The sequence below is a fragment of the Pseudomonas sp. SD17-1 genome (assembly GCF_029201585.1).
GTDB classification, from domain to species: Bacteria; Pseudomonadota; Gammaproteobacteria; order Pseudomonadales; family Pseudomonadaceae; genus Aquipseudomonas; species Aquipseudomonas palmensis.
Genome location: NZ_CP104044.1, coordinates 4,012,892 through 4,128,234 on the forward strand (window position 1 = coordinate 4,012,892; position 115,343 = coordinate 4,128,234).

Annotated in this window: 92 protein-coding genes and 8 tRNA genes (2 of these 100 running past the window's edge); 30 read left to right on the forward strand and 70 right to left on the reverse strand. The window is 64.3% G+C overall.

What is annotated here, in order from left to right:
* Positions 1 to 319, forward strand: the 3' end of a protein-coding gene (gene dacB / locus N0B28_RS18170) for a D-alanyl-D-alanine carboxypeptidase/D-alanyl-D-alanine-endopeptidase (protein WP_043864605.1). The gene continues 1,145 nt to the left of window position 1, outside the view; the window shows 319 of its 1,464 coding nt (coding positions 1,146-1,464); its start codon lies off the left edge, out of view; its stop codon occupies positions 317 to 319.
* A gap of 85 nt (positions 320 to 404) precedes the next feature.
* Here dacB and rlmKL read toward each other — a convergent pair whose 3' ends face one another.
* Positions 405 to 2,603 (reverse strand): bifunctional 23S rRNA (guanine(2069)-N(7))-methyltransferase RlmK/23S rRNA (guanine(2445)-N(2))-methyltransferase RlmL, encoded by a 2,199-nt coding sequence (gene rlmKL / locus N0B28_RS18175; protein WP_078479588.1) that lies wholly within the window; start codon positions 2,601 to 2,603, stop codon positions 405 to 407.
* 540 nt (positions 2,604 to 3,143) lie between these two features.
* Between rlmKL and N0B28_RS18180 the strand changes: the two genes are divergently transcribed.
* Positions 3,144 to 3,359 carry a ribosome modulation factor gene (locus N0B28_RS18180; protein WP_078479587.1) on the forward strand — a complete coding sequence of 72 codons (216 nt, stop codon included), beginning with the start codon at positions 3,144 to 3,146 and terminating at the stop codon, positions 3,357 to 3,359.
* A gap of 94 nt (positions 3,360 to 3,453) precedes the next feature.
* Here N0B28_RS18180 and N0B28_RS18185 read toward each other — a convergent pair whose 3' ends face one another.
* The 9 genes from N0B28_RS18185 to ppsA form a co-directional block, all read right to left on the reverse strand.
* Positions 3,454 to 4,479: a quinone-dependent dihydroorotate dehydrogenase gene (locus tag N0B28_RS18185; RefSeq protein ID WP_275727915.1), complete on the reverse strand. Its 1,026-nt coding sequence runs from the start codon at positions 4,477 to 4,479 to the stop codon at positions 3,454 to 3,456.
* A gap of 154 nt (positions 4,480 to 4,633) precedes the next feature.
* A complete protein-coding gene (locus tag N0B28_RS18190; RefSeq protein WP_043864608.1) occupies positions 4,634 to 5,677 on the reverse strand; it encodes an OmpA family protein in 1,044 nt (347 codons plus the stop codon).
* Between the two features lie 109 nt (positions 5,678 to 5,786).
* A complete protein-coding gene (sigX, locus tag N0B28_RS18195; RefSeq protein WP_026001337.1) occupies positions 5,787 to 6,377 on the reverse strand; it encodes an RNA polymerase sigma factor SigX in 591 nt (196 codons plus the stop codon).
* A gap of 88 nt (positions 6,378 to 6,465) precedes the next feature.
* Complete coding sequence (locus N0B28_RS18200) at positions 6,466 to 7,290, reverse strand: mechanosensitive ion channel domain-containing protein (RefSeq protein WP_043864609.1); 825 nt, start codon at positions 7,288 to 7,290, stop codon at positions 6,466 to 6,468.
* Between the two features lie 2 nt (positions 7,291 to 7,292).
* Positions 7,293 to 7,547 carry a CrfX protein gene (locus N0B28_RS18205; RefSeq protein ID WP_173925061.1) on the reverse strand — a complete coding sequence of 85 codons (255 nt, stop codon included), beginning with the start codon at positions 7,545 to 7,547 and terminating at the stop codon, positions 7,293 to 7,295.
* A 92-nt stretch (positions 7,548 to 7,639) separates the two neighbouring features.
* A complete protein-coding gene (locus N0B28_RS18210) occupies positions 7,640 to 8,635 on the reverse strand; it encodes a zinc transporter ZntB (RefSeq protein WP_058541340.1) in 996 nt (331 codons plus the stop codon).
* A gap of 27 nt (positions 8,636 to 8,662) precedes the next feature.
* The gene (rraA, locus tag N0B28_RS18215; RefSeq protein ID WP_043864612.1) at positions 8,663 to 9,151 is read right to left on the reverse strand and encodes a ribonuclease E activity regulator RraA; all 489 of its coding nucleotides are present in this window, start codon (positions 9,149 to 9,151) and stop codon (positions 8,663 to 8,665) included.
* A 91-nt stretch (positions 9,152 to 9,242) separates the two neighbouring features.
* A complete protein-coding gene (locus N0B28_RS18220; protein WP_275727937.1) occupies positions 9,243 to 10,235 on the reverse strand; it encodes an alpha/beta fold hydrolase in 993 nt (330 codons plus the stop codon).
* Positions 10,236 to 10,343: 108 nt separating this feature from the next.
* Complete coding sequence (gene ppsA / locus N0B28_RS18225) at positions 10,344 to 12,719, reverse strand: phosphoenolpyruvate synthase (protein WP_043864614.1); 2,376 nt, start codon at positions 12,717 to 12,719, stop codon at positions 10,344 to 10,346.
* A 177-nt stretch (positions 12,720 to 12,896) separates the two neighbouring features.
* Between ppsA and N0B28_RS18230 the strand changes: the two genes are divergently transcribed.
* A complete protein-coding gene (locus N0B28_RS18230; protein WP_043864615.1) occupies positions 12,897 to 13,715 on the forward strand; it encodes a pyruvate, water dikinase regulatory protein in 819 nt (272 codons plus the stop codon).
* 90 nt (positions 13,716 to 13,805) lie between these two features.
* Here the strand turns inward: N0B28_RS18230 and N0B28_RS18235 are convergent, their stop codons facing one another.
* Positions 13,806 to 18,671 (reverse strand): NAD-glutamate dehydrogenase, encoded by a 4,866-nt coding sequence (locus tag N0B28_RS18235; protein WP_116055061.1) that lies wholly within the window; start codon positions 18,669 to 18,671, stop codon positions 13,806 to 13,808.
* 248 nt (positions 18,672 to 18,919) lie between these two features.
* On the opposite strand from N0B28_RS18235, the gene N0B28_RS18240 reads away from it, so the two are divergent.
* The 14 genes from N0B28_RS18240 (at position 18,920) to N0B28_RS18305 (ending at position 36,106) form a co-directional block, all read left to right on the forward strand.
* Positions 18,920 to 19,273 carry a hypothetical protein gene (locus N0B28_RS18240; RefSeq protein WP_043864617.1) on the forward strand — a complete coding sequence of 118 codons (354 nt, stop codon included), beginning with the start codon at positions 18,920 to 18,922 and terminating at the stop codon, positions 19,271 to 19,273.
* An 18-nt stretch (positions 19,274 to 19,291) separates the two neighbouring features.
* Positions 19,292 to 20,059, forward strand: coding sequence for an amidohydrolase family protein (locus N0B28_RS18245; RefSeq protein WP_054916211.1), 768 nt, complete (start codon positions 19,292 to 19,294; stop codon positions 20,057 to 20,059).
* Between the two features lie 56 nt (positions 20,060 to 20,115).
* Positions 20,116 to 20,826 (forward strand): FadR/GntR family transcriptional regulator, encoded by a 711-nt coding sequence (locus tag N0B28_RS18250; RefSeq protein ID WP_078479584.1) that lies wholly within the window; start codon positions 20,116 to 20,118, stop codon positions 20,824 to 20,826.
* Positions 20,827 to 20,923: 97 nt separating this feature from the next.
* Positions 20,924 to 22,117 carry an L-2-hydroxyglutarate oxidase gene (gene lhgO / locus N0B28_RS18255; protein WP_275727942.1) on the forward strand — a complete coding sequence of 398 codons (1,194 nt, stop codon included), beginning with the start codon at positions 20,924 to 20,926 and terminating at the stop codon, positions 22,115 to 22,117.
* Positions 22,118 to 22,186: 69 nt separating this feature from the next.
* Positions 22,187 to 23,515: an MFS transporter gene (locus N0B28_RS18260; protein ID WP_043864621.1), complete on the forward strand. Its 1,329-nt coding sequence runs from the start codon at positions 22,187 to 22,189 to the stop codon at positions 23,513 to 23,515.
* Between the two features lie 220 nt (positions 23,516 to 23,735).
* On the forward strand, positions 23,736 to 24,695 hold the full coding sequence (locus tag N0B28_RS18265; protein WP_043864622.1) for a MoxR family ATPase: 960 nt from the start codon (positions 23,736 to 23,738) through the stop codon (positions 24,693 to 24,695).
* 4 nt (positions 24,696 to 24,699) lie between these two features.
* A complete protein-coding gene (locus N0B28_RS18270; protein WP_253086280.1) occupies positions 24,700 to 25,644 on the forward strand; it encodes a DUF58 domain-containing protein in 945 nt (314 codons plus the stop codon).
* Positions 25,641 to 26,135 carry a DUF4381 domain-containing protein gene (locus N0B28_RS18275; protein ID WP_275727947.1) on the forward strand — a complete coding sequence of 165 codons (495 nt, stop codon included), beginning with the start codon at positions 25,641 to 25,643 and terminating at the stop codon, positions 26,133 to 26,135. The genes N0B28_RS18270 and N0B28_RS18275 overlap by 4 nt, the downstream gene beginning before the upstream one ends.
* Positions 26,128 to 27,204, forward strand: a complete 1,077-nt coding sequence (locus N0B28_RS18280) for a VWA domain-containing protein (protein WP_054916214.1) — start codon at positions 26,128 to 26,130, stop codon at positions 27,202 to 27,204. Before N0B28_RS18275 ends, N0B28_RS18280 begins: the two co-directional genes overlap by 8 nt.
* A complete protein-coding gene (locus N0B28_RS18285) occupies positions 27,201 to 28,919 on the forward strand; it encodes a tetratricopeptide repeat protein (protein WP_058541343.1) in 1,719 nt (572 codons plus the stop codon). The genes N0B28_RS18280 and N0B28_RS18285 overlap by 4 nt, the downstream gene beginning before the upstream one ends.
* Positions 28,916 to 30,538, forward strand: coding sequence for a BatD family protein (locus N0B28_RS18290; RefSeq protein WP_043864627.1), 1,623 nt, complete (start codon positions 28,916 to 28,918; stop codon positions 30,536 to 30,538). Before N0B28_RS18285 ends, N0B28_RS18290 begins: the two co-directional genes overlap by 4 nt.
* 92 nt (positions 30,539 to 30,630) lie before the next feature.
* On the forward strand, positions 30,631 to 31,872 hold the full coding sequence (locus N0B28_RS18295; protein WP_054916216.1) for an exonuclease SbcCD subunit D C-terminal domain-containing protein: 1,242 nt from the start codon (positions 30,631 to 30,633) through the stop codon (positions 31,870 to 31,872).
* Positions 31,869 to 35,516, forward strand: a complete 3,648-nt coding sequence (locus N0B28_RS18300) for an AAA family ATPase (RefSeq protein ID WP_275727954.1) — start codon at positions 31,869 to 31,871, stop codon at positions 35,514 to 35,516. Before N0B28_RS18295 ends, N0B28_RS18300 begins: the two co-directional genes overlap by 4 nt.
* A complete protein-coding gene (locus N0B28_RS18305) occupies positions 35,513 to 36,106 on the forward strand; it encodes a glutathione S-transferase (protein ID WP_043864630.1) in 594 nt (197 codons plus the stop codon). Before N0B28_RS18300 ends, N0B28_RS18305 begins: the two co-directional genes overlap by 4 nt.
* A 48-nt stretch (positions 36,107 to 36,154) precedes the next feature.
* Here the strand turns inward: N0B28_RS18305 and N0B28_RS18310 are convergent, their stop codons facing one another.
* The 11 genes from N0B28_RS18310 to N0B28_RS18360 form a co-directional block, all read right to left on the reverse strand.
* Positions 36,155 to 36,334: a hypothetical protein gene (locus tag N0B28_RS18310; RefSeq protein ID WP_043864631.1), complete on the reverse strand. Its 180-nt coding sequence runs from the start codon at positions 36,332 to 36,334 to the stop codon at positions 36,155 to 36,157.
* A 121-nt stretch (positions 36,335 to 36,455) separates the two neighbouring features.
* Positions 36,456 to 37,574 (reverse strand): lactonase family protein, encoded by a 1,119-nt coding sequence (locus N0B28_RS18315; protein ID WP_275727957.1) that lies wholly within the window; start codon positions 37,572 to 37,574, stop codon positions 36,456 to 36,458.
* Positions 37,540 to 37,830 (reverse strand): DUF5629 family protein, encoded by a 291-nt coding sequence (locus tag N0B28_RS18320; protein WP_058541348.1) that lies wholly within the window; start codon positions 37,828 to 37,830, stop codon positions 37,540 to 37,542. The genes N0B28_RS18315 and N0B28_RS18320 overlap by 35 nt, the downstream gene beginning before the upstream one ends.
* A gap of 131 nt (positions 37,831 to 37,961) precedes the next feature.
* The gene (locus N0B28_RS18325) at positions 37,962 to 40,358 is read right to left on the reverse strand and encodes an RND family transporter (protein WP_043864634.1); all 2,397 of its coding nucleotides are present in this window, start codon (positions 40,356 to 40,358) and stop codon (positions 37,962 to 37,964) included.
* Entirely contained in the window at positions 40,355 to 41,362 is a 1,008-nt protein-coding gene (locus N0B28_RS18330; RefSeq protein ID WP_275727960.1) for a YCF48-related protein, read from the reverse strand. The genes N0B28_RS18325 and N0B28_RS18330 overlap by 4 nt, the downstream gene beginning before the upstream one ends.
* Positions 41,363 to 41,603: 241 nt before the next feature.
* A complete protein-coding gene (pepN, locus tag N0B28_RS18335) occupies positions 41,604 to 44,261 on the reverse strand; it encodes an aminopeptidase N (RefSeq protein ID WP_275727963.1) in 2,658 nt (885 codons plus the stop codon).
* A 12-nt stretch (positions 44,262 to 44,273) separates the two neighbouring features.
* Positions 44,274 to 45,104: a DUF2797 domain-containing protein gene (locus N0B28_RS18340; RefSeq protein ID WP_043864637.1), complete on the reverse strand. Its 831-nt coding sequence runs from the start codon at positions 45,102 to 45,104 to the stop codon at positions 44,274 to 44,276.
* On the reverse strand, positions 45,101 to 45,361 hold the full coding sequence (locus tag N0B28_RS18345) for a DUF1315 family protein (protein ID WP_054916681.1): 261 nt from the start codon (positions 45,359 to 45,361) through the stop codon (positions 45,101 to 45,103). The genes N0B28_RS18340 and N0B28_RS18345 overlap by 4 nt, the downstream gene beginning before the upstream one ends.
* A gap of 14 nt (positions 45,362 to 45,375) precedes the next feature.
* Positions 45,376 to 46,248, reverse strand: a complete 873-nt coding sequence (locus tag N0B28_RS18350; RefSeq protein ID WP_100633146.1) for a rhomboid family intramembrane serine protease — start codon at positions 46,246 to 46,248, stop codon at positions 45,376 to 45,378.
* A complete protein-coding gene (locus tag N0B28_RS18355) occupies positions 46,245 to 47,219 on the reverse strand; it encodes a metallophosphoesterase (protein WP_173925093.1) in 975 nt (324 codons plus the stop codon). Before N0B28_RS18355 ends, N0B28_RS18350 begins: the two co-directional genes overlap by 4 nt.
* Positions 47,216 to 48,106 carry an NAD(+) kinase gene (locus N0B28_RS18360; protein ID WP_043864641.1) on the reverse strand — a complete coding sequence of 297 codons (891 nt, stop codon included), beginning with the start codon at positions 48,104 to 48,106 and terminating at the stop codon, positions 47,216 to 47,218. The genes N0B28_RS18355 and N0B28_RS18360 overlap by 4 nt, the downstream gene beginning before the upstream one ends.
* A gap of 134 nt (positions 48,107 to 48,240) precedes the next feature.
* Between N0B28_RS18360 and N0B28_RS18365 the strand changes: the two genes are divergently transcribed.
* The 3 genes from N0B28_RS18365 to cybB all read left to right on the forward strand — a co-directional run bounded on the left by N0B28_RS18365 (position 48,241) and on the right by cybB (position 50,850).
* Positions 48,241 to 49,185: a DUF1853 family protein gene (locus N0B28_RS18365; RefSeq protein WP_275732079.1), complete on the forward strand. Its 945-nt coding sequence runs from the start codon at positions 48,241 to 48,243 to the stop codon at positions 49,183 to 49,185.
* Positions 49,186 to 49,321: 136 nt separating this feature from the next.
* The gene (locus N0B28_RS18370) at positions 49,322 to 50,185 is read left to right on the forward strand and encodes a hypothetical protein (protein ID WP_123752323.1); all 864 of its coding nucleotides are present in this window, start codon (positions 49,322 to 49,324) and stop codon (positions 50,183 to 50,185) included.
* Between the two features lie 113 nt (positions 50,186 to 50,298).
* Positions 50,299 to 50,850 (forward strand): cytochrome b561, encoded by a 552-nt coding sequence (gene cybB, locus N0B28_RS18375; protein ID WP_058541353.1) that lies wholly within the window; start codon positions 50,299 to 50,301, stop codon positions 50,848 to 50,850.
* On the opposite strand, the gene N0B28_RS18380 is transcribed toward cybB, so the two are convergent.
* From N0B28_RS18380 to N0B28_RS18420, 9 genes are all read right to left on the reverse strand, one after another.
* Positions 50,851 to 51,747, reverse strand: coding sequence for a pyridoxal-phosphate dependent enzyme (locus tag N0B28_RS18380; RefSeq protein WP_275727971.1), 897 nt, complete (start codon positions 51,745 to 51,747; stop codon positions 50,851 to 50,853).
* Positions 51,748 to 51,804: 57 nt separating this feature from the next.
* Complete coding sequence (locus N0B28_RS18385; RefSeq protein WP_054916686.1) at positions 51,805 to 53,841, reverse strand: NADPH-dependent 2,4-dienoyl-CoA reductase; 2,037 nt, start codon at positions 53,839 to 53,841, stop codon at positions 51,805 to 51,807.
* Positions 53,842 to 54,006: 165 nt separating this feature from the next.
* On the reverse strand, positions 54,007 to 54,507 hold the full coding sequence (locus N0B28_RS18390) for a DUF2199 domain-containing protein (protein WP_116055079.1): 501 nt from the start codon (positions 54,505 to 54,507) through the stop codon (positions 54,007 to 54,009).
* 64 nt (positions 54,508 to 54,571) lie between these two features.
* Positions 54,572 to 55,345: an alpha/beta hydrolase gene (locus N0B28_RS18395; RefSeq protein ID WP_116055081.1), complete on the reverse strand. Its 774-nt coding sequence runs from the start codon at positions 55,343 to 55,345 to the stop codon at positions 54,572 to 54,574.
* Positions 55,346 to 55,456: 111 nt separating this feature from the next.
* The gene (locus tag N0B28_RS18400) at positions 55,457 to 55,747 is read right to left on the reverse strand and encodes a hypothetical protein (RefSeq protein ID WP_275727974.1); all 291 of its coding nucleotides are present in this window, start codon (positions 55,745 to 55,747) and stop codon (positions 55,457 to 55,459) included.
* Positions 55,748 to 57,056: 1,309 nt separating this feature from the next.
* Positions 57,057 to 57,356, reverse strand: coding sequence for a hypothetical protein (locus N0B28_RS18405; protein WP_146095030.1), 300 nt, complete (start codon positions 57,354 to 57,356; stop codon positions 57,057 to 57,059).
* Between the two features lie 7 nt (positions 57,357 to 57,363).
* On the reverse strand, positions 57,364 to 62,127 hold the full coding sequence (locus N0B28_RS18410) for an RHS repeat-associated core domain-containing protein (protein WP_275727977.1): 4,764 nt from the start codon (positions 62,125 to 62,127) through the stop codon (positions 57,364 to 57,366).
* Positions 62,124 to 65,081 carry a type VI secretion system tip protein TssI/VgrG gene (gene tssI / locus N0B28_RS18415; protein WP_275727980.1) on the reverse strand — a complete coding sequence of 986 codons (2,958 nt, stop codon included), beginning with the start codon at positions 65,079 to 65,081 and terminating at the stop codon, positions 62,124 to 62,126. The genes N0B28_RS18410 and tssI overlap by 4 nt, the downstream gene beginning before the upstream one ends.
* An 87-nt stretch (positions 65,082 to 65,168) precedes the next feature.
* On the reverse strand, positions 65,169 to 65,687 hold the full coding sequence (locus N0B28_RS18420) for an Hcp family type VI secretion system effector (protein ID WP_043859617.1): 519 nt from the start codon (positions 65,685 to 65,687) through the stop codon (positions 65,169 to 65,171).
* A gap of 468 nt (positions 65,688 to 66,155) precedes the next feature.
* On the opposite strand from N0B28_RS18420, the gene N0B28_RS18425 reads away from it, so the two are divergent.
* Complete coding sequence (locus N0B28_RS18425; protein ID WP_043862834.1) at positions 66,156 to 66,536, forward strand: RidA family protein; 381 nt, start codon at positions 66,156 to 66,158, stop codon at positions 66,534 to 66,536.
* A gap of 25 nt (positions 66,537 to 66,561) precedes the next feature.
* On the opposite strand, the gene N0B28_RS18430 is transcribed toward N0B28_RS18425, so the two are convergent.
* Together N0B28_RS18430 and N0B28_RS18435 are read right to left on the reverse strand one after the other, a co-directional pair.
* Positions 66,562 to 67,614, reverse strand: coding sequence for a hypothetical protein (locus N0B28_RS18430; RefSeq protein ID WP_043862835.1), 1,053 nt, complete (start codon positions 67,612 to 67,614; stop codon positions 66,562 to 66,564).
* 17 nt (positions 67,615 to 67,631) lie between these two features.
* A complete protein-coding gene (locus N0B28_RS18435) occupies positions 67,632 to 68,768 on the reverse strand; it encodes a hypothetical protein (RefSeq protein ID WP_275727988.1) in 1,137 nt (378 codons plus the stop codon).
* A 188-nt stretch (positions 68,769 to 68,956) separates the two neighbouring features.
* Here N0B28_RS18435 and N0B28_RS18440 point away from each other — a divergent pair, with 188 nt between their 5' ends.
* Positions 68,957 to 70,078 (forward strand): carbon-nitrogen hydrolase family protein, encoded by a 1,122-nt coding sequence (locus N0B28_RS18440; RefSeq protein WP_078479725.1) that lies wholly within the window; start codon positions 68,957 to 68,959, stop codon positions 70,076 to 70,078.
* A gap of 3 nt (positions 70,079 to 70,081) precedes the next feature.
* Positions 70,082 to 71,122: an AraC family transcriptional regulator gene (locus N0B28_RS18445; RefSeq protein WP_275727991.1), complete on the forward strand. Its 1,041-nt coding sequence runs from the start codon at positions 70,082 to 70,084 to the stop codon at positions 71,120 to 71,122.
* A gap of 287 nt (positions 71,123 to 71,409) precedes the next feature.
* Here N0B28_RS18445 and N0B28_RS18450 read toward each other — a convergent pair whose 3' ends face one another.
* Complete coding sequence (locus tag N0B28_RS18450) at positions 71,410 to 72,288, reverse strand: DUF2242 domain-containing protein (RefSeq protein ID WP_275727993.1); 879 nt, start codon at positions 72,286 to 72,288, stop codon at positions 71,410 to 71,412.
* Positions 72,289 to 72,591: 303 nt separating this feature from the next.
* On the opposite strand from N0B28_RS18450, the gene N0B28_RS18455 reads away from it, so the two are divergent.
* Positions 72,592 to 74,469 (forward strand): methyl-accepting chemotaxis protein, encoded by a 1,878-nt coding sequence (locus N0B28_RS18455; protein WP_275727996.1) that lies wholly within the window; start codon positions 72,592 to 72,594, stop codon positions 74,467 to 74,469.
* 158 nt (positions 74,470 to 74,627) lie between these two features.
* Here N0B28_RS18455 and N0B28_RS18460 read toward each other — a convergent pair.
* The 19 genes from N0B28_RS18460 to leuC all read right to left on the reverse strand — a co-directional run bounded on the left by N0B28_RS18460 (position 74,628) and on the right by leuC (position 93,582).
* Positions 74,628 to 74,704 (reverse strand) — tRNA-Asp (locus N0B28_RS18460).
* 95 nt (positions 74,705 to 74,799) lie between these two features.
* A tRNA-Asp gene (locus N0B28_RS18465) sits at positions 74,800 to 74,876 on the reverse strand.
* A gap of 77 nt (positions 74,877 to 74,953) precedes the next feature.
* Positions 74,954 to 75,029 (reverse strand) — tRNA-Val (locus tag N0B28_RS18470).
* Between the two features lie 181 nt (positions 75,030 to 75,210).
* Positions 75,211 to 75,969, reverse strand: coding sequence for an SDR family oxidoreductase (locus N0B28_RS18475; RefSeq protein ID WP_167400232.1), 759 nt, complete (start codon positions 75,967 to 75,969; stop codon positions 75,211 to 75,213).
* 11 nt (positions 75,970 to 75,980) lie between these two features.
* On the reverse strand, positions 75,981 to 77,192 hold the full coding sequence (locus tag N0B28_RS18480) for an O-succinylhomoserine sulfhydrylase (RefSeq protein ID WP_043862841.1): 1,212 nt from the start codon (positions 77,190 to 77,192) through the stop codon (positions 75,981 to 75,983).
* Positions 77,193 to 77,208: 16 nt separating this feature from the next.
* Positions 77,209 to 78,714: an amidophosphoribosyltransferase gene (purF, locus tag N0B28_RS18485; RefSeq protein ID WP_043862842.1), complete on the reverse strand. Its 1,506-nt coding sequence runs from the start codon at positions 78,712 to 78,714 to the stop codon at positions 77,209 to 77,211.
* Between the two features lie 41 nt (positions 78,715 to 78,755).
* Positions 78,756 to 79,310, reverse strand: coding sequence for a CvpA family protein (locus N0B28_RS18490; protein ID WP_043862843.1), 555 nt, complete (start codon positions 79,308 to 79,310; stop codon positions 78,756 to 78,758).
* Positions 79,311 to 79,409: 99 nt separating this feature from the next.
* On the reverse strand, positions 79,410 to 80,054 hold the full coding sequence (locus tag N0B28_RS18495; protein WP_275727997.1) for an SPOR domain-containing protein: 645 nt from the start codon (positions 80,052 to 80,054) through the stop codon (positions 79,410 to 79,412).
* Positions 80,038 to 81,345, reverse strand: a complete 1,308-nt coding sequence (gene folC / locus N0B28_RS18500; RefSeq protein ID WP_275727999.1) for a bifunctional tetrahydrofolate synthase/dihydrofolate synthase — start codon at positions 81,343 to 81,345, stop codon at positions 80,038 to 80,040. The genes N0B28_RS18495 and folC overlap by 17 nt, the downstream gene beginning before the upstream one ends.
* Positions 81,342 to 82,262, reverse strand: a complete 921-nt coding sequence (gene accD / locus N0B28_RS18505; RefSeq protein ID WP_043862846.1) for an acetyl-CoA carboxylase, carboxyltransferase subunit beta — start codon at positions 82,260 to 82,262, stop codon at positions 81,342 to 81,344. The genes folC and accD overlap by 4 nt, the downstream gene beginning before the upstream one ends.
* Before the next feature lie 283 nt (positions 82,263 to 82,545).
* Positions 82,546 to 83,166 carry a phosphoribosylanthranilate isomerase gene (locus tag N0B28_RS18510; protein ID WP_054916652.1) on the reverse strand — a complete coding sequence of 207 codons (621 nt, stop codon included), beginning with the start codon at positions 83,164 to 83,166 and terminating at the stop codon, positions 82,546 to 82,548.
* A gap of 38 nt (positions 83,167 to 83,204) precedes the next feature.
* A complete protein-coding gene (gene truA / locus N0B28_RS18515) occupies positions 83,205 to 84,050 on the reverse strand; it encodes a tRNA pseudouridine(38-40) synthase TruA (RefSeq protein WP_054916657.1) in 846 nt (281 codons plus the stop codon).
* Positions 84,051 to 84,169: 119 nt separating this feature from the next.
* On the reverse strand, positions 84,170 to 87,046 hold the full coding sequence (locus N0B28_RS18520) for a FimV/HubP family polar landmark protein (RefSeq protein ID WP_275728002.1): 2,877 nt from the start codon (positions 87,044 to 87,046) through the stop codon (positions 84,170 to 84,172).
* Positions 87,047 to 87,221: 175 nt separating this feature from the next.
* Complete coding sequence (locus N0B28_RS18525; protein ID WP_043862849.1) at positions 87,222 to 88,232, reverse strand: aspartate-semialdehyde dehydrogenase; 1,011 nt, start codon at positions 88,230 to 88,232, stop codon at positions 87,222 to 87,224.
* 148 nt (positions 88,233 to 88,380) lie between these two features.
* Entirely contained in the window at positions 88,381 to 89,493 is a 1,113-nt protein-coding gene (gene asd, locus N0B28_RS18530) for an aspartate-semialdehyde dehydrogenase (protein ID WP_043862850.1), read from the reverse strand.
* Positions 89,494 to 89,557: 64 nt separating this feature from the next.
* The gene (gene leuB, locus N0B28_RS18535) at positions 89,558 to 90,640 is read right to left on the reverse strand and encodes a 3-isopropylmalate dehydrogenase (RefSeq protein ID WP_043862851.1); all 1,083 of its coding nucleotides are present in this window, start codon (positions 90,638 to 90,640) and stop codon (positions 89,558 to 89,560) included.
* Positions 90,641 to 90,695: 55 nt separating this feature from the next.
* The gene (locus N0B28_RS18540) at positions 90,696 to 91,463 is read right to left on the reverse strand and encodes a methyltransferase domain-containing protein (RefSeq protein WP_123752728.1); all 768 of its coding nucleotides are present in this window, start codon (positions 91,461 to 91,463) and stop codon (positions 90,696 to 90,698) included.
* A gap of 44 nt (positions 91,464 to 91,507) precedes the next feature.
* Positions 91,508 to 92,152 (reverse strand): 3-isopropylmalate dehydratase small subunit, encoded by a 645-nt coding sequence (leuD, locus tag N0B28_RS18545; protein WP_043862853.1) that lies wholly within the window; start codon positions 92,150 to 92,152, stop codon positions 91,508 to 91,510.
* Positions 92,149 to 93,582, reverse strand: a complete 1,434-nt coding sequence (leuC, locus tag N0B28_RS18550) for a 3-isopropylmalate dehydratase large subunit (protein WP_043862854.1) — start codon at positions 93,580 to 93,582, stop codon at positions 92,149 to 92,151. Before leuC ends, leuD begins: the two co-directional genes overlap by 4 nt.
* A gap of 142 nt (positions 93,583 to 93,724) precedes the next feature.
* On the opposite strand from leuC, the gene N0B28_RS18555 reads away from it, so the two are divergent.
* Positions 93,725 to 94,603 carry a LysR family transcriptional regulator gene (locus N0B28_RS18555; RefSeq protein WP_043862855.1) on the forward strand — a complete coding sequence of 293 codons (879 nt, stop codon included), beginning with the start codon at positions 93,725 to 93,727 and terminating at the stop codon, positions 94,601 to 94,603.
* 62 nt (positions 94,604 to 94,665) lie between these two features.
* On the forward strand, positions 94,666 to 97,962 hold the full coding sequence (locus N0B28_RS18560) for an EAL domain-containing protein (protein WP_043862856.1): 3,297 nt from the start codon (positions 94,666 to 94,668) through the stop codon (positions 97,960 to 97,962).
* A 110-nt stretch (positions 97,963 to 98,072) separates the two neighbouring features.
* On the opposite strand, the gene N0B28_RS18565 is transcribed toward N0B28_RS18560, so the two are convergent.
* The 10 genes from N0B28_RS18565 to gltX all read right to left on the reverse strand — a co-directional run bounded on the left by N0B28_RS18565 (position 98,073) and on the right by gltX (position 103,929).
* Positions 98,073 to 98,516: an Hsp20 family protein gene (locus N0B28_RS18565; RefSeq protein ID WP_043862857.1), complete on the reverse strand. Its 444-nt coding sequence runs from the start codon at positions 98,514 to 98,516 to the stop codon at positions 98,073 to 98,075.
* Between the two features lie 115 nt (positions 98,517 to 98,631).
* Positions 98,632 to 99,591, reverse strand: coding sequence for a tRNA-dihydrouridine synthase family protein (locus N0B28_RS18570; RefSeq protein WP_054916655.1), 960 nt, complete (start codon positions 99,589 to 99,591; stop codon positions 98,632 to 98,634).
* A 49-nt stretch (positions 99,592 to 99,640) separates the two neighbouring features.
* Positions 99,641 to 100,078 (reverse strand): thioesterase family protein, encoded by a 438-nt coding sequence (locus tag N0B28_RS18575; protein ID WP_043862859.1) that lies wholly within the window; start codon positions 100,076 to 100,078, stop codon positions 99,641 to 99,643.
* A 44-nt stretch (positions 100,079 to 100,122) separates the two neighbouring features.
* Complete coding sequence (locus N0B28_RS18580; protein ID WP_275728013.1) at positions 100,123 to 100,956, reverse strand: alpha/beta fold hydrolase; 834 nt, start codon at positions 100,954 to 100,956, stop codon at positions 100,123 to 100,125.
* Between the two features lie 14 nt (positions 100,957 to 100,970).
* Positions 100,971 to 101,510 carry a TetR/AcrR family transcriptional regulator gene (locus N0B28_RS18585; RefSeq protein WP_054916656.1) on the reverse strand — a complete coding sequence of 180 codons (540 nt, stop codon included), beginning with the start codon at positions 101,508 to 101,510 and terminating at the stop codon, positions 100,971 to 100,973.
* A 161-nt stretch (positions 101,511 to 101,671) separates the two neighbouring features.
* Positions 101,672 to 101,747 (reverse strand) — tRNA-Glu (locus N0B28_RS18590).
* 44 nt (positions 101,748 to 101,791) lie between these two features.
* Positions 101,792 to 101,867 (reverse strand) — tRNA-Ala (locus N0B28_RS18595).
* A gap of 53 nt (positions 101,868 to 101,920) precedes the next feature.
* Positions 101,921 to 101,996 (reverse strand) — tRNA-Glu (locus N0B28_RS18600).
* A 78-nt stretch (positions 101,997 to 102,074) separates the two neighbouring features.
* Positions 102,075 to 102,150: transfer RNA gene (locus tag N0B28_RS18605), tRNA-Ala, on the reverse strand.
* A 297-nt stretch (positions 102,151 to 102,447) separates the two neighbouring features.
* Positions 102,448 to 103,929, reverse strand: a complete 1,482-nt coding sequence (gltX, locus tag N0B28_RS18610; protein ID WP_043862862.1) for a glutamate--tRNA ligase — start codon at positions 103,927 to 103,929, stop codon at positions 102,448 to 102,450.
* A gap of 143 nt (positions 103,930 to 104,072) precedes the next feature.
* On the opposite strand from gltX, the gene N0B28_RS18615 reads away from it, so the two are divergent.
* Both N0B28_RS18615 and N0B28_RS18620 read left to right on the forward strand, forming a co-directional pair.
* The gene (locus N0B28_RS18615) at positions 104,073 to 105,113 is read left to right on the forward strand and encodes an HlyD family secretion protein (protein ID WP_043862863.1); all 1,041 of its coding nucleotides are present in this window, start codon (positions 104,073 to 104,075) and stop codon (positions 105,111 to 105,113) included.
* Positions 105,114 to 105,162: 49 nt separating this feature from the next.
* Positions 105,163 to 106,653 (forward strand): MDR family MFS transporter, encoded by a 1,491-nt coding sequence (locus N0B28_RS18620; RefSeq protein WP_173925078.1) that lies wholly within the window; start codon positions 105,163 to 105,165, stop codon positions 106,651 to 106,653.
* Between the two features lie 103 nt (positions 106,654 to 106,756).
* Here the strand turns inward: N0B28_RS18620 and uvrB are convergent, their stop codons facing one another.
* Positions 106,757 to 108,772, reverse strand: a complete 2,016-nt coding sequence (gene uvrB, locus N0B28_RS18625) for an excinuclease ABC subunit UvrB (protein WP_043862865.1) — start codon at positions 108,770 to 108,772, stop codon at positions 106,757 to 106,759.
* Between the two features lie 294 nt (positions 108,773 to 109,066).
* Here uvrB and N0B28_RS18630 point away from each other — a divergent pair, with 294 nt between their 5' ends.
* Together N0B28_RS18630 and N0B28_RS18635 are read left to right on the forward strand one after the other, a co-directional pair.
* Positions 109,067 to 110,263: an amino acid aminotransferase gene (locus N0B28_RS18630; RefSeq protein WP_043862866.1), complete on the forward strand. Its 1,197-nt coding sequence runs from the start codon at positions 109,067 to 109,069 to the stop codon at positions 110,261 to 110,263.
* Between the two features lie 61 nt (positions 110,264 to 110,324).
* Positions 110,325 to 110,400, forward strand: a tRNA-Asn gene (locus N0B28_RS18635).
* 124 nt (positions 110,401 to 110,524) lie between these two features.
* Here N0B28_RS18635 and N0B28_RS18640 read toward each other — a convergent pair.
* From N0B28_RS18640 to N0B28_RS18665, 6 genes are all read right to left on the reverse strand, one after another.
* Positions 110,525 to 111,085 carry a DUF1285 domain-containing protein gene (locus N0B28_RS18640; protein WP_100634519.1) on the reverse strand — a complete coding sequence of 187 codons (561 nt, stop codon included), beginning with the start codon at positions 111,083 to 111,085 and terminating at the stop codon, positions 110,525 to 110,527.
* Positions 111,086 to 111,095: 10 nt separating this feature from the next.
* The gene (locus tag N0B28_RS18645) at positions 111,096 to 111,698 is read right to left on the reverse strand and encodes a DUF4823 domain-containing protein (protein WP_043862868.1); all 603 of its coding nucleotides are present in this window, start codon (positions 111,696 to 111,698) and stop codon (positions 111,096 to 111,098) included.
* A 78-nt stretch (positions 111,699 to 111,776) separates the two neighbouring features.
* Positions 111,777 to 112,745, reverse strand: a complete 969-nt coding sequence (locus N0B28_RS18650) for a radical SAM protein (protein WP_043862869.1) — start codon at positions 112,743 to 112,745, stop codon at positions 111,777 to 111,779.
* A 105-nt stretch (positions 112,746 to 112,850) separates the two neighbouring features.
* Positions 112,851 to 113,489 (reverse strand): TetR/AcrR family transcriptional regulator, encoded by a 639-nt coding sequence (locus N0B28_RS18655; RefSeq protein ID WP_275728021.1) that lies wholly within the window; start codon positions 113,487 to 113,489, stop codon positions 112,851 to 112,853.
* Between the two features lie 433 nt (positions 113,490 to 113,922).
* Positions 113,923 to 114,711, reverse strand: coding sequence for a TatD family hydrolase (locus N0B28_RS18660; protein WP_054915805.1), 789 nt, complete (start codon positions 114,709 to 114,711; stop codon positions 113,923 to 113,925).
* A 43-nt stretch (positions 114,712 to 114,754) separates the two neighbouring features.
* On the reverse strand, positions 114,755 to 115,343 hold the 3' portion of the coding sequence (locus tag N0B28_RS18665; protein WP_058541076.1) for a DNA polymerase III subunit delta'. The gene runs 398 nt beyond the window's last position; only the last 589 of its 987 coding nucleotides appear in the window; its start codon lies beyond the right edge, outside the window — the gene reads right to left on this strand; it ends in the stop codon at positions 114,755 to 114,757.

The window sequence follows — 115,343 nt, forward strand, 5'->3', positions numbered from 1 at the left end:
CCTGCTACAGGCAGCCTGGAAGAGCCCCTACGCTGCCGAATTCATCAGTTCGATGCCGCTGACCGGCATGGACGGCACCATGCGCAAGCGCCTCAAGCGCACCGCCATGACCGGTGAAGCACACATCAAGACCGGCACCCTGAATACGGTGCGTGCCATCGCCGGCTTCAGCCGCGACAGCAACGGCAACACCTGGGCGGTGGTGGCAATTCTCAACGACCCCAAACCCTGGGGCGCCTCGGCAGTGCTCGACCAGGTGCTGTTGGACCTGTACCGCCAGCCAAAGCTCAACAGCAGTACCGCAGCGCTGCAACCCTGAGCCGGGCTCAGGGCTCCACCCGGGCGTGCGGGCGGTGGCTGCAAGGTAGCCACCCCCCACACGCCTGATCACATCCTGCGCGCCATCAGCGCGCCTGGATGCGCCATGCGCGGTGGATCTTGCTGTTGCGCGCGAAGTCCGGGTCCAGGGTCTGGGCGGTGATCTCCTCGACCGCGTAACGCTCCTGCAGGTGTTCGTCGAGCTGGAACTTGCGGAAGTTGTTGGAGAAATACAGCACGCCACCCGGTGCCAGGCGCGCAACGGCCAGGTCAAGTAGCTCCACATGGTCACGCTGCACGTCGAACACCCCTTCCATGCGCTTGGAGTTGGAGAAGGTCGGCGGGTCGATGAAGATCAGCTCGTACTCCTCGCGGCAGGCCTGCAGCCACGCCATCACGTCGCCCTGCTCCAGGCGGTTCTTGTCCGAGAAGCCGTTGAGCGAGAAGTTGCGCCGCGCCCAATCCAGGTAGGTTTTCGACAGGTCGACACTGGTGGTGCTGCGCGCACCACCCTTGGCCGCATGCACGCTGGCCGTGGCGGTATAGCAGAACAGGTTTAGGAAGCGTTTGCCGGCCGCCTCGCGCTGGATGCGCATGCGCATCGGGCGATGGTCGAGGAACAGCCCGGTATCGAGGTAGTCGGTCAGGTTGACCAGCAGCTTGACGCCGCCTTCGCTCACCTCGGTGAACTGACCCTGGCTGCTCTGACGCTCGTACTGCTTGGTGCCGGATTGCCGCTCGCGCCGCTTGATCACCACGCGGCTCTGGTCGATGTTCAGCGCCTGGGGGATCGCCGCCAGGGCATCGAACAGACGCGCCTGGGCTTTCTCCGGGTCGATCGAGCGCGGCGCGGCGTACTCCTGAACATGCACCCAGTCATGGTAGAGGTCGATGGCCAGCGCGTATTCCGGCATGTCGGCATCGTAGACGCGATAGCAGGTTATGTTCTCGCGCTTGGCCCACTTGCCCAGTTGCTTGAGGTTCTTCTGCAGGCGGTTGGCGAACATCTGCCCGCCTTCGCTCAGACGCGCCGGCTCGCTGGCGACTGAAACCACGGGCTCGCTCGGCTCGCTGCCCCGCTCGCGCTCTGGCTGACGACGCTCGCCAGTGACGAACTGATCGGGCTGCACCCTGATCAACAGCAGCTTGCACGGCAGCGCGCCGTTCCAGAAGGCGTACTGCTTGTGGCTGCGAATACCCATGCGCTTGCCCAGATCGGGCGCGCCGGTGAATACCGCCGCCTCCCAGTTCAGGCAGGCCTGGCGCAGGCGTTCACCCAGGTTCTGGTAGAGATACAGCAGGCTGGCTTCATCACCCAGACGCTCACCGTAGGGCGGGTTGCAGATTACCAGGCCCTTCTGGTTCTGGTCGGGACGCGGCTCGAAGCTGCCCACTTCGCCCTGGTAGATCTTGATCCAGTCGCTCAGGCCCGCACGCTCGACATTGTTGCGCCCTGGCTGGATCAGCCGCGGATCGGCCTCGTAGCCGCGGATCCACAGCGGCGGACGTGCCAGCCCGGCTTCGGCGCGCGCCTTGGCCTCGTCGTGCAGCTTGCGCCACAGCGCCGGCACGTGACCCAGCCAGGCGCTGAAGCCCCAGCGCTCGCGGCGCAGGTTCGGCGCGATATCGGCGGCAATCATCGCCGCCTCCACCAGGAATGTACCCACACCGCACATCGGGTCGGCCAGCGCGCCGCCCTGGGCAGCAATACGCGGCCAGCCGGCACGGATCAGCACGGCAGCGGCAAGGTTTTCCTTCAGTGGCGCAGCCCCCTGCTGCAGACGGTAGCCTCGCTGGTGCAGGCTGTGGCCGGACAGGTCCAGGGACAGAATCGCCTCGCCGCGTTCCAGGCGCAGGTGCACACGCAGATCGGGGTTGAGCTTGTCTACCGAAGGCCGCTCGCCCGCCGCATTGCGCAGCTTGTCGACGATGGCATCCTTGACCTTGAGCGCGCCGAAGTGGGTGTTGTCGATGCCCGAGCCGTGTCCGCTGAACTCCACAGCCAGGCTGCCGGTGGCTTCCAGGTGATCCTGCCAGTCGACGGCGTTGACCCCGTCATACAGGTCATCGGCGTTCTTCATGTTAAAGCGCTTGAGCACCAGCAGTACACGGTTGCCCAGACGCGACCAGAGGCACAGGCGATAGGCGGTTTCCATGTCGGCTTCGCCGCGAATGGCCGAGGTGTGCTCTCGCACATCCTCCAGGCCCAGCCCACGGGCTTCTTCGGCAAGCAGGCCTTCCAGGCCCTTGGGGCAGGTGAGATAGAGTTCGAAACGGTCCGACATGAGTAATCCAAGCCTTGAGCAATAGGTGAAAAGGCAAGCGCATCGCCCCTTCGCTGTTTGATCGAACGCCTTCCAGCAGGCATTCGAATGGCGCTGACATGGCGCCGGGCCGCCGGACAACGGCCATTTACCCCAGGGTAAAAAGGCTTTGATCGTCCGGCAGAATGAAAAATTCTAGTAAAACTGCGGCTTTTTATGACCCTTCGTCGTTTTGAGCCCCTGCGTTGGAAGTGATTCTCAACGATGGCGTTCTGACCTGAGCCATGAGCAAAGCCTGATCATAGCTGGCTTTGCCTTCATTTCGCCGCTGAAGCAATTTTTTACTTATCCCCTGACCCTTGGAAAGGTTACGTCCTTATGACAAAACGATCATTCACACTGTGACCTGCATTGGTTAGAACTCGTATCAGGTTGTCCTGCAACGGGGCAACACTTCCAGCTCGCCACGCCGGCAGCGAGCGCATAACCGGCAGAACGACTCTGCCCGGCCTCAGCCGAGGCCGACGGGACATTACAGTCAACAAGTGAGGGCAACACCCTATGAGAAGACTTAAGCGTGATCCGTTGGAAAGAGCATTTTTACGTGGCTACCAATATGGGGTCACCGGCAAATCCCGCGAGCTTTGCCCTTTTACTCTACCGTCAGTACGCCAAGCCTGGGTCAATGGCTGGCGCGAGGGACGTGGCGACAACTGGGACGGTATGACCGGCACTGCGGGTATCCATAGACTCAACGAACTTCACGCCGTTGGCTGAACGAGGATCTGAATTCTAGTCACCATGCACGCTCTATCCGAGCGGCGGGCTGCGGCCCAGGGGCCCCTTTTGAGGGGCCCTTTTTTATGCCCGCTCAGCGTGGCCCCATGGCGGCGATGGCGTCCACCGACTCGCGAATCAGCGCAGGCCCCTTGTAGATGAACCCGGAGTAGATCTGCACAAGGCTTGCACCGGCAGCGATCTTCTCGGCGGCGTGCTTGCCTTCGGTGATACCGCCTGCTGCGATGATCGGCAGCTTGCCACCCAGTTCGGCGGCCAGCATGCGCACCGTGTGGGTACTCTTGTCGCGTACCGGGGCGCCCGACAGCCCACCGGCCTCGTCAGCATGCGCCAGGCCTTCCACGCCTTCGCGGCTGAGGGTGGTGTTGGTCGCGATCACTGCGTCCATGCCAGTGGCCAGCAAAGCCGACGCCACCTGTGCGGTTTCCTCATCGCTCATGTCCGGGGCAATCTTGATGGCCAGTGGTACGCGCTTGGCATGGGTCAGGGCCAACGCCTCACGGCGCTCGGCCAGGGCCTGGAGCAGTTGCTTGAGCGAATCGCCAAACTGCAGGCTGCGCAGGCCCGGGGTGTTGGGCGAACTGACGTTGACGGTGACGTAGCTGGCGTGACCGTAGACCTTCTCCAGGCAGATCAGGTAATCGTCCACTGCCCGCTCCACCGGGGTATCGAAGTTCTTGCCGATATTGATGCCCAGCACGCCATGGTAATTGGCCGCACGCACACGCTCGAGCAGATGGTCGACGCCCAGGTTGTTGAAGCCCATGCGGTTGATGATCGCCTCGGCTTCAGGCAGGCGGAACAGCCGCGGCTTGGGATTGCCTGGCTGCGGGCGCGGGGTGACGGTGCCGATCTCGACGAAACCGAAGCCCAGTTGAGCGAAGCCGTCGATGGCGGCACCGTTCTTGTCCAGCCCCGCTGCCAGCCCGACCGGGTTGGCGAACGGCAAGCCCATGACGGTTACCGGCAACTGCGCCGGCGCCTTGGTCAACAGCCCGTTGAGGCCCAGGCGCCCACCTGCACCGATCAGGTCCAGCGACAGGTCGTGGGAGGTTTCCGGGGACAGTTTGAACAGCAGCTGGCGGGCCAGGGTATACATGGGCAGGCTTAGCTCGAGGTGTGGGAAGGCAGCGATTATAGCGGTGCAGCCGCCACGAAGACAGGCCCGCGTACGCCTTGCACCCACCGCCCGATCAAATCGCAGGCAAAGAAAAGCCCGGCCGGAGCCGGGCTTTTCTCAAGCGTCAGACCAATTACTTGGCTTGGGCTTCTACTTGAGCTTCAACGCGACGGTTGACAGCGCGACCAGCTTCGGTGGCGTTGTCAGCTACCGGACGGGTCTCACCGTAGCCAACCGATTCAACGCGGTTCGACTCAACACCGTACTGGTTGGTCAGAACCTGCTTCACGGCGTTTGCACGACGCTCGGACAGCTTCTGGTTGTAAGCGTCAGGACCGACGGAGTCAGTGTGACCTTCAACGGTGGTGGTGGTGGATGGGTACTGCTTCATGAAGTCAGCCAGGTTCTTGATGTCGCCGTAGCTGTTTGGCTTGACGACCGACTTGTCGAAGTCGAACTTGACGTCCAGCTCTACACGAACGACTTCAGCAACAGCCGGGCAGCCATCAGCGTCAACGGTAACGTTGGCTGGGGTGTCAGGGCACTTGTCGACGTTGTCGCACACGCCATCGTTGTCGCTGTCGGAGCAGACTTCAGCTACTGGAGCTGGCGCAGGAGTCGGTGCAACCTTGCCACCGCTACCACCGAAGTTCAGACCCAGACCCAGGGATGGGCCCCACTCGGTGTTGCCGTTGTCGATGTTGTACATCGCTTCAACGCCAGCACGGGCGAACAGGTTGTCGGTGATGTACCACTTGGCGCCAGCGCCCAGGTTGGCGAAGGTGGAGTGATCGCGACCGTTACGGGTAGCTTGGCCCAGGCTCTCGTGAGCGAAACCAGCCGATACGTAAGGACGGATTGCGTCACCAACGGTACCCAGGTGGTAGGTGGCGTCCAGCTTGGCCTTGGAACCTTTGATGTCCTTGTTGAACACGTCGCCACGAGCGTTGTGAGTCTCGTTGTAGCCCAGGTCCAAGGACACGTCGTCGGTCAGGAAGTAACCGAGGCGAACACCAGGATTGGTGCCGTCGTTCTTGAAGTTACGCTCGCTGTCGTAGTACTGCTTGGTGACGTTGCCTTCAATTTCGACTGCGCCTTGGCCTTGTGCCAGAGCGCCGAAGGAAGTTGCGGCAACAAAAGAACCAATGGCCAAGCCCAAGGTGTTTTTCAATTTCATCCGTTAAATCCCCATCTGGTGATTGTTAAGTAGTCCCACCAAACCCGGGGGACAACTCGTCGACAAGTTTAGCAGACCTTGTCGATACGTTAGAGATATTTGCGACTCACTAAGTTTCGGTGAGGCCCGCAAATTTCTCGCGTAGCTTGTCGAGCGCACGCTTGTAGCGCATTTTCGTGGCGCTCAGGCCCATGTGCATGATGTCGGCGATCTCCTGGAACTCCAGCTCTGCGACAAATCGTAGCACCAGGATTTCGCGGTCGATCGGGTTCACATGAACCAGCCATTTATCCAGCCCGCCTTTCTCTTCCGGTTTGGGGGCCTTCTCTTCAGAGGCCTCCTCGAGTGGATCGAGACTTAGCGCATCCATCAAACGACGTTTGCGCCGCTCCTTGCGGTACTGGGTGATGCATTCGTTGTAGGTGATGCTGTAGAGCCAGGTCTTGAATTTCGACTTGCCTTCGAAATTCTTCAGGCCGTACAGCACCTTCAACATCACCTCCTGACAGACATCGTCAGCATCCCGATCGTTCCCCAGATAACGTGCACACACGTTAAAAAGGGTCCGCTGGTAGCGCCGCATGAGCTCTTCATAGGCGCGAGTAACATGAAAAAGCTCCTCATGCGAACGCGCCACCAACTCCTCATCAGTGAGCTCGCGGGGGTCGTAACGCATGGGCAGCGAGTGAACTTTATTCAAAACAAATCTGGCCGACAGTCAGGTCATTGTCGCCGCTCGCCCTGCCTGGGCGATTTTGCGGCGGCATACATTAGCAGGATTTGCCCGGTTAGCGGCTACTGACCCGCTGCTCCAGGAGGATCCGGTTCGACAGCGATACCAGTTCACCCTCGTCGGTGAGCACGGTCGTCTTGACCGTGCCGATCTCTTCGATCTGCCCCTCGACCTCGCCAATCTGGACCTGCTGGCCGACCTGATAGAGCTCACGTACGTAAATTCCAGCCAGGATCTGCCCGGCGATTTCACGGCTGCCCAGGCCCATGGCCAGCGCAACTGCCAGACCAACGGTAATCAACCCGATGACAATCACGTGGTTGAGCAGGTCGGTCTTGACCTCCAACTGGCTGATGGCCACCGAAATGCTGATGATGATGACCAGGCCCTGGGCGATACGCCCGACCCCTGCGGCGTATTCCAGGCCGATGCCCTCGGCGGCACCGCGCACCAGGCCGTTGACGATCTGGGCCAGCAGCACACCGGCCAGCAGCACCAGCGCACCGCCAAACACCTTGGGCAGGTACAGCGCCAGCATGTCCAGGGTCGCCGAAACACGTTCAAGCCCCAGGGATTCGGCGGCCGAAACCAGGAAGATCAGCAGCACGAACCAGTAGACGATCTTGCCGATCAGCGTCGAGATCGGCACCTGGATGCCCACCCGGCTGAGCATCTTGGTCAGGCCGGTGCCGCCCATCAGGCGATCCAGGCCAAGCTTGGCCAGCAGCTTGGACAACAGGGTATCGAGCAGCTTGGCAACCACAAAGCCCAGCAGCACCACCACCAGCGCCCCAAACAGGTTGGGGATGAAGTTGGCGACTTTGGTCCACAAGGCGGTCATCGCCGCCACCAGGCTCTGGGTCCAGAGATCAAGTTCCATAATCAATCAGCCTTATCAGCTTTACGGGCAGAAGCGTTACGACGCACCGGCGCGACATGCGCCGAGCCATTGTTCACGGCGATCATCAGCGCCTGGCTCCAACGGCCGAGCAGGCTGAACAGATCGCCCGCGCCGACCTGACGGTTGGCGGTCTTGAGGACCCGGCCCAGGCAGGCGTCGTCGTCGCGGTCTTTGCCGGACGGCGAGGCCTTGAGCAGGTCCCGCAGGGATTCTTCAAACGGATCGTGCATGGGCACCTCGCGCAATGTCTGTCAAAGACGAGACGCTCATAGGGCGGGTCACATGAACAATCTGCGCAAATGTTGTAGGAAACTTCAAGAAAGTGCCCCTATACCCAGCGAAGACGGCGAAACAGCCACCATTGGCCCAGGGCCAGCACGAGCACCAGCAAGCTGGCATAAAGGAAGCCATAGGGGTTTTCCGAACCCGGAATGCCCCCCACGTTGATGCCCAGCAAGCCGGTCAGAAAGCTCATGGGCAGGAAGATACAGGTGATGATTCCGAAGCGGTACATGGTCTTGTTCATGCGTTCGCTCAGGCGCCGGTCCTCGCTTTCAAGCACCAGCGCCACGCGCTCGCGGGTCAGTTCCAGCTCTTCGAGGTAGCGGATCAGGCTGTTGTTGAGCTCGTTCCAGTAGTCGGCATCGTCCGGCGCGAACCATGGCCATTTGTTGCGCGCCAGCTGCGCATAGATTTCCCGCTGCGGCGCCAAGAACCGACGCAGGCCGGCGGCGCGCCGCCGCATCTGCTGCAGGCTGCCGTGCTCAGGCGCATACCGTTCGTCGGATTCGAGTTTTTCTTCCTCTTCATCCACCACTTCGGACAGGTCCGACACCAGCGCCTGGACCTTTTCGGTCAGCAACTGGGCCAGGCTCAGCAACAGCTCGGAAGCCGTGGTCGGGCCACGCCCCTCGTCCAGTTGCTGAAGCAGCTCGTCGGTAGCGCGCAGCGGCCGCAGGCGCAGCGAAATCACCCGCTGCGCCTGGGCGAAGATGCGCACCGACACCATGTCTTCGGGTTCGGCGCCCGGGTTGAGGTTGACCCCGCGCAGAAACAGCAACATCTGCGCATCCGGTAAAGGCACCAGGCGAGGCCGGGTGTTTTCCTCCAGCAGCAGGTCACAGGCGAAGGGGCTCAGGCCGCTGTCATGGCGCAGCCAGGTCTGGGTTTGCGGGTGGCTGCGATCCCAGTGCAGCCACAGGCTCTGCTCCGGCTGCAACTGCAGATCGTCCAGTTCGGTTCGAGCGATCGAACGCGCACCGCCCTTGCCATCGAGTACCAGGGCATGCACCAGCCCCCACTGCGCGTTTTCTTCCTCGAACATCCCTACCCCACGCACCGTCAGCGAAAATTACTCGGGCATCTTCAACGGGCTGGGCGACACGATGACACCGTTGTTGTCAGCGTACACGTACTCCCCCGGCCGGAAGGTCACACCAGCGAACGTGACCACCACATTCAGGTCACCAATGCCGCGCTTGTCGGTCTTCATCGGGTGGCTGGCCAGCGCCTGCACACCCAGATTGGTTTGCGCCAGCGCATCCACGTCACGCACGCAACCGTAGATCACCAGCCCTTCCCAGCCATTCTTGGCGGCCTTCTCGGCAATCATGTCACCCAGCAGCGCCCGGCGCAGCGAACCGCCGCCGTCGACCACCAGCACCTTGCCCTTGCCATCCAGGTCGGCTTGCGCCTTTACCAGCGAGTTGTCCTCGAAGCACTTGACGGTGACGATCTGACCGCCGAACGAATCGCGGCCGCCGAAGTTGCTGAACATCGGCTCCAGCACCTGCACCAGGTCCGGGTAGGCGTCACACAAGTCGGGGGTAAGGTAATGCATGGGAAACTCCTGTCGATGGCCAATTGAATGGAAGGCGGATTTCACACGTTCACTGAAAAGACGAAGCCGGCGCACCGGCGTTTAACCAAGGCTACACGCCGACGGGCTGCGGGTCACCTGTCTCGGCCGGGGCCAGCATGGCCTGCGGGTCGCTCAGCCAGCGCTCCACCAGCGGCCACACCTGGGCCTGGGCCGGTTTGCTGACCAGCATATCGACATGACCGAAATTGTCGAAGCCTTCCTCGCGCCCCAGCCGCACGAAACGCTTGTGCTCGCTGCCTATTTGCTCGAACAACTTGCGACAGGCCCACACCGGGTCCTGGTGATCTGCGGCCCCAGCCACCGCCAGCACCGGCACGCGCACCTCGGCAAGCCCGGCCCACCAGTCGCTCTGCTTGTCGCCAAAGCGTCCGAACAGGCCGAACCAGCGCATGCTTTCCAGCGCCAGGCCGATGGGCTCATCTTCGGGCCCGCGCTTGAGCCGCGAACCTGACAGGTGTGCAAAGCGCCTGAGCAGCAGGCGCCCGCCCCACTCCACCGGTGGGATTTTCAATGGCCAGTAGGTTCGGCTGACCTGGGTGCCGAAAAAGGCCGCACTGGCGACCTGCTCCTGGGCCAGGTAAGCCCCGCCCAATGCTGCCGCCAGCGTGGTACCGCCCAGCGAGTGGCCAAGCCAGTGCGGGGTGCGCCCGCTCACCTCGCACACGAACGCGGCAATTGCCGGCAGATCGTAACGGGCATAGTCCGCCACACGGTTGTGGCGGTAGTCGCGGTTGCGGGGTGACAGCCCATGGCCGCGCATTTCCGGTATCCACACGTCGAAACCGGCGCGTGCCAGGGTCGCGCCCAGGCCGATACCGCGCGGCGAGAACCAGAAGCGCCGGTTGGAAAAGCTGCCATGCAACAGGATGACCGGGGCACCGCGCACCTCGCTCTGGTCGGCCATGCCAAGGCGTGTCAGCGCCAGCTCGACCGTACGGTCGGGGCTGTTGCCGGCCTTGAGCCGATACACATCTTCGCTGAGGTCGCCGCGCCGCTCGGCACTGAGCAGGGCAACGGGAAAAAGAGTACTGCTGCTTTGCATAGGTTACTTGCACAAAAAAGGGCGAGCCCATCACTGGATCACGCCCTGAAAATCCGTTGAAGCGGCCGCCCGACGCCTCCTGGCTGGCGGCCGCTCCTCTTCAGCGCATCAGGCCTGGGCCTGGCCCTCGGCCAGGAAGAACCAGGTTTCGAGCACCGAGTCAGGGTTCAGCGAGACGCTTTCGATGCCCTGCTCCATCAGCCACTTGGCCAGGTCAGGGTGGTCGGAAGGGCCCTGGCCGCAGATACCGATGTACTTGCCGGCCTTGTTGCAGGCCTGGATGGCGTTGGCCAGCAGCTTCTTGACCGCAGGGTTACGCTCGTCGAACAGGTGCGCAATGATGCCGGAGTCGCGGTCCAGGCCCAGGGTCAGCTGGGTCAGGTCGTTGGACCCGATGGAGAACCCGTCGAAGTACTCGAGGAACTCATCGGCCAGGATCGCGTTGGAGGGCAGCTCGCACATCATGATCACACGCAGGCCGTTGACGCCACGGCCCAGGCCGTTCTCGGCCAGCAGGTCGACCACCTGGCTGGCTTCGCCCAGGGTCCGTACGAACGGCACCATGATCTCGACGTTGGTCAGGCCCATTTCGTCGCGCACGCGCTTGAGTGCACGGCACTCGAGCTCGAAGCAGTCACGGAACGATTCGCTGATGTAGCGCGAGGCGCCACGGAAGCCCAGCATCGGGTTTTCTTCTTCCGGCTCGTACAGCTTGCCGCCGATCAGGTTGGCGTACTCGTTGGACTTGAAGTCCGACAGGCGCACGATGACCTTCTTCGGCCAGAACGCTGCGGCCAGGGTGCTGATGCCCTCGACCAGCTTCTCGACGTAGAAACCGACCGGATCGCCGTAGCCGGCAATGCGCTTGTCGACGCTTTCCTTAAGCTCGGCCGGCAGGCCGGCATAGTTGAGCAGTGCCTTGGGGTGCACGCCGATCATGCGGTTGATGATGAATTCCAGGCGCGCCAGGCCGACACCGGCGTTGGGCAGCTGGGCAAAATCGAATGCGCGATCCGGGTTGCCGACGTTCATCATGATCTTGAACGGCAGGTCGGGCATGGCATCTACCGAGTTCTGGCGAATGTCGAAGCCCAGCTCGCCTTCGAAGATGAAGCCGGTATCGCCTTCGGCGCACGACACGGTCACGCCCTGGCCATCCTTGAGCAGCTGGGTGGCGTTGCCGCACCCGACCACCGCCGGAATGCCCAGTTCACGGGCAATGATCGCGGCGTGGCAGGTACGCCCGCCACGGTTGGTGACGATGGCGCTGGCGCGCTTCATCACCGGTTCCCAGTCCGGGTCGGTCATGTCGGACACCAGCACGTCGCCGGGCTGGACCTTGTCCATCTCCGACACGTCCTTGATGATCCGCACCTTGCCGGCGCCGATGCGCTGGCCGATGGCACGGCCTTCCACCAGCACGGTGCCGGTTTCCTTGAGCAGGTAGCGCTCCATGACGTTGGCCTGGGCGCGGCTCTTCACGGTTTCAGGGCGCGCCTGCACGATGTATAGCTTGCCGTCGTCACCGTCCTTGGCCCACTCGATGTCCATCGGGCACTTGTAGTGCTGCTCGATGATCATGGCCTGCTTGGCCAGCTCGCTGACCTCTTCGTCGCTCAGGCAGAAACGGGTGCGGTCAGCCTTGTCGACATCGACGGTCTTGACCGAACGACCGGCCTTGGCCTCGTCGCCGTAGATCATCTTGATGGCCTTGCTGCCCAGGTTGCGGCGCAGGATGGCCGGGCGCCCGGCTTGCAGGGTGCCCTTGTGCACGTAGAATTCGTCGGGGTTGACTGCGCCCTGCACGACGGTTTCGCCCAGGCCGTAGGCGCCGGTGATGAACACCACGTCACGGAAACCCGACTCGGTGTCCAGGGTGAACATCACGCCGGCGGTGCCGGTTTCTGAACGCACCATGCGCTGCACGCCGGCCGACAGGGCCACCAGCTTGTGGTCGAAGCCCTGGTGCACGCGGTAGGAAATGGCGCGGTCGTTGAACAGCGAGGCGAACACTTCCTTGGCCGCGCGGATCACGTTGTCCACGCCGCGGATGTTCAGGAAGGTTTCCTGCTGCCCGGCAAACGAGGCATCCGGCAGGTCTTCGGCAGTGGCCGAGGAACGCACGGCGACAGCCATGTTCGGGTTGCCCTGGGACATTTCGGCGAAGGCGGTACGGATTTCGGTGTTCAGCCGCTCGGGGAATTCGGCTTCCATGATCCACTGGCGGATCTGTGCGCCGGTGCGGGCCAGGGCATTGACGTCATCCACATCCAGCGCGTCGAGGGCGGCATGGATCTGGGCGTTCAGGCCGCTCTGCTCGAGAAAGTCACGGTACGCCTGAGCCGTAGTGGCAAAGCCGCCGGGGACCGATACACCGGCGCCCGCGAGATTACTGATCATCTCTCCGAGGGATGCGTTCTTGCCCCCCACATGCTCTACATCATGGACGCCGAGCTTATCGAGGGAAACTACGTACTCTACCAAGGTGATCTCTCCACTAACTGTGTTGGAAAAGCTCATGACGCCGGTCAGTTCGCTGTGACCGTACCGGGCGTTTGTGGCCTGGACCTGGAAAATAAGTGAGAATGCCGACCAGGGATGTTCGGCAAACCGAACGTATCATATCCAAGAATCGTCACCAGCTTAAGGCCCAAGGCGCAAATGAAACGATCTGCTTTCTTTATTTCCGACGGCACCGGCATCACTGCCGAAACGCTGGGACAAAGCTTGTTGGCACAATTCGAGAGCATCGGGTTCAACAAGTTCACGCGACCGTACATCGACACCGTGGACAAAGCGCGCACCATGGTACAGCAAATCAATACCGCCGCAGAACGCGACGGCGTGCGCCCGATCATCTTCGACACCATCGTCAACCAGGATATCCGCGAGATCCTGGCTACCTCCAACGGCTTCATGATCGACATCTTCTCGACCTTCCTGGCGCCGCTGGAACAGGAGCTGACCGCCCATTCGTCGTATTCGGTGGGCAAATCGCACTCGATCGGCGGCAACTCCAACTACATGGAGCGCATCGAGGCGGTGAACTTCGCCCTGGACAACGACGACGGTGCGCGCACCCACTACTACGACAAGGCCGACCTGATCCTGGTGGGCGTATCGCGCTGCGGCAAGACCCCCACCTGCCTGTACATGGCCATGCAGTTCGGCATTCGCGCAGCCAACTACCCGCTGACCGAAGACGACATGGAGCGCCTGCAGCTGCCACCGGCCTTGAAGAACCACCAGCACAAGCTGTTCGGCCTGACCATCGACCCCGACCGCCTCACTGCCATTCGCCACGAGCGCAAGCCCAACAGCCGCTACGCCAGCTTTGCCCAGTGCGAGTTCGAGGTGCGCGAAGTGGAGAACCTGTTCCGGCGCGAGAACATTCCCAACATCAACTCCACGCATTTTTCGGTGGAAGAGATATCCGCCAAGATCCTGGTGGAGAAAGGCGTGGAGCGGCGCTTCAAGTAAGCCGCCCGGCCGGCCTTGCCGGCGCAACGGCCCACCCCACCAAAAGAAAGCCCCGGCACAGGCCGGGGCTTCTTTTTACCTGCTACACACTCACGACGGCACCGCCGCCGACTGCCCGCTCAGCGCCAGGTCAACCAGCTCGCGGTTGGCCACCGCATACATGGCGTAATCGGTGCCGGTGGCCGCACGCAGCTCATCGAGCATCGCGCGCCAGCGCTCCACCATCACCGCATGCTGCGCCAGCCACAAGGCTACACGCGCATCCATGTCGGCAGGCGCATCGACCATCTGCAACACGGAGATGGTGATGGCGCGCTGCTGCAGGTCGATGTCATCGCGAAACGCTTCACGTGCCAGTGCCTGCCAGTTGTTCTCCACCGGCAGGTTGCTGATTTCCTGCAGGTACCAGGTCAGGTCCAGCGCGCTGCCCACGGCGAAGAACGCCTTGGCCACCTCGGCCGGGTCCTGGCCGGTCACATCGGAAGCCTCGATGATCGGCAACAGGGTGTACAGGTGCGTAGTGCCAGCCACCATGCGCGCCAGCAGCTCCGGCACGCCGGCTTCGACGAAGCCCTGGTAGCGGGTCATCCAGCGCTCGCGGGTCGGCCCCTCCAGCAGTTCGTCCAGCTTGAGCCCCAGCGCCGCGATCTTGGGCCCGAAGTGGGCCACATCACGCCCGGCATCCTGCTCGTTGCGACGGCTGCGCAGGAACCAGCGCGTGGCCCGGCGGCCCAGGCGCATCAGCTCGTCCATCAGCGTCAGCTGCACTTCGGCGGGCACCAGGTAGTCCAGCGCCTCGATCTGGCGGAACCAGTGCGGCAGGTGGAAGATGTCGCGCACGATCACGTAGGCACCGGCCACGTTCGCCGGGCTCATGCCCGTGGACTCCTTGAGCCGCTGCACGAAGGTGATGCCCATGTTGTTGACCAGGTCGTTGGCGATCTGGGTGCTGACGATCTCGCGCTTGAGGCGATGGCGACGCATGGCCTCGGCGAACTTGTTCACCAGCGACGGCGGGAAGGCCGTCTCCATGTCGCGGGTCAGATAGTCGTCATCCGGCACCAGCGACTGCAGCAGGGCTTCCTTGAGGTCGATCTTGCTGTACGAGATCAGCACCGACAGCTCGGCCCGGGTCAGGCCCTGGTTGGCCGCAATGCGCTCGGCCAGTTGCTCTTCGGTAGGCAGGAACTCGATGGCCCGGTCCAGCTTGCCGCGACTTTCCAGGTCGGCCATCAGGCGCTTGTACTCGGAAATCCGCTCACGCGCCCGGCGCGCCGCCAGCGACAGTGCCTGGGTCTGCTTGTAGTTGTTGCCCAGCACCAGCGCAGACACTTCGTCGGTCATGCTGCCCAGCAACTGGTTGCGCTGCTTCTCGGTCATGTCACCGGCCTGCACCACCTCGTTGAGCAGGATCTTGATGTTGACCTCGTGGTCGGAGCAGTCCACGCCACCGGCGTTGTCGATGAAGTCGGTGTTGGTCGCGCCGCCGTTGAGGCCGAACTCGACCCGACCCAGCTGGGTCATGCCCAGGTTGCCGCCCTCGCCCACCACCTTGCAGCGCAGCTCGTTGCCGTCCACGCGCAACGCGTCGTTGGCCTTGTCGCCCACATCGGCGTGGCTCTCTTCGCTGGACTTGACGTAGGTGCCGATGCCGCCGTTCCACAGCAGGTCGACCGGCGCCTTGAGCAGCGCATTGAGCAGCTCGGTCGGGGTCAGCTTGTCGGCCTCGATGGCAAAGCGTTCCTTCATCTGCGGGCTGATGGCGATGCTCTTGGCACTGCGCGAGAAGATCCCGCCACCTTCGGACATGATGCTGGTGTCGTAGTCGCTCCAGGCCGACCGCGGCAGGTCGAACAGGCGCTTGCGCTCGGCAAAGCTACTGGCAGGCTCCGGGTTCGGGTCGATGAAGATATGCAGGTGGTTGAAGGCGGCCACCAGTTGCAGCTTGTCTGACATCAGCAGGCCGTTGCCGAACACGTCGCCGGCCATGTCGCCCACACCGACCACGGTGATCGGGTCCTGCTGCACGTTGATGCCACGCTCGCGGAAATGGCGCTGCACGCCAACCCACGCACCACGGGCGGTAATCCCCATCTTCTTGTGGTCGTAGCCGGCCGAACCGCCCGAGGCAAAGGCGTCGCCCAGCCAGAAGCCGTAGTCGATGGCGATGCCGTTGGCGATGTCCGAGAAGGTCGCGGTGCCCTTGTCGGCCGCCACCACCAGGTACGGGTCGTCATCGTCGTGACGCACCACGTTGACCGGCGGCACCAGCACGCCATCCTTGAGGTTGTCGGTAATGTCCAGCAGGCCGGAAATGAAGATGCGGTAGCAGGCGATGCCTTCGGCCTGGATATCGTCGCGGCTGCCGCCCAGCGGCAGCCGGCGCGGCAGGAAGCCACCCTTGGCGCCCACCGGCACGATCACCGAGTTCTTCACCTGCTGCGCCTTCACCAGGCCCAGCACTTCGGTACGGAAGTCCTCTTCGCGGTCCGACCAGCGCAGCCCGCCGCGTGCCACGTTGCCAAAGCGCAGGTGCACGCCCTCGACCCGCGGCGAATACACGAAGATCTCGAACTTGGGCACCGGCTTGGGCAGCTCGGGAATCAGCCTTGGGTTGAACTTGAAGCTGAAGTACGACTTGGCCTGGCCATTGGCGTCGGTCTGGTAGAAGTTGGTGCGCAGGGTGGCCTTGATCAGGTCCAGGTAGCGACGCAGGATGCGGTCTTCGTTGAGCACCTGCACGTCGTCCAGCGCGGTCAGGATCGCCTGTTCCAGGCGTTGCTGCTTGTCGTCCAGGTCATCCCCGGCCAGCTTGCGCGCCAGGTAGAAGCGGGTCTTGAACAGCCGGGTCAGCTCGCGGGCGATGTCGGTATGGTTGTTCAGGGTGCTGGCGATGTAGCCCAGGTCGAAGCCCAGGCGAATCTGCTTGAGGTAGCGGGCATAGGCGCGCAGCAGCGCCACGTCGCGCCACGGCAGGCCGGCGGTCAGCACCAGACGGTTGAACGCATCGTTTTCGGCGTCGCCGTTGACGATGTGCACGAAGGCGTCCTGCAGGGTGTCGTTGAGCTGCTGGATATCCAGGTTCAGGCCTTCGCTGTAGGTGAAGGCAAAGTCATGAATCCAGAATTCGCGGCCATTGCTGTGGCGAAGGCGGTACGGGAACTCGCCCAGTACGCGCAGGCCCAGGTTTTCCAGGATCGGCAGCACGTCCGACAGCGCCAGCGGGGTGTCGGCGTGGTACAGCTTGCAGTGCAGCTGCTGTTTGCCGGCCTGGGTGAGCGGCTGGTAGAAGCTCATCACCAGCGGCTTGCTGTCGGACAGGGTCAGCAGGTGCTGCATGTCCACCACCGCCGAATGCGCGGCAAAGCGCTCGCGGTAGCCAGCCGGGAAGCCTTTGGGGAAGTCGGCCAGCACATTGGTGCCCTGGGCCTCGCCGAAGCTCTCGACGGTCAGGCTGGCATAGTCGTCCTGCCACGAACGGCAGGCCTGCACCACTTCGTTTTCCAGCTGCTGGGGGTCGATGTCGATGCGGTTTTTCGGGTCGACTCGCAGAATCAGTTGCACGCGGGCCAGCACCGACTCGGAGAAGAAGGTCCAGAACTCGCAGTCGCTGGCCTTCAGGCGCTCCATCAGCACCTGCTGGATCTTCTGGCGCACCTCGGTGGAATAGATGTCGCGCGGCACATAGGCCAGGCAGTAGCAGAAGCGCCCGTAGGGGTCCTTGCGCAGGAACACGCGAATCTTGTTGCGCTCCTGGATCTGCACGATCGACATCACGGTGCTGAACAGCTCGTCCACCGGGGTCTGGAACAGGTCGTCGCGCGGCAGCACCTCGAGTACCTGGGCCAGCTCCTTGCCCAGGTGGGCCTTGGCGTCGAAGCCCGAACGGCGCTCCACTTCGGCGACCTTGCCGCGAATGTACGGGATCACCCGCACACTTTCGCCATACACCGACGAGGTGTACAGGCCCATGAAGCGGCATTCCTTGATCACCTTGCCGTCGGCGTCCAGCTGGCGGATCGACACGTAGTCCGGGTAGGCCGGGCGGTGCACGCGGCTGGGGTGCGCGGCCTTGGCGAACGACAGCAGCAGCGGCTCGTTGAGGTAATTGACGGCGTAGTCTTCGATGCGCAGGTCGTCGGCGCTGAGGCCGCTGCGCAGGCGGCGGGTCAGGCCGAGGAAGGACTGCTCGTCATACTCCAGCTGGCCGCCCTGGGCGTCGGCCTTGACCACGAACTCTTCGTAGCCCAGGAAGGTGAAATGGTTGCTCACCAGCCATTGCAGGAAGCTCTTGACCTCGTCCTTCTCGGCAGCGGCCGGGGCGTAGGCCGTGTGGTCGATCAGCTCGAGCAGCTCGCGCACCTTGGCCTTCATCGGCTCGAAATCGGCCACCACCACGCGCACTTCGGCCAGCACCTGCTCCAACTCGCGGGCCAGCAGGTTGAGCTCGGCGGCATTGGCGCAGCGGTCGATCTCCAAGTACATCAGCGATTCCTGCAGGATGCCCTCACCCTGGGTGCCCTTGGGCAGAATCTCCAGCAGCTCGCCCTTGGCCCCGCGACGCACGCTGAGCACGGTGGTCTGCAGGGTATGGATGCTGTAGCCGCGGCGGTTGAGCTCGGTACGCACCGAGTCGACCAGAAACGGCAGGTCATGGTGCAGCACTTCCACGGCCGTGTGGGTGGACTGCCAGCCGTGGCGTTCGTAATCGGGGTTGTAGACCCGAACCTGGGGTTCGGTGTGGTCGAAGCGTTCGATGATGCGCCAGGCCGAGAGGGTGCAGCCGGCCAGGTCGGAGAGGCGACGCTGGGTCAATTCGTCAAGAGAGATGATGCCAAAGAACTGCTCGGCAAACAGCGCCACTTGTGGCAGTGCCTGTTCCCCGATGTGCTGCGCCAGGGCCGCCTGCAGTTGATGCTGGAAGTCGGCTTTGCTGGCTGCGGTGAAAAACGCCATCTGTGGTACTCCGCTTGGGCTTGTTATTGAGTGAAGCGTCGCGCACATGCCGTCATGCTCGGATCAACCATAGCCAACCACACGCTGGGTGTCGTCGGGTTGTCCATCGACAGGGCAGCTTAACGACTGGCCGGTCACCCCTGCTTGCGATGCTGCGACATATTCGGTCAATCAGCGGCAGGCGGCGATTTATCCATTGACCGAAGACTGGCACACTCGCGTTTCACTTCTTGACCACCGAGCCGTCCATGCAACTGACCACCCCCCTGCTCTTCGCCACCCCCTGCGATGATGAAGAAGACAACATGGCCACCCTGTGCTGCCACAGCGACAAGGGCCAGATGTTCCTCATGACCCGCTACCCGGACGAAGACACGGTGGACATCACCCTGGATGACGAACCGAGCACACTGGACGGCATCAAGGTCACCCTCAGTGCCAGGCGCCTGCTGATCGAAGTGGCACCGGGAGACGCCGACGTGTTCAACGGCGCCGATCATCTGGAAATCACCCTCAGCAGCGACGGCACCGACCTCGCCGAAGTCGAGCAGACCCTGCAGAACATCCTCAAGGGCACCGGCACCTACGTCAGCGAGCTGTAACCCCGTCAAGGAGCCCCCATGCCCCAGCCGATCTTCGACGCCCACTGCCACATCATCGACCCGCGCTTCGCGCTGGTGCCCAACAACGGCTACCTGCCCGAGGCCTTCACCACCGAAGACTACCTGGCGGCCGTCACGCCGCTGGGCATCTGCGGCGGCGCGGTGGTGTCGGGTTCGTTCCAGGCCTTCGACCAGGGCTACCTGCTGGCCGCCTTGAAACAGCTGGGCCCAGGCTACGTGGGGGTGACCCAGGTGCCGGCCGGCATCAGCGATGCCGAGCTGCTCGCGCTGGATGCCGCCGGCGTGCGTGCACTGCGCTTCAACCTCAAGCGCGGCGGCTCGGCGCAGGCCGATCAGCTCGAAGCCATGGCCCTGCGCGTGTTCGAACTGGCCGGCTGGCACGTCGAGCTGTACGTCGATTCGCGCGAGCTGGGCGAGCTGACCCCGCTGCTGCGCCGCTTGCCGGCGGTAAGCATCGATCACCTGGGCCTGCGCCGCGACGGCCTGCCGGCGCTGCTGCAACTGGCCGAGGCAGGTGTGCGCATCAAGGCCTGCGGCTTTGGCCGGGTCGATTTCGATGTGGCCGCTGCCTTGCGCGACATCGATGCCGCCAACCCCCACGCCCTGATGTTCGGCAGCGACCTGCCCTCCACCCGCGCACCGCGCCCGTTCGACCCGGCCGATATCCAGCTGATCCGCCACACGCTGGGCAGCGCCAGTGTCGAGCGCGTGCTGTGGGGTAACGCACGGGCGTTCTATCGCCTGCAACCCCAGGCACATTCTTGACAACATGCGGCTGCACGGGCATTGTCTGACAACCTGACCTACTGGCTTTATCCTTCATGCTCGAGCTTCAACGCCCCGACACCCTGGTGGAACGCGTCGTCAGCGCCATCCGCACCGAGATCGACTCGGGGCGCCTGGCTGCCGAAGCACGCCTGCCCACCGAGCAGCAACTGGCCGAACAGCTGAATGTCAGCCGCTCGGTGGTGCGCGAGGCGATCTCCCAGCTCAAGGCCGATGGCGTACTGATCGCCCGGCGCGGGCTGGGCTCGTACATTTCGCAGAATCCGACCGGCACGGTGTTCCGCTTCCCCAGCAACAACGGGCGCAGTGCCGACCTGGTGCAGATGTTCGAAGTGCGCCTGTGGATCGAAACCCAGGCCGCTTCGATTGCCGCCCAGCGCCGCGACCAGGCAGACCTGGCGCGCATGGCCAAGGCCCTGCAGGAAATGATCGACAAGCGCAGCCAGTTCGACGTGGCGGCGGCTGCCGACGTGGAGTTTCACCGCGCAATTGCCGAAGCCAGCAAGAACGACTACTTCGTCGCCTTCCATGACTTTCTGCGCGGCCAGCTGGCTGCCGCGCGCAAGACCGCGTGGGAGAACTCGGCGGCGCATTCGGTGGGCGGCTCGGCCGACGCCAATCGCGAACACCAGGCGCTGTACCAGGCGATTGCCGACGGTGACCGCCACCGCGCCGCGGCCTGCGCCGAAGCGCACCTGCGGGCCTCGGCCAAGCGCCTGAAGCTGGACCTGCCAGCCATGGAATGAACATCACGTGACGGGCGCTGCGGGTCAGCGCCCTTTTCTTCGCACTACTTAGTCTGACAACCTGATAACCAGATAAGAATACCAAGGTGACCCCTGCATGATTTACGACTACTGCATCATCGGCGGCGGCATCGTCGGCCTCGCCACCGCCATGGCGCTGCTCAAGCGCCAGCCTGGCGCCTCGCTGGTCATCCTGGAGAAGGAAACCACACTGGCCCGGCACCAGACCGGCCATAACAGCGGGGTCATCCACGCCGGCATCTACTACGCACCCGGCAGCCTCAAGGCCGACCTGTGCAAGCGCGGCGCCCAGGCCACCAAGGACTTCTGCGACACCCACGCCATCAAGTACGAGGTGTGCGGCAAGCTGCTGGTGGCGTCCAACCCGCTCGAGGTGCAACGCATGCAGGCGCTGTACGAGCGCTCGCAACAGAACGGGCTGAAGGTCGAGCGCCTGGATGCCGCCGAACTGCGCCGTCGTGAGCCGAACATCGTCGGCCTGGGCGGGCTGTTCCTCGATGCCACCGGCATCGTCGACTACAAGCATGTGTGCCAGGCCATGGCCAAGGTCATCCAGGCCGCCGGCGGCGAGATCTGCCTGGACACCCGCGTGGCGGCGATCGCCGAAAGCGGCGACAGCGTCACCATCAGCAGCGAAGACCGCGTATGGCGCGCCAGGCAGCTGGTCGCCTGCGCCGGCCTGCAGTCGGACCGCCTGGCGGCGCTGGCCGGGGTCAGGATCGACCACCAGATCATCCCGTTTCGCGGCGAATACTTCCGCCTGCCAGCCACCAAGAACCAGATCGTCAATCACCTGATCTACCCGATCCCCGACCCGGAGCTGCCGTTTCTGGGCGTGCACCTCACCCGCATGATCGACGGTAGCGTCACTGTCGGGCCGAATGCGGTGCTGGGCCTGGGCCGCGAGAACTACGGCAAGTTCTCGATCAACTGGCGCGACGTGGCGCAGTACGCCCGCTTCCCCGGCTTCTGGAAAACCCTGTGGAACAACCTCGGTTCGGGCACCACCGAGATGAAGAACTCGCTGTTCAAGCGCGGCTACCTGGAACAGTGCCGCAAATACTGCCCTTCGCTCGAGGTCGACGACCTGCTGCCCTACGAGGCGGGCATCCGCGCCCAGGCGGTGATGCGTGACGGCACCCTGGTGCACGACTTCCTGTTCGCCGAGACCCCGCGCATGGTCCACGTGTGCAACGCACCGTCGCCGGCAGCCACCTCGGCCATCCCGATCGGCGAAATGATCGCCGACCGCCTGCTCACACCACGCTGATCCGCATTGCTGCACGGGCGCCCGCCGCCCGCTTGAAAATAACTACAAAGACCAACAAGGAATCTCTCGATGTCGGTACATGAAGCGGTCACCACCGCAACCGAAACCCCGGAACAGAACAGGAAGCGCCTGCGCAAGGTCGCGGCGGCCACCATCTTCGGCTCGATGCTGGAGTGGTACGACTTCTACCTGTACGCCACCATGGCGGCCATCGTGTTCTCGAAGATCTTCTTCGACGCCAGCAACCCTCAGGTTGCCTCGCTGCTGGCCTTCTCCACCTTTGCCATCGGCTTTATCGCCCGCCCGTTCGGCGGCGTGCTGTTCGGCTACCTGGGCGACCGCTTCGGGCGCAAGCAGGTACTGGTGGTGACCTTCTGCATGATGGGCCTGTGCACCACCCTGATCGGCCTGATCCCCAGCTACGCCAGCATTGGCATCTGGGCGCCGATCATCCTGGTGCTGGTGCGCATCATCCAGGGCCTGGGCGCGGGCGCCGAGCTGTCCGCCGCGGCCGTGACCAGCTACGAGCATGCCAGCGAAGGCAAGCGCGGCAGTCAGGGTGCCTGGCCTGCGCTGGGGCTCAACCTGGGCCTGCTGCTGTCGTCGCTGACCGTGTACCTGCTGACCATGAACGGCAACGACTTCCTGCTCTCGGGCGGCTGGCGCATCCCGTTCATCTGCAGCATCGTGCTGGTGGGCGTGGGCTTCTGGGTACGCCGCAGCATTCCGGAAACCCCGCAGTTCGCCGAACTCGAGCAGGCGCCGAAAAAAGCCAAGGTGTCGCCGCTCAAGGCGCTGTTCAAGAACGACCTCAAGGGCCTGGCCGTGGTGTTCTTCGTGGCCATCGGCTACAACGCCCTGAGCTACATCTTCAAGACCTTCTCGCTGGCCTACCTGACCCAGTTCAAGGGTGTCGAAGCCCACGTGACCTCGCTGTCGGTGACCATTGCCAGCCTGGTGGCGATCGTGGCGGTGCCATGCTTCGGCTGGTTGTGCGACAAATGGAGCAGCAAGGCCGTGCTGATCATGGGCGGTCTGTTCTCGGTATTGTTCGCGTACCCGTTCATGGCCCTGCTCAACACCGCCGAGCCGCTGATGATCTACATCGCCATCGCCATTGGTACCGGCCTGCTGGCGCCGATGATGTTCGCCCCGCAGGGTTCGTTCCTCAGCCGCCAGTTCCCCACGGCCACGCGCTCTTCGGGCTTTGGCACCGGGCGCGAGATCGGCACCGCGGTGGCCGGTGGCCTGGCGCCACTGGGCGGCCTGGCACTGGTGGCCAGCTCGCCGACCCATTCGACCGACGGCGTGGTGGCGATCCTGGCGATTGCCGCAGTGTTCGTGGTGGTGTTCGCCCTGTGTGACCAGGGGCGCAAGCACTCCAGCTTCAAGAACTGACTCGCCTGGCTAATCATCGCGGGTCAAGCCCGCTCCCACAAGAACAGCGCCGACCTTGTGGGAGCGGGCTTGACCCGCGATGGCGGCACCGATGATTTGTGATCTGCGCTCAAATTTACCCACCCACCATTAGTCGCCGCACCCCCGGATGGATTAAAGTATCAGCCCCTGCCCGGGCGTTGTTGCCCTCCCCCCGGGCGCACGCCCAGGAACCGTCCCGATGGAACATCGTGAAGCGCTCATCGCGCTGCGCACCTTTCTCTCCACCCAGATTCTTGGCCAGGAAAAACTGGTCGAGCGCCTGCTCATCGTGCTGCTCGCCGATGGTCATATGCTGGTGGAGGGTGCGCCGGGCCTGGCCAAGACCAAGGCCATCAAGGAACTCGCCGAAGGCGTCGAGGCGCAGTTCCACCGCATCCAGTTCACCCCCGACCTGCTGCCCGCCGACATCACCGGCACCGAAATCTATCGCCCTGAAACCGGCAGCTTCGTGTTCCAGCAGGGTCCGATCTTCCACAACCTGGTGCTGGCCGACGAAATCAACCGCGCCCCGGCCAAGGTCCAGTCGGCCCTGCTCGAGGCCATGGCCGAGCGCCAGGTCAGCGTGGGGCGCAGCACCTACGAGCTGTCGCCCCTGTTCCTGGTGATGGCCACGCAGAACCCCATCGAGCAGGAAGGCACCTACCCGCTGCCCGAAGCCCAGCTCGACCGTTTCCTGATGCACGTGAAAATCGGCTTTCCCGATGCCGCCGTGGAGCGGCGCATCCTGCAGCAGGCGCGCGGCGAGGCGCTCAACGGCGAAACCAAGCCCGAACGCCGGGTCAGCCAGCAGGCGATCTTCGCCGCACGCAAGGAGATCCTCGGCCTGTACATGGCCGACGCAGTGGAGGAGTACCTGGTGCAACTGGTGATGGCCACCCGCACCGGTGCCAAGTACGACGCCGAACTCGGGGACTGGATCGCCTACGGCGCCAGCCCGCGCGGCTCCATTGCCCTGGACCGCTGCGCACGCGCCCACGCCTGGCTGGCCGGACGCGACTTCGTGAGCCCCGAAGACATCCAGGCGGTGCTGTTCGACGTGCTGCGCCACCGCATCATTCTTTCGTTCGAGGCCGAAGCGGCCGGTATCGACCAGGACCGGGTGATCCAGCGCATCCTCGACGTCGTCGCCGTGGCCTGAAGCCATGCCTCTTTCAGCGCAGGCCGAGCCCGGCATCCGCATCGGCCTTTCCGAGCTGATCGAGATGCGTCATCGCGTGCGCGAGGTGCAGCTGTTCTCCGCCCCCGGGCAACGCAGCCCGCTGGTGGGCCTGCATCACTCGCGCCTGCGCGGGCGCGGCGTGGACTTCGACCAGGTGCGCGTTTACCAGGCCGGCGACGATGTGCGCAACATCGACTGGCGAGTCACCGCCCGCACCCAGGAACCCCACACCAAGCTGTTCCACGAAGAGCGCGAGCGGCCTATCTTCATTTTGGTCGAACAGAGCCGACGCCTGTTCTTCGGCTCCGGGCTGATGTTCAAGTCGGTACTTGCCGCCCAGGCCGCCGCCCTGATCGGCTGGGCCGCGCTGGGCCACAACGACCGCATCGGCGGCCTGGTGTTCGGCGATAACGAGCACTATGAAATCAAGCCACGGCGCAGCAAGCAGAGCCTGCTGCAACTGCTCAACCGCCTGGCGCGGGTCAACCAGTCGCTGCACACCGAGGCCCAGCCCCAGGGCGACAACCTCAACATCGCCCTGCGCCGCGCCCGCGAAGTGCTGCGCCCGGGCAGCCTGGCCATCGTGATCTGCGACGAACGCGCGCTCACCCCCGGGGTGGAGCAACAGATGAGCCTGCTGGCGCGACACTGCGACCTGCTGCTGCTGCCGGTGTCCGACCCACTCGACCACGCCCTGCCCGCCGCCGGCTTGTTGCGCTTTGCCCAGCGCGGCGCACAGCTGGAGCTCGATACCCTGGATGCCAACCTGCGCAAGAGCTATCGCCAGCAGAGCGAGACACGCATCGAACGCTGGGAACTGCTGGCCCAGAAACTGCGCGTGGTGCTGATGCCCTTGAGCACCCAGAGCGAAATGATCGAGCAACTGCGCGAATACCTCGACCCGCAACGCTCGGGTAAAAGCCGATGAACCCACTGGACGCACTGCAACCGCTGATCGCCCCCGCCCCCATCGGCGCGTGGCCGCCCGCGCCGGGCTGGTGGATGCTGCTGGCATTGCTGCCCGTGCTCGCCTGGGGCCTGTGGCGGCTGCGTCACTGGCGCCCGCGCAAGGCTCCGCTGCCACGCGCCGAACAACCGCTGGAACCGATCCGCATCGCCGCCCTGGCAGAGCTGGCGGCGCTGCCCAAGCCCTACGACGGCGCACCGGCCGGTGCCTGGCTGCAGCAGATCAACGCCCTGCTCAAACGCCTGTGCCGCAACCACTACCCCGACAGCCACAGTCACACCCTCAACGGGCGCAAGTGGTTGGCGTTTCTCGACAACCGCTGCCCGGCCGCCGGCCTGACCCGCTGGATGGTACTGGTGGAAGGCGCCTACAAGCCCGAGTGCCGGCTTGACGACAAGGCCATCGCCGGGCTCAACCAGGCGGTCGACACCTGGATTCGCAAACATGTTTGAACTGGCCTGGCCGTGGGTCTTCGCGCTGTTGCCGCTGCCGTGGCTGGCCCGTCTGCTGCTGCCGGCCGCCGACAGCGGCGAACCGGTGCTCAAGGTGAGCTTTCTGGACGAACTCGAAGGCCTGGCCGGGCGTCGCGCGCGGCTCAACCTGCCGACCTGGCGCCAGCAGGCGCCGTTCGTGCTGGTGTGGCTGCTGTTGCTGTGCGCCGCCGCGCGCCCACAATGGCTGGGCGAGCCGCTGCCGGTGGCCGCCAGTGGGCGCGACCTGCTGGTGGCGGTGGATGTATCCGGCTCGATGGACTTCCCCGACATGCGCTGGGACGACGAGGACGTCAGCCGCCTGACCCTGGTCAAGCAACTGATGGGCGACTTTCTGCAAGCGCGTGAAGGCGACCGCGTGGGGCTCATCCTGTTCGGCAGCCAGGCCTACCTGCAGGCCCCGCTGACGTTCGACCGACGCACCGTGCGCAGCTTTCTCGACGAGGCGCAGATCGGTATCGCCGGCAAGAACACCGCCATTGGCGATGCCATCGGCCTGGCGGTCAAGCGCCTGCGCATGCGCCCTGCGCAAAGCCGCGTGCTGATTCTGCTGACCGATGGCGCCAACAACGGCGGGCAGATCCATCCGCTGACCGCCGCGCGCCTGGCCGCCCAGGAAAGCATCAGGATCTACACCATCGGCATCGGCGCCGACCCGGACGAAACCGGCACCGCCGGCATGCTCGGGCTCAACCCGAGCCTGGACCTGGACGAAGCCTCGCTCAGGGAGATCGCCGAGGTCACCCACGGCGCCTACTTCCGCGCCCGCGACGGCAACGAACTCAACGCCATCGGCCAGACCCTCGACCGCCTCGAGCCGGTAGCCCAGCAACCGACCCAGGCGCGTACCGCGCATGCCCTGTACAGCTGGCCGCTGGCCCTGGCGCTGGGCCTGAGCGTACTGCTGGTGGTGCGCGATCGCTGGCCCGACAACCTGCTGCAACGCCTGCTGCGCCGGCCGCACTTTCTGCAGCCGCACCCCGAATGGCGCGAGCGCCTCAAGCGCCTGCGCCTGCGGAGGCGTCGATGATCGAGCTCTGGCCCCAATGGTTGCGCCCGGCCTGGCTGTTGCTGCTGCCGCTGCTCGGCTGGCTGCTGTGGAAGCTGTGGCACCGACAAAAGCGCGCCGGACGCTGGCAGATGATCCTGCCCGCGGCGTTCCATGCCGTGCTGCTGGGCGGCGGCAATGGCCGCGACAGCAAGCTGCCGTGGATCGCCCTGGGCCTGGCCTGGCTGCTGGCCGTGCTGGCCCTGGTCGGCCCCAGCTGGGAGCGCCTGGAAGAGACCCGCCAGCGCGCCGCCGACCCGCTGGTGGTCATGCTCGAACTGACCCCGCAGATGCTCGCCGACGACACCCCGCCCAACCGCCTGCAGCAGGCCAGACGCAAGCTGCTCGACCTGCTCGAACACCGCCGCGATAGCCAGACCGCGATCATCGTGTATGCCGGCAGCGCACACACCCTGGTGCCGCTGTCCGACGACCTGGCCACCAGCCGCAACCTGCTCGACGCCCTGGACCCCGCCATCATGCCGCAACCTGGTCAGCGCGCCGACCTGGCGGTACGCAAGGCGCTGGCACTGCTGGCCCAGGGCGCGCTGGGCCAGGGGCGCCTGCTGCTGATCGGCTCCTCGCTCAGCCCGCAGGAACGTCAGGGCATCACCCAAGCACTGGGGCGTCATGGTCCCAAGCTGCTGATGCTGGGCGTGGGCACCCCCGAAGGCGCGCCGGTCAGGCAGACCAACGGCGAATACCTCAAGGACGCGGACGGGGCAATCCTGGTTCCGCGCCTGGACAGCGCCGAGCTCAAGGCCTTCATCAACAGTACCGGCGGGCGTTACCGCAAGGCGCGCATCGACGACCTCGACCTGCGCGGCCTGGGCCTGTTCGACAATCCCCAGGCGCTGCGCGCCGACGGCCAGACCCTGCAACTGGACAGCTGGGCCGACCAGGGCTACTGGCTGCTGATCCCGCTACTGCTGCTGGCCGCGTGCGCTGGCCGGCGTGGCTGGCTGTTCTGCCTGCCGCTGCTGCTCGGCCTGCTGCCGCAACCGAGCTACGCCTTCACCTTCAACGACCTGTGGCTGCGTCCCGACCAGCAGGGCCAGCGCCTGCTCGAACAGCAGCGTCCGGCCGAGGCCGCCCGCCACTTCGAAGACCCGCAATGGAAAGGCATGGCGCTGTACCAGGCTGGCGACTATGCTGGCGCCGCCCGTGAATTCGCACGGGCCAGCAGCGCCAGCGCCCATTACAATCGCGGCAATGCCCTGGCCCGCAGCGGCGAACTGGAGGCGGCCGTGGATGCCTGGGAGCAGGCCCTGGAGCTGGAGCCCGAGCTGGAAGCGGCCCAGGCCAACAAGGACCTGGTCGAGCAACTGCTGCGCCGCCAGCCCGAACAGCCCCAGCAACCGCCGGCCACCGAAGACCCGCCTCAGGGCCGGCCCGACCTGCCGACCGATTCGGCCAGCAACGGCCAGCAATCGAACAGCAGCGACAGCAGCCAGGGCGATGCCAAGGCCGGCGCCGGCGAAGACACCGCCACCGCGCCAGAGCACGCGCACAACGCCAGCGAGCCGCCGGACGAAGACACCACCCGGCCACCGCAGCGCCCCGTCGACAGCACCCTGGATGCCGAGCAGCGCCAGGCCCTGGAACAATGGCTGCGCCAGATCCCGGACAACCCGTCCGAGCTGTTGCGCCGCAAGTTCTGGTACGAACAGCAACTGCATCAGGAAAGCCCCAAATGATCCGCGTCTGCGCCCTGGTTTTCAGCTTCTTGTTCGCCCTGCAGGTGCAGGCGGCGACGCTGCTCGCCAGCGTCGACCGCAGCCGCCTGATCGCGGGCGAAACCCTGGAGCTGACCCTGGAAATCGAAGACGTGACCCAGTTCGGCAAGCCCGACCTGACCCCGCTGCAGGCCGACTTCGAAGTGCGCGACACGCGCCAGGTCAACAGCCTCAAGAGCCTCGACGGCCAGACCCAGGCCAATACCCGCTGGATCATCACCCTGCGCCCGCGCCAGAGCGGCACGGTCCAGGTGCCGGTGCTGCACCTGGGCGAGGCGCAGAGCCAGCCGGTGACGTTGCAGGTACTGCCGGCCGAGGCGGCCAGCGACATCAGCCAGGCGCCGGTGAGCATCGATGCCAGCCTGGACGCAGACAGCGTGTACGTGCAGGCCCAGGCCGTACTGACCCTGCGCATCTACCACTCGGTGTCGCTTTACGATGACAGCAGCCTCAGCCCGCTGGTGATCGCCAATGCCCGGGTCGAACCGCTGGGCGAGTCGCGCACCTATGAAAAACTGATCAACGGCGTGCGCTTTGGCGTGATCGAGATGCGCTACGCGATCTTCCCCCAGCAAAGCGGCGCACTGAGCATACCCGCCCTGACCTTCAGCGCCACCAGCGCCGACGAGCCGGCCCAGGGCGACAGCGGCGCGGCACGTGGCAAGCAAGTACGGGTCAGTTCCACGCCGCTGCCCTTGCAGGTGCTGCCGATACCGGCCGAGTACCCCGCCGACCAGCCGTGGCTGCCGGCACGCAGCCTGAGCCTTGAGGAACGCTGGAGCCCGGACCCTGCGCAGACCCCGACCCAGATCGGCGACTCGCTGACGCGCAGCGTGATCCTCAGCGCCGACGGGCTGTCCAGTGCGCAACTGCCACCGCTGCCCGCCACCGAAGTCAACGGCCTGCGACGATACCCGGATCAGCCGCAACTGCGTGAAGAGGTCAGCGAACGCGGGCTGGTAGGCCTGCGCGAGGAACGCGAGGCGCTAGTGCCGACCCACAGTGGCGCACTGGAACTGCCGAGCCTCGAGGTGGTGTGGTGGAACACCCGCGAACAGCACGTGGAGCGCACCAGCCTGCCGGCGCGCGGGTTGAAGATCGAAGACAACCCTGCCCTCACGGCAGACACCCCGGCCAGCGTCGTCAACCTCGAGAACCGGCCGCTATGGCCGTGGCAACTGAGCACGCTGCTGCTGGCCCTGACCACCCTGCTCGGCTTCGCCCTGTGGTGGCGCGCACGCTCGCAGCCGGCGGTATTGCGTGCGGCGCAGAGCGGGCCGAGCCCGCGCACCCTGCTCGACGACCTCAAGCGTGCCTGTCAGGCCAACGACCCGCAGGCCACCCGCCAGGCGCTGGATGCCTGGGCCCGCCAGCAGCCCGAGACCCTGGCCGAGATGGCGGCGCGCTTCGTGCCGCTGTCGGATGCGCTGGACGGGCTCAACGGCGCGCTGTACAGCGAGAGCGGGCAATACTGGCAGGGCGATGAACTGTGGCGGGCGATCGGCACCATTCCCGCAGCCGAGCAGGCGCAGCCGAGCGCCGCCGAGAACGGCAGCCTGCCGCCGCTCTATCCCAAATAACGCGGCGCCTGCGCAGGGGCTATCGCAGCCCCCAAAACCTGCCACCCGCGTTACCATAGCCGGCTACCGGCTCGACCTTCACGGGACTTCCAATGCGTCTGTTTCACACCTCCGACTGGCACCTGGGGCAAACCCTGCATGGCCAGGAGCGCGACTTCGAACATGCCTGCTTTCTCGACTGGCTGCTCGGCCAGCTCAAGCTGCGCCAGCCTGACGCGCTGCTGATCGCCGGCGACATCTTCGACACCGTCAATCCGCCGGTCAAAGCCCAGGAGCGCCTCTACGACTTCATCGTCCAGGCCCACGAACAGCAGCCCAGGCTGAACGTCGTGATGATCGCCGGCAACCACGACTCCGGCTCGCGCATCGAATTGCCCGCACCGCTGATGCGCCGTCTCAGGACCTATGCCCTGGGTCGCGTGCACTGGCTCGACGACGGCCAGCTCGACAGCGAGCGCCTGCTGGTGCCGCTGACCAACGCCAAGGGCAAGGTGACCGCCTGGTGCCTGGCCCTGCCCTTCCTGCGCCCGGCCGAAGTCACCGGCGCGCACCTGGGTGACGACTACCTGCGCGGCATCGGCCAGGTGCACGAATGGCTGATCGAGGCCGCCCTCAAGCAACGCAAGCCTGGCCAGGCGCTGATCGCCGTGAGCCACGCACACATGGCCGGCGGCTCGGTATCGGAAGACTCCGAGCGCAGCCTGATCATCGGCAATGCCGAGGCCCTGCCCGCCAGCCTGTTCGGCAGCCAGATCAGCTACGTCGCCCTGGGCCACCTGCACAAGCCGCAGAAGGTCAACCGCGAAGACCGCATCCGCTACAGCGGCTCGCCGATTCCGCTGTCGTTCTCCGAAATCGGCTATCAGCACCAGATCCTCGAAGTCGAACTCGACGGCGCAACCCTGACCAGTGTCGAACCGCGCCTGATACCGCGTGCCGTGCCCCTGCAACGCCTGGGCCCGGCGCCGCTGGTGGAGATTCTCGAACAACTCGGGCAACTGCCCCAGGTCGACCTGCTCGACGACCCGCAGCGCCAGCCCTGGCTGGAGGTGCGGGTGCGCCTGGACGAACCGCAGCCCGACCTGCGCCAGCAGCTCGAAGCCTGCCTGCAAGGCAAGGCCGTGCGCCTGGTACGCATCGCCGCCGAATACGCCGGCACCGGCGCCAGCGACGGCGAGGATGACACCCGCCTGATCGAGCTGGGCCAGCTCAGCCCCCACGACCTGTTCAGCCGTGCCTGGGAACAGGCCTACGGCACCAGCGTCGACGAACAGACCCTGGCCGACTTCGCCCTGCTGTTGCAGGACGTGCAGCAGGAGGAGGAACAGCCATGAAGATTCTTGCCATTCGCCTGAAGAACCTCGCCTCCCTGGCCGGCCCGTTCGAGATCGACTTCACCTGCGAGCCGCTGGCCAGCGCCGGCCTGTTCGCCATCACCGGGCCGACCGGGGCCGGCAAGAGCACCCTGCTCGACGCCTTGTGCCTGGCGCTGTTCGGCGCGGTGCCGCGGCTGAACAACATCGGCCGCGAGACCAAGCTGCCCGAGGTCGACAGCGAAATACTCACCAGCGACCCGCGCACCCTGCTGCGCCGCGGCACCGGCAGCGGCTTTGCCGAAGTCGACTTCGTCGGCATCGACGGGCGCCATTACCGCGCCCGCTGGGAAGCCAACCGCGCCCGTGACAAACCCACCGGCAAGTTGCAGGGCAGCCGCCAGAGCCTGCACGACCTGGACAGCAACCAGTTGCTGAGCAACCAGAGCAAGCGCGAATACGAGCAGATGATCGAGGCCCGCCTGGGCCTGAACTTCGAACAGTTCACCCGCGCCGTGATGCTGGCGCAGAGCGAATTCAGCGCGTTCCTCAAGGCCGACGACAAGGAACGCAGCGAACTGCTCGAAAAGCTCACCAACACCGCCATCTACAGCCAGCTGGGCCGGCGCGCCTACAGCAAGAGCAAGGAGGCCGAAGAGGCGCACAAGGCGCTTACCGACCAGGCCCAGGGCGTGATGCCGATGGCCGACGAGGCACGCGCCGAGCTCGACCAGCGCCTCGCCGAGGCGCAGCGCCAGCTCAAGGCCGAACAGGCCCGCCTGCGCCTGCTCGAACAGCAGCGCAGCTGGTTCGCCGAACTCAAGCAGCTGCAGGACCAGCAGGCCGCCGCCAGCGAGCAGTTGCACAGCGCCCAGCAGCAGTGGGCGCAGTTGCAGGGCGAACGCCTGAACCTGAGCCGCCTCGAACAACTCGCCCCGCAGCGCCATCAGTTCGCCCGCCAGCGGGAACTGGCCAGCCAGCTCAGCCCACTGGCAGCGAGCATCCAGCAGCAACGCCAGCAGCAGGCCGCGTTGCAGCAACGCCTGCAGCAGCTTGAACAGGCGCAGCAAGCCGCCGGTGAGCACCTGGCCACGGCCCTGGCCCGGCAGACCGAGTGCGCGCCGCTGCTGCGCCAGGCCTTCGCCGAGCAGCAGACGCTGGCGCGCCTGGAGCAGGAGCTTGACCAGCGCAACGTTCAATGTCAGCAGGCCGAGCAAGCCAGTCGCCAAGGCCAGCAGCAGATCCAGGCGCTGATCGAGCGCCAGCAACTCACCCACCAGCGCCTGGCCCAGGTCGACGAGCAGTTGAGCCAGAGCGCTCACCTGGCCAGCATCGGTGATGCCTGGAACGCCTACCGTGCCCAGTTGCAGCAACTGATGCTGGTCGGCAACCGCCTCAGCCAGGGCCGCGAGGAACTGCCCGGCCTGCAGCAGCGCGCCGAAGAGTGCGCACGCCAGTTGCAGGCACACCGTGAAAGCCTGGCCCTGCTCTACCACGAGGCCGGCGCCGAGCCCGAGGCGCTGGCCGAACAGATCGACCTGCTCGGCACCCTGCTGCAGGACAACCGCAAGCAGCAGCGCGCCGTCGAAGAGCTGTCCCGCCTGTGGGCCAGCCAGCAGGAGCTGACGCAGCGCGCCCAGGCCCTGCGCGAGCGCCAGCAGGCGGCCCAGCAACAGCGTGAAGGCCTGATCGCCGAAGGCCTGCAGGGCAAGACCGAGCTGACCGCCGCCGAACAGGCCCTGCAGGTCACCCGCCAGGTGCTCGAACGTCAGCGCCTGGCCCGCAGCGCCAGCGTCGAGGAACTGCGCGCGCAGTTGCAGGACGACCAGCCCTGCCCGGTGTGTGGCAGCCAGGAGCACCCCTATCACCAGCCCGAAGCCCTGCTGCAGAGCCTCGGCCGGCACGACCAGACTGAAGAGGCCGGCGCCCTGCAGGCGGTGGAGGCGCTCAAGCTCAAGCTCGACGAACTGCGCAGCACCCTGGGCGGCGTGAATGGCCAGATCAAGGAGTACCTGCACCAGCAGGAACAACTGGCCACCCAGCAGCAGGCACTGGCTCCTGGCCTGGAGGCGCACGCGCTGTATGCGCAACTCTCGGCACAGGATGTGGGCGAGCGCTCGGCCTGGCTGGAGCATCAGCTACGCCGCCTGAACGACGACATCGCCCGCGACGAGCAACGCCTCGCTACCCTGCTGACCCTGCAGAAAGACGCCGCCCGTGTGCAGCAGCAGGTGCAGGCGAGCATCGAGGCGAACCAGCAGGCCGCGCAGCACCTGAGCCAGCAACAGCATGCGCTGCAGGCCGACGACGAACACCTGGAGCAGGCGCTGGCCGGCTTCGCCACGCTGCTGCCAGGCGACATTCTCGACGCCTTGCGCCGGGAGCCCGCCGCGACCTTCCTGCAACTGGACCAGCAACTGGCCCAGCGCCTGGAGCTGCTGGACCGGCAAAAGGACGAGCAGCAGGAGCACGCCGAGCGTCAGCAGCAGCTTGAAAAGACCCAGGTGCAGCAACAGGCGCTCGAACTCAGCCATCAGGCCGTGCAGCAACAGGTCGATGCACTGCGCACCCAGCAGCAACAGGCCCGCGACGCCCTGACCGCGCTGATTGGCGAGCATGCCGGTGCCGAGCACTGGCAGCAGCACCTGGAGCAGCAGGTCGAGGCAGCGCGCAGCGCGCAGGCAACGACCGGCCAGCAGTTGCAGCAGGCCCAGGCCCAGGCCATCGAGCGGGCTGCCGAACTCAAGGCAGACGAACAGCGTTTGGGCGCCCTGGAGCAGGAAAGCCAGCAGCTCGACCACGCCATCGGGCAATGGCGCCAGGGTCACCCGGAACTCGACGATGCCGGGCTGGACCAGCTGCTGGCGGTGGATGACGAGCAGGTCAGTCAACTGCGTCAGCGCCTGCAACAGGCAGAAAAGGCCATCGAGCAGGCCGGCGTGCTGGTCGCAGAGCGCGAACAGCGCCTGCAGCAGCATCAGGCCCAGGCCAGCGGCGAGGTACCCGCCGAGCAGCTGGAGCAGGCGCTGAGCGAGCTGCAGCAACACCTGGTGATCAGCGAACAGCAGTGCGCCGAACTGCGCGCCGAGCAGGCCGACGACCAGCGCCGGCAACTGGCCAACCAGGCCCTGGCCGAGCGCATCGCCCAGGCCTATGCCCAGTGGCAACGCTGGGCACGCCTGAACGCGCTGATCGGCTCGGCCACCGGCGACGTGTTCCGCAAGATCGCCCAGGGCTACAACCTCGATCTGTTGGTGCACCACGCCAATGCCCAGTTGCGCCAGCTGGCGCGGCGCTACCGGCTCAAGCGTGGCGGCAGCGCGCTGGGGCTGCTGGTACTGGATACCGAGATGGGCGACGAACTGCGTTCGGTGCACTCGCTGTCCGGCGGCGAGACCTTCCTGGTGTCGCTGGCACTGGCGCTGGGCCTGGCCTCGATGGCCTCGAGCACCTTGCGCATCGAGTCGCTGTTCATCGACGAAGGCTTCGGCAGCCTCGACCCGGAGTCGCTGCAACTGGCCATGGACGCGCTGGACGGCCTGCAGGCCCAGGGCCGCAAGGTGGCGGTGATCTCCCACGTGCAGGAAATGCATGAGCGGATCCCGGTGCAGATCCAGGTGCGGCGCCAGGGCAATGGGTTGAGCACGGTGGAGGTCAGCGGATGATCCTGTATTCGTTCCGCCGCTGCCCCTACGCGATGCGTGCGCGCATGGCCTTGCGCTACGCCGGTTGCCCGGTGCAGATCTGCGAAGTGAGCCTGAAGGCCAAGCCGGCCGACATGCTGGCGCTGTCGCCCAAGGGCACGGTGCCGGTGTTGAGCGTGGACGGTGAGGTACTGGAGGAAAGCCTGCAGATCATGCACTGGGCGCTGGCCCGGCATGATCCGCAAAACTGGGCGCTGCGGGACGACCCAAACGCAGCGCAGCAGGCCACGCAACTGATCGAGCGCAATGACACGCTGTTCAAGCAGCAGCTCAATCACTACAAGTATGCCGAGCGTTACCCGGAGCAGTCGCGCGAGACGTATCGTGCGCTGGCCGAGGCGGTACTGCTGGACCTGGAACAGCGCCTCGAGCGGCAGGCCTACCTGGTGGCGGCGCACCCGAGCATCGCGGACGTGGCGCTGATGCCATTCGTTCGCCAGTTTGCCGGGGTCGAGCCTGACTGGTTTGCCACAGCGCCCTACCCGCGCTTGCGCGTGTGGTTGCAGGGGTGGCTGGAGTCGGCGCTGTTCAAGGCGATCATGGCACGCTGACCAGCGAAGGGGCCGGTACTGACGCTACAAGGTCAGCACCGGAAACGATCAGTGCTGGACCTTGTGATCCAGCGCCGCATAGAAATTCGCGCTTTGCTGCAGGTACTTCTGGGTGTAGCTCGGGGTGGAGGATTTTTTCTCGCGGATCTCGACCTGGGCGCCGGCAGGCAGCACCACAGAGGCAGAAATGGCCGAAGCCGCGATAACCGAAAAAAGATTGAAGTTCATGGCAATGCCCTCGAAAGCGTCAGGTTGAAGTGGCCGGTTGGGCCGTGGTTCAAACCTACGCCGCTGCCGGCGCACTGAAAAATTCATTGCGCCAGTAGCGAATATCAAGGCGATTGATAGTTCAGTCGACGAACTTGAGGTCCGAAGGCGATTGCAGTGCCAGCGTCTGCACCACCTCGCCCAGCAGGCCGGTCTGCGCATCGCGCCGGATCACCACGATCTGGTTGCTCTGCTGGTTGCCGACCAGCACGTAGCCCCCGGTCGGGTCCAGGGTGAACTCGCGCGGGTGATCACCCTCCACCGAACGGCGCTGCACCTGGCGCAGGCTGCCATCCTGACGGTCGATGGCGAACACGATCAGTTCGTTGCGGGTGCCGCGGTTGCTCACGTACACGAAGCGCCCGTCGGCGGACACATGCACCGCGCTGGCCGCCTTGGCCGCGGCATCGGCCTGTTCGGTCAACGGCAGGATCTGGCGCTGGCTCAGGGTGCCGTCGTGGTAGTCGAACACCACCAGCTGTGCACTCATTTCTAGGGTCAGGTAGGCATGCTTGCCGTTTGGACCGAACGCCAGGTGACGCGGCCCGCTGCCCGGCGGCAGGACGACCGGGGTTGCCGCGCCCAGTGGCCGGGTCGGGGTCTGGGGCTGGTAGCGGTAGCCGATCACCTGGTCGGCGCCAAGGTCGCAGGCAAACAGGTATCGCCCGTCCGGGGACGGCACCACCGAATGCACATGCGGCCCGGCCTGGCGTTCGGGGTTCACCCCGCTGGCCACATGGCGCACCTGCTGCACCGACGCCGACAAACGGCCATCGGCAGCGACCGGCAACACGCTGAGGCTGCCGCCCGGCTCAGGCTTGACGCCGTAGTTGGCCACGAACAGATAACGCCCATCCAGGCTCAGGCTCGAGTGGGTCGGTTCGTCACCGTCGCTGGACACCTGGCTCGACAGGCTCAGTTCACCGCTGTCATGCGCCCGGGCAAAGCTGCTGACCTGGCCCTGGCCGTCACCGTTCTCGTTCACCGCGAACACGTTGCGCCGGTCCGGCGACAGCGTCAGCCAGGACGGGTTGCTGCTTCTGAGCACTTGCAGGGGCGTGGGGTCGAGCTGGCCGCGCTGGCTGTCGAAGCGGTAGCGGTAGATCCCGTCATGGGTGCCCACCAGCAGTTCATGGCCGTGGGCGTTGAGCGTCAGCGCCATGGCACTAGCGGTCAGCAGGGACATCAGCTGGCGTTTCATCGTCGTCCTCTTCAGAAGCGCGCAAGGCACTCATGCAGACTAGTTGATGCTCGCCCGTGTCGTCGCTGAGCTGCCAGTGCTCGCCGGCAAGCGTCGCGTTGCCGATCTGCTCGGGGCTGAACTGCCATTTCTTCAACGCACGGCCGTCCATCAATTCGATGCGCAGGCCCGTATCGTCGAAGGTGAAGTCGAATGCGTGCAGGCCATCGATCAACAGCATGTCGCAGGATTCAAGGGCTTGGGCAAGGGTGGTCATGGGGGGTATCCCTGATTAAACACGCATGATACCCCAACCTTAAAAGCATCGCGGGTCAAGCCCGCTCCTACAAGGACCGCGGTAGTCATTGTGGGAGCGGGCTTGACCCGCGATGAAAACGACGCAGTGTGTCAGTGCGCGAAAATCGACTTGCTCTGGGTACCCGCCATCTTCTCCGGCTTGATCAGGAAGCGTGCCAGCGCCGGCAACAGCCACAGCGCGCCGAACATGTTCCACAGCAGCATGAAGGTCAGCATCAGGCCCATGTCGGCCTGGAACTTGATGGCCGAGAAGATCCAGGTGCACACCCCGATCGCCAGGCACAACCCGGTGAACAGCACCGCCTTGCCGGTGGAGCGCAGCGTCTGGTAGTAGGCCTCCTGCAACGGCAGGCCGGCGCGCAGGAAGCTCTCCAGGCGGCTGTAGATGTAGATCCCGTAGTCCACGCCGATGCCCACGCCCAGCGCCACCACCGGCAATGTCGCGACCTTGACGCCGATGCCCATGAACGCCATCAGCGCGTTGCCCAGCACCGAGGTCAGCACCAGCGGCAGCACGATGCACAGGGTGGCAGCAAACGAGCGGAAGGTGATCATGCACATCACCGCCACGCACAGGTACACCAGGATCAGGATGGTCAGCTCGGCCGACCGGATCACCTCGTTGGTGGCCGCCTCGATCCCTGCGTTGCCCGCCGCCAGCAGGAACTCCAGGCCCTCCTGGTCATGCTCGGCAGCGAACGCCTTGACCGCATCCACCACGCGGTCGAGGGTCTCGGCCTTGTGGTCGTTGAGGAACACCAGCACCGGCGCCAGCGAACAGTCGGCGTTGTACAGGCCCTCGGCACGCGACACCGAGGTGTTGAGGATGTCCGGGTTGCGCGACAGGCTTTCCCATTTCAGGTTGCCCTCGTTCATGCCCTTGATCATCTGCTTGGACACGGTCACCAGCGAGATCGCCGACTGCACCCCGGGGGTGTTCTCCATCTTCCACATCAGCTCGTCGACCGGCGCCATGGTCTTGTACACCGAGCAGCCTTCGGTCGGGGTCTTGACCATCACCACCAGCACGTCGGAGCTGGTGGAGTAGTTGTCGATGATGAAGGCGTTGTCCTTGTTGTAGCGCGAATCCGGACGCAGCTCCGGCGCACCCTGGTCGAGGTCGCCGATCTTCAGGTTCTGGCTGTACCACAGGCCGCCACCGAACATCGCCAGCGCCAGCAGCACCGACACCGGCGCCACCTTGGGGCTGGCGAAGCTGGACAGCAGGCGCCAGAACGGATGCTCGCGGGTCGCATCCTTCTTGCTGCGTTCGATGGCTTTCTTGCTGATGCCCACATAGGAGATCGCCACCGGCAGCAGGATCAGGTTGGTGAACACGATCACCGCCACGCCGATCGAGGCACCAATGGCCAGTTCACGGATGACCCCGATGTCGATGATCAGCAAGGTGATGAAGCCCACCGCATCGGCCAGGATGGCGATCATGCCCGGCAGGAACAGCTGGCGGAAGGTACGCCGCGCCGCAGTCAGCGCGTTCTCGGCCTCGCTGGACTGCAAGGCGATGCCGTTGATCTTCTGCACCCCGTGGGAGATGCCGATGGCGAAGATCAGGAACGGCACCAGCATCGAATACGGGTCGAGCCCGAAGCCCACCGCGTGCATCAGCCCCAGTTGCCACACCACCGCCACCAGGGTGGTGATGAGCACGGCAATGGTGCTGCGGATGCACCAGGTGAACCAGTACAGCAGCACCCAGGTGATCACCAGGGCGATGCCGAAGAACATCACCACCATCATCAGGCCGTCGATCAGGTCGCCGACCTTCTTGGCAAACCCCACGATGTGGATCTTGACGTTGGGGTTCTGCGCCTCGAACTTGTTGCGGATCAGGTCTTCGAGCTGGTGCGAGAACGCCTGGTAGTCGAGCTTGATCTGGCGCCCCGGGTCGTTGGGGTCGGGGTAGGATTCGAGCAGCGGCACATCGACGATGCTCGACTTGAAGTTGTTGGCCACCAGCCGGCCGACCTGACCGGACTTGAGCACGTTGTTGCGCAGTTGCTCCAGGCTGTCGGGCGAACCGTCGTAGGTCTGCGGGATCACCTCGCCACCGGCGAAGCCCTCCTCGGTCACCTCGGTCCAGCGCACGCTGGGGCTCCACAGCGACTTGAGCGCCGAACGATCGACGCCAGGAATGTAGAACACCTCGTCGTGGATCTGGCGCAGGGTCTCCATGTACGCCTTGCTGAAGATGTCACCGTCCTTGGCCTCCACCGAGATCCGCACGGTGTTGCCCAGGTTGGCCAGGTCGTTGCGGTGCTCGATCATGTTCTGGATGAACGGATGCTCCAGCGGAATCATCTTCTCGAAGCTGGTGGACGGGCGAATCAGCATGGCCTGCCAGAACAGGAACAGGCTCACCAGCACACAGATGCCGATCACCGCCGGGCGGTTGTTGAATATCAGGCGCTCGAGCAGGCTCGCCTTGTCCTGGTTGTGCTGCATGTTGAACGACTCCTGACTGCTCATGGTTGCGCCCTCGCGGCGCCGGTGGCGGTAGCCAGGCGTGCCCCGCCCTGGCCGACCAGGATCAGCTGCCCATCGGCCTGGCCGCTCACGCCCGAAAGGGCGATACGGTCGGGCCGGTTGAACACGCTGAAGCTCTGGCCGTCATCGGTGCTGCGCAACACGCTGCCGCCGTTGCCCACCAGCACCAGGCTGCCGTCTTCGAGTAGCGTAGCGCTTGCCAGGCCGAATTCGAGCGCACCGCGCTCGCCCTGGAGCGCGATGGCCTGCCAGGTGCTGCCGAAATCGCTGGAACGGTACAGGTTGCCGCGCAGGCCGTAGACCAGCAGGGTATCGGCGCGGGCGGTACCGATCGCTCCGAACAGCGAGCCCTCGTAGGGGCCGTCGAGGTGTTCCCAGGTCTGCCCGGCATCGCGGGAGCGGAACATGCTGCCCTGCTCGCCCACGATGAACAGGCCCGCGCCCTTCACGGCAGCGATGCCATTGAGGTGGTACTGATCGGGGTTGTCGAGGCGCTCTGCGACGTCCTGCCAGTGCGCGCCGCCGTCGGTGGTTTCGAACAGGCTGCCATAGGCCCCCACGGCCAGCCCGTGCCGGGTGTCCTGGAACCAGACATCCAGCAGCGGGGATTCGCGGGATGGGTCTTCGAACTGTTTGCTCCAGGTGGCGCCGCCGTCGCTGCTGGCGAGGATCTGCGCATCATGGCCCACTGCCCAGCCGTGCTTGGCATCGGCGAAGTACACGGCAGTGAGCAGTTGGCGGCTGGGGACGCGGGCCTGGGTCCAGCTCTGGCCCTGGTCGTCGGAGAAGAGGATATGCCCGCGTTCGCCCACCGCCACCAGGCGCTGCCCGGCCTTGGCGATGTCGATCAGCAGGCTGTGGGAGGCCTTGTTCGAGGTCTGTGAATACACCGTCTGCGGTGTCGGGCCGTCATCGGCAGCCCCGGCGGTTGCGGCGAACAGCCCCAGGCCCAGGCTCAGCAAGACGCTGGCCGTGAATACATTCATAGTCCTCTCCCACATTATTGTTATTCGGTGCTACTGGCGGGGCTGGAAGCGGCAATCTAGAGCCCCGCGAATGCTGGCCTCAAGCTAGCAGGCTTTGGAAATGGATGACAACGTACAACGCGTTATGTTTTGTTAAGCGCGGCCTCTGGATCGTGGATGTCGCGTTGTTCGCCCGCACCTTCATCATAAAAAAGGGGGCTGCCCCGAAAAGGCCAGCCCCCTGTTCAACCTGCCCTCAACCTCAGGCCAGGCTCTTGCTCACCACCTCGAACACATCGCTGGACAGCCCGCCCGAGCCGCGGATGCGCTCCAGCTCGGCCTTCATCAGCGCCTGGCGCGCGGCATCGTACTTGCGCCAGCGGGTCAGCGGCGCCAGCTGGCGCGAGGCGATCTGCGGGTTGAAGCCGTTCAGTTCGATCACCAGGTCCGCCAGGAAGCGATAACCCGAGCCATCGGCCGCATGGAAGTTGACCAGGTTCTGCCCGGCGAACGCACCGATCAACGCGCGCACCTTGTTCGGGTTCTTCAGGGTGAACGCCGGGTGCTCCATCAACGCCCGCACTCGCGCCAGGCCGCCCGGCAACGGGCTGCCCGCCTGCACGCTGAACCACTGGTCCATCACCAGCGGGTTGTCCTTGAAGTGCTCGGCAAAACTTTGCAGTGCCCTGGCGCGCTCTTCCTGGAACGGCGAATTGACCAGCACGGCCAGTGCGGTCAGGCGTTCGGTCATGTTGTCGCACGCCTCGAACTGCTCGAGCGTCGCCTCCAGCACCTGCGCCCGGCCCGTGAGCATCAGGTACGACAGCGCGATGTTCTGCAGGCTGCGCCGGGCAAAGTGCTCGGCCTCGGCCACATAGGCGGTTTCGCGCGAGACCGCACGGTTGGCCTGGTAGCGCGCCCACAGCCCGTCGAACAGTTGCTCGGCCAGTTGCTGGCGGGCAAAGTCGCGGGCCGCGTGAATCGCGTCCACATCGGCCACTTCGCTGATTTCGGTGAGGTAGGCCTCACTCGGCAGCGAGAGCATTTCGGCGACCATGGCCTGGTCGAGTGCCTCGTTGGCCAGCACGCTGCCCAGGGCAGTGACCAGGCGCTGATCGAGCACCAGGGCTTCACCGCGCTGATGCTGCGCGATCAGTTCCTGCAAGACCTGAACCGACAGTTGCTGGCCGGCTTCCCAGCGATTGAAGCCATCGCTGTCGTGCTGCATCAGGAACATGAGTTGGTCGCGGTCGTACGGGAAGCTCAGCTTGACCGGCGCACTGAAGCCGCGCAGCAGCGACGGCAACGGCCTGGCGGCCACGTCGACGAAGGTGAAGGTCTGCTCGGCCTCGGTCACCGACAGCACCCGCGTGGTCGCGCCCGCCTGCGTTTCGCCTTGCAGGCGCAGGGCAATGTCGTTGCCCTGGGCATCGAGCAGGCCCAGTTCGACCGGGATCACGAATGGCTGCTTCTCGACCTTGTCCGGGGTTGCCGGGCAGCTCTGGCTGAAGGCCAGGCTGTAGGTCTGGGCAGCGGCGTCGTAAGCCTCGCTGACGTTCAGGCGCGGCGTGCCGGCCTGGCTGTACCAGCGCTTGAACTGGGTCAGGTCGACGCCGTTGGCGTCTTCCATGGCCTTGATGAAGTCGTCGCAGGTCACGGCCTGGCCGTCATGGCGTTCGAAATACAGGTCGCTGCCCTTGCGAAAGCCTTCGGCACCCAGCAGCGTGTGCACCATGCGTACCACTTCCGAGCCCTTCTCGTACACGGTCAGGGTGTAGAAGTTGGAAATCTCGATGAAGCTGTCCGGGCGCACGGCGTGGGCCATGGGGCCGGCGTCTTCGGCGAACTGGTGGGTACGCAGGTAGGCCACGTCCTCGATGCGCTTGACCGTGCGCGAGTTCATGTCGGCGCTGAACTCGGAATCGCGGAACACCGTGAAGCCTTCCTTGAGCGACAGCTGGAACCAGTCGCGGCAGGTCACGCGGTTGCCCGACCAGTTGTGGAAGTACTCGTGGGCCACCACCGCCTCGACCCGCTGGTGCGCGGCATCGGTGGCGGTCTCGGCACGCGCCAGCACGCAGCTGGAGTTGAAGATGTTGAGGCCCTTGTTCTCCATGGCGCCCATGTTGAAGTCGTTGACCGCCACGATCATGAAGATGTCCAGGTCGTATTCGCGGCCATACACCTCTTCGTCCCAGCGCATGGACTTCTTCAGGCTGACCATGGCGTGCTGGCACTTGTCGATGTTCTCCGGCTCGACATAGATGCGCAGGGTCACGTCGCGCCCCGACTGGCGGGTGAAGGTGTCTTCGACGCACCACAGGTCGCCGGCCACCAGTGCGAACAGGTAGGCCGGTTTCTTGAACGGGTCTTCCCAGGTGGCCCAGTGCCGACCGTCCTGCTGCGGCCCGCTGCCGATGGGGTTGCCGTTGGACAGCAGGACCGGGTAGCGATGCTGCTCGGCGATCACCGTGGTGGTGAAGGTGCTCATCACGTCCGGGCGGTCGAGGTAGTAGGTGATCTTGCGAAAGCCCTCGGCCTCGCACTGGGTGCAGAACATGCCGCCGGACTTGTACAGGCCCTCGAGCGCGGTGTTGGTCTCGGGGTGGATCTTCACGCTGGTGTCCAGGGTGAAGCGCTCGGCAGTGGGCTGCAGGGTCAGGTGGCTGTCGTCGAGCTGGTAGTCGTCAGCGCCCAGCGGCTGGTCGTCCAGCGCCACGCTGAGCAGTTCCAGCTGCTGGCCGTCGAGCACCAGCGCCGGCAGGCCGGCACCGCGCGCCGGGTTGCGGCGCATGACCAACTGCGCGTGGACCAGGCTGTGGTCCTCGAACAGTTCGAAGGTCAGGTGCGTCTCGTCGATCAGGTACTCGGGTGCCTGATAGTCCTTGAGGTAGATCACTTGCGGCTGTTCGGTACGCATGTGGCGGTCCTTTTACTGATGCACGGCCAGCTGGTAGGCCGTGTACTTGCGAATATTGATCACGCCGGTATCGAAAATCAGGTACTGGCCCTTGATCCCCAGCAGGGTGCCTTCGGCGACAGGGTTCTTGTCCAGGTTGAAGCTCACGATCTTGCTCGGGTACGCCTCTACCGGGTAGCTGATTTCAATCGGCTCGACGTCGGTCAGCGGCTGGATCGCCTGCAGGCCGAAGCGGTCCTGCAGGCCCTTGAAACCTTCACTGCAGCTGTCGAACAACTGCTCGCGCACGGCCACCAGGTCGACCGCCTCGGCGTTGCCCTTGAGCAGTGCGCGCCAGTTGGTGCGGTCGGCCACCTGGCTGCGGAACAGGTCCTCGACCAGCCCGGACTGCTGCCGGGTGGCCACCCGCACGATCGGCAGGGCCTGGCTGGCGCCCTGGTCGAGCCAGCGCGTGGGCAGCTGGGTGGCGCGGGTGATGCCGACCTTGATACCCGACGAGTTGGCCAGGTACACCACGTGGTCGGTCATGCAGAACTGCTCGCCCCAGGCCGGGTCACGGCAGGTGCCGTGCTCGTAGTGGCAGCGCTCGGGGCTCATGATGCAGGTGTCGCATTGCGCCAGCCTGGTCATGCACGGGTAGCAGTAACCCTGGCTGAAGCTGGTCTTGGTCTTGCGCCCGCAGTGGGTACAGTGGATCGCGCCCAGGTATTCGAGACGCACGGTCTTGCCCAGCAGGGGGTTGACCGGCACTTCGACGTCGCCCAGGCGAAACGCGTATTGCACGACCGGCTGCTCGAGGCGCGCCGTCATCTTGCTGATGGAACCACGGCCGAGTTCGATCAATGGATCGCGTCCGACTTGAACAGGATGTTGGGCACCGGCGCGGACTTGGAGGCGCATTCCTGCGGGCCCATGTAGCCGGTACGCTGGTCTTCGGGCAGGTTCTGCATCTCCCAGGCGATCACGGCCTGCAACGACAGCTCCTTCTGCTCGGCGGTGAGCTTGCGCCCGTCGGACCATTTGCCGATTTCCACGGCCAGTTTCAGGCTGGCGTAGATCTCCGGGGTGATGTTTTCGATCATTTGCGCAAAAGTGGACATAGCGTCTCCAAAAATCAAGCTGACAGTTTACGCCGGGCCAGTGCCCCGCCCAAGAGCCCGCTGAGGCAGCCGACCAACAGCCCACCCACGTGGGCGGCGTTGGCGATCGCGCCGAAGCCGAGCAGGGTGATCAACCCCGACAGGCACAGCAGCAGCCATACCAGCATCATCACCAGCACGCCACGCGGCATGCGATACACCGGGTTCGGCGCCAGCCACTGGTACAGCCAGATGTGCCCGAGCAGGCCGTACAGCACCCCGGACAAGCCGCCGAACAGGCTGGGCCCGCCGAACACGAACTGCGCCACGTTCGACACCAGGCTGAACAGCAGGGTCAGCGACAGCAAGGCCAGGGTGCCCTGACGCAGCTCGATGCGCCGCCCCAGCTCCCAGTACCACAGGCCGTTCATGGCCAGGTGCAGGATGCCGAAGTGCACCAGCATCGGGCTGAACAAGCGCCACCACTGGCCTGCATCGAGGCTGGTCAGCAACGGGGTGAAATACAGGTAGTCGCCCTGTACGCGAAAATCCAGGAAGGTCAGCCAGCTCAAGGTGGCGAAGTTGTCGCCCAAGCCGGTCAGTGCCGCCACCACCACGCACAGCAGCAACACCGCTGCAGTGGCCTTGCTGGCCTTCGCCTGCGCGGCCAGGCTCGGGCGCGGTGGGGCCGGGGGCTGCGCCAGGGGCGGCAGTTGCACATCGGCATTGCCCTCCGGATAGCGCTGGTACAGCTGGCGAACATCTTCCACCAGGTAGTCGGCGGTCCACAGTACCTGCTCCTCGCCCTCCTCCGAGACCCGGTGCGGCACCTGCAGGCGCTTGAGCAGCTCGACAAAGCCGCTGAGGTCGACGCTCAGGGGCAGGCGCATCACCATTGCCGCACTCATTGACTGGCCTCCGGCCGTTCGACATCCACCCATACGAACTTGTGCGGGTCGATGCGGGTTTCATCATCCAGCCGATAGGCCACCAGCTTCCCGTAGAGCACCGCACTGTAGTCCAGGCACGCCAGGTTGGCGCGGATGGGTGCGGGTCGGCCGCTGCGCCAGTAATGGCCGACGAACAGCAGCGGCTCGTCGTCACCGTAGCGCAGCAGCGCGTTCTTCTGGCTGCGACTGAGCGGAGCATTGGCCACTTCGGCCGGCAGCGCATCGGGCTGGAACACGATATCGCCGTAGGTCTGCGGGTCTTCCTCCCAGAACTTGGTGCGAAAGAATGCGCGGGTCAGGCCGTCGCCGCCGGTCAGGGTGAGGCCGTCGGGCAGGCGCATGTCGGTGCCGCGCAGCAGCCGGTTGCACACGGTGTGGGCAAAGCTGCCGGCCACGGCCGAGGCCTGCACGAAATGCTCGTCGATGCGCCCGTCCGGATGCTGCTGGCGCAGCGGCTCGATCAGGCGCGCGTCCCAGCAGGCATGTACCACGCGAAAGCGTCCGGCATCGATGAACAGCGGCAGCTCGTAGAACCAGCCGAGAAAGTCGTGCCAGTCGTGGGGGTGGTCGGCGAACTGGGTCAGTGTCTCTTCGATCAGCCGCGCATGGCGCGGGTTGTGCTCGCGCACGAACTGCTTGCCGCTGCCCGGCAGCGCCGGCGTGGTCCAGCCCAGTGCGCTGAATTCGTGGTTGCCCATGATGCAGTGGGCCTGACCGGCTTCGACCATGTCGTGCACGATGTGCAGGGCCTCGCGAATGCGCGGGCCGCGGTCGATGATGTCGCCAAGGAAGATCGCCTGACGCTGCGCATGCCGCCACACCCCGCCCTGACGCTTGTACCCCATGGCGTCGAGCAGACGCTCCAGGGTGTGGGCACAGCCGTGGACATCGCCGATCAGGTCGTAACTGCGCGCGGGATCGAGCATCAGTCGCCTCCACCACCCAGACGGCTGCCCCAGCCGAGCTTGGTCCGGCAGACCTCGTAGTAGTTGTGGTCCAGCGGGTGGATCAGGCGCAGCTTCTGCGGCTTCTTGTTCACCGTGATGGTGTCGCCGGGGGCACAGGTGAAATGGTTCTGGCCATCGCACGAGACTTGCGGGTACAGCTGCAGGTCACGCGATACCACGATCTTCAGCTCGCTGTTGCCATCGACCACGATCGGGCGTCCCGACAGCGTGTGCGGGTACATGGGCACGATCACGATGGCGTCGAGCTTGGGGTGCATGATCGGTCCGCCGGCCGACAGCGCGTAGGCGGTCGAGCCGGTCGGTGTGGCGACGATCAGGCCGTCGGCCTTCTGGCTGCACACGAACTGGCCGTCGATGTAGATCTCGAACTCGATCATGCGGTTGGACTTGCCAGGGTGCAGCACCACGTCGTTGAGCGCGTCGCCCTGGCCGATGGCCTCGCCGTGGCGGCGGACTTCGGCCTGCAGCAGGAAGCGGTTTTCCACCAGGTAGTGGCCGTCGAGCACTTCGGCCACCTTGACCTCCAGCTCGTCGGGGCGAATGTCGGTGAGAAACCCCAGGCTGCCGCGGTTGATGCCCAGTACCGGGATGTTGTGGCGCGCCAGTGCGCGGGCGGCGCCGAGCAGGCTGCCGTCGCCGCCGACCACGATGACCATGTCGCACACCTCGCCCAGCAGCTTGCGCGAAGAGGTCTGCAGGCCGTGGCCGGGCAGCACGTCGGCGATGGTGTCCTCGAGGATCACGTGCAGGTGCCGCTCGAGCAGGAATTTTTTCAGTCGGCGAATGGTATCGAGCACCTGCGAACTGCCAAGGCGGCCGATGATACCGATATTGCGAAATTGCTCCATGGGGCTCCTGCGGGGCACTGCGGCGTTGAATGGGCCGGTTGGCCAAAGCGTTGATTATGGGCGAAAGCGCCGGGCAGCGGCAAACGCCGCAGTTTTTTGCACAAGGCGCCGGGGCGGGCGGCTATGCTCGCAGGATGATGCCCTTTACCGACCTTTGCGACCTGCCCAACCGCCTGCGCCAGCCCCCGGTGCGGGACCTGGCGTGGGTAATCCTTGCACCCCCCATGCTCGCAGTGACGCCCTGGCCGCAACGCCACCCGTTGGCCGGCAGCGACTGGGTGGCCGCACCGGCGTTGCTGCGCGACTGGCTGCTGGCGCTGGACCACGACAGCCGTGACCTGCAGGCCTGGCTGGCACAGGCCGCCAGCCGGCGCCTGGGGTTGTACTACGAGCGGCTGTGGCAGTTCGCGTTGCGCCATGCTCCGGGGGTGGAGCTGCTGGCGGCCAACCTGCCGATCCGCGACGGCGGGCACACCCTGGGCGAGCTGGACATCCTGCTGCGTGACCGCGACGGGGTGCATCACCTGGAGCTGGCCATCAAGCTGTACCTGGGCCCGCAGCACGGTGACGGGCGTAACCCGGCGCAGTGGCTTGGGCCGGGCTGCCATGACCGGCTGGACCGCAAGCTGGCGCACCTGAACGACCATCAACTGCCGATTTCGGCGCGGGCCGAGGGGCGCGAGGCACTGGCGGCGCTGCACATAGACAGCTTCACGGCTCAGCTTTGGCTGGGCGGGTATCTGCTGTATCCATGGCCGGGGACGGCGCAGCCTCCGGCGGGTGCGCACCCACAACACTTGCGCGGGCGCTGGCTGCATCAGCGCGACTGGGCCCGGTTTGCGGCGCAGGCCGACCCCGGGCGCTGGCAGCCGTTGCCGCGCCAGGCATGGCTGGCGCCGGCGCGGTACACGCAGGAACAGGCCTGGGGCACGGAACAGTTCCAGGCCTGGCTGCAAGTGCTGGACCCGATGGCCCCCGCGCAGTTGCTGGTGCGGCTGGTGCCAGGGGATAGCGGGGATTGGATAGAGGCCCAACGCTTGTTTCTGGTGGCCGATGCCTGGCCGAACCTGGCGGGTTAGCATGCACTGGCTGGACCGGCCCCCACATGAACGTACGCCCCCATGGGAGCCGGCCTTGCCGGCGAAGGGGCCAGCGCTGACAACATTCTGCTAACCTCGCCCCCCCTCACCCAGCACCCGCACAAGGAACCCACCCGTGCCCGGCAATCTTCTCGCCCTGGCGCTCGCCGTCACCCTGGCCTGGCCCGCAAGTGCCAGCGCAGCGCCTGCCCCAGGTCTGGACCAGGACAACGACCTCGCCCTGCTGAGCGACAGCTTCTGGCGCCAGGCGACGCCCACCGACCTGGACACGTGGCTGGCCCCGCGCAGCCAACCCGGCGAGTATCCACCCGGTGTGGTCACCCGCAATACCACGGCCTTTCACCTCGCACTCGAAAACAACGCCTCGCTGGCCATGCTGCAACACCTGCGTGCCGCGCTACCGGCCATGGTCGGGCTCGGCGACTACCCCGAATCGCTACTGTCCACGGCCATCAAGCACAACCACCCCACTGCCACCATCGAATGGCTGCTGGCCCAGGGCGCGCCGGTGGAAGCCGGCGACTACCACAACCCACGCCCGCTGCTGCTGGCCATCGCCCAGGGCGCCGATGCCTCGCTGATCGACGCCTTGGTCAAGGCCGGCGCCGACACCTCCTACTTCACGCGCAGCGACAGCAACATGGACGCCTTCGACGCCGCAGTGCTGACCGAGCACAGCGCCACGCGCCGGGCCGTCGCCCGCCATCTGCCACTGCCCGAGACCGGCAGCGAAACCATGGAAGCGATCCTGGTCGAGCTTTCGCGCCAGGGTCGCGACGGACCCGACGCCCCGCACGTGAGCTACGACATCCTCAGCGTGCTGCTCGAGCGCGGCATGAGCAGCACCGGCACCTACTGCGACCCGCACAAACCCTACTGCCTGGCCGACGACAGGAGCGACCTGATGGACCTGGCCATCCGTATCGAGGACCCGCAACTGGTCGACTACCTGCTCGGCAAGGGTCTGAAGGCCCGCTAGCACACTTTTTTGCCCCAGCGCAGGTGCAGGGCACGCGCAAGCGATTAGAGTTATCCGCACAGCGCCATCAAGAGCGCGGCCATTGACCTGATTGTCCGATATGAGGAACCACCATGACCCTGACCAATACGCAGGCACGCTACGGCAGCCTGTCGATCGCCCTGCACTGGCTGATGCTGATTCTGCTGGCGGTGGTATACGCCTGCATCGAACTGCGCGGCATCTTCCCCAAGGACAGCGCCGAGCGCGACCTGATGAAAAGCCTGCACTTCATGCTCGGCCTGAGCGTGTTCGTGCTGGTATGGCTGCGCCTGATCCTGAAGGTCACCCACCCCACCCCGCGCATCGAACCCAAGCCGCCGGCCTGGCAGACGGGTCTTGCGCACCTGATGCACTGGGCGCTGTACGCCCTGATGATCGGCCTGCCGCTGGCCGGCTGGGTGATCCTCAGCGCGGCTGGCAAGCCGATCCCGTTCTTCGGCCTGGAGTTGCCCGCCCTGGTAGCACCGGACACCGACCTGGCCAAGTTCGTCAAGGGCTGGCACGAGTGGTTCGGCGCACTGGGCTACTGGCTGATCGGCCTGCACGCACTGGCCGGCCTCTACCATCACTACGTGGTCCGCGATAACACCCTGCTGCGCATGCTGCCGCAAAAAGGTGACTGACTAGGCGAACCCGCGGCGGCCCTGCAAGCCGCCGGTGTGAACGAAGATCAGCCGCGTGCCGGCCACGAACGCGCCAGCCAGCACACGCTCCTGCAGGGCCAACAACGCCTTGCCGGTGTACAGCGGTTCCAGTGGCAGGCCCGATTCGGCCTCGCTGGCCTGGATGAATGCCAGCAAGGCCGGGTCGACCTTGGCAAAGCCGCCCCGGCTGGCGTCGTGCAGGCGGTAAGTGCCCGGCGCCAGCACCTCGACCTCGCATTCCACCCCGTGCCCCGGCGGCACGGCCAGAGCGCCGTGCACCGGGTGGGCGCCCGCTTCGGCCTGGGCCAGCCCCACCAGCGTGGTACCGCTGCCCACCGCCAGCCACCAGGCGTCGTAATCGGCCCAGCCCACGGCCGCCAGCTGCGCCCGCGCCTGGGTCACGATCTGTGCGCAGCCTTCGGTGCCCAGTGGCCCCGCGCCGCCTTCGGGCACGCAATGCCATGCCGGGTAGAGGGCTTGCCAGGGCTGCCAGAAATCCGCCTGATGCCGCGCCCTGTAACCGGCGTACCCCAGCCAGTGCAGATGCATGCCCAGTGCTTGCAGGTCGTGCACGGTGGGGTTGCTGTGCGGGTGCCCACGCAACAGCCCGGCCGTGGCAAAGCCGAAGCGCTTGCCGGCCGCCGCCAGGGCATGCAGGTGGTTGGAATAGGCGCCGCCCAGGCTGATCACCCCCGGGGCACCACGGGCATGGGCAAGGCGCAGGTGCCCCTGCAGCTTGAACCATTTGTTGCCGCTGATCAGCGGGTCGATGAGGTCCAGACGCAGCACTGCCACCTCGACCCCGGCGCGCGCCAGCCAGCCTAGGGCCAGCGGTTGCAGGGGTGCCAGTGGCAGGTCATCGAAAGCGGCAGACATCGAACAGGCTCGGCAGAACGGGAGCGCGCAGTCTACCAGCGCACCCCCGCCACCGCTTTACAGCTCGGCCGCCAGGCGTGAACCCTGGTTGATCGCGCGCTTGGCGTCCAGCTCGGCGGCGACGTCCGCGCCGCCGATCAGGTGTACCGACTGCCCGGCGGCCAGCAGGCCATCCTGCAGCTCGCGCAGCGGGTCCTGGCCGGCGCAGATCACCACGTTGTCCACCGCCAGTACCTGCGGCTCGCCTTCGGCGATACGGATATGCAGGCCGGCGTCGTCGATCTTCAGGTAGTCGACGCTGTTGAGCATCTGCACCCGCTTGTTCTTCAGGCCTGTGCGGTGGATCCAGCCGGTGGTCTTGCCCAGCCCGTCGCCAACCTTGGTCTTCTTGCGCTGCAACAGGTACACCTGGCGCGCCGGAGCATGGGGCTCGGCCTGGATGCCCGCCACGCCGCCGCGCGCTTCGAGCCGGGTGTCGATGCCCCACTCCCTCCAGAACGCCTCGCGGTCCTGGCTGGTGGCAACGCCCTGGTGCACCAGGAACTCCGACACATCGAAGCCGATGCCGCCGGCACCGATCACCGCGACCTTCTGCCCCACCGGCTTGCGCGCCAGCAGCACGTCCAGGTAGCTCAGCACCTTGGCGTGATCGATACCGTCGATGGCCGGCAGGCGAGGCGCGATGCCGGTCGCAAGGATGATCTCGTCGTAGCCGCCCTCCACCAGTTGCTCGACATTGACGCGGGTGTTCAGACACAGCTCCACGCCGGTGGTCTGCAGCTTGCGCTTGAAGTAGCGCAGGGTCTCGAAGAACTCCTCCTTGCCCGGCACGCGCTTGGCCACGTTGAACTGCCCGCCGATCTCGCTGGCCGAGTCGAACAGGGTCACCTGGTGGCCACGCTCGGCGGCCACGGTAGCGGCGGCCAGGCCGGCCGGGCCGGCGCCGACCACGGCAATGCGCTTGGGCTGGGCCACCGGCAGGTAGTTGAGTTCGGTTTCATGGCAGGCCCGCGGGTTGACCAGGCAACTGGTCAGCTTGCCGCCGAAGGTGTGGTCCAGGCAGGCCTGGTTGCAGCCGATGCAGGTGTTGATCTCGTCGCCGCGCCCGGCGGCGGCCTTGTTGACGAAGTCCGGGTCGGCCAGGAACGGGCGTGCCATCGACACCATGTCGGCGTCGCCTTCGGCAAGGATCTGCTCGGCGACTTCCGGGGTGTTGATGCGGTTGGTGGTGATCAGCGGGATCTGCACCGCGCCGCGCAACTTGGCGGTGACCTTGCTGAACGCGGCACGCGGCACCTTGGTGGCGATGGTCGGGATACGCGCCTCGTGCCAACCGATGCCGGTGTTGATCAGCGTGGCGCCCGCCTGCTCGATGGCCTGGGCCAGCTGCACGATCTCCTGCCAGTTGCTGCCGCCTTCCACCAGGTCGAGCATCGACAGGCGGAAGATGATGATGAAGTTCGGGCCGACCGCTTCGCGCACCCGGCGCACGATCTCCACGGCCAGGCGCATGCGGTTCTCGTAGCTGCCCCCCCAGCGGTCGGTGCGATGGTTGGTGTGGGCGGCCAGGAACTGGTTGATGAAGTAGCCTTCGGACCCCATGATCTCGACGCCGTCGTACTCGGCGCTCTGGGCCAGCGTGGCGCAGGTGACGAAGTCCTGGATCTGCTTCTCGATGCCCTCTTCGTCCAGCTCGCGGGGCTTGAACGGGTTGATCGGCGCCTGGATCGCGCTGGGGGCCACCTGCTTGGGGCTGTAGGCGTAGCGCCCGGCGTGGAGGATCTGCATGCAGATCTTGCCGCCGGCCTCGTGCACCGCCTGGGTAACGATACGGTGCTTCTGCGCTTCTTCGGCCGTTGTCAGCTTGGCCGCGCCGGAGTACACCCCGCCCTCTTCGTTGGGCCCGATGCCGCCGGTGACCATCAGGCCGACGCCACCACGGGCGCGCTCGGCAAAGTACGCCGCCATGCGCTCGAAACCGCCGGGTTTCTCCTCCAGGCCGGTGTGCATCGAGCCCATCAGGGTGCGGTTGCGCAGGGTGGTGAAGCCCAGGTCCAGCGGGGCAAGCAGGTGCGGGTATTGAGCGGCGGTCATGGTGAACTCCACAGCGAACTGATCACGGAATGCGGGCGCCTCGCTGCGTGCAGCGGGGCCCGTCGGTTATCTGTGAGGGACAGTAATGCGCCTGGAAGTGAGGCTCAATGACCGAAAGTTACAAGTTAATGACCGTAACTGACAGTGCGTGAGGCGCTGGCCTGTTCACGGATGCAGGCAGCGTTCGGCCAGTTGCCGAGCCTGATCGTGGGTGATGCCGGTGTTTTGCTGCAGGGCGAGCGGGTGATCGCCCGCGTCCACGAACACCAGCGGGCGGTCGCCCAGGGCCTGGGTCTGCAGCGTAGCCTTGAGGTTGAGGGTCGAAACCTCATAGGGGAACTCGCTTTGCACACGTGCCGCATAAGGTGGTTCGCGCTCGCGACCTGGGGTTTCCCACAGTTCGCTGGTGCGGTAGAAATCCGCCTCGCTGACCGTCACCCAGGTCAGCCACACGAACGGCTCGGGTGAGCCGATGATCGGGATTTCCAGGCGCCCGAGCACGAAGTGGTGGGTGTCATCGATGATGCACTGATCGCTGGACAGTGGCGCACGCTGCTCGCGCTCTGCCTGCGGCAGGTCATACCAGGCGGCAGGGGCTGGCGCGCCGAAGGTGGTGGGCAGCTCGTCGTGATACTCGCCACAGGTGGCGCAATGGAAGCCTTGCATGGTGGGTACTCCTTGACACTTAAGGCCGGATCAAGCCGCGCGGCGCGCAAACGGCAGCGTCATGTTACAGGCCCAGCAGTGCCTTGAGCGCAGGCATTACCCACTGGGGGTGATCCTCGTGCGGCGAATGCCCGGTAAAGGGGATGTTCAGCAGTTGCGCATTCGCCACCCGATCGGCCAGCTCGCAGGCGTTGGCCCGCGTTACCAGGCGGTCTTGATCGCCATGAATCACCAGCAAATCGGCGGTGATGCCGCACACCGTTTCATTCGGGTAGCCCTGCTCGCCTGAATCCAGCCACAGCTCGCGCAACGCCACGGCCAGGCGGTCGAAATCGGGTTCGGGGTTCAACTGCAGGTAGCGCTCGTAGCTGTGCGGGAACAGCTCACGCCAGCGCGCGCCGGTCACGCGGCTGTACATGCCGCGCACGGGATCATCCGCTTTCAGTTGCCAGTGGGCACCGATCGTCACCAGTTTGTCGATGCCAGCACTCCCGGCAGCCGCGATGCGCAGCGCTGCAATGCCGCCATCGCTGTGGCCGACGAGGCTGAAGCGCTCAAGCCCCAACTGCCGGGCAACCGCCTCCACATCCAGTTGCAAGCGCTGGTAGGTCAGCGGCAGGTGCCCCAGGGTCGATTTGCCCTGGCCGCGGCTGTCGATGCCGATCAGGCGATAACGTTCGGCCAGGGCTGGCGTGATGGCATTGAAGGTTTCGATGTCGCCAAAGCCACCGTGCAGAAAAACCAGTGCCGGGCCCTGTGGGTTGCCTTGCTGTTCACAATAGAGGCGTGCCCCGGCAACTTCGACGTACTGGCCGTCCTGGTGAGTGAATGTAGTCATTTGAGGGTCCCTTGTTTGTGTCGCGGTGGCAATTGTCGGCGGCAGTTTAATGCGTTGCGCCTTCGACGCGGTACCCCCGATGCCCTCATTGCCAGGTATGAAGTCCTTTGCTTAACGCATCGTCCTGTCATTGATCGGAAAAACACAACCCTTACTCTGCCCCCAAAGGGTCAGTACGAAAATAGCGACAATCATGAGTGCCCCGCCATAGGTTGCAGTCAACATGATGAATGACAGCTTTTTATGCTCAAACTTGAAAGCCATCGCCCACATTTCAAACATGCCAGAAAAAGTATTCATGTTGATGCCTTTTTTCTTGCAGCATTGGTTTGCGTAAATCACCGCAACCGCCATGAGCAGACCACAAAAAACAAACAAAAAAATGCGAAAAAACTGGATCATGCTACACATTTATAATGGCATACCCTAAACAATATATAAACTTTCAGTACGCCCAAGCTCGCCCACCAAGATAGAACATTGACCATAAAGCGAACTGCGTTACATCACCGCATGGCACTGCTGAAATATGGCCCACCCACCAAACCAGCCATCAACTACAAAGCACAGACTTAAAGCACAGTTCTTCGGCGCCAAACACGCATCAGCAAAAGCACTTGCCGAGCCAAACTTCAGCTCTTGTTTCCCCTTCCACTCACCCTAAGTGAACCACTACATCAAGCGCACACCCCTGAGATCGCGCGTAAAACACCAGAGAAGCTAGCCCGACTCCTGCGGCTGCTCCGCCGTAAACAGTTGTAAGGACCACACACGAAAGCATCTTATTTTTAAATGAAAAAGCATGCCTATAAATCTCAAAAAGCCCTGCTAAGGTATTCATATTTATGCCATTACGCTTGCAGTAAGAATTCGCATAAAAAACCGTTAAAAAAACCACCCCAAACAAAAACCAGAAATTGTTTCTATCAATAAAGCCATCCAAAAACACACAATACACCCTCAATCCTTCAGTGGAATTATTACAGTGAGGAATAGAGGTGCGCCCCAGCAACTTCGACGTACTGGCCGTCCTGATAAGTGAATGTCGTCATCTAAGGGTCCCTTGTTAATGTCGCAGTGGCGGTTGTCGGCGGCAGTTTAACGCGTTGCGCCTTCGACGCGGTACCTTCGCCTAAACCTGATCAGGATCATGCGCCCTCGGCAACTACCTAAGCCCCTACCTACACTCCGCCTTTCATCAACTCGATTGCTTACCGCATTGATCTATAATTAAGTTTAAAGTCGCACCCATGGCTCTGCCCCCATACTGTCAACGCAAGAATAACGATACCTATAGCTGCCCCCCATAGGCCGCAGTCAGCAGGAGGATGGACAGCTTCCTGCTCTCAAACTTAAAAACCTTGCCCCACACCTCTAACATACCTGAGAACGTATTCATGTTGATGCCATTTTTTACTGTACGAGCTTGCATACAACACAGCAGAAACCAACAAAACCCAACAAATAACAAACAAAAGAATCCGAACGAACTGTATTACGTCGCACATAACCTACTACCTAAAAAAACGTAACACCTGGACCGGCAGGAGCTTTAACTTCAGGGCCACCCCATAAACATAAAGCTCGGACTGGTTGAGGGTTGCCTAAAACACCCCTGAATCAACGCCATTCCTACTCCCACACCTACGTTGACTCCTTTGCATCAGGATCAGAAACCTCCAAACCACATGATGGCTTCCGATCCATATGTTTAACGCATTGATCTGTCATTGATTGGAAAAATGCACCCCTGGCTCTGCCCCCACAAAGTTAACACGAGAATAATGACTGCTACGCACAGCCCCCCAAAGGCGGCTGTCAGCATCAATATCGACAGTTTTTTGTTTTCAAACCTGAAGACCATGCCCCACATTTCAAAAAGGCCTGAAAAGGTATTCATATTGATACCTTTTTTCTTGCAACAATGATTGGCATAAATGACGGATGCCGCCACAAACACCCCACCGAGGACAAATAAAAAAATACGGAAGAACTGCAATACATCACACATAAACCACCTAGAACAATGGAATTGAAACAGCGGGGCTGGCAGGCGTCTTGATCTCAGGCCCCACTCCTGCCCCGAAACCTACATACAGTTCTGGCCACGTCGAGGTCTGCGTGACATCAATCTGGATGATACCTAGCGCTACCCCAACTCCCGCTGCCGCCGGCAACGACTTCGAGTCAGGATCAGAGAATTTGAAACCGCAACTAGCAGTCGCACGAGCACCTACACTCATAACGGGTATAGCCACCTGCCCCGCCGCACCGGTTTTTTCGTTTGCACTCATACCGAACGAGACGCCCGTGCCTACCGCAGCAGTAGCAGAAGCCCTACACTCCCCCGTCATAATAGGTTTGGCCGGCGGCGGCGCCATCGCCCGGGAAACCTCATCCGGTGTCGCACCATTCTGCAACATCCAACTTCCCAGTGAAGCGCGCTCCGCGACGCCTGGCATGTTCAGGTCGAACAGCCCCAACGGGTCAGCCCGCATAACAGGCTTGTTGCTCACATAGCTGTACACGTTCAACCCACCCAGCATCCCGATCGGGTCTCTCGACACATAGCGCGCCATGCGGGGTTCGTAGTAACGGAATCGGTTGTAATGCAGCCCCGTTTCAGGGTCGTGGTATTGCCCCTGAAAACGAATCGGATTGCCCACGCCATGCTGCGCGGCCCACGACGAGCGCTCTTCACGAACCTCACCCCACACCTTGTACTGCCCCGTCCAGGCAACATTGCCGTTGTGGTCGGTGATTTCCATTGGTGTGCCCAGGTGGTCGCAGTGGTACCAGGCAATGACGTCGAACGCTGGCGCAGTGGGCAGTGTCTGCCAGAGTGGGTCCTGGTCGATGTCGTATTGACGGCCCTGCCAGTCGGGTTGCCTGAGCAGGCGTATCGAGCGCTTGTGCAACGCTTGAGCCACCGGCACGAAGCGGCCCGGTTCGTAGAGGTAGTGAACGGTACGGCCTGTGTCGCCCTCGTCGAGGGGCAATGCGCTTTCCCAGGCCAGGGTTTCGCCGTCCCATCCGTACAGCGTGAAACCGCAGTGCAGCTCGCGCTGACGCTTGCTGCGCTGCATTGCATTCCAGCCGGTGCCGGCCTCGGGCTTGTCCTTGTAATGGGCGACGGCATGCTTGTGCAACCGCCGACCAAGGGCGTCATAGCTGTATTCCACACTGAGCCTGTCGTCGCTGTAGCGCACCAGGCGATTGAACAAGTCCCAGCTGAAGTGGGCAGGCACCCCGTTGTGCAAGCGTTGCACAAGGTTACCGCGCTCGTCATACGTGTAGCGGCTGCCCGCGTATTCGCGCAGCACGTTGTCCATCACCTTGTGGGAGCTGGCATCGTTATCCAGCGGGCGATGCAGTTGCCGCGCCTTGTCCGTCAGGTTGCCGGCCGGGTCGAAGGCAAAGGTTTCTTCACCCAGGCGGCTGTTGGCCTGCAGCAGGCGGCCTAGCGGATCGTACTGGTAGGCCAGGTGACCACGACGGGTATCGAGGATGTCTGTCAGTTGACCGGTCGGGTCGTATTGATACTCGCGCTTGCACAGAATGGATTGGCCGTCATGACTGGTGAGCAACTGTTCTTGCGGACGCCCTAGCGCGTCCCATACCTGCGTTTGCGTCAGTTTGTTGCCCTGATGGCGGGCGACTTCGCGATGCAGATCGTCGCGCTCATAAGCCAGTATTTCGTGCTGGTCAAGTCGCATGTCCAAGAGATGGCCGCTGCCGTAAGTCAGCCAGCTGACCTTGTGGCCATCCGGGCGCGTGGTGGCGATTCGCTGGTTGAGTGCGTCGTACTCGTGCAGCCACACCGCTACCATCGGCGTACCCGTTGCCAGGTAATGCTGGTGCTCACGGGTCAGGTTGCCCGCGTCGTCATAGAACCATTGCAGTGTGCTGGAGTCGTTGATCGCCTGCAGCACCTTGCCATTGCCGTCGTAGGCAAAGCGCTCTGTTTGGCGCTGATCGCCAAGGTGCGCTGTGCGCTCGATCAACCGACCCATGCGGTCGTGCTGCAAATCGATGCGGCGCTGCCCCACCTGGCTGCTCGCCAGGCGCCCAGTGCAGGGGTCGTACCGATAACGGACGGTCACACCATCGAAGCCGGTTTCTGCCACTCGACGTCCCATGGCATCGTACTGGTAAAACGCGCACTTCTCGTTCTGGTTCTCCAGGCTGAGCAACCGCCCCAGCCTGTCCCACTGGTAGCGCAACGTGTGCTCCTTCGCATCCACCCGTTCAGCCAACAGACCGGCAGCCGTATAGGACCAGGTAGTACAGCGATCCAGCGCATCCAGGTGCGCGAGCAAGCGCCCTTCGGCGTCACGCTCGAAGCGCTCTTCGGTTTTGTCTGGATGAATCACCTTGGCCAACTGCCCCGCCTTGTATTCGTACTGCGTCTTGTCGCCCGCCGCATTGGCGGTTTCCACCAGTTGCCCGAATTCGTTGTAGTGCCACTGGCTGGTCTTGCCCGAACAGTCGGTGTATTCGAGCATCTGCCCGGCCTCGTTGTACCCGAGTTTTTTCTCGTTGCCGTGAGCATCCTTGATTGCCTTGACCTGGCCTGTGGCGGTGTAGACAAACTCGGTCTTGTTGCCCAGCGGGTCGACCGTCTCTACCAGGTTGCCGCGCTCGTCGTAGTCCCGTCGCCACAGCCCACCTTCAGCATCCCGAACCTTGATCAGCTGATCATCGTCGCTGTACGCGTAATGCACCACGCTATGGTCGGCACGAATGTGTTGCAGCCGGTTGCTTCGCTCGTCGTAGGCAAAACGATCCTGGCTGCCGTCGGCATGAAGGTGGCGAATCAGGTTCTTGCGCTGGTCGCGAAACAGCCACTCCGAGCGCCCATCCGGGTACTCGATACGATAGGTGTAGCCCTGCGCATCGTAATAGTGACGGGTCTGCTGGCCATACGCGTCAGTCACCGTTGTCAGGCGAATGTGTTCATCCCAGGTGAGACGAGTCTCGAAGCTGCTGTCGTCTGCCCATTCGTGCACGGCCCTGGCGCGAGGGCCGCTGCCGTCCCAGCGCAAGTTGAGACCACGACCGGTACGGTCGGTATAGCGCGTGATCAGGTGGTGCTGGTACGCGTACTGCCAGGCAGCGCCATGCTCGTCCTGGGCGGTTACCAGGTCGCCAAGCCGGTCGTGGTGATAAGCGCAGAGCTGGCGCAGCGGCTTGCCATCGACCACCTGCCAGAGCCCCTGGATACGGCCATGCCCGTCAAGCACGGTGCCGAGTTGCAGGTGTACCTTGGCAGGGTCATTCTCCTGGTAGGTGTTGATGTCCGAGAGTACCGGGCGCCCCTGATGACGGTGCTCGTAATGCAGCGTGGCTCCTGCGCCACTGCGCAGCACGATATGCGTGAGGAGGAAGCGCCCCCCTGCCCGCTCATAGGTTTCCTTGCGCCCCAGCCCGCGCATGAGAATCAGCTGACTGTCGGTGGTGCGCACCAGGGCGTTGTACTCCACCGGGTCATAGTGCGACATACCGATCTTGGGCAGCGGGTAGGCATGGCTGCGGCCATCCACGTCGTGGAACAGCACGCCGTCATCCAGCATATCGATGCACGTGGTGAATTCGGTGATCCAGCGTGCGCCCAGGTTGGCGCTGTCTAGGGCATCGAGGCGCGAATGATAGGTACGCGTCCACACGATCGGAAACGGCCCCGGCAGGCTGAAGTCGGTGTGCTGAAGCGTCTCGCTACCCGAGGCGAAGTTGATGCGGTTGCACGTGCTGGTGGGCGCGCCATTCTTGCACTGGTTGGCCTCCAGGCTCGCCGGGCTCTGCATCTTCTGCGTTTCGACCTTACCGTCGGCAGCCTGGTGCTGGGCCATGCTGATGGCTGCGGTCTTGACGTTGGCCACCACAACCTGGGGGTTGCGCGTGCGCCATTGCTCTACGCTGCTGGCCAGCTTCATGCGCAGGCCTTCAATGGAGCAAGGGCGGCCGGGATCGGAAAGTTCAAGGATTTCAGCACGCACCTTTGGCGCCAGTTCCCGCAGGCGCGCAATCTGCGCCAGTAGGCCAGCTTTGCCCTCGTCCCCCAGTGCAACGCTCACAGCAGCACTGGTCATGCCTTTGCCGGCCGCCTTGTAGGCATCAAAGGCTGCCCGGAGATAGTTGTCGATGCTCGCCGTCGGGTCGTGGACAAGCCGGCTTCCAGCTGGCGCCGAGACCGGGCTGGCCACATCCACAGCAGTGCCGGCAACCAAAGCACCGAGGCCTGAGGCGATGTCGAGAATGATCTGTTCGCCCAGAATTGCTGCCTGGGCCAACGCCTCCTTGAGATTGCCCTGGGACTGCTCGACGAAGTCATCCAGGCTACCGACGATGTCAGCATTCAAGTGGCCCGCCATCAGCTCTATCAGCGCATCACCCAGCGCCCGCTTGCCCTCCTGGCGCACGATGAACAGCATCGGGCGCAAGGCCATGCGTGCTGCGGTCATGCTCGCAGGGGAAGCCACCATACCAATCAGGTTGAGCCCGAAGCTCGCGCAATCAAAGGGCTCAGGTACGTTGCTGCGCGCCAGCGCGACAACATCACCCAGCGCGTCGACCAAGGCAATGATATTGCCTGCCATGGGCACACTGCCGGCGACACCGCTGATGCGCTCGAGGGTGGCAAAACTGGCACTGACCTCACGTAGCCAGGCATCGAAGACCACGGCGCCACGACCAACGTCCTCTATCTGGATTTCGCGAAGCGGGGTGATGGCTACCTGCGAGGCGCGGGAGTGGTCGTCGCAAGCGTAGGTATGTTCAGTCATGAGATCAGTTCACCTGGCAGCAAATCGGTAACAGTGTTCAGGCTGTGAGCCTTGAGTTCAGCCAGCTTGGGTACTGGCAACCTTGGCAGGCCGGCCAGGCCCGCCGCACTCAGCGCCGCCGAGGCGGCAGGCAGCGTAGAACCGACGGCACTGGAAGCGCTGACCCGCTGTGCCAGCCCACCCATGCCGCCCTGCATTGCGCCCCGCATCTGCTGCATACCTTGGAGCGCGCTTTGGCCGGTGTTGAGCAAGTCACTGCCGGCCTTTGCTGCATGCATGCCCTTGCCGGCGAGTTGCTTGGCCTCTTCGATCAGGCTGCCGCCAACATCAGGCTTGAGCTTGTCGAGCATCGCACCGAGCATCGACGGCGTGCCCTCTTCAAGGGCCGACAGGCTCGGCCAGGGCAGGCCCTTGGTAAAACTGCCAAGGCTCCAGGTGTTGACCGTATCGAGACCAAACCTGACCCACGCCGGCCCCGGTGCCACCCCCGACACGGCATTGAACCCCTGGCCATCGAGGCTGCCCTTGAGCACCGTGCCCAGTGCATCGGTCACTTCGTAATCGCCGGCCTGGATGCCCTTGGCATTGGCGTACAGGTTGAACAGCTCCAGGTTGCCCTTGCCCGGCTTGGGCGGCTCGGGGAAGGTCCCGGCCAGGCTCTTGGGCGCTGTGTGTGCAAACGTCGACGCGTGCGCGGTATACGGCCCGGTGGTCACGTGGGTGATGCCACTGGCGTTGTAGGTGGTGGCACTGCCGCCGCCCTGCACCACCAGTTCGGTCTTGGCTGTCAGCGTGATGCGATCGGCATTGGCAGTGATGTCGAGCTTGGCCAGCAGGTTGATGCTGTCCTTCAGGGCCCGGAAGTCGATATCTCCTGATACGGCGATCAGCCGCCAGCCCATGTTCTGCACGAACAACCGCATGCCCTGGCTGGCACTGGCCAACAGCCGCTTGCCGATCGACAGACTCGTATGCCCGGTGCTGCTCAACGCCAGGTGTTCACCGGTCGCGACATGCGTCGAGCGCGGCGTGGTCAGGGCGATGCCCGCCGGGCTGGCCAGCACCAGGTGCGGTTCGCTGAACTCGGGAAACTCGTTGGCGCCCTGGTTGGTCGGGCCGCTGCCGACGATGCCCTGGTGCTGCGCATGCAGGGCCTTGGCCACCTCGTCCTGGTCGCCCGCCTCCTGCGCCTGTACCTCGCGCGCCTGCTGGCCAAAGCCGTCCTGCTGCTCGCTGGCGGTGGCCAGGCGTTCGGCGGTTTCGGGCAGGTCCTTGTGGTGCTTGGCTTCGTGATGCCGGGGCTCGGTGGTCAGCAGCAGGCCCGCCGCTGCGCGCACGGCGCCATGCCGATCGGTACGCAGCTCGAAACCCTCACCGCGCGGCTGGCCGCCCGAGGGGCGTGGATGGGTCAGGTAGCCCAGGTTGATCGCGCTGGCGCCGTGGTCGCTGCGCAACGCGATGCTGATCTCGCTGGTGGTGTCGTCGATGCGCAGCTCGTTGCTGCGGCTGCCCTTGTATTCCTTGCTCTTGACCGTGGCCAGGGTCTTGAAATCGGGCAGCCGGTACGGCGGCAGGTTGGCGCCGTGATACAGGCAACCGGTGATCAGCGGCTGGTCGGGGTCGCCTTCCAGAAAGGTGATCAGCACCTCCATGCCGATACGCGGCAGCGAGATGGCGCCGAAGCTGCTCTGGCTGGCCCAGTTGGAGGCCACGCGCATCCAGCAGGTGGTCTTGTCGTCCGACTGGCCTTCGCGGTCCCAGAAGAACTGCACCTTGACCCGGCCGTACTCGTCGCAATAGATCTCTTCGCCTTCCGGGCCGGTCACTACAGCACGTTGCGCACCCAGCACTTTGGGCTTGGGATGCCTCAGCGGCGGTCGATACGGCACCTCCCACGGCGTGGCGCAGAAGCGGTTGCGATAGCCCTGGTGGAAGTCGTCCTTGAGGTCGGTGACGTCGCTGCTGATCACCTCCTCGAGCACCTGCGGCTGCTTGCCTTCGTGGATGATTTCGGTGAGCAGCCACAGGTCGTTCCAGGCCGGGTTGGCATGCTCGGTCAGGCTCAGAAAATGCCCGCTGACCAGGCTCGGCTGGTCGCTGCGGCCCTCGACCAGGCGGTAGTCGCTGCGGTGGCGCTCCAGGGCGCGGGTGGCCAGGTGCTTGCCGCGCGCGCGGTCGCTGAAGCGCGCCGGGTAGTCGTAGTCTTCCAGGTCCGGCGCAGCACCGCTGTCGGCGTCGCTTTCGAGCTGGATGCGCGGTTTGGTGAAGTCGTAGTCGCGCCGCGTGGTGCGGCTGGTGCGCGTGGCCAGGCGCAGGCCGAAGCGCTTGATCACCGGCACGTCGGCCACCAGCCCGGTGTCCTGCTGGTAGGCCACCGGGGCCAGCGTGGGGAATACGGTCTGGTCGTCGCCGAACACCAGCGCATGGCCCTGCGGGCTGTGCTGGAAGTGGTAGTGGATGCCCTCCTCCTCGCACAGGCGCTGGATGAAGTGCAGGTCGGACTCATCGTACTGCACGCAGTACACCCGCTCGGGGTACACCGCGCCGAGCACGAAGCGGTGGTCGCTGGCGAGGATGCCGTGCTCTTCGAGCACCTGGGCGATGATCTGCGGCACCGTCTTGTGCTGGAAGATGCGCTGGTTGATGCGGTGCGCCAGGTACGCCAGCTGCGGGCGCAGCACCAGCCGGTAGCGCGACAGGCGCCGCCCGGCTTCGCCCTGCGCGGCGCTGTAGACCAGCCCGTGAATGCCGCTGCCGCTGGGCGACAGCTGCAGGAAGGCGAGCGTGTGCAGGAGGGATTCGAGGTTCAGCGACGCCCGTTCACTGACCAGCTCCAGTTCGAATTCGAACGGCTGGCTGAGCGCTTCGCGCCCGCTGAACGACAGCACCTGAAAGTCGCTGTCGACCCCGTCCAGGGTCAGGGTGAAATGGGGCTGGTTGGCCGCTGAGAACATCCGATGTTCCTCCCGCTGCAAAAACTGGGGTGACAGGCTGCCCCGGCCGGCCATGCTGGCTGGCCGGGGCAGTGAACTAACGCAGGCTTAGCCGGCGACCGGGGTACGCCAGTCGTCCGAGCCGGAGGTACCGGACACTTCGTGGGTCCAGGTGATCTTGCGGTAGGTGAAGTGCACGTCTTCGAGGTGGGTGAAGTGCGCGTTGGCCGGGTCCTGGCAGTTGTGCATGTAGTCCTTGATGTCGACGATGATCGCGTCTTCGAGCTTGGTGGTGAAATAGTGCTCCTGGGTGCCGGCCGCCGAGGTGCGGTACCAGTGGATGACGATTTCGGTCAGGCGCTCGCCGGAGGTCAGCGCGGCCAGCAGCAGGGGCGACGCCTTGTCGAAGACCTTGGTGATGACCACCGGCTTGTGCACGCGCTGGCCGGTCGGCTGACCGGACTGCGGGTCGCGCGGGATGATCACTTCGTGGTTGAAGCCCTGGACCATGACCTGGTCTTCGTGGCCTTCCTGGTAGGTGTTGCCGACCGAATCGGCGGTGAAGGCACCGGCGGTGATCAGGCCTTGTTTGGTGCCGGTGACGGACATGTAGGCAGGTGTTGCCATGGGGGTTTGCTCCTTGCAAAAAGTGAAGCCGGACAGGCGAAAAATGCCGTGCGGCTGCAAGGAGACAGTTCAAGACCCGTGCCAACTTAAATTTAGTTGTTGTTAATCAGTAGCTTGTGTTTTTACTGTACGTTTTTTGAGCACTTTTACGCGAGAAAACCCGAAAAAGTGCGCAACTTCTTGCGCAGTACTGTGCAAGAAGTTGCGCAGTTGGCTGCAGACCACGTTTATTATGGCCCGCAGCAATGTATGCACAGGGTTATCCACATTTGAGTGCGCAAGAAGTTGCGCAGTTGGGGAAATCGGCCGCGAGCATTTCAAGAGGCAAAACGAGCGTCGACTGACCGATCGATCGTCGCCGACAGGCACCCACTCACTGACGACTGAATGCGCTCGCCATCGCACCTCATGCGCCATGACCCTGTAAACTGTCGGCCAACTTGTCCCCCCCTCAAACGAGAGCTGCCCATGGCCAACCACGACCTCACCTTCGTTCCCGATCTCGATGCCGACTCCATCTCCTCCGACGTTGTCGGTTTCGGCGGCGTGCTGGTCTCCACCCAGATCCCGACCCGGGCAGACGGCAGCCTGGAACTGGGCGACATCACCCTGCAGAGCGAATGCACCCTGCAAGCCCTGAAGGTGGCACTGGAGCGCGCCGGCAGCTCGATGGACAGGGTCATGCACCTGACCATCTACCTCACCGACATGGCCGACCGCGCCGCCTTCAATGCAGTGTACCAGCGCTTTTTCGCCAAACCATGGCCAGTGCGGGCCGCAGTTGGCGTGGCCGCCCTTGCGGTCGAAGGCATGCGCGTGGAAGTGACGGCCATGGCGGCCAAGGGCTGAGACCAGCCGTAGGCGGTCACCTGGCTCAGGACCGCGGCAGGCAGGCCAGCATCTGACGGATACGCTGCTGGGTATAGCCGGCTCGCGCAGCCGCCTCATCGATCGACTGCCGGGTCACTGTCTGCTCGATCAACCCGCCTTTGCGGGAGAATCCGGCCTGGCCAAGCACGACGAAATCGACCGGCTCGCTGATACCGTTGTAGGCACGGATATCGCTGGCGCTGCTGGCTGCTCGCCCTTTCCGGCAGCCGTCCCCTGGTTTGTCCGGGGAGGACCGAAAAGGGGGCGTCAGGCCTGACTCGACAGCGCTGCAGCGCTGCCCCACAGGGATAGGGCCGGATGCCTGCGCGGTGATTGCATTGGTGTGCAACAACTGGTGCAGCGCGATTGAGCCTTCGCCAAAAGCCGGCCCGCTTTCGCCCACAAGCGCGAACGTGCCGTGCAGGCCCTTGCCTGCGACCCAGACGATCGATCCCAGCATGCTCGCCTTGGCGGCCACCGCTATGGGCAGTGTCTCGGAGTCCAGAGGCTGCACCTGGCCATCCACCTTGTGGCGCAATGAGGTGGTGGAAACATAGCTCTGCACCGTGGCGCCGCTCACGGTGTCAAGCAGCGGCCCCTTGCGCAGGCGGCCCTTGCCATTTCCGATGAGGTAGCGCCCATTGCCGCAGGATGTTCTGGCCTGCCCTGGCGCAAAGGGCTCGACTTCCATGGCATACACGCAGAACTCGGGCGTGTGCTCGGCAAACCCTTTGAGTTCAGCCTTCAGAAAAGCGTTTCGGCAATCAAGGTCGCATCGATAGCGGACACCTTTGCGCATGATCGAAAGGCCGTTGGCGATATAGGTGAACCCATGATCGCCAACGGTGTAGGCGCCCTTGCCACCATCCGGATTCACTGCCAGCCGCGCACGCACGGCGATCGAGCCATCCTTGAACACTCGCGTCACCAACACTCGGGAATCACCCTTGCTGCTGGTCAGTGTGCCAGGCGTACCGCAATCCTCGGCGCCTGAAGCCATTGACGCGGCGAGCAGAAAGCCCGCAGCAAGCCCGGACAGTACCGTTGCGCCAGACATTCTCGATCCCCCCCAGCTCAAGGACCAGCCGCAGGAGCGGCGGAGATACTGATATAGAAGTCGATGGTGACTTCGCCCTTCTGGCTATCCGTCAGATAGGCCTTCAGCGGTTTCTGGGTCTGCCTGAGCGCCTTGACCTCCACCCAGTAGCTTCTGTTTTCAGTAATCAATCTGATTTCGGCAGCGCCCTGATCGGATGAGTCCTGAGTTGCGTAGGTGATGCGCAGGTCGCCGGAGGAGTTCAGGATCAGAAAGCGCTCCTGCCCGCCTGCCACCATGTCCAGTGTGGATCCGGATGGCAGCCCTTTGATCGAGGGCACTTGCCCCTGAAACGGGTTGCAACCGGGAGCATCACTGTCAAAGCCCGGTGCAGTGGTGTAGATGCGCGCAATCCATTCATTGGCCTCATCGGCCAGCAAGGCTGCCTGGAGCTGCTGCTGGGCGTTGAAACGTCCATTGATGGAAATAGGCGCCAGGCCGGCTGACCACGCGTTCTTCGTGCCGTCCGGCGGGGGAACCGGCCGTGACCCGATCGCGTCGGAGATGATCCGGTACGTCACCTCAGGGGCAGGCTGCAATGCAGCCAGGTAGTTGTTGAGCGCCGCGACGATTTCGACCAGTTTCTCCTTGTACACCCTGTCGAATGCCTTCGCCCTGGAAATCGCGCCATACAACGAGTAGGCATTGGTAATCGACACGGCTCCAGAGCCAGCCTTCAGCTGGGCGATGCGCCTTATCAGCTCGTTACCCTCCTCCAGGCTGGCCCGCTCGTATATCGACTCGACACACATCACCGCTTGCACGCCACGGTGATAAAGCTGCTCTCTGGTGGGTTTGTACTGCGCAGCGGAAAAACCATAGAGCGATGCACTGCCAGCCGCAAGCGCTGCCACCTGGTGACCGTTGCCTGCAGTGACGGCCTTGTAGCCCCCAAGACCCAGCGCACCTGCCAGCGCCAATGACGATCCCGACTGCCAGTAGGCCAATCCGTTGGTCTTGCCCTGGAGCTCCATGCGGATCTTGCTGGCCAGTTGCGAGCCAGTGGCAGTCTTTGTTTCAGGCGCGATACTCTGCACATAAGGGTTGAACAGCGCACAGGATGCGAGCAGCGCGGCCCCGCCCATGACCAGCAGTCTGACCAGCCGTATCGTCATGATGCCAATCCTTTGGAAGGCTGTAACAACGACGATAGATCCGCCATGGCAAATAGCAAGTGCGCCAGTATTTAAGACGCCTGCAGCTGTCCTATGCTTCGGCTCAGGGCCCAGTGCGAGCAGGATATGTTTCACCAACCCCCTGTTTCCAGTACCCTCGACGCAACTGCGGACATACATCTGATTCCATGCGAAAACTTCTGCTTGGCGCCCTGGCGCTTGTTCTGACTGCCATGCTCCTGGGCTATGGCCTGTGGACCGAACAACGCCCGGCCGGCCACTACCTGTCCGACCTTCGTGTTGAAGTGGCGCTGAACCAGGGCGTGCCCGCCGACAAGGGCAATCTGCTGGGCATCGAGCCACTGCTGTATCCGGGCGACTACCAGAACCTGGCCCTGCTGCACCGCAAGCTCGCCGCCTACCTTGAACACGCTCGCACCCAGGGCCTGGTCGGCCCGCGCACGATCGTGGTGCTGCCCGAGCATATCGGCACCTGGCTGTGGGCCCGCGGCGAAAAGAAAGAGCTGTACCAGGTCACCCGCCTGCAGGAGGCCTGGCAATGGCTGGAGCTGAGCAACCCGCTGCGCTACGGGCTGGCCATGTTCAACGCCGAGGGCGACGACCGCCGCGCCGATGCGCACCTGCGCATGAAGGCCACGCAGATGGCAGCCGACTACCAGCAACTGTTCGGCGGCCTGGCCAGGGAGTTCGGCGTGACCCTGGTGGCCGGTTCCATCGTGCTGCCCACCCCGTATGCAGAGCAAGGCATCCTTCACAGCGGCAGCGGCGCGCTGTACAACAACGGCGTGGTATTCGCCAGCGACGGCAAGGTGATCGGCCAGCCGCAACGCCAGCAATACCCCGACAGTGAAGTGCGCCGCTTCATCCGCAGCGGCGATGCCTATCCGCTGCAAGTATTCGATACACCCGCAGGCCGCCTCGGCGTATTGGTGGGCAGCGACAGCTGGTACCCGGCCAACTACCAGCAACTGGCCGCGCAGTCGGCACAACTGATCGCGGTACCCGCCTTCATCAGCGGCCGAGACAGCTGGACCGCCCCCTGGCGCGGCAACCGCCACCAGCCGATGGCCGTGAGCCTGCCGCTCAAGGCCGGCCAGGTCGAGGAAGGCCAGGCCTGGCAGCGCCTGATCGGCCACGGCCAAAGCGCCGATACCGCCCTGCTGAGCGTGTTCCTGCGCGGCCAGTTCTGGGAAATTGCCGGCGACGGCCTGGGCTTCACCAGCCGCGACGGGCACTACGTCAGTGCCAGCAGTCATCCCGGCGCGCGCCTGCTCAACCTCTGGCTGTAACCGATGAACCGACCACGGGTACGCCTGGGGGATCTGTCGGTGGGGTTCATCCAGAGCCTTGCGCAGGCGCTGCAGCAACTGGGGCATGATCCGGCCCCCCTTCTGCAACGCTACGGGCTTGTGCCTGCACGGCTGGCCGAAGCCGGTGCGCGCCTGTCGATTCCGCGCTACATGCACCTGGGGCATGCCGCCATTGCACTCAGCAACGAACCGGCGCTGGGCTTGCACATGGGCCGCCTAAGCCGCCTGAACCAGGCCGGCCTGGCCGGTGTAGCCGCCGCCCAGGCCCCTACTCTGGGCGAGGCCGCGCGTACGCTGGTGCGTTTCGAGCCGCTGTACGCCGCCAACTACCGTGGCCAGTCCAGCCTCCATGAGGACAATCAGGGCGCCTGGCTGCGCTTCTATTCGATCAGCCCGTACAACGACTACAACCGCTTCGTGGTCGACTCGGTACTGGCCGGCTGGCTGGCACAACTGTCGGGGCTGGTGGGGGTGGCAGTGCAGGCGGAGCGCATGGAGATCGAGTTTTGCGCGCCCGCCTATGCCGACCGTTACCAGGCCCTGTGCAGCAGCCCGGTGCAGTTCGGGGCTACACATAATCAGTTGCGCCTGGACCGCGCCAGCCTGGCGCTGCGCAACCCGGCCCATTGCCCCAGCACCTGGCAGCACCTGTTGCAGCTATGCGAGCAGGAACTGGCGGAGCGCACGCGCATGCGCAGCCTGGCTGAGCGTATCGCCCATCTGCTGGGGCCGTTGCTCAACGGCGGACGTGAACCGGACCTGGGTGAAGTGGCGGCGCAGCTGCAACTGCCCACTTGGACCCTGCGGCGCAAGCTAACCGAGGAAGGCACGCAGTTTCGGGCGATTCTGAACGACACGCGCAGCGATCTGGCTGTGACCTACATCCGCGACACGGAGCTGGCCTTTGGCGAAATAGCCTACCTGCTGGGGTTTGCGTCGGCAGAGGCCTTCCAGCGCGCATTCAAGCGCTGGAACGGCGTGACGCCGGGGGACTTTCGCCGCAGCCAGCGGCGGGGCGCATGAGCCCGATCAGAGCTCGGTAGCGTCTTCGGCCGGCTCTGGCGGGTCGAGTTCGAATGCGCGGTATTCCAGCAGTTCTTCTTGATAGTCGTCCATTGCCTGCTCCTTGGTTTTCTCGATCATGTCATTGAGTCGTGCTTCACCCTAAAGTGCCCAGGTGAAGAAAAAATGACCGTGACGTGACAGGCTGGCGCAAGGTGGCTCGCCCTTCGCTGGCAAGCCAGCGAAAATTACAAGCGCTCAGCCCATTGAGATAAACGTAGCAGGCAATCGATGATTTATCCGATGCGTCACAGCGGAGCAGGCGCGTCGGGCGTCGGGGCCGCTGGAGGCTGCGCCGGTGCGGCGGCAGGCTCGGTGGCCGGTGCAGTCTGTTCGACCGTGATCGGCGCCGCATCCTGGGGCGGCGCCACAGGCTGCGAGCTCTTGCTGTCGTCGACCAGCGGTGCAGCCGGCGCTTGCGCTGCCGGTACCGCCACCACCGGCGCTGCAACCTCGGCAGGTGCCGCAGGGGCCGGAGCCTGCGCCGGCGCGGCCTCGACGGCCGGAGCGCTTGGCGCAGCAGGCGCAGGTTCGGGCACTCCCAGGTCGAGAGCCGGCTTGGCGGGTTCGGCCTTGGGCTCGACCTTTGCCTTCTTGCTCGGCTTGGGCAGGAAACTCTCGACCAACGCAAAGTAGCGCTCGTAGAACTTGGGCGAGGTCACCGTTTCGCTGGCCACTTTGACCATGGAGTCGTCCGACGAGCCGATCGGCATCGACACCGACCCCAGCACACCCACCCCGAGGCTGGCCGAAGTGTTGGATTTTTTCAGCGCATAACGGTCCTGCAGGGCATTGGCGAACATGGTCGAGCGCTGACCGGAACCGGTGTCGTTGGCACAGACCACGTTGAAGCTGATCTGCAGGTGCGAGTCGCCCGTCTGCTGGAAGCTCTTGTTGCCATTGACCTGGCCCGGTTCGCTGGTGGTGATGATGTAGCCCTGGCTGAGCAGCGCGCGCCGGGCAGCCTCGCAGGTACCTGCTTCGCTGACCGGAAAGCTGCGCGAGAAGGTGCCCGAGTCGTCGAAGTTCTCGTGTTCGTAGATGGCGGCTTTCTTCGAGGAACAGCCGGCAACGCCCGCCAGCACAAGGGCCAGCCCGAGCGCAGTGAAGACGGTTGACTTTGACATTGAAAATCCTGCGAAAAACGGTCGGCGCCTATTGTGCATCACATCCGCAGATGACTGAAACCGCAACCGGGCGATCCGGCACTAAATTTCACCTGCACAGCGGCTGGTCTGCACTACACAGCCGTCCTGAACCATTGGTCGCGATTTTTTTCGCTCACTATTTAACCAGCTTTCCCACGTCATACCGGGAAATGTCTGACTCCCCGCTACACCTTGAGCCCATCGATACTGGCCCGGCATGCGACAGAAAATGGCAATACGCCACTACGTCAGCCACTGACCATCGACCCAGGAGCATTCAAGGTGAAAAACATATCGGTGAAAGTGAAGCTGGCCCTCGGTTTCGCGAGTATCGTGCTGCTGATGGCGCTCCTCGCCGTGATCGGCATTCGCAGCCTCAACACCCTGACCACCCGTGCCGATCGGCTGGTGTCGGTCAATCACGTGCTCGACCACACCAATGACATTCGCGCCGCGCGCCTGTCGTATGAACACCACGGCGATGAAAACCTTGCGGCGCAATTGAACACCTCTTACAGCACCCTGGTGGCGCTGATCGAGGAGAACCTCCAGCGCCTGGACGACGCAGTGTCCAGGCAGCAGTTGCAACACGTGCTGGAAAACATGCAGGGCTACATGCAGCAGTTTCGCCAGCTGCAAACCGCCCAGCAGGACATAGGCCGCATCCAGGCCGATTCCGAGCGCCTGGGCAGCAGCCTGCAGAACGATGTCCGTACGCTGACCCAGGCGCTGTACCAGGACGACGCCGGCAACGTCCGTCGCGACCTTGCCACCCTCAACGACGCCCTGAGCGACCTGCGCCAGAACAGCCTGGCCATGATGCGCGAGGGCAGCACCAAACGCCTGGACACGGTGCGTGAGGCCCACACGCGCGCCAATGACAACCTGAAGCGCCTGGGCAGCCGTCACCCGCAACTGGGTAGATTGCCCTCCGACCTGGACCAGTACCTGCAACTGGCCGAGCGCTTTGCCCGCGATGTCGAGCAGCAGGCCCGCAGCCGTACGGTGCTGGTGAGCAATATCGAAACCAGCCTGGAAGCGATCAATACGCTGATCGCACGCCAGAATCAGCTCAGCGTCGACGAGTCCAGCCACAGCCGTGCGCTGATGCTCGGGCTGCTGGTTGGCGCCATGCTGCTGGGCGGTGCGATCGGCTGGGTGATCATCCGCCAGATCACCCAGCCGCTGCAGCAGGCCGTAGTGATCGCGCGTCGTATCGGTGCCGGCGACCTGATGGATAACAGCAGCGAGCTGCGCCGTGACGAGTTTGGCCAGTTGCTCCTAGCCCTCTCCCAAAGCGGCGACAACCTGCGCGGTGTGCTGGGCCAGGTGGGCACCGTTACCGCTCAGTTGTCAGCGGCGGCCGAGCAGCTCTCGGCCATCACCGAACAGACCCGTGCCGGCGTCGACAGCCAGAAACTGGAGACCGACCAGGTCGCCACGGCCATGAGCGAAATGGTAGCCACGGTGCAGGAAGTGGCGCGCAATGCCGAGCAGGCCAGTACCGCCACCCGCCAGGCCAACAGCCAGGCCAGCCAGGGCAATCTGGTGGTACAGCGCGCACTGACCCAGATCGACCAGTTGGCCGACGACATCGGCACCTCCGCCGACGCCGTCGGCAGGTTGTCCGAAGAGAGCGAACGCATCGGCAGTGTGATGACGGTGATCAATTCCATTGCCGAGCAGACCAACCTGCTGGCGCTCAACGCCGCCATCGAGGCGGCACGTGCCGGCGAGGCCGGGCGTGGCTTCGCCGTGGTGGCCGATGAGGTGCGCGGGCTGGCCCAACGCACCCAGCAGTCCACCGCAGAGATCGAGACATTGATCGGGTCATTGCAGCAGGGTGCGCAGAGGGCTGCAGAACGCATGCACACCAGCCAGGGCATGGTCGGTACGACAGTCGGGCTGGCCAATGAGGCAGGCGTGGAGCTGCAGGCCATCACACACACGGTCACGCACATCCAGGCCATGAACGTGCAGATCGCGACCGCCGCCGAACAGCAGAGCGCGGTAGCCGAAGAGATCGGTCGCAGCGTGATCAGTGTGCGTGATGTGGCCGAACAGACGTCCACCGCCTCGGCGCACACTGCCACCTCGGCGGCAGAGCTGGCGCGCCTGGGCACTGAGCTGCAAGGGCTGCTTTCGCGCTTCAAGGTCTGAGGGGCATATTCTTTCGCCAGCAAGGCCGGCACCTGCAGGCAGTACGTCGCCAGCAGGTGCCAGCCTTGGCGGCCAGGCTTTTCTGCAGGCACAAAAAAAGCGACCCTAAGGTCGCTTTTTTTGTTGCTTCGAGGAGTTCAAGGGCCTCGAGGCGGATATGGCGCAGCGGACGGGACTCGAACCCGCGACCCCCGGCGTGACAGGCCGGTATTCTAACCGACTGAACTACCGCTGCGTATCGCACAGGCTTTCACCTGTTTGAAACTGGGATCTGGCCTGAAGCCTTGGCTTCGGACCTCAAACCGGTTGTTGAACCGATCTGGAGAAAAGTGGCGCAGCGGACGGGACTCGAACCCGCGACCCCCGGCGTGACAGGCCGGTATTCTAACCGACTGAACTACCGCTGCGCATAGTGGACTTGCGTCCTGTTCCTCTCTGGTAACACCGTCTTTCGAAAGTGTCGGGCCAGGAACATCTCAGGAAGTGGTGGGTGATGACGGGATCGAACCGCCGACCCTCTGCTTGTAAGGCAGATGCTCTCCCGGCTGAGCTAATCACCCGTGTGCTTCGCTGAGGTGGTGAAATTTACGCAGGTATCGAACCTAAGTCAATACCAGTGTTGAAGTTTTTTTCACTTTCGTAAAAAAACAGCTGCAGGCTTCAAGCAACAAGCTGCAAGTAAAAGCAGAATCAAAAGCCGATTGCACAGGTTCTTGCAGCGTGTCGCGTGAAGCCTGCCGCTTACGTGTAAATCATCTTCTTGGTCATGCCACCGTCCACCACGAACTCCTGGCCGGTGACAAAACCCGCGTTGCGCGACAACAGCCATGCCACCATCGCCGCCACATCTTCCACGGTCCCTACCCTGCCCGCCGGGTGCTGAGCATGGTCGGCCTCGCTCAAGGGCTCGGCACGGCGCAGCGAAGGGTCCCGCGCATCGATCCAGCCAGGGCTGACAGCGTTGACGCGGATCTCCGGGCCCAGGCTCATGGCCAGTGCGTGGGTCAGGGCCAGCAGCCCGCCCTTGCTCGCAGCATAGGCCTCGGTATCGGGTTCGGACTGTGCCGCACGGGTGGACACCAGGTTGACGATGGCGCCGCAATGCGCGCGCAGGTAAGGCGCACAGTGCTTGGCCAGCAGCATCGGGCCACCCAGGTTGACCGCCAGCACGCGGTTCCAGTGGTTCAGGCTGAGGCTTTCGAGGGTGGTATTGTGCGGGTCGGCAATCGCCGCGTTGCACACCAGCGCATCCAGGCGCCCGAACTGCCCCAGCACCTCGGCCACGCCCACCGTCACCTGGGCCTCGTCGGCCACGTCCATGCCGACAAACCAGGCGTTGTCACCGAGCACCTTGGCCACCTTCGCGCCACGGGCCCGATCCAGGTCGGTGAGCACCACTTGCCAGCCCTCGCTGATCAGCCAGGCCGCGATGCCCAGGCCGATCCCGCGTGCAGCGCCGGTTACCAGCGCCACACGCCCGTTGTGGCTGCTCTCGCTCACCGACCAGTCGATCACAGCGCCGCCAGACCGCGCGCCAGGTCGGCCTGCAGGTCGCCCACGTCTTCCAGGCCCACGGCAACCCTGATCAGGCTGTCGCGAATCCCGGCGGCCTCACGCTCCTGCGGCGCCAGACGGCCGTGGGAGGTGGTGGCCGGGTGGGTGATGGTGGTCTTGCTGTCACCCAGGTTGGCGGTGATCGAAATCAGCCGCGTGGCGTCGATGAAGCGCCATGCGCCCTCCTTGCCACCCTTGACCTCGAAGCTCACCACCGCACCGAAGCCGCGCATCTGGCGCTTGGCCAGCTCGTGCTGCGGGTGGCTTGGCAGGCCGGCGTAATGCACCTTCTCGACACCGTCCTGCTGCTCCAGCCACTCGGCCAGGGCCTGGGCATTGGCGCAGTGGGCGCGCATGCGCAGGTTCAGCGTTTCCAGGCCCTTGAGGAACACCCAGGCGTTGAACGGGCTCAGCGTCGGCCCCGCAGTACGCAGAAAGCCCACCACTTCCTTCATGTGCTCGTTGCGCCCGGCGACCACGCCGCCCATGCAGCGCCCCTGGCCGTCGATGAACTTGGTCGCCGAATGCATGACGATGTCCGCGCCCAGCTTCAATGGCTGTTGCAGGGCCGGAGTGCTGAAGCAATTGTCCACCACCAGCAGCGCGCCCCGGGCATGGGCGATCTCGGCCAGCGCGCCGATGTCCACCAGCTCGGCCAGTGGATTGGACGGCGACTCGACGAACAGCAGCCTGGTGTTGGGCTTGATCGCCTGTTCCCAGCCAGCCAGGTTGGCCAGCGGCACGTAGTCGACCTGCACGCCGAAGCGCTTGAAGTACTTCTCGAACAGGCTGATGGTCGAACCGAACACGCTCTGCGAGACCAGCACGTGGTCGCCAGCGCTGCACAAGGCCATCACCAGCGACAGGATCGCGGACATGCCTGTGGAGGTGGCGACCGCCTGCTCGGCGCCTTCCAGGGCGGCGATGCGCTCCTCGAAGGCCCTTACGGTCGGGTTGGTGTAGCGCGAATAGACGTTGCCTGGAACCTCGCCGGCGAACCGCGCAGCGGCATCGGCCGCCGTACGGAACACGTAGCTGGAAGTGAAGAACAGCGGGTCGCTGTGCTCACCTTCCGGCGTGCGATGCTGGCCGGCGCGTACCGCCAGCGTATCGAAAGCGACCCCGTCGAGGTCGCTGTCCAGGCGCCCGGCATCCCATTGCTGTGTCATGCCGTTGCTCCCCTTGTCAGTTGTTGTAAAGGTCGATGATCGCGCTGACCGCCTGGTTCTTGACCTTGGAGGCGTCGTTGCGCGCCTGCTCGATCTTGTCCAGGTAGGCGGCGTCGATGTCGCCAGTCACGTACTGGCCATCGAATACCGCGCAATCGAAATGCTCGATCTTGATCTTGCCACCACCTACAGCCTCGATCAGGTCCGGCAGGTCCTGGTAGACCAGCCAGTCGGCGCCGATCAGTTCGGCCACGTCCTGGGTGCTGCGGTTGTGCGCGATCAGTTCATGAGCGCTCGGCATGTCGATGCCGTAGACGTTGGGGAAACGCACCGCTGGCGCGGCGGAGCAGAAGTAGACGTTCTTCGCGCCGGCTTCGCGGGCCATCTGGATGATCTGCTTGCAGGTGGTGCCGCGCACGATCGAGTCGTCGACCAGCATCACGTTCTTGCCGCGGAACTCCAGCTCGATGGCATTGAGCTTCTGGCGTACCGACTTCTTGCGCGCGGCTTGGCCGGGCATGATGAAGGTACGGCCGATGTAGCGGTTCTTGACGAAGCCTTCACGGAACTTCACGCCCAGGTGGTTGGCCAGTTCCAGCGCCGCGGTACGGCTGGTGTCGGGAATCGGGATGACCACGTCGATGTCGTGCTCGGGACGCTCACGCAGAATCTTCTCGGCAAGCTTCTCGCCCATGCGCAGGCGCGCCTTGTACACCGACACACCGTCGATGATCGAATCCGGGCGGGCCAGGTAAACGTGCTCGAAGATGCAGGGGGAAAGCTTGGGCGCGATGGCGCACTGGCGGGTGTGCAGCTTGCCTTCTTCGGTGATGTACACCGCTTCGCCCGGCGCCAGGTCGCGGATCAGGGTGAAGCCGAGCACGTCCAGCGAGACGCTTTCGGAGGCGATCATGTATTCGACGCCTTCGTCGGTGTGACGCTGGCCGAACACGATCGGGCGGATGCCGTTCGGATCGCGGAAGCCGACGATGCCGTAGCCGGTGATCATCGCCACCACCGCGTAGCCACCCACGCAACGGTTGTGCACGTCGGTCACGGCGGCGAACACGTCTTCCTCGGTCGGTTGCAGCTTGCCGCGCACCGCCAGCTCATGGGCGAATACGTTGAGCAGCACTTCGGAGTCGGAGTTGGTGTTGACGTGGCGCAGGTCGGACTCGTAGATCTCCTTGGCCAGTTGCTCCACGTTGGTCAGGTTGCCGTTGTGCGCCAAGGTGATGCCATACGGCGAGTTGACGTAGAACGGCTGGGCCTCGGCCGAGGTCGAGCTGCCCGCAGTCGGGTAGCGCACATGACCGATGCCCATGTGGCCCACCAGACGCTGCATGTGACGCTGTTGGAACACGTCACGTACCAGGCCGTTGTCCTTGCGCAGGAATAGTCGGCCATCATGGCTTGTAACGATACCGGCAGCATCCTGGCCGCGGTGCTGGAGCACGGTTAGCGCGTCATACAGCGCCTGATTGACGTTCGACTTACCGACGATACCGACGATGCCACACATGCGACGCAACCCCTACATTATGAAACTTGACGGATCAGCACTCAGGGCGCTTTGGGCCCAAGCAACTGTTCTTGAAACGGGAGATCAGCCGGTGCGCTGATTCCGCTGGCTAGCCACTGGCTGGTCAGCCCCAGAATGAGGTTTTTCGACCAGTCAGCCACCAATAGAAATTGTGGCAGCAGGCGAGACTCCTGCCACCACGGGTCCTGTTGTACCGGCCCCAGGCTCAGCAGCCCGACCGCCACCACGACGAGCAGGGCCCCGCGAGCGGCGCCGAACGCCATGCCCAGGAAGCGATCGGTCCCGGACAACCCGGTGACGCGAATCAGCTCGCCGATCAGAAAATTGATCATTGCCCCCACCAGCAAGGTGGCGACGAAAAGAATGGCACATCCGGCTATCACCCGCGCCGACGGCGTCTGGATGTAGCCTTCAAGGTACTGCGAGATACCGCCACCGAACATCCAGGCGACCGCACCGGCGATGATCCAGGTAAGCAGCGACAAGGCTTCCTTGACGAAACCGCGCTTGAGACTGATCAGCGAAGAAACGGCGATGATCGCGAGAATCGCCCAGTCGACCCAGGTAAATGCCACAGTGCTGCCTGCAAACGGATAAGGCGGCGCATTTTACCAGAGCGGTGGGCTATCGGTAAGCGGTGATTTGCCATCCGGCGGCGGCCGGACGGCGGGGGGTCAGCTACGTTCGGGCTGGAAGCGCACCACAAAACCCTTGAGGTTCTGCTGGCGGTTGATCACATCGCGCAGGCGCTCGGCTTCGGCACGCTCGATCAGCGGCCCGACGAACACCCGGTTGGTACCTTCGGCCGAGCGAATATAGGCGTTGTAGCCCTGGCTACGCAGGGTTTTCTGCAGGTTCTCGGCATTGGCGCGGTTGGACAGGCTGGCCAGTTGCACCGACCAGCTCACCGGCAGGCCATTGCCATCGACCTTGGCAGGTGCACTGGCAACCGGCTTGGCCGGGGCCGCCGCAGGCTTGCTGACCGGCGCAGGCGTGGCCGGCTTGGCCTCCGTCACCGGCGCGGCGGGCGCTGGGGTAGGTGCAGTCACCACCGGTGCCGGGGCAATGGGCATGCTCGGTGCGCTGGGTTCCTGGGCGGTGAGCGCCTCATCCTGGATCACCTGCGGCTCGGGCACCTCCACCGGCTCCACCTGCACCTGCGGTAAGGCCGGCACAGCCGGGGCGGCGGGCGCCTCGACATGCACCTGGCGCAGCTCGTCCTCACGGGTGAACAGCATCGGCAGGAAGATCACCGCCAGTGCCACCAGCACCAGCGCGCCCACCATCCGCTGCTTGACGACTTTATCCAGCAACGCCATTTGCCCCGTCCTCCATGGTCTGCCGGCTCAGCCACTGCAGGGCCTCGCCGACACAGAAAAATGATCCGAACAGCAGGATCTGGTCGCCTGCCGTCGCTTGCGCGCACTGCCCGTCAAGGGCGTCGGCGACGCTTGCATACGACTTCACGTCGGCGCCAAGGTTCTGCAACGCGGCCTGCAACTCGCTTGCAGGCCGGCTGCGGGCGGTGTCCAGTGGCGCAACCGCCCAGTGGGCCACTTGCGCATGCAGAGGTTCGATCACCCCGGCCAGGTCCTTGTCAGCCAGCAGGCCGAATACCGCCAGGCGCCTGCCGGCCACCGGGCGCGAAGCCAGGCGCTGAGCGAGGTACTGGGCCGCATGTGGATTATGGCCGACGTCGAGCAGAATGCTCAGGTGCTTGCCCTGCCAGATGAACTGGCGACGGTCGAGACGCCCGACGATACGGGTGTCGCGCAGTGCCTGGGCGATCTGCGCGGCATTCCAGGGCAGGCCGGTCAGCAGGTAGGTCTGCAACGCCAGCGCCGCGTTTTCCATGGGCAGATCGAGCAACGGCAGGTCGTGCAGCTCGACGGCATTGCCGTGCGCATCCACGCCCCGCCACTGCCAGTACTGGTCGGTGCTGGACAGGTCGAAGTCGCGTCCGCGCAGCAGGAACCGGCAGCCTAGTTCGCGTGCCTTGTCCAGCAGCGGCTGCGGCGGGTCGAGGTCGCCACACAGCGCCGGCTTGCCGGCACGGAAAATCCCGGCCTTCTCGAAGGCCACCGACTCACGGGTATCGCCAAGGAAATCGCAATGGTCGACACCGATACTGGTGACCACGGACAGGTCGGCGTCCACCAGGTTGACGGTGTCGAGCCGCCCGCCCAGGCCCACTTCAAGCACCACGGCGTCCAGCGCCGACTGCTGGAACAGCCAGAACGCCGCCAGGGTACCGGCCTCGAAGTAGGTCAGGGAGGTCTCGCCACGCGCCGCTTCGACGGCGGCGAATGCCTGGCACAGCTGCGCATCGCTGGCCTGCTGGCCGTCGATCTGCACCCGCTCGTTGTAGCGCAGCAGGTGCGGCGAGCTGTAGACCCCGACCTTCAGGCCCTGGGCCTGCAGCAGGCTGGCCACGAAGGCACAGGTAGAGCCCTTGCCATTGGTGCCGGTAACGGTAATCACCCGAGGCGCGGGCTGGCCCAGCCCGAGGCGCGTTGCGACCTGCCGCGAACGCTCCAGGCCCATGTCGATTGTCGACGGGTGCAACTGCTCGAGGTAGGCGAGCCACTCGCCCAGGGTGCGCTGGGTCATACGTTGGCAGGCACCGGTGGTACCACGATCGGCTCGATCACGGGGGCGACGAACTTCGGCGTCGGCAGGCCCATCATCTGCGCCAGCAGATTGCCCAGGCGCGGGCGCAGTTCGGATCGGGCGATGATCATGTCGATGGCACCGTGCTCCAGCAGGAACTCGCTGCGCTGGAAGCCTTCAGGCAGTTTTTCGCGCACGGTCTGTTCGATAACCCGAGGGCCGGCAAAGCCGATCAGCGCCTTGGGCTCGCCCACGATCACGTCGCCGAGCATTGCCAGGCTGGCCGAAACGCCGCCGTAAACAGGGTCGGTGAGAACCGAGATGAACGGGATGCCTTCTTCGCGCAGGCGCGCCAGCACGGCGGAGGTCTTGGCCATCTGCATCAGCGAGATCAGCGCTTCCTGCATGCGCGCGCCGCCCGAGGCCGAGAAGCAGACCATCGGGCAGCGGTTTTCCAGGGCATAGTTGGCGGCACGCACGAAACGTTCGCCGACGATGGCACCCATCGAACCGCCCATGAAGGAGAACTCGAACGCACTGACCACCACCGGCATGCCCAGCAGGGTACCGCTCATGGAAACCAGGGCGTCCTTTTCGCCGGTCTGCTTCTGCGCAGCAACCAGGCGGTCCTTGTACTTCTTGCCGTCGCGGAACTTCAGGCGGTCGACCGGCTCCAGGTCGGCACCCAGCTCATTGCGGCCTTCGGCGTCGAGGAAGATGTCGATGCGTGCACGTGCGCCGATGCGCATGTGGTGATTGCACTTGGGGCACACATCCAGGGTCTTTTCCAGCTCCGGACGATACAGCACGGCCTCGCAGGACGGGCATTTGTGCCACAGCCCTTCGGGTACCGAGCTCTTCTTCACCTCGGAACGCATGATCGAAGGGATCAGTTTGTCTACCAACCAGTTGCTCATGCTTTCTTTCTCCAGTAGCGGCGACCGGCAGGCAAAAGTTGCCGGGTCACGCGTATGCCCTTGAGCTCAATTCGTGTATGACGCGATGATGAACCGTGGCCGGCGGTGCGCGTTCAGCGCGGTACCACCCTGCCCCAGCTTCATCGTCAACCTGTAAAGGCGACGCCGGTGGCGCCACCCGGTAATTTCGATCGGCCCGTGGGCGCGATCCGGCAGCAACGGGCTGCGAAAGCTATGGACGATGGCGCACCGCCAGCCGTCACATCGAGCATTCGCCCGCCCCTCACGCCTGGCGCACCGCGCGCATGAACGCCTCGATGCGGGCCGGGTCCTTGATGCCCTTGGCCTGCTCCACCCCACCACTGACGTCCACTGCATAAGGACGCACCTGGGCGATGGCCGCCCCGACATTGTCGGCCGAGAGGCCGCCAGCCAGGATGATCGGCTTGCTCAGGTGCTCGGGTATCAGGGACCAGTCGAACGCCTCGCCGGTTCCGCCCGGAACGCCGGCCACGAAAGTGTCGAGGAGGATGCCGCTGGCCTTGGCGTACTGCTGGCAGCCGGCCTCCAGGTCATCCCCGGGGCGAACCCGCAGGGCCTTGATCCAGGGACGGTGGTAGCCGTCGCAGTCGGCCGGGGTTTCGTCGCCATGAAACTGCAGCAGGTCCAGCGGCACGGCGTCGAGGATCTCGTTGAGCTCACAGCGGCTGGCGTTGACGAACAGGCCCACGGTGGTGACGAAGGGCGGCAGTGCAGCGATGATCGCCCGCGCCTGCTGCACGTTCACCGCCCGCGGACTTCTCGCGTAGAACACCAGCCCGATGGCGTCGGCGCCCGCCTCGGCCGCGGCCAGCGCATCCTCGATGCGGGTAATCCCGCAGATCTTGCTGCGAACGGCGGACATGGCCTGTGAACCTCAGCTGAACCGGAAAGCTCCGGATGTTAGCAAATGCCTTGCGGGCCGTCAGCCGTCAACGACTCGTAACCCGTAAGGAAATGTGGCCCGATGAAACGCTCGGGCAGTTCGAACTCGTCATGGTATTCCACCTGCACCAGGTACAGCCCGAACGGGTGCGCGGTCACCCCGCCGGTACGACGCACGCGGCTTTCGAGCACTTCCCTGGCCCACTCGGGCGGACGCTCGCCGGCGCCGATGGTCATCAGCACGCCGGCAATGTTGCGCACCATGTGATGCAGGAAGGCGCTGGCACGGATATCCAGCACGATCATGCGCCCATGCCGGCTCACCCGCAGGTGATGGATCTGCTTGATCGGCGACTTGGCCTGGCACTGGCCGGCGCGGTAGGCGCTGAAGTCATGGGTGCCCACCAGGTAGGCTGCGGCTTCGGCCATGCGCCCGGCATCGAGTGGGCGGTGATTCCAGGTGACCTGGTCGCCCAGGTGCGCCGGGCGGATCTGGTCGTTGTAGATCACGTAGCGGTAGCGCCGGGCAATGGCCTTGAAGCGCGCGTGAAAGTGCGCCGGCATCTGCCTGGCCCACGACACGCTGACGTCATGCGGCAGGTTGATGTTGGCGCCCATGGTCCAGGCCTTCATGCTGCGCACCGCCCGCGTGTCGAAATGCACCACCTGGCCGCTGGCATGCACGCCGGCATCGGTACGCCCGGCGCACTGCAGCGACACTGGCGAGTCGGCGACCTTCGACAGTGCCTCCTCGAGGGTCTGCTGCACGCTCGGCACGCCACTGGCCTGGCGTTGCCAGCCACGGTAGCGGGTGCCTTTGTATTCCACGCCCAGCGCGATTCTGAAAAAGCCTTCGGCGGCCATTTCGGCTGCGGCGTTATCGATGATTTCCAAGGGGATACAGCCTGTCGGTTTACGCAATGGCGCGGATTATAACGACAACGGCAGCCACGAGGGCTGCCGTTGGCCTTTCAGGTGGGCGTTCAGCTCATCTGCGAACGCAGTTCGATGGCTTCCTTGCGCTGGGTCTCGGTACCTTCCTTCATCACTTCGTCGAGTATCTCGCGGGCGCCGTCGTTGTCGCCCATGTCGATGTAGGCACGTGCCAGATCAAGCTTGGTGGCGGCTTCGTCGGTACCGGAGAGGTAGTCGAACTCCGGCTCGTCGAGCATCAGGTCGGAGGCGTCCTCGGCGGTGAAGTGCGGCGCGATGGAAGGCTGCTCGAGGTTCTGCGAGAGCTTGTCGAGCTCGGCGTTGACGTCGTCCAGCTCGGCGGCAAAGCTGGCGTCCAGCGGGTCCGGCTCGTCGGCCAGGGACAGGTCGAAATCATCGGCCAGGTCCGGGAAGCTGTCGTCCAGCCCCAGTGAGTCATCGAACGCGGCCAACTGGGCCTCGATATCCAGTGGCGCTTCAGGCGTAGCGGCGGGTGCAGCTTCAGGCGCCGGTGGCGCAAGGTCGGCGCCCATGTCGAGGTCGAAGTCGGACAGGTCATCCAGGATTGGCTCGGGCTCGACCGGTGCAGGTTCGGGCATCGGCTCGGCAGGCACCTCGGCGGGCGTCTCGGCCGGCACTTCAGTCACTGCCTGCTCCTGCACGTCGGGCACTTGCGGCGCTGGCGTCTCGGCCTGGGCCTGGGCCTGGGTCTGCTCTTGCAGCAGGGTATCGAAATCGAGGTCGTCGAGCGCCGCGATATCGGCAGGCGGCGTGGCCTGCGGCGCCTGCGGATCATCGATCTGCAGGTCTGCCAGGCCCTCGAGACCTTCGAGGTCTTCAAGGCCTTCCAACCCCTCCAGGTCATCCAGGCTCAGGTCGAAGGCGCTGTCCAGGTCGTCTTCGCCCGGCAACTCGATTTCCGGCGCGGGCTGCGGGTCGTCCTGCAGCAGGTCCTGCACATACTGGGCATCCAGCTCGGCGGCCAGGGCCGCAGCGCTGACGCCCGCTGCGGCCACGCCGAGCATGGCCGGGTAACGCTGCTTGAGCGACTCGACATCGGCGTGGTTCTGACCATTGGCAACCAGTTGGCGCTCGTGGCCGACAAAGGCGTCACGGTCGCCCTGGCGGGCATAGACTTCCATCAGCTTCAGGCGCAGGTCGGCGCGCTCGGGGGCCTGCTCCACCGCAGGCTCCAGCAGCTCGGCGGCATGGTTCAGACGACCACGGGCAATGCTCAGGTCGACTTCCGCCAGCAGGGCATCATCATTTGGCGCGGGGGCGTCCTCGGCCGGTGCCTGCACGGCAGCCGCGATGACGGCCGGTGCCACCACCGCAGCCGGGGCCGGAGACGGAACCTCTACCGGCTCGGGCGCGGGCTCGACCACGGGGGCCGGCTTGGGCTCGAATTCCGGCTCCAGCTCCAGCTCGGACTCCGGGTCCAGCCTGTCATAGGCGGGTGCTACCTCGGCAGCCGCAGCCGCTGCAGCGGAGGCCGCCACCACACCCGGCGCCAGGGTCACGCTCGGCGCGGAGACCTCCAGGCCCTCGAAACTGCTTTGCGGCAGGTCCATGTCCGGCCCCAGGCCCAGGTCGCTTTCCTCGGCCAGGGCTCGCGCCATGCGCATGTGCTTTTCAGCCTCCTGCTGGGCACGACGCTTGCGCGCCAACAGCAGCAGAAGCAACAACAGCACCAGCAAGGCTGAACCTGCGATCAGCGCCAGTAGCCAGCTGTTGCCCAGCAGGTCGTCGAGCATCTTGTCCGAATCGCTCGGGGTAACGGCAGCCGGCGGCGTTTCGGCCAACGGCGCGGTATCCACGGCAGCCGGCGCCGGGGACACCACCGCTTCGCTCGGTACCGCCTGCTGCAACTGGGCATCGATCGCCGGCTGCTCGGGCGCAGGCACGCTCGCCGGCGCTGCGCTCTGGGCTTCCAGGCGCGCCAGCTGGTCGTTCTTCAGTTCGATCAGGCGCTGCAGCTTGTCCAGCTGGCTCTGCAGATCCGCCACACGGCTTTTCAGCTCGGCGTTGTCACGCCGGGTGGTGTCGAGGCTCTCTTCGGCCATCGCCAGCTTGTCGGCCAGGGCCTTGCTGTCGCCAGCCGCACCTTTGCCGCCGGGTGCCACCAGCTTGAGGTTGTCCTGCTGGGCGATACGCGCCGGGGCGGCGCCGGCCGCGTCACGCCGGGTGGCGTCGAGCTGGCGCGCACGCGGGCCCAGACGGCGCCCCTCACGCCAGGCCGCATACTGCTCGGCCACTTCCTTGACGGCCTGGCCCTGGGGGATGGCGGCGACCTGCTGCTGGTCGGGCAGGCGCAGTACCTGGCCAACCTTGAGCTGGTTGATGTTGCCGTTGTAGAAGGCATCGGGGTTGAGCGCCTGGATCGCCAGCATGGTCTGCTGCACCGATCCACCCTGGCGCGCCTTGGCGGCAATCTGCCACAAGGTGTCGCGACGCACGGTGGTGTGGCGGGCGGGCGCGGTCACCGCAGGGGTGACGCCCGAAGCCGCCTGGGCCGCTTCGGGAGAGAATTTGGAGGCGTCGATCAGTACGCTGTAGTCGCGCAGCAGGCGGCCCTGGGGCCACATCACCTGCACCAGGAACTTGACCATAGGGGCCGGCAGCGGCTGGCTGGAGGTCACCCGCAGCACGCTCTTGCCACTGGGGTTGATCACCGGGGTGAAGGTCAGGTCGTTGAGGTACGCCTGGCGTTCGACCCCGGCCTTGCTGAACTCTTCGGCCGGCGCCAGGCTGGGCACCACTTCGGCGGGAGTGAGGTCACGCACATCGAGCAATTCGATCTCGGCATCCAGCGGCTGGTTCTGCCCCGACTTGAGGGTCAGCTCGCCCAGCCCCAGCGCATGCGCCATACCCGAGGACAGCGCCGATGCCGCGGCTATTGCTAACACCAGTTTGCGAATTCGAAGCATGACCTCATCCTTTGTATGAACCTTCCCCGGCTACCGAGAAGAAAGTGAAAAACCGCCGTGAGGCATTTGACTGGCATGACCACCGGATCATGTTGGCAAGGTGCCCCGCAAGCGCGTGACGGCCGCTCACTTCCAGTATTTCAGAAACAATGTGCAAATCGTCGCCAAGTATCTTTTACGCAAGGTGTTTTATCAACAACTCCGCCAGCTGTACGGCGTTCAACGCCGCGCCTTTGCGCACGTTGTCGGTGGTCAGCCAGAGATTGAGCTGTTCGGCCTCGTCGACACCGCCACGCACCCGCCCGACATACACCACATCCTGGGCCACCGCATCGCCGACCGGGGTCGGGTAGTCACCCGCCTCCACCAGCTCGACACTGTCGGCGTGCTCCAGCACGGCGTTCACCGCCGCCAGATCGACCGCCTTGCGACTGTGCACGGCCACAGTGTAGCTATCGCCGAAAAACACCGGGACTTGAACACAGGTTACGGAAATCTTCAGCGAAGGCAGGCCAAGCAACTCGCGCAGCTCACTCACCAGGCGACGCTCAAGGGCGCCATGGCCCTCGCTGTCGCTGGTGCCCACCTGGGCCAGGAGGTTGAACGCCACCTGGCGATCGAAGAAGCGCGGCTCCAGCGGACGCGCATTGAGCAACTCCGCAGTTTGCCGGGCCAGTTCGCCCACCGCCTCGCGGCCCTGGGCCGACACCGCCATGCACGCCGTCACGTTGACCCGTTCCAGTTCCAGCAGGTGCTTGAGCGGGGCCAGCACCACCGCCAGGGCAACCGCGGCAGCGCTCGGGCTGACCAGTTGCACGGGCAGGCTCTGACTGTCGATGGCCTGTGGATTGGCCTCGGGCACCACTGCTGCCACCTGTTCGGCCGACAGCGCGCCGGACAGATCGATCACCGCACACCCGGCGGCACGCGCCTTGGCGGCGAAACTGCGGGTAACCGCAGGGCCTGCGGCGAAGAACGCCAGCTTGACCTGGCTGAAGTCGAAGGCATCGACTTCGCGCACGCGCAGGTTCTTGCCACGGTAGTTCACCGAGCTGCCCGCCGACTCGTTGCTGGCCAGCAGGTGCAGGGTGCCCAGGGGAAAATCGCGCTCCTCGAGGATTTGCACCAGGGTCTCGCCGACGGTGCCGGTGGCGCCGATCACGGCGATATCGTAGGTCTGAGTCATGGACAGTGCCTCTGGCAGAACGGGGGGAGCGGCACTTTACTCGGATTGCCGCAGCGAGACCACCCGGTGCCGGCAAAGGCATCAGGCCACCACAAAAAAGCCCCCTGCGTCGCAAGACGAGGGGGCCTGTTCTACCGCGCAGCAGCGATCAACGCTCCAGCAGGATCCGCAGCATGCGACGCAGCGGCTCGGCCGCGCCCCACAGCAGCTGGTCGCCCACGGTGAAGGCGCCCAGGTACTGCGACCCCATGTTCAGCTTGCGCAGACGCCCTACCGGGATGTTCAGCGTGCCGGTGACGTTGGTCGGGCTCAGCTCCTGCATGCTGATCTCGCGCTGGTTCGGCACCAGCTTCACCCAGGGGTTGTGCTGGCTGATCATGCCTTCGATGTCGGCGATCGGCACGTCCTTGTTCAGCTTGATGGTCAGCGCCTGGCTGTGGCAACGCATGGCGCCGATGCGCACGCAGATGCCGTCGACCGGGATCGGGTTCTTGAAACGACCCAGGATCTTGTTGGTCTCGGCCTGGGCCTTCCACTCTTCACGGCTCTGTCCGTTGGGCAGTTCCTTGTCGATCCACGGGATCAGGCTGCCGGCCAGCGGCACGCCGAAGTTCTCGGTCGGGTAGGCGTCGCTGCGCATGGCCTCGGCAACCTTGCGGTCGATGTCGAGGATGGCCGCCGCCGGGTTGGCCAGGTCATCGGCAACCGCCGCATGGGTAGCGCCCATCTGCTTGATCAGCTCGCGCATGTTCTGCGCGCCAGCGCCGGAGGCCGCCTGGTAGGTCATGGCGCTCATCCATTCGACCAGGCCGGCTTCGAACAGGCCGCCCAGGCCCATCAGCATCAGGCTGACGGTGCAGTTGCCACCGATGTAGTTCTTGGTGCCGGCGTCCAGCTGCTGGTCGATGACCTTGCGGTTGACCGGGTCCAGCACGATGACCGCGTCATCCTGCATGCGCAGGCTGGAAGCGGCATCGATCCAGTAACCCTGCCAGCCGGCTTCGCGCAGCTTGGGGAACACCTCGTTGGTGTAGTCGCCACCCTGGCAGGTCAGGATCACATCGAGGGTCTTGAGCTCTTCAATGCTGTACGCATCCTTGAGCGGAGCGATGTCCTTGCCCACGGATGGCCCCTGGCCCCCGACATTGGAGGTAGTGAAGAACACCGGCTCGATCAGATCGAAATCCTGCTCTTCGAGCATCCGCTGCATGAGCACGGAACCGACCATACCGCGCCAACCGATCAGACCTACACGTTTCATCGCAACTACACCTTCGCTAAAAGTGGGCCGCCGCCTGGAAGAAACCAGCGGCGGGCCCGAGAGATTACAGATTCCGCAGCGCTGCGACTACTGCGTCGCCCATTTCCTGCGTACCTACCTTGCTGCAGCCCGCCGACCAGATGTCGCCGGTGCGCAGGCCCTGATCCAGCACCAGGCTCACGGCCTGTTCGATGGCCTCGGCCGCCGCCTGCTGGTTGAAGCTGTAACGCAGCATCATCGATACCGACAGGATGGTCGCCAGCGGGTTGGCGATGCCTTGCCCGGCGATGTCCGGGGCCGAACCGTGGCACGGCTCGTACATGCCCTTGTTGTTGGCATCCAGTGACGCCGACGGCAGCATGCCGATGGAACCGGTGAGCATGGAAGCCTCATCCGACAGGATGTCGCCGAACATGTTGTCGGTGACCATCACGTCGAACTGCTTGGGCGCGCGCACCAGTTGCATGGCGGCGTTGTCGACGTACATGTGGCTGAGCTCGACATCCGCGTAGTCCTTGGCCACGTCCTCGACGATTTCACGCCACAGCTGGCTGGAGGCGAGCACGTTGGCCTTGTCCACCGAGCACAGTTTCTTGCCGCGCACGCGGGCCATGTCGAAACCGACACGGGCGATGCGGCGGATTTCGCTCTCGCTGTACGGCAGGGTGTCGTAGGCCTGGCGCTCGCCGCCTTCCAGTTCGCGGGTGCCGCGCGGCGCACCGAAGTAGATGCCGCCGGTCAGCTCGCGCACGATCAGGATATCCAGGCCGGCGACGATTTCTGGCTTGAGCGAGGACGCATCGGCCAGCTGCGGGTAGAGAATGGCCGGACGCAGGTTGGCGAACAGGCCCAGTTGCGAACGGATTTTCAGCAGGCCGCGCTCAGGGCGGATATCACGCTCGATCTTGTCCCACTTCGGCCCGCCCACCGCGCCCAGCAGCACGGCGTCGGCCTGGCGCGCACGTTCCAGGGTCTCGTCGGCCAGCGGCACGCCGTGCTTGTCGATGGCCGCGCCACCGATCACATCGTGCGCCAGGCTGAAGCCGAGCTGGAACTTGTCGTTGGCCAGTTCCAGCACCTTGACCGCCTCGGCCATGATTTCCGGGCCAATGCCATCACCTGGGAGAATCAGAATCTGCTTGCTCATGGGTTCCTCGTCATTCAATTCAAGCGGTGCGCCGCACTGGCGTACCGGGGGAAACTCAGCGTTGGGCCCAGAGCACGATCACGTCGGTGCTGAAGGAGCCATCGGCTTCTATCTGGTAATGCTGGCGAACTTCGGCGCCCATTGCCTGCTGCAACTGGCGAATCGCCGCGCGCATCGGCTCGGGGGTGCGCATGCGCTCCACCCACGAGGTGTATTCCAGACGCAGGCGCTGGCGCGTGTGGCTGCGGGTGCACAGGCCGGCTTCGCTGACCTGTTGCAGCCACTCGCCGGCAGAATAATCGCGCACGTGGCTGGTGTCGCGCAGTACTTCGACGCTTTGCAGGTAGGTGTCGAGCAGCGGGCTGCCCGGCGACATGACGTCGACGAACGCGGCCACGCCGCCGGGCTTGAGCACCCGGCGCACCTCGCGCAGGGCCAGGCCCAGGTCGCTCCAGTGGTGCGCCGAGTAGCGGCTGAAGACGAAATCGAACGAGGCGTCGGCGAACGGCAGGCGCTCGGCGGCGCCACGCTCGGTGACGATGTTGTTCAAGCCGCGCTCGATGGCGGCGGCGCCGACCACGTCGAGCATCTGCTGCGACAGGTCATAGGCGACCACTTCGGCCACCAGCGGGGCGACATGGAAGCTCACGTGACCGGCACCGCAGCCCAGGTCCAGCAGGCGGGCGTCGGCGTGCCCGGCAAGCTCGGCCTGCAGCAGGGCGAATTCGCTACCCTGGGCATGCACGGCGCTGCTCAGGTAGGCAGAGGCTTGTTCGCCGAACTGGCGCTGGACGACTTCGGTGTGGGCGGTGCTGCGGGTCATCATGGATCTCCTGGGGCGGCTTGGCCGGCACATCACTGCATCATTCAGGCGTCGCGAAACAACCAGGGCTGGCTAGCACGGTGCCTGGCTTCAAACGCTGCAATCGCATCGCCATCCTGCAAGGTCAGGCCGATGTCATCCAGGCCGTTGAGCAGGCAATGCTTGCGGAACGCGTCGATCTCGAAGTGGAGCACCTTGCCGTCCGGCCGCGTCACGGTCTGCGCCTGCAGGTCGATGGTCAGCTGGTAGCCCGGGTCCGCCTCAACCTGCTTGAACAGCTCGTCGACTTCCTCGTCGCCGAGGATGATCGGCAGCAAGCCGTTCTTGAAGCTGTTGTTGAAGAAGATGTCGGCGTAGCTGGGCGCAATGATGCTGCGAAAGCCGTACTCTTCCAGCGCCCAAGGCGCATGCTCGCGGCTCGAACCGCAACCGAAGTTCTCCCGCGCCAGCAACACGCTGGCCCCCTGGTAACGCGCATGGTTGAGCACGAAATCCTGGTTCAGCGGGCGCTTGCTGTTGTCCTGGTAGGGCTGACCCACGTCCAGGTAACGCCATTCGTCGAACAGGTTCGGGCCGAACCCGGTGCGCTTGATCGACTTCAAGAACTGCTTGGGGATGATCTGGTCGGTGTCGACGTTGGCACGGTCCAACGGGGCGACCAGGCCGGTGTGCTGGGTAAAGGCTTTCATGCTGCGCTCCCTTGGATCAACTCGCGTACATCGACAAAACGACCGGTTACTGCGGCAGCCGCCGCCATTGCCGGGCTCACCAGGTGGGTACGCCCACCGGCGCCCTGGCGCCCCTCGAAGTTGCGGTTGGAGGTGGAGGCGCAATGCTCGCCACTTTCGAGGCGGTCCGGGTTCATCGCCAGGCACATCGAGCAGCCCGGCTCACGCCATTCGAAACCGGCCTCGAGGAAGATCTTGTCCAGGCCTTCCTGCTCGGCCTGCGCCTTGACCAGGCCCGAGCCCGGCACCACGATGGCCTGCTTGATGGTCGAGGCCACCTTGCGACCCTTGGCGATCACGGCCGCGGCGCGCAGGTCTTCGATGCGCGAGTTGGTGCACGAACCGATGAACACGCGGTCGAGCTGAATGTCGGTGATCGCCTGGTTGGCGTTCAGGCCCATGTACTTGAGCGCGCGTTCGATGGAACCGCGCTTGACCAGGTCGGCCTCGGCCGCCGGGTCCGGCACGCGCTGGTCGACCGCCAGCACCATCTCGGGCGAGGTGCCCCAGCTGACCTGCGGCTTGATCTGCGCCGCGTCCAGCTCGACCACGGTGTCGAACACCGCGTCGCTGTCGGACACCAGGTCTTTCCAGGCTTCGACGGCCAGGTCCCACTGCTCGCCCTTGGGCGCATACGGACGACCCTTGACGTAGGCAACGGTCTTCTCGTCGGTGGCCACCAGGCCCACCCGCGCACCGGCCTCGATGGACATGTTGCAGATGGTCATGCGGCCTTCGACCGACAACTCGCGAATGGCGCTGCCGGCAAACTCGATGGCATGCCCGTTGCCGCCGGCGGTCCCGATCTTGCCGATCACGGCCAGCACGATGTCCTTGGCAGTGACGCCGAACGGCAGTTGCCCTTCGACGCGCACCAGCATGTTCTTCATCTTCTTGGCCACCAGGCACTGGGTAGCGAGCACGTGCTCGACCTCGGAGGTGCCGATGCCGTGGGCCAGGGCGCCGAACGCGCCGTGGGTGGAGGTATGCGAGTCGCCGCAGACCACGGTCATGCCGGGCAAGGTGGCACCCTGCTCCGGGCCGATGACGTGGACGATGCCCTGGCGCACATCGTTCATCTTGAATTCGGTGATGCCGTATTCGTCACAGTTTTCGTCGAGGGTCTGCACCTGCAGGCGCGACACCTGGTCGGCGATGGCCTCGATGCCGCCCTTGCGCTCTGGCGTGGTGGGCACGTTGTGGTCGGGGGTGGCGATGTTGGCATCGATGCGCCAGGGTTTGCGGTTGGCCAGGCGCAGCCCCTCGAAGGCCTGCGGCGACGTCACTTCATGAATGATGTGACGGTCGATATAGATCAGCGCCGAACCGTCGTCGCGCTGCTTGACCAAGTGCGAATCCCAGAGCTTGTCGTAGAGCGTTTTGCCAGCCATCAGACTTTCCTCATCAGTCTTTCTATGCCAATAACCCCTTGGCTTGTACGGACGATGCTATGGGGTTAGATTGAATAACTCAAATTCATATTTTTTATGCTTTGGATAACTTTCAGGAATCCAAACCCGAGGAACTCATTCCGTGGACCTGGCCAACCTTAGTGCCTTCATCGCCATCGCTGAAACCGGGAGCTTTTCCGGTGCCGGCGAGCGCCTGCACCTGACCCAGCCGGCCATCAGCAAGCGCATTGCCGGGCTGGAGCAGCAGCTGGATGTGCGCCTGTTCGACCGCCTTGGCCGCGAGGTGAGCCTGACCGAAGCCGGCCGTGCCCTGCTGCCGCGCGCCTACCAGATCCTCAACGTGCTGGACGACACCCGGCGGGCCCTGACCAACCTCACCGGCGAGGTCAGCGGTCGACTGACCCTGGCCACCAGCCATCACATCGGCCTGCACCGCCTGCCGCCGCTGTTGCGGGCGTTTACCCGTCAGTACCCGGCTGTGGCTCTGGACATCCAGTTTCTGGACTCGGAAGTGGCCTACGAGGAAATTCTGCACGGGCGCGCCGAAATCGCCGTGATCACCCTCGCCCCCGAGCCCCACAGCCTGGTGCGCGCGGTGCCGGTATGGGACGACCCGCTGGATTTCGTGGTCGCCCCCGAGCACCCGCTGGCCTGCAAGGGCGCGGTGGGCCTGGCGGACATTGCCCACCACCCGGCCGTGTTCCCCGGCGGCAACACTTTCACACACCATATTGTGCAGCGTCTGTTCGAGGCCCAGGGCCTGGTCCCCAACATCGCCATGAGCACCAACTACCTGGAAACCATCAAGATGATGGTGTCGATCGGGCTGGCCTGGAGTGTGCTGCCGCGCACAATGCTCGATGAGCAGGTTGCATCCATCGACTTGCCGGGCATACAGCTGTCGCGCCAGCTAGGCTACATTCTGCACACGGAACGAACGTTATCGAATGCGGCCAGAGCCTTCATGGCCCTGCTCGACAGTCACGCAAGCCCGGCGTAGCCCGCCCCTGCCCCGGGCGGCCCGCCACCAAGGACGTATCACCCGCCAAAGGTCTGGTACCGATGCCCAAGTCAGCCAATCGTTTTGCGCGCCTTCCCCGTATCCACGCAGCAGACCCCCAGGAGCTGGAACAGGCCTGGGAAAGTGCGCCGCAGTTGCTCGCGGCGCTCAATGGTGCGCACCTTGGCGCCTGGGTGTGGGATGTGGGCAGCGGGCGCATCAACTGGTCACGAGGCACCCAGGCACTGTTTGGCTTCGATCCGCATCAACCGCTGACCCACGACATCGACTACCTCGACCTGCTGCCGGAAGAGGACCGCGCACGCATGCGCCAGGCCTTTCATGCAGTGCTCAACGGCGAGCCGGTGGACCAGGCCCTGCGCCATCGCATCCGCTGGCCGGACGGCAGCCTGCACTGGCTGGAAGTGAACGGCAGCCTGGCCACCAACCGAGACGGGCGCCTGCAGATGATCGGGGTGGTGCGCGAGATCACCCGCCAGCGCGAACGCGAAACCGCACTGATCAACTCCGAAAAGCGCTTTGCCACGCTTTTTCACCTGAGCCCGAACGTGGTGCTGCTGACCCGGCGCGCCGACGGGCTGATCCATGAGGTCAACCAGCACTTCGAGAACATTCTTGGCTGGCCCGGCGCCCAGGTGATCGGGCGTACCACGCTGGAACTGGGCCTGTGGGCCAACCCCAGGCAGCGTGACCAGGTGCTGGAGGCCACCAGCGGCAACAACGGCCCGGTGACCCTGGAAGTGCAGTTTCGCGCCAGCAGCGGGCAGGTCCACGATGGCATCCTCAGCACCCAGGCCATCGAACTCGAAGGTGTCACCTACCTGCTCAGCACCTTCGTCGACACCAGCGAGCGCAAGCGTGCCGAACAGGCCCTCAAGGACAGCCAGGAGCGCCTGGACCTGGCACTGGACTCTGCCCAGCTGGGTACCTGGGACTGGCACATCCCCAGCGGCATGCTGTACGGCTCGGCCCGCGCGGCACAACTGCACGGCCTGGCGCCGGTGCCGTTCCACGAGTCGTTCGAGGCGTTTTTCGAAGGCGTGCCCGAGCTTGAGCGCAGCGGCATGCGCCAGGCCTATCGCAGCCTGCGCGAAGGCCCCGCGGGCAACTACCAGATCACCTACCGCATCCAGCTGGAAAACGGCGCCTCACGCTACCTGGAGAGCCGCGCACGGCTGTACCGTGACGACCAGGGCAACCCGCTGCGCATGGCCGGCACCCTGCTGGACATCACCGAACAGGTTGAACGCGAACAGCGCCTGACCAGCTCGGAGGAAAAGTTCGCCAGCCTGTTCCAGGTCAGCCCCGACCCCATCTGCGTCACCCGCCAGGACACCGGCCAGTTCATCGAGATCAACCAGGCGTTCACCCAGACCTTCGGCTGGTGCGCCGACCAGGTACTGGGTCGTACCGCCGAACAACTGGGGCTGTGGGCCGAATCGGCCGCCCGCGCACGACGCATCGAGCAGGTGATTCGCGACCAGGCGTTGAACAATGTCGCGGTGGTGGTCAATCACAAGGATGGCCAGCCCCTGACCTGTGTGATTTCCAGCCGCCTGATCAAGGTCGACAACCAGCCCTGCAGCGTCACCACCCTGCGCGACATCACCCAGCAGCAACGCGGCGAAGCCGCACTCAAGGCCAGTGAGGAGAAGTTCGCCAAGGCCTTCCACTCCAGCCCCGACGCCATCACCATCACCGAGCGCGACAGTGGCTGCTACCTGGAGGTGAACGACGGCTTCTGCCGGCTCACCGGCTACAGCGCCGACGAGGTGATCGGCCAGAGCATGGCTCAGATCGGGTTGTGGGCCGACGACAAGCAGCAGACCCTGCTGTTCGGTGAAATGCGTGAGCGCGGGCGGGTGCACCACCGCGAAATGCTGGGGCGCAACAAACGCGGCGAAATCCTCACCGTGGAGGTGTCGATGGAGCCGATCACCCTCAACGAGACAGACTGCCTGCTACTGACTGCCCGCGACGTCAGCCAGCTCAAGAATGCCCAGGCGCAGATCCGTCACCTGGCCTACCACGACCCGCTGACCAACCTGCCCAACCGCGCCCTGCTGATGGATCGCCTGAGCCAGCAGATCGCCCTGCTCAAACGCCAGAACCTGCGCGGCGCCCTGCTGTTCCTCGACCTCGACCACTTCAAGCACATCAACGACTCGCTGGGCCACCCGGTGGGCGATACGGTGCTCAAGATCATCACAGCCCGGCTTGAAGCCAGCGTGCGCCTGGAGGACACCGTGGCGCGCCTGGGGGGTGACGAGTTCGTGGTGCTGCTGAGCGGCCTGGAAGGCAGCCGCGAAGAGGTCACCGACAAGGTTCGCCAACTGGCCGACACCTTGCGCGAGCTGCTGGCCGAGCCGATGTCGCTGGACGGCCAGCGCCTGCAGGTAACCCCCAGCATCGGCGTGGCGCTGATCCCCGACCACGGCACCACGCCGGCCGACCTGCTCAAGCGCGCCGACATTGCGCTGTACCGCGCCAAGGATTCGGGTCGCAACACCACGCAACTGTTCCACACCACCATGCAGAAGGCCGCCAGTGAACGCCTGCGCATGGAGAGCGACCTGCGCATGGCCCTGGCCAGGGGCGAACTGGCGCTGCACTTCCAGCCCCAGGTGGATGCCCGTGACAACCGCATCGTCGGAGCCGAGGTGCTGCTGCGCTGGCACCATCCGCTGTTGGGCCAGCAGCCGCCCAGCCAGTTCATCCAGGTGCTGGAGGAAAGCGGGCTGATCCTGGAGGTGGGCAGCTGGATACTCGACGAAGCCTGCGATGCCTGCTCGCGCATGCTGCAGGATGGGCTGATCGATCCGATGGATTTCAGCCTGTGCGTGAACATCAGCCCGCGCCAGTTCCGCCAGAACGATTTCGTCGAGCGGGTGCGGCGCAGCCTGGACGACTACCGCCTGCCCTACCAGATGCTCAAGCTGGAGATCACCGAGGGCATCGTGATCCAGAACCTGGAGGACACCATCAGCAAGATGCGCGAGCTGAAGGCGTTCGGGGTGAGCTTTGCGATGGATGACTTCGGCACCGGCTACTCGTCGCTCACCTACCTCAAGCGCTTGCCGGTGGATGCGCTGAAGATCGACCAGTCGTTCGTGCGCGATGCACCGCTGGACCCCAATGATGCAGAGATCGTCAAGGCCATCGTGGCCATGGCCAGAAGCCTGGACCTGGCAGTGATTGCCGAAGGGGTGGAGCTGTCGGAGCAACTGGAGTTTCTGGAGCGGCTGGGGTGCCATCTGTACCAGGGGTACCTGCACAGCCGGCCATTGCCGCTGAACGAGTTCAGGGCGATGCTGCTGCAGGCACCGGCGGACTACTGACACACCGCAGCACGGCAGTTGCCAGCAAGGCTGGCCCCTGCAGTGAAGAGCCGCGCGAACCGGGCACAAAAAAGGGCACCCGAAGGTGCCCTTTTTCACTCAGCCCACACTCAGTTCAGCGCAGGTTTCTCGCCGTTGATCGGGATGCGCTTGGCCTTGGCTTCTTCAGGCACAACACGCAGCAGATCGACACTGAGCAGACCGTTGGCCAGGCCCGCCGACTTCACTTCGATGTGGTCAGCCAGGCGGAAGGACAACTTGAAGGCCCGCTGGGCGATGCCCTGGTGCAGGTAGGTGACGCTTTCACCACTGCTGTCACGCTTGCCGCCACTGACGGTCAGAACGCCTTTTTCCACTTGCAGGTCGAGGTCCTCTTCCTGGAAGCCAGCTGCAGCAACGACGATTCGGTAGTGGTCTTCGCCATGTTTTTCAACATTGTAGGGTGGGTAGGTGCTACCCGACTCGCTACGTGCCGCGGATTCGAACAGGTCGTTGAAACGATCGAAGCCAACGGATTGACGGAACAGTGGAGCCAGAGAAAATGCGGTAGTCATGGTACATCTCCTGAAATATCAGCGAGTTGGTGATTGCGCGACCCGACTTCGGCATCGCGTACTCCCTAGATAAGGACCCGCCCTAACATTTCAAGCATCGACCACAAAAATTTTTTCAGGCCGCCTCGCTGACCGGAATACCCAGCAGCCGCGCCACGCGATCACAGTCGGTCTCGCGACGCAGTTCGGTAAACAGTGCCGTGGCTTCGGGGTAGGTACGGGTCAGCATCGCCACCCACTGCTTCAGTCGCCCCGGTGCCTGACGCTCGGTCATCTGTTCCCGGGCCTGCACCCAGAAGTCCTGCAGCAGCGGTTGCAGTGCCTGCCAGTCCAGCGGCACGAACTCGATGCCCTGGCGCTCGGCGGCAATCTGCCGGGCCAGGTCCGGGCGCGACACCAGGCCGCGACCGAGCATGATGTCCTCCACGCCGCTGACCTCGCGGCAGCGGCGCCAGTCCTCCAGCGTCCACACCTCGCCGTTGGCGAACACCGGCACCTTCACCACCTCTTGCACCCGCGCCACGTACTCCCAATGTGCCGGCGGCTTGTAGCCGTCGACCTTGGTGCGTGCGTGCACCACCAACTGGTCGGCACCGCCTTCGGCCAGGGCGCGGGCGCAGTCCAGCGCACCGTCCGGGCTGTCGAAGCCCAGGCGCATCTTGGCGGTGACCGGGATATGCGCAGGCACCGCCCGGCGCACTTCGCGCAGGATGGCATGCAGCAGCTCGGGCTCCTTGAGCAGCACCGCGCCGCCGCGGGACTTGTTCACGGTCTTGGCCGGGCAACCGAAATTGAGGTCGATGACGGGGGCGCCCAGCTCGCAGGCCAGCACCGCGTTATCGGCCAGGCATGCCGGGTCGGAGCCCAGCAACTGCACACGCAAAGGCACGCCGGCGGCGGTTTGCGCACCGCGGCCAAGCTCCGGGGCAAGCTTCTCGTACACATGCGCCGGCAGCAACCGGTCGCACACGCGAATGAACTCGGTGACACACCAGTCGATGCCGCCCACCTGGGTCAGTACGTCGCGAAGGATGTTGTCGACCAGCCCCTCCATGGGGGCCAGGGCAATTTGCATAGCGTGGGTCTCGCGCGAAAAAGGCCGGCAGTCTAGCAAAAACCGTGGCTTATCGGGCTCCGGCCATCGCGGCGCCGTAGCCCTCGATGAATTCTGCCGGCATGCGCCTGGGCTTGCCGGTGGACAGCTCGATGCACACGAAGGTGGTCTGCGCCCGCAGCAAGGTGGTGCCGTCGCTTGGTCGCACCAGCTGGAAGTGACGGGTCATCTTCAGGCGCTGGTCCCAGTCGACGATCCAGGTGGCCAACTGCAGGATGTCGTCCTCATAGGCGCTGGCCAGGTAGTCGATCTCGTGACGCACCACGGCCATGGCGCGGTCCAGGCGCCGGTACTCGGCCAGGTCCAGCCCCAGGCGCTGGGAATGACGCCAGGCGCAGCGCTCGAGCCAGGTGACGTACACCGCGTTGTTGGCGTGCCCCAGGCCGTCGATATCCTCGGCACCGACCTGCAGGTCGATGGTAAATGGCGTTGCCCGATCCCAGCTCATGCCCGCTCCCGATCTGTAGTGAACGGGCAGAGTGTAACGGATGCTCAGGCCGATTGGCGCACTGGCCGGGCACTGCGTTGCAGCAGCGCAAGCACGCCGTCGACCAGTTGCGGGTCGGACAGCACACGCATATGCCCGCCCCGGGGCAACAGCAGCAGCTGGCTGTCGAACCACGCCTGATGAATCAGCCGCGCCTCGCTGACGGCGACCAGAGGGTCGTCCTCGGCATGCACGATGAAACCGGGCAGTTCCAGCTGGTAGACGGCCACGTCCAGGCGCGAGATCGGCACCCCGACCTCTCGCTCCACCTGGCGAATGAAGGCTGCCCGCGCCCGCGCCGGCAACCCCAGGTGCCGCGCCATGCCGCGCAGCACCTCGAGCAGGCGCGCCGGCGCGGCGATGCTCACCGCCACCTCGGTACGCAGCCCCCACTGCAGGGCCAGCAGCGCACTGGCACCGCCCATGGAATGGCCGATCACCCCGTGCAATGGGCCCAGCTCGCCGGCCGCCTCGAGCAAGGCGTGGGCGAACGACACCACGTTGGCCTTGTTTCCACGCGAGCGGCCGTGGGCCGGCCCTTCGAGCGCCACCGCACAATAGCCGGCGGCCACCAGGGCCTCGATCAGATGGGCGAACTGGGTGGGGCGCCCCTCCCAGCCGTGCATCAGCAGCACCGTGGGGCCCTGCCCCCAGCGCAGCGCACTCAGGCCAAAGCGCAGGGTAATGCGCTCGGCACGCGCCAGCAGCGGCAGTTCCCAGTCGCGTGGCGGCAAGGTACGCGGGCTCATGAAGGCCTGGCGCATCTGCCCGGCCACCCGATTGGGTGCCAGGCGTCCAACAGTGGCGTTGATACCACGAATCCAGCTCAGGCTGTTCATCACGTCGCTCCAGATCAGATCACCGCGGACTTGGCGGCACGCAACACACGGTCGGACAATTCGCTGGTACCCAGCGCTCGCGCCAGGGCCAGGCCGCCGACCATCAGGGCCAGGTCGGCCAGCACCTTGTCGGCGTCTTCGGGGGTGTCGGCCAGGTTGGCCATCATCAACTCGATATGCTCGGTCAGCACCGCGCGAAAAGTCGCCGGCAACTGATTGATCTCGCCCAGAGAGCTGGGCAGCGGGCAGCCGCTGTCGACGGCATCGCGGTGTTTGCGCGACAGGTAGAAGGCCGCCACCAGGGCACGACGCGCCTCCCCGTCCAGCGACGCGTCGACCTGTGCCAGCAAGGCCCGGCGCTCGCCAAGCAACTGGCAAAAGGCTTCGAGCATCAGCGCATCCTTGTTCTCGAAATGCGCATAGAACCCACCCACGGTGAGCCCCGCAGCGCCCATCACCTGCTGCACACTGGGGTCGGCCGGGCCGTTAAGGATCAGCGCACTGCGCGCCGCATCCAAAATGCGCTGGCGGGTCAGGGCTTTTTTGTCGTGCATGGCAGGCCTCCAAATATTATGGAGCTAATATTATGCTCATAATATTTATTGGCAAGCACTTTCTCCTGCGGCCCAAGGGCGAAAGAGATTTTTTCGAGGGAAAAAACAAAAGGCTCATTCAATAATCGAATGAGCCTTGAAATCCCGCAGAGCGGGTAAAATGGCGTCCCCTAGGGGACTCGAACCCCTGTTACCGCCGTGAAAGGGCGGTGTCCTAGGCCACTAGACGAAGGGGACTTGTAACCTTCGTGCAGGCTCGTTTTCACGAACCCTGGCAAAATTGGTGGAGCTAAGCGGGATCGAACCGCTGACCTCCTGCATGCCATGCAGGCGCTCTCCCAGCTGAGCTATAGCCCCAGATTTCTAGCCTCGCGGCCCAGCGATGTCTTGCAACATCACTTGTGTAAAACTGGCGTCCCCTAGGGGACTCGAACCCCTGTTACCGCCGTGAAAGGGCGGTGTCCTAGGCCACTAGACGAAGGGGACGAACCTTCTTACCACACAACCCGGCTGCTGGAACCCGGTTGAACCCTGAGTTGTATGACCAACTCCGGATAGGGAATTTGGTGGAGCTAAGCGGGATCGAACCGCTGACCTCCTGCATGCCATGCAGGCGCTCTCCCAGCTGAGCTATAGCCCCACAATGTCGCTTTGAACTGAATCGCTTGGCTGGGTGCTTCGCGCTTCGTTTCGTTCATCGCTGTGGACGGGGCGCATATTAAGATCGGATTGAAGACCTGTCAAATAAATTTTCAACAAAATCCAAAAGAAATTTCCGAGATAACAAACACTTACCGGCCTGGGTCAGGAGAGCCCCCGCAAACTCGGGGGTCTCGCCCTTGCAGGAGCCGGCCTTGCCGGCGAAACAGGCGCTGCGCAATACCGGGTACCGCAGCGCTTTGTTCGCCGGCAAGGCCGGCTCCTACGGGAAAAATGCTCAGGCAATGGTGCCCAACAGCTTTTCCCATTCCTTGTTTTCTTTCTTCGACACACCACCCAGCAGGTCCAGCGCCTGGCGCAGGCGGTAGCGGGTCAGGTCCGGCCCGAGGATCTCCATGGCATCGAGCACCGACACCGAGCTGGCCTGACCGGAAATCGCGGCGAACATCAGCGGCATCGCGTCACGCAGCTTGAGCTCCAGCGCCTCGACCACCGCCTGGATGCAGCCGGTGATGCGATCCTTCTCCCACTGGCGCAGCCCCTCGAGCTTCCACAGGATCAGCTGGATCACCTGGCGTACCTGGTCGGCCGACAGTTTCTTGTGCTCGAACAGCTTGGCGTCGAGCTTGAGCGCACCTTCGAAGAAGAACCCACCCAGCGGCGCAATCTGGCTGAATGTCTCTACCCTGCCCTGCACGTGCGGCGCGATCTTCATCATGTAGTCGCTGTTGAACGCCCATTTCTGCACGCGCGCGGCAAACTCTGCGACAGGCAGCTCACGCAGCCACTGGCCGTTGAGCCACGACAGCTTCTCGATGTCGAAGATCGGGCCGCCCAGCGACACTCGCGACAGGTCGAAGTGCTCGACCATTTCGGCCAGCGAGAACTTCTCGCGCTCGTCCGGCATCGACCAGCCCATGCGGCCCAGGTAGTTGAGCATGGCTTCGGGCATGAAGCCCATGCGCTCGTAGAAGGTCACCGAGGTCGGGTTCTTGCGCTTGGACAGCTTGCTCTTGTCGGGGTTGCGCAGCAGCGGCATGTAGCACAGGGTTGGCTGCTCCCAGCCGAAGTACTCGTACAGCTTGATCAGCTTGGGCGCCGAAGGCAGCCACTCTTCGCCACGCAATACGTGGGTGATGCCCATCAGGTGGTCATCGACCACGTTGGCCAGGAAGTAGGTCGGCAGGCCATCGGTCTTCATCAGTACCTGCATGTCCATGCGGTCCCACGGAATCTCGACGTCGCCGCGCAGCATGTCCGGTACCACGCACACGCCTTCGGTCGGCACTTTCATGCGGATCACATGGGGCTCGCCGGCGGCCAGGCGACGCTGCACTTCTTCAGGCGAGAGCAGCAAGGCGCGCCCGTCATAGCGCGGGGTTTCGCCGCGGGCCATCTGCTCGGCACGCATCTGGTCCAGTTCTTCGGCAGTGCAGAAGCACGGGAAGGCATGGCCCAGATCGACCAGTTGCTGGGCGTACTGCTTGTAGATCTCGCCGCGTTCGCTCTGGCGGTACGGGCCGTGCGGGCCGCCGACATCCGGGCCTTCGCTCCATTCGATACCCAGCCAGCGCAGGGCATCGAAGATCTGCTGCTCGGACTCGCGGGTGGAGCGCAGCTGATCGGTATCTTCGATACGCAGGATGAATTCGCCACCGTGCTGCTTGGCGAAGCAGTAGTTGAACAGGGCGATGTAGGCGGTGCCGACATGGGGATCGCCAGTCGGCGAAGGCGCGATACGCGTGCGAACGGTGGTCATGAGAGTCTCGAACAAGAGGTGAAACAAAGGCTGGATGTTAACAGCACGGGGCCACCCGGCTCCAGCAATGGGCACGATCGGCGCTTGTGTTTGCCAAGGCAAACCTTGTTAAATTTGCTTACATTTTTGGAACGATCGTACCCATGCCTGCCCAACTCAAGCGTCGCCTGCTGATTTTCCTGACCCTGGTTCTGCTCATCGGCCTGGGCTTTCTGGCCCACTGGTACTTCAAGGGGCGCTTCTACGAGAGCACCGACAATGCCTACGTGCAGGGCGAGATCACCCGGGTTTCCAGCCAGTTGGGCGCGCGCATCGAGCAGGTGCTGGTCGAGGACAACCAGCATGTGGCCAAGGGCGACCTGCTGGTGCGCCTGGAAGGCAACGACTTCCAGTTTGCAGTGGAGCGCGCCCGCGCCACCCTGGCCACCCGCGAGGCCGAGCGCCTGCAAGCCGACAGCCGCCTGACGCAGCAGGCGAGCCTGATCGCCGCCGGCCAGGCACAGGTGTCGGCCAACCAGGCCACGCTTGGGCGTACCCAGCTGGACCTCAACCGTGCACAGGCGCTGCGCAAGCCAGGCTTTGTCTCGGAAGAACGGGTGACCACCCTGTCGGCCGAAAGCAACGTGGCACGCTCCCAGGTGAGCAAGGCCCAGGCCGATCTGCAGGGTCAACGCCAGCAGGTCAACGCACTGGCTGCCGAGCTCAAGCGCCTGGACGCCCAGATCGCCACCGCCCGCACCGACCTGGCCCAGGCCGAGCTGAACCTGAGCCGCAGTGAAATTCGCGCGCCGATCAGCGGCATGATCGGCCAGCGCGCGGCACGCAACGGCCAGTACGTGCAGGCCGGCGCCTACCTGCTGTCGATCGTGCCCGATCAGGACATCTGGGTGCAGGCCAACTTCAAGGAAACCCAGATCGGCAAGATGCAGCCCGGCCAGCGTGCCGAGCTGGTGTTCGACAGCTACCCCGACACGCCGATCGAAGGCCGCGTCGACAGCCTGTTCGCCGCTTCCGGCGCGCAGTTCAGCCTGCTGCCACCCGACAACGCCACCGGCAACTTCACCAAGGTTGTGCAGCGCATCCCGGTCAAGCTGACCTTCGCCGCCGACAACCCGTTGCACGGCAAGATCCGCCCGGGCATGTCGGTGACCGCCACCGTCGATATCCGTACCGATGGCCGGTGATCAACTGATCCGTCCCGCCGGCGAACCCAGCCGGCGCGACTGGATCGCGGTGATGAGCGTGATGCTCGGCGCGTTCATGGCAGTGCTCGACATCCAGATCACCAACTCGTCGCTCAAGGACATCCAGGGCGCCCTGTCGGCGACCCTGGAAGAAGGCTCGTGGATCTCCACCTCCTACCTGGTGGCCGAGATCATCATGATCCCGCTGACCGCCTGGCTGGTGCAGCTGCTGTCGGCGCGGCGCCTGGCAGTGTGGGTGTCGGCGGGTTTTCTGGTGTCGTCGCTGCTGTGCTCGATGGCCTGGAACCTGGAAAGCATGATCGTGTTCCGCGCCCTGCAGGGTTTTACCGGCGGCGCGCTGATCCCGCTGGCCTTCACCCTGACCCTGATCAAGCTGCCCGAGCATCACCGCGCCAAGGGCATGGCGATGTTCGCCATGACCGCCACCTTCGCCCCGTCCATCGGCCCTACCCTGGGCGGCTGGCTGACCGAGAACTGGGGCTGGGAATACATCTTCTACATCAACATCCCGCCCGGCCTGATCATGATCGGCGGCTTGCTGTACGGCCTGGAGAAGAAGGAAGCACACTGGGAGCTGCTCAAAAGCACCGACTACACCGGCATCCTGACGCTGGGCGTCGGGCTTGGCTGCCTGCAGGTGTTTCTTGAGGAGGGGCATCGCAAGGACTGGCTCGAGTCGGGGCTGATCGTCACCCTGGGCAGCATTGCCCTGGTCAGCCTCATTACCTTCGTGATCGTGCAGTTCTCGAAACCCAACCCGCTGATCAACCTGCGCATCCTGCAGAACCGCAATTTCGGGTTGTCGAGCATTGCCAGCCTGGGCATGGGCGTGGGGTTGTACGGTTCGATCTACCTGCTGCCGCTGTACCTGGCGCAGATCCAGAACTACAACGCCCTGCAGATCGGCGAAGTGATCATGTGGATGGGGGTGCCGCAGCTGTTCCTGATCCCGCTGGTCCCGCAACTGATGAAGGTGATTTCGCCGAAGATCCTCTGCACCATCGGCTTCGGGCTGTTCGGGCTGGCGAGTTTCAGCTCGGGGGTATTGAACCCGGACTTTGCCGGCACCCAGTTCAACCATATCCAGATCATCCGTGCGCTGGGGCAGCCGATGATCATGGTGACCATCTCGCTGATTGCCACGGCCTATATCCAGCCGCAGGACGCAGGCTCGGCGTCGAGCCTGTTCAACATCCTGCGCAACCTGGGCGGGGCCATCGGCATTGCGCTGCTGGCCACGCTGCTGGATGCGCGCACCAAGGTGTATTTCGACTACCTGCGCGAGGCGGTGGTACCGACCAACGCCGCAGTGGCCGAGCGGTTGACCTTGCTGACCGAGAAGCTGGGCAGCGAAGGGGCAGCACTGGCCAGGCTGAGCGAGATCACCCATCAGCAGGCGATGATCATGGCGTACAACGATGCCTTCCATTTTGTCGGCATCGGGCTGGCAATCAGCATGGTGGCGGTGCTGTTGACGAAGAAGCTGCCGCAGGGGTTGAAGGCGGGCGAGGCGCACTAGACCGCGTTGAAGTCTTCGCTGGCAAGCCCGCTCCCGCAGGTACTCCATTGCCCTTGGCGTCAATGTGATCCTGTGGGGGCAGGCTTGACCCGCGAAAGGCCCGTCAGACCGTGAGCAATCGCTCACGCAACTGCGCGATCTCGTCGCGCATCTGCGCTGCAGCCTCGAACTCCAGGTCCCGCGCCAGCTGGTACATCTTTTCTTCCAGCGCCTTGATGCGCTTGGCGATCTCGCCAGGCGAACGCAACTCGGCCTCGTAACGCTCGCGCTCCTCGGCGGCCTTGGCCATGCCCTTGCGCTTCTTGCTGCGCGAGCCGGGCACGTTGGCGCCTTCCATGATGTCGGTGATGTCCTTGACCACGCCCTTGGGCACGATGCCGTTGGCCTCGTTGAAGGCCATCTGCTTGTCGCGGCGACGCTCGGTTTCGCCGATCGCCCGCTCCATCGAACCAGTCATATTGTCGGCGTACAGGATCGCGCGGCCGTTGAGGTTGCGCGCCGCGCGCCCGATGGTCTGGATCAGCGAGCGCTCCGAACGCAGGAAGCCCTCCTTGTCCGCATCCAGAATCGCCACCAGCGAGACCTCGGGCATGTCCAGGCCCTCGCGCAGCAGGTTGATACCCACCAGCACATCGAAGGTGCCCAGGCGCAGGTCGCGGATGATCTCGACTCGCTCAACGGTATCGATGTCCGAGTGCAGGTAGCGCACCCGCACATCGTGATCGGCCAGGTAGTCGCTGAGGTCTTCGGCCATGCGCTTGGTCAGGGTAGTGACCAGCACCCGCTCCTCCACCGCCACACGCTTGCGAATCTCCGACAGCAGGTCATCCACCTGGGTCGTGGCAGGACGCACCTCCACCTGGGGGTCGACCAGACCGGTCGGGCGCACCACCTGCTCCACCACACGGCCAGCATGCTCGGCCTCGTAGTTGCCCGGCGTGGCCGAGACGAAGATGGTCTGCGGGCTGACCGACTCCCATTCGTCAAAGCGCATGGGCCGGTTGTCCAACGCCGAAGGCAGGCGAAAGCCGTACTCCACCAGGGTTTCCTTGCGCGAGCGGTCCCCCTTGTACATGGCCCCCACCTGCGGAACGCTGACGTGGGATTCGTCGATCACCAGCAACGCATCCGGCGGCAGGTAGTCGTACAGGGTCGGCGGCGGCGCGCCGGCCGGACGCCCGGACAGGTAGCGCGAGTAGTTTTCGATGCCGTTGCAGTAGCCCAGCTCCAGGATCATCTCCAGGTCGAACCGGGTGCGCTGCTCCAGTCGCTGGGCCTCGACCAGCTTGTTGTGCTTGTGCAGGTACTCCAGGCGTTCCTTGAGCTCCGCCTTGATCCCGTCCATGGCCTCGAGCAGGGTTTCGCGCGGGGTCACGTAGTGGCTCTTGGGGTAGAAGGTGAAGCGCGGCAGCTTGCGGATCACCTCGCCGGTCAGCGGGTCGAAGGCCGCGATGTTCTCCACCTCGTCATCGAACAGCTCGATGCGGATGGCCTCCAGGTCCGATTCGGCCGGGAAGATGTCGATCACGTCGCCGCGCACACGGAAGGTGGCGCGGGCAAAGTCCATGTCGTTGCGGGTGTACTGCAGGTCGGCCAGACGGCGCAGCAAGGCCCGCTGGTCGAGCTTGTCGCCACGGTCCACGTGCAGCACCATCTTCAAATAGGTTTCCGGGCTGCCCAGACCATAGATGCACGACACCGTGGTGACGATGATCGCGTCACGCCGCTCCAGCAGCGCCTTGGTCGCCGACAGGCGCATCTGCTCGATATGGTCGTTGATCGAGGCGTCCTTCTCGATGAAGGTGTCGGAGGACGGCACGTAGGCTTCGGGCTGGTAGTAGTCGTAGTAGGAAACGAAATACTCCACCGCGTTGTTCGGGAAGAATGACTTGAACTCGCCATACAACTGGGCGGCCAGGGTCTTGTTCGGCGCCAGTACCAGGGTCGGGCGCTGCACCTGGGCAATCACGTTGGCGATGCTGAAGGTCTTGCCCGAACCCGTCACCCCGAGCAGGGTCTGGTGCGCCAGCCCGGCCTCGATCCCCTCGACCATCAGGCGAATGGCTTCGGGCTGATCACCCGCCGGCTGGAAACGGGTGACGAGTTGAAACTCGGACATGGTGAACCCCTGGAAATGAACGGATACAGGCAACTGTATTTATAGACAGTACTTATACCCAATTGGTGGTGCCCGGCGCCAGTTTCAAGGCAAACCACGGCCTGTTTCACAGTATTGACCGGCGCAAGCGACTGACGGTCGAAAAATATTCGCGAAAACAGCAGTAAAAGCTGCGACAGACTGTCGCCGTGACCGATGGGTATCACTATACTGACTCCCCGTTTGTGCACCGCTTCAGTGCATTCGGCTGGAGCGTGCGACCTCTATCACTCTCCATTCAGAGCCAAGGTAAAAATGAGCCTGTTTTCCGCTGTCGAGCTGGCACCCCGCGACCCTATCCTGGGCCTCAACGAAGCGTTCAATGCCGATACCCGCACCCACAAGGTGAACCTGGGCGTTGGTGTTTACTGCAACGAAGAAGGGCGTATCCCACTGCTGCGTGCAGTCATCGAAGCCGAAACCCAACGCGCCGCCCAGCACGCCTCCCGCGGCTACCTGCCGATCGACGGCATCGTGGCCTACGACCAGGCCGTGCAGAAGCTGCTGTTCGGTGCCGATTCGCCCCTGCTGGCCGCCGGCCGTGTGGTCACCACCCAGTCCGTCGGTGGTACCGGCGCCTTGAAGATCGGCGCTGACTTCCTCAAGCAGCTGTCGCCCAATGCCACTGTCGCAATCAGCGACCCGAGCTGGGAAAACCACCGCGCCCTGTTCGAAACCGCCGGTTTCCCGGTCAAGAACTACCGCTACTACGACGCCGCCACCCATGACGTCAACCGTGCCGGCATGCTCGAGGACCTGAACGCGCTGCCGTCCGGCTCGATCGTGGTACTGCACGCCTGCTGCCACAACCCGACCGGCGTCGACCTGACCCCGGCCGACTGGAACAACGTGCTCGAGGTGGTCAAGGCCAAGGGTCACATCCCGTTCCTGGACATGGCCTACCAGGGCTTTGGCCAGGGCATCGCCGAAGACGCCGCTGCCGTGCGCCTGTTCGCCGAATCGGGCCTGGACTTCTTCGTCTCCAGCTCGTTCTCCAAGTCGTTCTCGCTGTACGGCGAGCGCGTCGGCGCCCTGTCGATCGTCACCGAGTCCAAGGAAGAGGCCACTCGCGTGCTGTCGCAGGTCAAGCGCGTGATCCGCACCAACTACTCCAACCCGCCGACCCACGGCGCGACCATTGTCGCCACCGTGCTCAACAGCCCCGAGCTGCGCGCAATGTGGGAAGCGGAACTGGCCGAGATGCGCCAGCGCATCCACGGCATGCGCAAGCAGATGGTCGAGCTGCTGGCCCAGTACGGCGCACAGCAGGACTTCAGCTTCGTCGGGCGCCAGTGCGGCATGTTCTCCTACTCGGGCCTGACCGTCGAGCAGGTGGCACGCCTGAAGGACGAGCATGCGATCTATGCTCTGGATACCGGTCGTATCTGCGTCGCCTCGTTGAACCAGAACAACATTCACGTGGTGACCAAGGCGATCGTCGAGGTCCTGTAACACCTGATTGCTCAGGGGGAGCTTGACTTCCCCTTAGCAATCAGTAAGATACGCCCCAGATTCCGCGATAGCTCAGTCGGTAGAGCAAATGACTGTTAATCATTGGGTCCCAGGTTCGAGTCCTGGTCGCGGAGCCAAACATCATTTCAGAGCGTGCTTGCACAGCCTCTGAAATACTCGAAAAACCCGCCTTTTGGCGGGTTTTTTCGTTTTGGTCTTCAGCCCGGGCCAGGACTACCGGGCGATACAGGCTGCGACAGGCTATTGCTGCCCGATTGGAAAGAACTGCCCCGCACTCCATACGCCCAGCCATGGCTGCCCATCGATGTCACGTGTTACAGCCAGCTCTACCAGCTGGTAAAACACGCTGCGATGGATCAGCGCCTCGAGGTTGCTGCGCATGTGCACGTAAGGCGAAGGCTCCTGTGTCAGCGGGTCGATCACGAAACGCAGCGGGTGCTCGGGCCCGGCCTCGACCACATCCTCCACATTGCTGGTGAAGCGCAGCACCTGCTGCTCACCACTGCCCTGCACGTCCATGAGCACCGCCACGAACGGCGCATCATCGACCTGGATTCCGACCTTTTCCACAGGCGTGACCAGGAAGTAGTCATCACCGTCGCGACGGATGATGGTGGAGAACAGACGCACCATCGGCTTGCGACCAATCGGGGTGCCCAGGTAGTACCAGGTACCGTCGCGGGCGATTCGCATGTCGATGTCGCCGCAGAAGTCCGGATTCCACAGGTGGACCGGCGCCGGACCTTTGCCGACCTTCGGGAGTTGCGCCAACAGGTCATTGGCCTTGCCGGTATCCACCATCATCTGCTCCTCAGCGGCTCATGCCCAACAAACTGCGAGCGTAATCCTCAAGCGGTGCCGCAATCAAATCCTGCGGCTGATTGTCGTGGAACGTCAGCAAACCGCCACGGCTGCGGATGCTCACGGTATCGATCAGATAGCGGGTACTGGTTTCGATCAGCATCAGCTGAATTCTTCCGGTGTCGACACCCAGGCGGTCCACCGCCTGCTCGTCGTACCACTCGTCACCATTGCCGATACGGTTGTCGGCCTTGGCAAAACGCGCATACAGCAGGTAATGCGCGCCCACGTCGCGCGCCTGGGACAAGGCATCCTCCAGCCCCAGCGGACCCTCGGCACGTCGCACCAGCGGGAAGTACTCGACAAAGGCCTTGAAGGCTTCCTCGGCCACCACGTTGGGCCGCGGATAGGCATTGCCCGGCGGCACGAACACGCCCTGACCGATGAAGACGAACGAGTCGGGCTGCAGGCGCACCGACAACGAACGGCGGGTTTCGCTATGGTCGAGCAGGCCGGCGTCGCTCATGTGGTAGCGCACACCTTCGCCCATATCGCTCACATTCATGCAGCCACCCAGCGCCATCAGCGCCAGCAGCAGAACCAGGCTACGCATCTTTCCTCCAGAAGCCGGTGACGGAAAACCGGCGAACAGCCGCCAGATGCAGGTTTTGCGCCAGCTGGAGGGTATGGCTCAACCGCCGATGATCTTCATCACCGTGGCACCGCCTGAAAAAGCCACGGCCTGCTTGTCGCCCAGGGCCTTCATCAACATGCCCTGCAAGGCCGGCAACGCCTGGTGGCGCGGCTTGTCGAGCAGGTCACCGATGAAATGCCGGTTGCTCGACGACAGGCAGCCATGCAGCCACCCGGTAGAAGACAGACGCAGGCGCGAGCAGGTTCGGCAGAACGGCACGCTTTCGTTGGCGATCACGCCGAAGTGGCCTTGCCCCGGCACCCGGTAGCGCAATGCAGTGGCGTCCACTGGCGCATCGGCCTGTGCGTACTCGTGATGCTCGCCGATCAGTTGCAGCAACTGCTCCAGGCTCACGAACTGCTGCAGGAAAGCGTTGTGGTCGCTGGCCAGGTGCCCCATGCGCATCAATTCGATAAAGCGCAGTTCATAGCCACGGGCCAGGCAGTAGTCGAGCAGCGGCAGCACCTGATCGAGGTTGCGCCCGCGCAGTGGCACCATGTTCACCTTGATCTTCATGCCGGCGTCGCTGGCCTTGTGCATGCCATCGAGCACGCTGGCCAGATCCCCGCCACGGGAGATCCCGCGGAAGGCATCGGCGTCGAGGGTATCAAGGGAGACGTTCAGGCGCCGGATGCCGGCATCCAGCAGCAATGGCAGCTTGCGCGCGAGCAACTGGCCATTGGTGGTCAGGGCGATGTCATCGAGGCCGAGCACCGACACGCCAGCCAGGAAGGCTTCGAGCTTGGGACTGACCAGGGGTTCGCCACCGGTGATACGCAGGCGCTCGATACCGGCAGCTTCGATCAGCCAGGCCACCCCACGCACCATGGCCTGGGCCGAGAGCTCATCCTGCGCTGCGACCAGACGCTTGCCGTCCGGCACGCAATAGGTGCAGGCATAGTTGCACGCCGCGGTGAGGCTGACGCGCAGGTTGCGAAAACGTCTGCCTTGACGGTCGACGATCATGGAGCACTCCGGCAAGTGTGAATCGGGCTTGCAAAACCTGACTCAGAAATCAGTTTTTTGCAAGCCTCTTACCTGAGTATATGCCTGCACGGCGCCAGCGAGCATTCAGCTGCCAGATGGCTCCGGGTCGCGCTTGCGCTTGTTGCCCATGCGCACGCCAATGTCCATGAGGAACTGGAAGAAGCCTTCCTGGTCCTCCAGCACATTGCTCCAGAACGGCGAGTGATACAGTGCCACCGCGCCATGCACCAGGGCCCAGGCTGCGCAGTAGTGGTAATACGGCGGCACGTCCTCGAGCTTGCCCTCGGTGATGCGACCCTTGATCAGCAGGGTCAGGCGCTCGAAGTTGGAGGCACGGATCTTGTGCAGCTCCTCGACCATTTCCGGCACCTGGTTGCCTTTGACCACCTTCTCTTCGAGGCGGTCGAACAGGCGGTAGCGCTGCGGGTCGCGCATGCGGAATTCGAAGTAGGCACGCGACAGGGCCTCCTTGTCGCGATCCACATCGGCAGAGTGCAGCAGTTCGTTCAAATCGCGCTCGTAGTCGAGCATCAGGCGCAGGTAGATCTCCGCCTTGGACTTGAAGTGCTTGTAGATCGTGCCTTTGCCGATACCCACGGCGTCAGCGATCATCTCGACGGTGACACTGTCTTCACCCTGTTCGAGAAACAGCTTGAGCGCGGTATCGAGAATCTCTTGCTCTCGGCGACGAAACTCACGGACCTTACGAGGTTCTTTCTGCATAAGAAGGACTGGATCAAAATCGAAGCCCGTTATTATGCCTAACTTGCGCAAAAATGCACGGATCATCCGCGCATGCCTATGTTTCTTGATGAGTTTGAACAGGCCGGCGACCCGGTTGCCCGAAGCGGACCTCCCCTTCCCCTGCCCCAGACGTGCAATCCAGGCGGTCAGGCGCACGGCAGAGCAATGCGTGCTCAGCAGGGCCGCACGTATTCCAAATCTGTTTAAAAAACGATCAACCCTTGGTGGAATCGCGGCGAACCTGACCAATACTTGAGGTGTTGGCGCGACGCATCCCCCCAAGTGACGCGCCGATAAGGGTGAACACGGACCGCTCGCCTTTGTTTTACTCCTAATGGTCTTAACCCGGATTCCCCCCCAGAACCCGGGTTTTTTTTGCCCGCGCGACCGCCACGGCGACCGCGCAGCGGGGTCAGGCCACCCGCACCCGCGCCAGGGGGAACAGACGCCTGAAGTTCTCGGTGGTCTGTTGCGCCAGCTGCTCGTAACGCTCCCCCCGCACCAACGCGATGAACTCCGCCACGTCACGCACATACTCCGGCAAGTTCGGCTTGCCGCGGTGCGGAATCGGCGCCAGGTACGGTGAGTCGGTCTCTACCAGCAAACGATCTGCCGGCACCTGCCGCGCCACATCACGCAACGCGTCGGCATTGCGGAACGTGACAATCCCCGACAACGAAATGTAATACCCCAGGTCCAGCGCTGCCTTGGCCATCTCCCAGTCTTCGGTGAAGCAGTGCAGCACGCCCGCCTGCGGCAATGCCGCCTCGCGCAGCAGGGTCAGGGTATCGGCGCGCGCCGCACGGGTGTGGATGACCACCGGCTTGCCGGTGAGCCTGGCCGCCTCCAGGTGCAGGCGAAATGACGCCTGTTGCAACTGTGCAGCCTCGGGCTCGTAGTGATAGTCCAGCCCGGTCTCACCAATAGCCACCACCTCGGGGTGGTTCAGTTCGCCGAGCAGCCAGTCCAGCGCCGGCGCTTCGCCTGGCGCCAGGTCCAGCGGGTGGATGCCGACCGAGCAGTCCACATCAGGGTAGCGCGCTGCCAGCGCCCTGACCTGGGCCGCATTGTCGGCACTTACGCCGATGCACAGGAAATGCCCGACACCCCGTGCCCGCGCGGCATCCAGCGCGGCATCCAGGGAGCCACCATGGGCGGCGAGGTCGAGACGGTCGAGGTGGCAATGGGAATCTACAAGCATGGGCGTAATGACAACACTGAAAATGGAGGATCGAAAGGCCAGCTCAACGCTGACCCGGCAACAGGGCCCAGGAGGCCAGCAACGCTTCGAGCAACAGCACGCGGTTGAGGTTGGCCTTGTTCAGCACCTTCTGGCGCTGCACAAGAATCCAGTCCTGGATATCCAGCACCTTGCCCTGCGGGCTCTTCTGGGCAAGGTACTGCACGACCTTGCGCATGTCGGCCAGCCCCAGGCCCTCTTCGTCCTGGGTCAGCTGATAGCGCAGGATCAGGTTGGACCAGTCGCAGAACCAGTCGAACAGCAACAACAGCGGGATGCTGTTCCAGCCTTCGGCCAACTGGGTCGCGGACTGCTGCTGCTTGAGCAGCTTCTTGACCCCCTCGACCACCTGCGCGCGCTGCTCGCGCACACCCTGGGCCTGCAGGCTGACAGCCAGCAGTGGCGAACCTGCTGCAAGGCTCAGCAGTTCGTGGCGCTCGGCCTCGTCACTGTCGGGTAACGCGGCTGCCAGCCACGCCTCGCTCTGCGCCTGACTTGGCAACGGGCAGGCCTGTTGCTGGCAACGGCTCCTGATGGTCGGCAGCAACCGGCTGGGCTGGTGACTGACCAGCAACAGCACGGTATCGCCCGAA

Bases quoted from the DNA above. Each gene is read 5' to 3' on its own strand.
- N0B28_RS18345 (WP_054916681.1), bottom strand. From the start codon at position 45,361: ATGTCCACTTTTGCGCAAATGATCGAAAACATCACCCCGGAGATCTAC.
- N0B28_RS18575 (WP_043862859.1), bottom strand. From the start codon at position 100,078: ATGAGCTGGGATCGGGCAACGCCATTTACCATCGACCTGCAGGTCGGT.
- N0B28_RS18400 (WP_275727974.1), bottom strand. From the start codon at position 55,747: ATGATCCAGTTTTTTCGCATTTTTTTGTTTGTTTTTTGTGGTCTGCTC.
- N0B28_RS18265 (WP_043864622.1), top strand. From the start codon at position 23,736: ATGGAACATCGTGAAGCGCTCATCGCGCTGCGCACCTTTCTCTCCACC.
- leuB (WP_043862851.1), bottom strand. From the start codon at position 90,640: ATGAGCAAGCAGATTCTGATTCTCCCAGGTGATGGCATTGGCCCGGAA.
- N0B28_RS18390 (WP_116055079.1), bottom strand. From the start codon at position 54,507: ATGCAAGGCTTCCATTGCGCCACCTGTGGCGAGTATCACGACGAGCTG.
- N0B28_RS18250 (WP_078479584.1), top strand. From the start codon at position 20,116: ATGCTCGAGCTTCAACGCCCCGACACCCTGGTGGAACGCGTCGTCAGC.
- leuD (WP_043862853.1), bottom strand. From the start codon at position 92,152: ATGAAAGCCTTTACCCAGCACACCGGCCTGGTCGCCCCGTTGGACCGT.
- folC (WP_275727999.1), bottom strand. From the start codon at position 81,345: ATGACCCAGCGCACCCTGGGCGAGTGGCTCGCCTACCTCGAGCAGTTG.
- N0B28_RS18290 (WP_043864627.1), top strand. From the start codon at position 28,916: ATGATCCGCGTCTGCGCCCTGGTTTTCAGCTTCTTGTTCGCCCTGCAG.
- N0B28_RS18245 (WP_054916211.1), top strand. From the start codon at position 19,292: ATGCCCCAGCCGATCTTCGACGCCCACTGCCACATCATCGACCCGCGC.
- N0B28_RS18325 (WP_043864634.1), bottom strand. From the start codon at position 40,358: ATGAGCAGTCAGGAGTCGTTCAACATGCAGCACAACCAGGACAAGGCG.
- cybB (WP_058541353.1), top strand. From the start codon at position 50,299: ATGACCCTGACCAATACGCAGGCACGCTACGGCAGCCTGTCGATCGCC.
- tssI (WP_275727980.1), bottom strand. From the start codon at position 65,081: ATGTTCTCAGCGGCCAACCAGCCCCATTTCACCCTGACCCTGGACGGG.
- N0B28_RS18305 (WP_043864630.1), top strand. From the start codon at position 35,513: ATGATCCTGTATTCGTTCCGCCGCTGCCCCTACGCGATGCGTGCGCGC.
- N0B28_RS18330 (WP_275727960.1), bottom strand. From the start codon at position 41,362: ATGAATGTATTCACGGCCAGCGTCTTGCTGAGCCTGGGCCTGGGGCTG.
- N0B28_RS18650 (WP_043862869.1), bottom strand. From the start codon at position 112,745: ATGATCGTCGACCGTCAAGGCAGACGTTTTCGCAACCTGCGCGTCAGC.
- N0B28_RS18560 (WP_043862856.1), top strand. From the start codon at position 94,666: ATGCCCAAGTCAGCCAATCGTTTTGCGCGCCTTCCCCGTATCCACGCA.
- N0B28_RS18425 (WP_043862834.1), top strand. From the start codon at position 66,156: ATGGCCAACCACGACCTCACCTTCGTTCCCGATCTCGATGCCGACTCC.
- N0B28_RS18615 (WP_043862863.1), top strand. From the start codon at position 104,073: ATGCCTGCCCAACTCAAGCGTCGCCTGCTGATTTTCCTGACCCTGGTT.
- N0B28_RS18405 (WP_146095030.1), bottom strand. From the start codon at position 57,356: ATGTGTGATGTATTGCAGTTCTTCCGTATTTTTTTATTTGTCCTCGGT.
- pepN (WP_275727963.1), bottom strand. From the start codon at position 44,261: ATGCGTACCGAACAGCCGCAAGTGATCTACCTCAAGGACTATCAGGCA.
- N0B28_RS18310 (WP_043864631.1), bottom strand. From the start codon at position 36,334: ATGAACTTCAATCTTTTTTCGGTTATCGCGGCTTCGGCCATTTCTGCC.
- N0B28_RS18275 (WP_275727947.1), top strand. From the start codon at position 25,641: ATGAACCCACTGGACGCACTGCAACCGCTGATCGCCCCCGCCCCCATC.
- N0B28_RS18640 (WP_100634519.1), bottom strand. From the start codon at position 111,085: ATGGTGGATACCGGCAAGGCCAATGACCTGTTGGCGCAACTCCCGAAG.
- N0B28_RS18180 (WP_078479587.1), top strand. From the start codon at position 3,144: ATGAGAAGACTTAAGCGTGATCCGTTGGAAAGAGCATTTTTACGTGGC.
- N0B28_RS18645 (WP_043862868.1), bottom strand. From the start codon at position 111,698: ATGCGTAGCCTGGTTCTGCTGCTGGCGCTGATGGCGCTGGGTGGCTGC.
- N0B28_RS18585 (WP_054916656.1), bottom strand. From the start codon at position 101,510: ATGCACGACAAAAAAGCCCTGACCCGCCAGCGCATTTTGGATGCGGCG.
- N0B28_RS18445 (WP_275727991.1), top strand. From the start codon at position 70,082: ATGAACCGACCACGGGTACGCCTGGGGGATCTGTCGGTGGGGTTCATC.
- N0B28_RS18360 (WP_043864641.1), bottom strand. From the start codon at position 48,106: ATGGAGCAATTTCGCAATATCGGTATCATCGGCCGCCTTGGCAGTTCG.
- N0B28_RS18315 (WP_275727957.1), bottom strand. From the start codon at position 37,574: ATGAAACGCCAGCTGATGTCCCTGCTGACCGCTAGTGCCATGGCGCTG.
- N0B28_RS18435 (WP_275727988.1), bottom strand. From the start codon at position 68,768: ATGACGATACGGCTGGTCAGACTGCTGGTCATGGGCGGGGCCGCGCTG.
- N0B28_RS18580 (WP_275728013.1), bottom strand. From the start codon at position 100,956: ATGAACAGCCTGAGCTGGATTCGTGGTATCAACGCCACTGTTGGACGC.
- N0B28_RS18510 (WP_054916652.1), bottom strand. From the start codon at position 83,166: ATGTCCGCCGTTCGCAGCAAGATCTGCGGGATTACCCGCATCGAGGAT.
- N0B28_RS18350 (WP_100633146.1), bottom strand. From the start codon at position 46,248: ATGAGTGCGGCAATGGTGATGCGCCTGCCCCTGAGCGTCGACCTCAGC.
- N0B28_RS18185 (WP_275727915.1), bottom strand. From the start codon at position 4,479: ATGTATACCCTGGCCCGCCAGCTGCTGTTCAAACTGTCCCCGGAAACC.
- N0B28_RS18300 (WP_275727954.1), top strand. From the start codon at position 31,869: ATGAAGATTCTTGCCATTCGCCTGAAGAACCTCGCCTCCCTGGCCGGC.
- N0B28_RS18230 (WP_043864615.1), top strand. From the start codon at position 12,897: ATGAAACGATCTGCTTTCTTTATTTCCGACGGCACCGGCATCACTGCC.
- leuC (WP_043862854.1), bottom strand. From the start codon at position 93,582: ATGGCTGGCAAAACGCTCTACGACAAGCTCTGGGATTCGCACTTGGTC.
- N0B28_RS18190 (WP_043864608.1), bottom strand. From the start codon at position 5,677: ATGAAATTGAAAAACACCTTGGGCTTGGCCATTGGTTCTTTTGTTGCC.
- N0B28_RS18570 (WP_054916655.1), bottom strand. From the start codon at position 99,591: ATGCAAATTGCCCTGGCCCCCATGGAGGGGCTGGTCGACAACATCCTT.
- N0B28_RS18280 (WP_054916214.1), top strand. From the start codon at position 26,128: ATGTTTGAACTGGCCTGGCCGTGGGTCTTCGCGCTGTTGCCGCTGCCG.
- N0B28_RS18235 (WP_116055061.1), bottom strand. From the start codon at position 18,671: ATGGCGTTTTTCACCGCAGCCAGCAAAGCCGACTTCCAGCATCAACTG.
- N0B28_RS18395 (WP_116055081.1), bottom strand. From the start codon at position 55,345: ATGACTACATTCACTCACCAGGACGGCCAGTACGTCGAAGTTGCCGGG.
- N0B28_RS18200 (WP_043864609.1), bottom strand. From the start codon at position 7,290: ATGGAACTTGATCTCTGGACCCAGAGCCTGGTGGCGGCGATGACCGCC.
- purF (WP_043862842.1), bottom strand. From the start codon at position 78,714: ATGTGTGGCATCGTCGGTATCGTCGGTAAGTCGAACGTCAATCAGGCG.
- N0B28_RS18540 (WP_123752728.1), bottom strand. From the start codon at position 91,463: ATGACCCGCAGCACCGCCCACACCGAAGTCGTCCAGCGCCAGTTCGGC.
- N0B28_RS18565 (WP_043862857.1), bottom strand. From the start codon at position 98,516: ATGACTACCGCATTTTCTCTGGCTCCACTGTTCCGTCAATCCGTTGGC.
- rlmKL (WP_078479588.1), bottom strand. From the start codon at position 2,603: ATGTCGGACCGTTTCGAACTCTATCTCACCTGCCCCAAGGGCCTGGAA.
- N0B28_RS18220 (WP_275727937.1), bottom strand. From the start codon at position 10,235: ATGCAAAGCAGCAGTACTCTTTTTCCCGTTGCCCTGCTCAGTGCCGAG.
- N0B28_RS18410 (WP_275727977.1), bottom strand. From the start codon at position 62,127: ATGACTGAACATACCTACGCTTGCGACGACCACTCCCGCGCCTCGCAG.
- N0B28_RS18385 (WP_054916686.1), bottom strand. From the start codon at position 53,841: ATGACCGCCGCTCAATACCCGCACCTGCTTGCCCCGCTGGACCTGGGC.
- N0B28_RS18440 (WP_078479725.1), top strand. From the start codon at position 68,957: ATGCGAAAACTTCTGCTTGGCGCCCTGGCGCTTGTTCTGACTGCCATG.
- uvrB (WP_043862865.1), bottom strand. From the start codon at position 108,772: ATGTCCGAGTTTCAACTCGTCACCCGTTTCCAGCCGGCGGGTGATCAG.
- N0B28_RS18430 (WP_043862835.1), bottom strand. From the start codon at position 67,614: ATGTCTGGCGCAACGGTACTGTCCGGGCTTGCTGCGGGCTTTCTGCTC.
- N0B28_RS18520 (WP_275728002.1), bottom strand. From the start codon at position 87,046: ATGCTTCGAATTCGCAAACTGGTGTTAGCAATAGCCGCGGCATCGGCG.
- N0B28_RS18285 (WP_058541343.1), top strand. From the start codon at position 27,201: ATGATCGAGCTCTGGCCCCAATGGTTGCGCCCGGCCTGGCTGTTGCTG.
- truA (WP_054916657.1), bottom strand. From the start codon at position 84,050: ATGGCCGCCGAAGGCTTTTTCAGAATCGCGCTGGGCGTGGAATACAAA.
- lhgO (WP_275727942.1), top strand. From the start codon at position 20,924: ATGATTTACGACTACTGCATCATCGGCGGCGGCATCGTCGGCCTCGCC.
- accD (WP_043862846.1), bottom strand. From the start codon at position 82,262: ATGAGCAACTGGTTGGTAGACAAACTGATCCCTTCGATCATGCGTTCC.
- N0B28_RS18270 (WP_253086280.1), top strand. From the start codon at position 24,700: ATGCCTCTTTCAGCGCAGGCCGAGCCCGGCATCCGCATCGGCCTTTCC.
- N0B28_RS18210 (WP_058541340.1), bottom strand. From the start codon at position 8,635: ATGTTCGAGGAAGAAAACGCGCAGTGGGGGCTGGTGCATGCCCTGGTA.
- N0B28_RS18320 (WP_058541348.1), bottom strand. From the start codon at position 37,830: ATGACCACCCTTGCCCAAGCCCTTGAATCCTGCGACATGCTGTTGATC.
- N0B28_RS18240 (WP_043864617.1), top strand. From the start codon at position 18,920: ATGCAACTGACCACCCCCCTGCTCTTCGCCACCCCCTGCGATGATGAA.
- N0B28_RS18420 (WP_043859617.1), bottom strand. From the start codon at position 65,687: ATGGCAACACCTGCCTACATGTCCGTCACCGGCACCAAACAAGGCCTG.
- N0B28_RS18365 (WP_275732079.1), top strand. From the start codon at position 48,241: ATGATGCCCTTTACCGACCTTTGCGACCTGCCCAACCGCCTGCGCCAG.
- gltX (WP_043862862.1), bottom strand. From the start codon at position 103,929: ATGACCACCGTTCGCACGCGTATCGCGCCTTCGCCGACTGGCGATCCC.
- N0B28_RS18295 (WP_054916216.1), top strand. From the start codon at position 30,631: ATGCGTCTGTTTCACACCTCCGACTGGCACCTGGGGCAAACCCTGCAT.
- N0B28_RS18495 (WP_275727997.1), bottom strand. From the start codon at position 80,054: ATGGCGTTGCTGGATAAAGTCGTCAAGCAGCGGATGGTGGGCGCGCTG.
- N0B28_RS18630 (WP_043862866.1), top strand. From the start codon at position 109,067: ATGAGCCTGTTTTCCGCTGTCGAGCTGGCACCCCGCGACCCTATCCTG.
- N0B28_RS18655 (WP_275728021.1), bottom strand. From the start codon at position 113,489: ATGCAGAAAGAACCTCGTAAGGTCCGTGAGTTTCGTCGCCGAGAGCAA.
- N0B28_RS18480 (WP_043862841.1), bottom strand. From the start codon at position 77,192: ATGACACAGCAATGGGATGCCGGGCGCCTGGACAGCGACCTCGACGGG.
- N0B28_RS18450 (WP_275727993.1), bottom strand. From the start codon at position 72,288: ATGTCAAAGTCAACCGTCTTCACTGCGCTCGGGCTGGCCCTTGTGCTG.
- N0B28_RS18260 (WP_043864621.1), top strand. From the start codon at position 22,187: ATGTCGGTACATGAAGCGGTCACCACCGCAACCGAAACCCCGGAACAG.
- N0B28_RS18525 (WP_043862849.1), bottom strand. From the start codon at position 88,232: ATGACTCAGACCTACGATATCGCCGTGATCGGCGCCACCGGCACCGTC.
- N0B28_RS18380 (WP_275727971.1), bottom strand. From the start codon at position 51,747: ATGTCTGCCGCTTTCGATGACCTGCCACTGGCACCCCTGCAACCGCTG.
- N0B28_RS18660 (WP_054915805.1), bottom strand. From the start codon at position 114,711: ATGCTTGTAGATTCCCATTGCCACCTCGACCGTCTCGACCTCGCCGCC.
- rraA (WP_043864612.1), bottom strand. From the start codon at position 9,151: ATGCATTACCTTACCCCCGACTTGTGTGACGCCTACCCGGACCTGGTG.
- asd (WP_043862850.1), bottom strand. From the start codon at position 89,493: ATGAAACGTGTAGGTCTGATCGGTTGGCGCGGTATGGTCGGTTCCGTG.